The sequence below is a fragment of the Serratia sp. CoH_122_TC_1 genome (genome assembly GCF_058191755.1).
Genome location: NZ_JBXWLA010000001.1, coordinates 57,672 through 173,014 on the forward strand (window position 1 = coordinate 57,672; position 115,343 = coordinate 173,014).

The 115,343-nt window shown below is 53.4% G+C and carries 95 protein-coding genes and 1 pseudogene (2 of these 96 cut by a window edge); 41 read left to right on the forward strand and 55 right to left on the reverse strand.

From position 1 onward, the window contains the following. Window positions 1-503 carry the 3' portion of an aliphatic sulfonate ABC transporter permease SsuC gene (gene ssuC, locus AC2FC2_RS00285; protein ID WP_490658512.1) on the forward strand. 292 nt of this gene lie to the left of the window's left edge, so 503 of the gene's 795 nt are visible here — the last part of the coding sequence; its start codon lies beyond the left edge, outside the window; it ends in the stop codon at window positions 501-503. Then, a complete protein-coding gene (gene ssuB / locus AC2FC2_RS00290; RefSeq protein WP_490658513.1) occupies window positions 500-1,276 on the forward strand; it encodes an aliphatic sulfonates ABC transporter ATP-binding protein in 777 nt (258 codons plus the stop codon). Before ssuC ends, ssuB begins: the two co-directional genes overlap by 4 nt. Before the next feature lie 45 nt (window positions 1,277-1,321). Here ssuB and pepN read toward each other — a convergent pair whose 3' ends face one another. Then, window positions 1,322-3,937, reverse strand: coding sequence for an aminopeptidase N (gene pepN / locus AC2FC2_RS00295; protein ID WP_490658514.1), 2,616 nt, complete (start codon window positions 3,935-3,937; stop codon window positions 1,322-1,324). Between the two features lie 445 nt (window positions 3,938-4,382). Between pepN and AC2FC2_RS00300 the strand changes: the two genes are divergently transcribed. The 5 genes from AC2FC2_RS00300 (at window position 4,383) to AC2FC2_RS00320 (ending at window position 12,040) form a co-directional block, all read left to right on the forward strand. Beyond that, on the forward strand, window positions 4,383-6,083 hold the full coding sequence (locus AC2FC2_RS00300) for a diguanylate cyclase domain-containing protein (RefSeq protein ID WP_490658515.1): 1,701 nt from the start codon (window positions 4,383-4,385) through the stop codon (window positions 6,081-6,083). A gap of 255 nt (window positions 6,084-6,338) precedes the next feature. Next, window positions 6,339-7,544, forward strand: coding sequence for a nicotinate phosphoribosyltransferase (gene pncB / locus AC2FC2_RS00305; protein WP_209632582.1), 1,206 nt, complete (start codon window positions 6,339-6,341; stop codon window positions 7,542-7,544). A 224-nt stretch (window positions 7,545-7,768) separates the two neighbouring features. Continuing rightward, a complete protein-coding gene (gene asnS, locus AC2FC2_RS00310; RefSeq protein WP_209632581.1) occupies window positions 7,769-9,169 on the forward strand; it encodes an asparagine--tRNA ligase in 1,401 nt (466 codons plus the stop codon). Window positions 9,170-9,471: 302 nt separating this feature from the next. Then, window positions 9,472-10,602, forward strand: a complete 1,131-nt coding sequence (gene ompC, locus AC2FC2_RS00315; RefSeq protein WP_490658516.1) for a porin OmpC — start codon at window positions 9,472-9,474, stop codon at window positions 10,600-10,602. Window positions 10,603-10,849: 247 nt separating this feature from the next. Then, window positions 10,850-12,040 (forward strand): amino acid aminotransferase, encoded by a 1,191-nt coding sequence (locus AC2FC2_RS00320; RefSeq protein ID WP_265555146.1) that lies wholly within the window; start codon window positions 10,850-10,852, stop codon window positions 12,038-12,040. Window positions 12,041-12,110: 70 nt separating this feature from the next. Here the strand turns inward: AC2FC2_RS00320 and AC2FC2_RS00325 are convergent, their stop codons facing one another. The 7 genes from AC2FC2_RS00325 to cmoM all read right to left on the reverse strand — a co-directional run bounded on the left by AC2FC2_RS00325 (window position 12,111) and on the right by cmoM (window position 22,886). Then, complete coding sequence (locus AC2FC2_RS00325; RefSeq protein ID WP_265555148.1) at window positions 12,111-12,758, reverse strand: MBL fold metallo-hydrolase; 648 nt, start codon at window positions 12,756-12,758, stop codon at window positions 12,111-12,113. Window positions 12,759-12,826: 68 nt separating this feature from the next. Further along, window positions 12,827-13,375 (reverse strand): peptidoglycan L,D-endopeptidase MepK, encoded by a 549-nt coding sequence (gene mepK / locus AC2FC2_RS00330; protein ID WP_020826147.1) that lies wholly within the window; start codon window positions 13,373-13,375, stop codon window positions 12,827-12,829. Between the two features lie 181 nt (window positions 13,376-13,556). Then, window positions 13,557-15,404, reverse strand: coding sequence for a L,D-transpeptidase (gene ldtD, locus AC2FC2_RS00335; protein ID WP_209632577.1), 1,848 nt, complete (start codon window positions 15,402-15,404; stop codon window positions 13,557-13,559). A gap of 223 nt (window positions 15,405-15,627) precedes the next feature. After that, entirely contained in the window at window positions 15,628-20,076 is a 4,449-nt protein-coding gene (gene mukB / locus AC2FC2_RS00340; RefSeq protein ID WP_490658517.1) for a chromosome partition protein MukB, read from the reverse strand. Beyond that, entirely contained in the window at window positions 20,073-20,801 is a 729-nt protein-coding gene (gene mukE / locus AC2FC2_RS00345) for a chromosome partition protein MukE (protein WP_209632575.1), read from the reverse strand. Before mukE ends, mukB begins: the two co-directional genes overlap by 4 nt. Next, window positions 20,782-22,104 (reverse strand): chromosome partition protein MukF, encoded by a 1,323-nt coding sequence (gene mukF / locus AC2FC2_RS00350; protein WP_265555151.1) that lies wholly within the window; start codon window positions 22,102-22,104, stop codon window positions 20,782-20,784. The genes mukE and mukF overlap by 20 nt, the downstream gene beginning before the upstream one ends. Continuing rightward, window positions 22,101-22,886: a tRNA uridine 5-oxyacetic acid(34) methyltransferase CmoM gene (cmoM, locus tag AC2FC2_RS00355; RefSeq protein ID WP_037421971.1), complete on the reverse strand. Its 786-nt coding sequence runs from the start codon at window positions 22,884-22,886 to the stop codon at window positions 22,101-22,103. Before cmoM ends, mukF begins: the two co-directional genes overlap by 4 nt. Window positions 22,887-23,037: 151 nt before the next feature. On the opposite strand from cmoM, the gene elyC reads away from it, so the two are divergent. Next, window positions 23,038-23,811 carry an envelope biogenesis factor ElyC gene (elyC, locus tag AC2FC2_RS00360; protein ID WP_490658662.1) on the forward strand — a complete coding sequence of 258 codons (774 nt, stop codon included), beginning with the start codon at window positions 23,038-23,040 and terminating at the stop codon, window positions 23,809-23,811. A gap of 6 nt (window positions 23,812-23,817) precedes the next feature. Here the strand turns inward: elyC and AC2FC2_RS00365 are convergent, their stop codons facing one another. The 6 genes from AC2FC2_RS00365 to cspE all read right to left on the reverse strand — a co-directional run bounded on the left by AC2FC2_RS00365 (window position 23,818) and on the right by cspE (window position 28,067). Beyond that, window positions 23,818-24,714, reverse strand: a complete 897-nt coding sequence (locus AC2FC2_RS00365; RefSeq protein WP_265555154.1) for a YcbJ family phosphotransferase — start codon at window positions 24,712-24,714, stop codon at window positions 23,818-23,820. Window positions 24,715-24,861: 147 nt separating this feature from the next. Beyond that, window positions 24,862-25,611: a 3-deoxy-manno-octulosonate cytidylyltransferase gene (gene kdsB, locus AC2FC2_RS00370; RefSeq protein ID WP_209632572.1), complete on the reverse strand. Its 750-nt coding sequence runs from the start codon at window positions 25,609-25,611 to the stop codon at window positions 24,862-24,864. Further along, window positions 25,608-25,790 (reverse strand): Trm112 family protein, encoded by a 183-nt coding sequence (locus AC2FC2_RS00375; RefSeq protein WP_006320791.1) that lies wholly within the window; start codon window positions 25,788-25,790, stop codon window positions 25,608-25,610. Before AC2FC2_RS00375 ends, kdsB begins: the two co-directional genes overlap by 4 nt. Window positions 25,791-26,078: 288 nt before the next feature. Next, a complete protein-coding gene (locus tag AC2FC2_RS00380; protein ID WP_265555159.1) occupies window positions 26,079-27,305 on the reverse strand; it encodes a winged helix-turn-helix domain-containing protein in 1,227 nt (408 codons plus the stop codon). Window positions 27,306-27,415: 110 nt separating this feature from the next. Continuing rightward, entirely contained in the window at window positions 27,416-27,637 is a 222-nt protein-coding gene (locus AC2FC2_RS00385; protein WP_006320799.1) for a cold-shock protein, read from the reverse strand. 220 nt (window positions 27,638-27,857) lie between these two features. Continuing rightward, window positions 27,858-28,067: a transcription antiterminator/RNA stability regulator CspE gene (cspE, locus tag AC2FC2_RS00390; protein ID WP_020826136.1), complete on the reverse strand. Its 210-nt coding sequence runs from the start codon at window positions 28,065-28,067 to the stop codon at window positions 27,858-27,860. Between the two features lie 526 nt (window positions 28,068-28,593). Between cspE and hglS the strand changes: the two genes are divergently transcribed. After that, on the forward strand, window positions 28,594-30,000 hold the full coding sequence (gene hglS, locus AC2FC2_RS00395; protein WP_265555164.1) for a 2-oxoadipate dioxygenase/decarboxylase HglS: 1,407 nt from the start codon (window positions 28,594-28,596) through the stop codon (window positions 29,998-30,000). A 1-nt stretch (window position 30,001) separates the two neighbouring features. On the opposite strand, the gene lpxK is transcribed toward hglS, so the two are convergent. The 9 genes from lpxK to ansB all read right to left on the reverse strand — a co-directional run bounded on the left by lpxK (window position 30,002) and on the right by ansB (window position 42,309). Further along, on the reverse strand, window positions 30,002-30,982 hold the full coding sequence (gene lpxK, locus AC2FC2_RS00400) for a tetraacyldisaccharide 4'-kinase (RefSeq protein WP_265555166.1): 981 nt from the start codon (window positions 30,980-30,982) through the stop codon (window positions 30,002-30,004). Then, window positions 30,982-32,730 carry a lipid A ABC transporter ATP-binding protein/permease MsbA gene (gene msbA, locus AC2FC2_RS00405; RefSeq protein ID WP_209632566.1) on the reverse strand — a complete coding sequence of 583 codons (1,749 nt, stop codon included), beginning with the start codon at window positions 32,728-32,730 and terminating at the stop codon, window positions 30,982-30,984. The genes lpxK and msbA overlap by 1 nt, the downstream gene beginning before the upstream one ends. Window positions 32,731-32,765: 35 nt before the next feature. Beyond that, window positions 32,766-35,060: a ComEC family protein gene (locus AC2FC2_RS00410; RefSeq protein WP_490658663.1), complete on the reverse strand. Its 2,295-nt coding sequence runs from the start codon at window positions 35,058-35,060 to the stop codon at window positions 32,766-32,768. Window positions 35,061-35,314: 254 nt separating this feature from the next. After that, window positions 35,315-35,599, reverse strand: a complete 285-nt coding sequence (gene ihfB, locus AC2FC2_RS00415) for an integration host factor subunit beta (RefSeq protein ID WP_004942652.1) — start codon at window positions 35,597-35,599, stop codon at window positions 35,315-35,317. 62 nt (window positions 35,600-35,661) lie between these two features. Continuing rightward, entirely contained in the window at window positions 35,662-37,335 is a 1,674-nt protein-coding gene (gene rpsA / locus AC2FC2_RS00420; RefSeq protein WP_020826130.1) for a 30S ribosomal protein S1, read from the reverse strand. A 181-nt stretch (window positions 37,336-37,516) separates the two neighbouring features. Further along, window positions 37,517-38,206 carry a (d)CMP kinase gene (gene cmk / locus AC2FC2_RS00425; protein ID WP_209632565.1) on the reverse strand — a complete coding sequence of 230 codons (690 nt, stop codon included), beginning with the start codon at window positions 38,204-38,206 and terminating at the stop codon, window positions 37,517-37,519. 278 nt (window positions 38,207-38,484) lie between these two features. Continuing rightward, complete coding sequence (gene aroA, locus AC2FC2_RS00430; protein ID WP_490658518.1) at window positions 38,485-39,771, reverse strand: 3-phosphoshikimate 1-carboxyvinyltransferase; 1,287 nt, start codon at window positions 39,769-39,771, stop codon at window positions 38,485-38,487. Between the two features lie 115 nt (window positions 39,772-39,886). Next, window positions 39,887-40,975 carry a 3-phosphoserine/phosphohydroxythreonine transaminase gene (serC, locus tag AC2FC2_RS00435; protein ID WP_209632563.1) on the reverse strand — a complete coding sequence of 363 codons (1,089 nt, stop codon included), beginning with the start codon at window positions 40,973-40,975 and terminating at the stop codon, window positions 39,887-39,889. A 287-nt stretch (window positions 40,976-41,262) separates the two neighbouring features. Continuing rightward, window positions 41,263-42,309, reverse strand: a complete 1,047-nt coding sequence (gene ansB, locus AC2FC2_RS00440; RefSeq protein ID WP_404759944.1) for an L-asparaginase 2 — start codon at window positions 42,307-42,309, stop codon at window positions 41,263-41,265. Window positions 42,310-42,457: 148 nt separating this feature from the next. On the opposite strand from ansB, the gene ycaO reads away from it, so the two are divergent. The 4 genes from ycaO to pflA all read left to right on the forward strand — a co-directional run bounded on the left by ycaO (window position 42,458) and on the right by pflA (window position 48,938). Beyond that, window positions 42,458-44,221 carry a 30S ribosomal protein S12 methylthiotransferase accessory factor YcaO gene (gene ycaO, locus AC2FC2_RS00445; RefSeq protein WP_490308739.1) on the forward strand — a complete coding sequence of 588 codons (1,764 nt, stop codon included), beginning with the start codon at window positions 42,458-42,460 and terminating at the stop codon, window positions 44,219-44,221. Window positions 44,222-44,704: 483 nt separating this feature from the next. Then, entirely contained in the window at window positions 44,705-45,565 is an 861-nt protein-coding gene (gene focA, locus AC2FC2_RS00450) for a formate transporter FocA (protein ID WP_209632560.1), read from the forward strand. A gap of 54 nt (window positions 45,566-45,619) precedes the next feature. Beyond that, entirely contained in the window at window positions 45,620-47,902 is a 2,283-nt protein-coding gene (gene pflB / locus AC2FC2_RS00455; RefSeq protein ID WP_209632559.1) for a formate C-acetyltransferase, read from the forward strand. A 295-nt stretch (window positions 47,903-48,197) separates the two neighbouring features. Beyond that, window positions 48,198-48,938 (forward strand): pyruvate formate lyase 1-activating protein, encoded by a 741-nt coding sequence (gene pflA, locus AC2FC2_RS00460; RefSeq protein ID WP_209632558.1) that lies wholly within the window; start codon window positions 48,198-48,200, stop codon window positions 48,936-48,938. 48 nt (window positions 48,939-48,986) lie between these two features. On the opposite strand, the gene AC2FC2_RS00465 is transcribed toward pflA, so the two are convergent. Next, window positions 48,987-50,138 carry an MFS transporter gene (locus AC2FC2_RS00465; protein ID WP_209632557.1) on the reverse strand — a complete coding sequence of 384 codons (1,152 nt, stop codon included), beginning with the start codon at window positions 50,136-50,138 and terminating at the stop codon, window positions 48,987-48,989. Window positions 50,139-50,317: 179 nt separating this feature from the next. Between AC2FC2_RS00465 and AC2FC2_RS00470 the strand changes: the two genes are divergently transcribed. Beyond that, window positions 50,318-50,686 carry a DUF1801 domain-containing protein gene (locus tag AC2FC2_RS00470; protein ID WP_265555350.1) on the forward strand — a complete coding sequence of 123 codons (369 nt, stop codon included), beginning with the start codon at window positions 50,318-50,320 and terminating at the stop codon, window positions 50,684-50,686. Between the two features lie 72 nt (window positions 50,687-50,758). Here the strand turns inward: AC2FC2_RS00470 and dmsD are convergent, their stop codons facing one another. The 9 genes and pseudogenes from dmsD to lrp form a co-directional block, all read right to left on the reverse strand. Then, window positions 50,759-51,376: a Tat proofreading chaperone DmsD gene (gene dmsD, locus AC2FC2_RS00475; RefSeq protein WP_209632556.1), complete on the reverse strand. Its 618-nt coding sequence runs from the start codon at window positions 51,374-51,376 to the stop codon at window positions 50,759-50,761. 49 nt (window positions 51,377-51,425) lie between these two features. Next, window positions 51,426-52,286: a DmsC/YnfH family molybdoenzyme membrane anchor subunit gene (locus tag AC2FC2_RS00480; RefSeq protein WP_490658519.1), complete on the reverse strand. Its 861-nt coding sequence runs from the start codon at window positions 52,284-52,286 to the stop codon at window positions 51,426-51,428. Between the two features lies 1 nt (window position 52,287). Beyond that, window positions 52,288-52,905 (reverse strand): annotated as a pseudogene (locus AC2FC2_RS00485) (DMSO/selenate family reductase complex B subunit). 10 nt (window positions 52,906-52,915) lie between these two features. Then, window positions 52,916-55,369 carry a selenate/tellurate reductase subunit YnfE gene (gene ynfE / locus AC2FC2_RS00490; protein ID WP_490658520.1) on the reverse strand — a complete coding sequence of 818 codons (2,454 nt, stop codon included), beginning with the start codon at window positions 55,367-55,369 and terminating at the stop codon, window positions 52,916-52,918. Between the two features lie 269 nt (window positions 55,370-55,638). Next, window positions 55,639-56,931, reverse strand: a complete 1,293-nt coding sequence (gene serS, locus AC2FC2_RS00495; RefSeq protein ID WP_209632551.1) for a serine--tRNA ligase — start codon at window positions 56,929-56,931, stop codon at window positions 55,639-55,641. Between the two features lie 109 nt (window positions 56,932-57,040). After that, entirely contained in the window at window positions 57,041-58,384 is a 1,344-nt protein-coding gene (locus AC2FC2_RS00500) for a replication-associated recombination protein A (protein WP_209632550.1), read from the reverse strand. 7 nt (window positions 58,385-58,391) lie between these two features. Next, window positions 58,392-59,003, reverse strand: a complete 612-nt coding sequence (gene lolA, locus AC2FC2_RS00505; RefSeq protein WP_490658521.1) for an outer membrane lipoprotein periplasmic chaperone LolA — start codon at window positions 59,001-59,003, stop codon at window positions 58,392-58,394. 197 nt (window positions 59,004-59,200) lie between these two features. Next, entirely contained in the window at window positions 59,201-62,788 is a 3,588-nt protein-coding gene (locus AC2FC2_RS00510; protein ID WP_490658522.1) for a DNA translocase FtsK 4TM domain-containing protein, read from the reverse strand. 120 nt (window positions 62,789-62,908) lie between these two features. After that, window positions 62,909-63,403 (reverse strand): leucine-responsive transcriptional regulator Lrp, encoded by a 495-nt coding sequence (gene lrp / locus AC2FC2_RS00515; RefSeq protein ID WP_004928318.1) that lies wholly within the window; start codon window positions 63,401-63,403, stop codon window positions 62,909-62,911. Window positions 63,404-64,075: 672 nt separating this feature from the next. Here lrp and trxB point away from each other — a divergent pair. From trxB to infA, 7 genes are all read left to right on the forward strand, one after another. After that, window positions 64,076-65,047: a thioredoxin-disulfide reductase gene (trxB, locus tag AC2FC2_RS00520; protein WP_209632547.1), complete on the forward strand. Its 972-nt coding sequence runs from the start codon at window positions 64,076-64,078 to the stop codon at window positions 65,045-65,047. A 78-nt stretch (window positions 65,048-65,125) separates the two neighbouring features. Next, the gene (locus tag AC2FC2_RS00525) at window positions 65,126-66,013 is read left to right on the forward strand and encodes a LysR family transcriptional regulator (protein WP_490658523.1); all 888 of its coding nucleotides are present in this window, start codon (window positions 65,126-65,128) and stop codon (window positions 66,011-66,013) included. Between the two features lie 98 nt (window positions 66,014-66,111). Beyond that, entirely contained in the window at window positions 66,112-66,729 is a 618-nt protein-coding gene (gene gstA, locus AC2FC2_RS00530) for a glutathione transferase GstA (RefSeq protein WP_490308744.1), read from the forward strand. A gap of 176 nt (window positions 66,730-66,905) precedes the next feature. Then, a complete protein-coding gene (cydD, locus tag AC2FC2_RS00535) occupies window positions 66,906-68,672 on the forward strand; it encodes a heme ABC transporter permease/ATP-binding protein CydD (RefSeq protein WP_490658524.1) in 1,767 nt (588 codons plus the stop codon). 2 nt (window positions 68,673-68,674) lie between these two features. Then, the gene (cydC, locus tag AC2FC2_RS00540; RefSeq protein ID WP_490658525.1) at window positions 68,675-70,411 is read left to right on the forward strand and encodes a heme ABC transporter ATP-binding protein/permease CydC; all 1,737 of its coding nucleotides are present in this window, start codon (window positions 68,675-68,677) and stop codon (window positions 70,409-70,411) included. Between the two features lie 30 nt (window positions 70,412-70,441). Beyond that, window positions 70,442-71,167, forward strand: a complete 726-nt coding sequence (aat, locus tag AC2FC2_RS00545) for a leucyl/phenylalanyl-tRNA--protein transferase (RefSeq protein ID WP_490658526.1) — start codon at window positions 70,442-70,444, stop codon at window positions 71,165-71,167. A gap of 106 nt (window positions 71,168-71,273) precedes the next feature. After that, a complete protein-coding gene (infA, locus tag AC2FC2_RS00550) occupies window positions 71,274-71,492 on the forward strand; it encodes a translation initiation factor IF-1 (RefSeq protein WP_002211347.1) in 219 nt (72 codons plus the stop codon). Window positions 71,493-71,696: 204 nt separating this feature from the next. Here infA and clpA read toward each other — a convergent pair whose 3' ends face one another. Both clpA and clpS read right to left on the reverse strand, forming a co-directional pair. After that, window positions 71,697-73,976, reverse strand: a complete 2,280-nt coding sequence (gene clpA / locus AC2FC2_RS00555) for an ATP-dependent Clp protease ATP-binding subunit ClpA (protein ID WP_209632541.1) — start codon at window positions 73,974-73,976, stop codon at window positions 71,697-71,699. Between the two features lie 27 nt (window positions 73,977-74,003). Then, window positions 74,004-74,324, reverse strand: coding sequence for an ATP-dependent Clp protease adapter ClpS (clpS, locus tag AC2FC2_RS00560; RefSeq protein ID WP_004928347.1), 321 nt, complete (start codon window positions 74,322-74,324; stop codon window positions 74,004-74,006). A gap of 359 nt (window positions 74,325-74,683) precedes the next feature. Here clpS and cspD point away from each other — a divergent pair, with 359 nt between their 5' ends. After that, complete coding sequence (gene cspD / locus AC2FC2_RS00565) at window positions 74,684-74,905, forward strand: cold shock-like protein CspD (RefSeq protein ID WP_004942590.1); 222 nt, start codon at window positions 74,684-74,686, stop codon at window positions 74,903-74,905. A gap of 77 nt (window positions 74,906-74,982) precedes the next feature. Here the strand turns inward: cspD and macB are convergent, their stop codons facing one another. Then, window positions 74,983-76,929, reverse strand: a complete 1,947-nt coding sequence (gene macB / locus AC2FC2_RS00570; protein WP_490658527.1) for a macrolide ABC transporter ATP-binding protein/permease MacB — start codon at window positions 76,927-76,929, stop codon at window positions 74,983-74,985. Further along, on the reverse strand, window positions 76,929-78,044 hold the full coding sequence (gene macA, locus AC2FC2_RS00575; RefSeq protein ID WP_490658528.1) for a macrolide transporter subunit MacA: 1,116 nt from the start codon (window positions 78,042-78,044) through the stop codon (window positions 76,929-76,931). The genes macB and macA overlap by 1 nt, the downstream gene beginning before the upstream one ends. 191 nt (window positions 78,045-78,235) lie before the next feature. Between macA and AC2FC2_RS00580 the strand changes: the two genes are divergently transcribed. Next, window positions 78,236-79,204 carry a VirK/YbjX family protein gene (locus AC2FC2_RS00580; protein WP_404759957.1) on the forward strand — a complete coding sequence of 323 codons (969 nt, stop codon included), beginning with the start codon at window positions 78,236-78,238 and terminating at the stop codon, window positions 79,202-79,204. Here the strand turns inward: AC2FC2_RS00580 and AC2FC2_RS00585 are convergent. Continuing rightward, window positions 79,201-80,865 (reverse strand): ATP-dependent endonuclease, encoded by a 1,665-nt coding sequence (locus AC2FC2_RS00585; RefSeq protein ID WP_209632537.1) that lies wholly within the window; start codon window positions 80,863-80,865, stop codon window positions 79,201-79,203. The two genes, AC2FC2_RS00580 and AC2FC2_RS00585, sit on opposite strands and share 4 nt — an antisense overlap. A gap of 191 nt (window positions 80,866-81,056) precedes the next feature. Here AC2FC2_RS00585 and AC2FC2_RS00590 point away from each other — a divergent pair, with 191 nt between their 5' ends. The 5 genes from AC2FC2_RS00590 to ltaE all read left to right on the forward strand — a co-directional run bounded on the left by AC2FC2_RS00590 (window position 81,057) and on the right by ltaE (window position 87,862). Further along, window positions 81,057-81,953 (forward strand): LysO family transporter, encoded by an 897-nt coding sequence (locus AC2FC2_RS00590; protein WP_209632536.1) that lies wholly within the window; start codon window positions 81,057-81,059, stop codon window positions 81,951-81,953. Window positions 81,954-82,125: 172 nt separating this feature from the next. Continuing rightward, entirely contained in the window at window positions 82,126-83,775 is a 1,650-nt protein-coding gene (gene hcp / locus AC2FC2_RS00595) for a hydroxylamine reductase (RefSeq protein WP_209632535.1), read from the forward strand. 50 nt (window positions 83,776-83,825) lie between these two features. Beyond that, window positions 83,826-84,830: an NADH oxidoreductase gene (hcr, locus tag AC2FC2_RS00600; protein WP_490658529.1), complete on the forward strand. Its 1,005-nt coding sequence runs from the start codon at window positions 83,826-83,828 to the stop codon at window positions 84,828-84,830. Between the two features lie 177 nt (window positions 84,831-85,007). Beyond that, on the forward strand, window positions 85,008-86,729 hold the full coding sequence (poxB, locus tag AC2FC2_RS00605; protein ID WP_404759959.1) for a ubiquinone-dependent pyruvate dehydrogenase: 1,722 nt from the start codon (window positions 85,008-85,010) through the stop codon (window positions 86,727-86,729). 116 nt (window positions 86,730-86,845) lie between these two features. Then, a complete protein-coding gene (gene ltaE, locus AC2FC2_RS00610) occupies window positions 86,846-87,862 on the forward strand; it encodes a low-specificity L-threonine aldolase (protein ID WP_209632532.1) in 1,017 nt (338 codons plus the stop codon). 34 nt (window positions 87,863-87,896) lie between these two features. On the opposite strand, the gene AC2FC2_RS00615 is transcribed toward ltaE, so the two are convergent. Next, window positions 87,897-88,244, reverse strand: coding sequence for a DUF1294 domain-containing protein (locus AC2FC2_RS00615; protein ID WP_490658664.1), 348 nt, complete (start codon window positions 88,242-88,244; stop codon window positions 87,897-87,899). 145 nt (window positions 88,245-88,389) lie between these two features. Here AC2FC2_RS00615 and AC2FC2_RS00620 point away from each other — a divergent pair, with 145 nt between their 5' ends. Next, a complete protein-coding gene (locus AC2FC2_RS00620; protein WP_490658530.1) occupies window positions 88,390-89,820 on the forward strand; it encodes a DUF2867 domain-containing protein in 1,431 nt (476 codons plus the stop codon). A 153-nt stretch (window positions 89,821-89,973) separates the two neighbouring features. Further along, window positions 89,974-90,984 (forward strand): 3-beta-hydroxysteroid dehydrogenase, encoded by a 1,011-nt coding sequence (locus AC2FC2_RS00625; protein ID WP_209632530.1) that lies wholly within the window; start codon window positions 89,974-89,976, stop codon window positions 90,982-90,984. Here the strand turns inward: AC2FC2_RS00625 and AC2FC2_RS00630 are convergent, their stop codons facing one another. Further along, entirely contained in the window at window positions 90,985-91,821 is an 837-nt protein-coding gene (locus AC2FC2_RS00630) for an N-acetylmuramoyl-L-alanine amidase (RefSeq protein WP_490658531.1), read from the reverse strand. 180 nt (window positions 91,822-92,001) lie between these two features. Here AC2FC2_RS00630 and AC2FC2_RS00635 point away from each other — a divergent pair, with 180 nt between their 5' ends. After that, window positions 92,002-93,537, forward strand: coding sequence for a DUF3300 domain-containing protein (locus tag AC2FC2_RS00635; protein ID WP_490658532.1), 1,536 nt, complete (start codon window positions 92,002-92,004; stop codon window positions 93,535-93,537). Window positions 93,538-93,580: 43 nt separating this feature from the next. Here AC2FC2_RS00635 and AC2FC2_RS00640 read toward each other — a convergent pair whose 3' ends face one another. Further along, window positions 93,581-93,904, reverse strand: a complete 324-nt coding sequence (locus AC2FC2_RS00640) for a heavy metal-binding domain-containing protein (RefSeq protein ID WP_490658533.1) — start codon at window positions 93,902-93,904, stop codon at window positions 93,581-93,583. 161 nt (window positions 93,905-94,065) lie between these two features. Here AC2FC2_RS00640 and AC2FC2_RS00645 point away from each other — a divergent pair, with 161 nt between their 5' ends. The 6 genes from AC2FC2_RS00645 to artJ (AC2FC2_RS00670) all read left to right on the forward strand — a co-directional run bounded on the left by AC2FC2_RS00645 (window position 94,066) and on the right by artJ (AC2FC2_RS00670) (window position 98,706). Further along, window positions 94,066-94,614, forward strand: a complete 549-nt coding sequence (locus AC2FC2_RS00645) for a lipoprotein (RefSeq protein WP_404759964.1) — start codon at window positions 94,066-94,068, stop codon at window positions 94,612-94,614. Window positions 94,615-94,874: 260 nt separating this feature from the next. Continuing rightward, the gene (gene artP / locus AC2FC2_RS00650) at window positions 94,875-95,603 is read left to right on the forward strand and encodes an arginine ABC transporter ATP-binding protein ArtP (RefSeq protein ID WP_490658534.1); all 729 of its coding nucleotides are present in this window, start codon (window positions 94,875-94,877) and stop codon (window positions 95,601-95,603) included. A 33-nt stretch (window positions 95,604-95,636) separates the two neighbouring features. Then, on the forward strand, window positions 95,637-96,368 hold the full coding sequence (gene artJ / locus AC2FC2_RS00655; RefSeq protein ID WP_209632524.1) for an arginine ABC transporter substrate-binding protein: 732 nt from the start codon (window positions 95,637-95,639) through the stop codon (window positions 96,366-96,368). A gap of 9 nt (window positions 96,369-96,377) precedes the next feature. After that, window positions 96,378-97,094: an arginine ABC transporter permease ArtQ gene (gene artQ, locus AC2FC2_RS00660; protein WP_209632523.1), complete on the forward strand. Its 717-nt coding sequence runs from the start codon at window positions 96,378-96,380 to the stop codon at window positions 97,092-97,094. Continuing rightward, window positions 97,094-97,762, forward strand: coding sequence for an arginine ABC transporter permease ArtM (gene artM, locus AC2FC2_RS00665; RefSeq protein ID WP_209632522.1), 669 nt, complete (start codon window positions 97,094-97,096; stop codon window positions 97,760-97,762). Before artQ ends, artM begins: the two co-directional genes overlap by 1 nt. A gap of 209 nt (window positions 97,763-97,971) precedes the next feature. Beyond that, on the forward strand, window positions 97,972-98,706 hold the full coding sequence (gene artJ / locus AC2FC2_RS00670; protein ID WP_209632521.1) for an arginine ABC transporter substrate-binding protein: 735 nt from the start codon (window positions 97,972-97,974) through the stop codon (window positions 98,704-98,706). Window positions 98,707-98,753: 47 nt separating this feature from the next. Here artJ (AC2FC2_RS00670) and rlmC read toward each other — a convergent pair whose 3' ends face one another. The 9 genes from rlmC to AC2FC2_RS00715 all read right to left on the reverse strand — a co-directional run bounded on the left by rlmC (window position 98,754) and on the right by AC2FC2_RS00715 (window position 107,171). Continuing rightward, window positions 98,754-99,881 (reverse strand): 23S rRNA (uracil(747)-C(5))-methyltransferase RlmC, encoded by a 1,128-nt coding sequence (rlmC, locus tag AC2FC2_RS00675; protein WP_209632520.1) that lies wholly within the window; start codon window positions 99,879-99,881, stop codon window positions 98,754-98,756. 127 nt (window positions 99,882-100,008) lie between these two features. Then, the gene (locus AC2FC2_RS00680) at window positions 100,009-100,488 is read right to left on the reverse strand and encodes a YbjO family protein (RefSeq protein WP_209632519.1); all 480 of its coding nucleotides are present in this window, start codon (window positions 100,486-100,488) and stop codon (window positions 100,009-100,011) included. 153 nt (window positions 100,489-100,641) lie between these two features. After that, a complete protein-coding gene (gene potI, locus AC2FC2_RS00685; protein ID WP_209632518.1) occupies window positions 100,642-101,487 on the reverse strand; it encodes a putrescine ABC transporter permease PotI in 846 nt (281 codons plus the stop codon). Continuing rightward, window positions 101,484-102,449 carry a putrescine ABC transporter permease PotH gene (gene potH, locus AC2FC2_RS00690; protein WP_209632517.1) on the reverse strand — a complete coding sequence of 322 codons (966 nt, stop codon included), beginning with the start codon at window positions 102,447-102,449 and terminating at the stop codon, window positions 101,484-101,486. The genes potI and potH overlap by 4 nt, the downstream gene beginning before the upstream one ends. 19 nt (window positions 102,450-102,468) lie before the next feature. After that, complete coding sequence (gene potG / locus AC2FC2_RS00695; RefSeq protein WP_209632516.1) at window positions 102,469-103,602, reverse strand: putrescine ABC transporter ATP-binding subunit PotG; 1,134 nt, start codon at window positions 103,600-103,602, stop codon at window positions 102,469-102,471. A 137-nt stretch (window positions 103,603-103,739) separates the two neighbouring features. Beyond that, a complete protein-coding gene (gene potF, locus AC2FC2_RS00700) occupies window positions 103,740-104,849 on the reverse strand; it encodes a spermidine/putrescine ABC transporter substrate-binding protein PotF (protein ID WP_209632515.1) in 1,110 nt (369 codons plus the stop codon). 407 nt (window positions 104,850-105,256) lie between these two features. Then, a complete protein-coding gene (locus AC2FC2_RS00705) occupies window positions 105,257-105,736 on the reverse strand; it encodes a type III secretion system chaperone family protein (protein WP_490658535.1) in 480 nt (159 codons plus the stop codon). 160 nt (window positions 105,737-105,896) lie between these two features. Continuing rightward, window positions 105,897-106,799 carry a 30S ribosomal protein S6--L-glutamate ligase gene (rimK, locus tag AC2FC2_RS00710; RefSeq protein WP_209632513.1) on the reverse strand — a complete coding sequence of 301 codons (903 nt, stop codon included), beginning with the start codon at window positions 106,797-106,799 and terminating at the stop codon, window positions 105,897-105,899. A 57-nt stretch (window positions 106,800-106,856) separates the two neighbouring features. Beyond that, window positions 106,857-107,171 carry a YbjC family protein gene (locus tag AC2FC2_RS00715; RefSeq protein WP_404759967.1) on the reverse strand — a complete coding sequence of 105 codons (315 nt, stop codon included), beginning with the start codon at window positions 107,169-107,171 and terminating at the stop codon, window positions 106,857-106,859. Window positions 107,172-107,412: 241 nt separating this feature from the next. Between AC2FC2_RS00715 and AC2FC2_RS00720 the strand changes: the two genes are divergently transcribed. Continuing rightward, complete coding sequence (locus tag AC2FC2_RS00720; RefSeq protein ID WP_012006074.1) at window positions 107,413-107,676, forward strand: GrxA family glutaredoxin; 264 nt, start codon at window positions 107,413-107,415, stop codon at window positions 107,674-107,676. Between the two features lie 42 nt (window positions 107,677-107,718). Here AC2FC2_RS00720 and AC2FC2_RS00725 read toward each other — a convergent pair whose 3' ends face one another. Beyond that, window positions 107,719-108,108, reverse strand: coding sequence for an inner membrane protein YbjM (locus AC2FC2_RS00725; RefSeq protein WP_404759968.1), 390 nt, complete (start codon window positions 108,106-108,108; stop codon window positions 107,719-107,721). Between the two features lie 314 nt (window positions 108,109-108,422). Here AC2FC2_RS00725 and AC2FC2_RS00730 point away from each other — a divergent pair, with 314 nt between their 5' ends. Continuing rightward, the gene (locus AC2FC2_RS00730) at window positions 108,423-110,111 is read left to right on the forward strand and encodes an aspartate:alanine antiporter (RefSeq protein WP_209632510.1); all 1,689 of its coding nucleotides are present in this window, start codon (window positions 108,423-108,425) and stop codon (window positions 110,109-110,111) included. Window positions 110,112-110,339: 228 nt separating this feature from the next. On the opposite strand, the gene AC2FC2_RS00735 is transcribed toward AC2FC2_RS00730, so the two are convergent. From AC2FC2_RS00735 to AC2FC2_RS00745, 3 genes are all read right to left on the reverse strand, one after another. After that, window positions 110,340-111,308 (reverse strand): threonine ammonia-lyase, encoded by a 969-nt coding sequence (locus AC2FC2_RS00735; RefSeq protein ID WP_404759969.1) that lies wholly within the window; start codon window positions 111,306-111,308, stop codon window positions 110,340-110,342. A 260-nt stretch (window positions 111,309-111,568) separates the two neighbouring features. Further along, the gene (eco, locus tag AC2FC2_RS00740; RefSeq protein ID WP_209632508.1) at window positions 111,569-112,081 is read right to left on the reverse strand and encodes a serine protease inhibitor ecotin; all 513 of its coding nucleotides are present in this window, start codon (window positions 112,079-112,081) and stop codon (window positions 111,569-111,571) included. A gap of 140 nt (window positions 112,082-112,221) precedes the next feature. Next, the gene (locus tag AC2FC2_RS00745) at window positions 112,222-113,070 is read right to left on the reverse strand and encodes a 5'-methylthioadenosine/S-adenosylhomocysteine nucleosidase (RefSeq protein WP_490658536.1); all 849 of its coding nucleotides are present in this window, start codon (window positions 113,068-113,070) and stop codon (window positions 112,222-112,224) included. A 138-nt stretch (window positions 113,071-113,208) separates the two neighbouring features. On the opposite strand from AC2FC2_RS00745, the gene AC2FC2_RS00750 reads away from it, so the two are divergent. Then, window positions 113,209-113,961: a phosphatase PAP2 family protein gene (locus AC2FC2_RS00750; protein ID WP_404759972.1), complete on the forward strand. Its 753-nt coding sequence runs from the start codon at window positions 113,209-113,211 to the stop codon at window positions 113,959-113,961. A gap of 5 nt (window positions 113,962-113,966) precedes the next feature. Further along, the gene (ybjG, locus tag AC2FC2_RS00755) at window positions 113,967-114,572 is read left to right on the forward strand and encodes an undecaprenyl-diphosphate phosphatase (protein WP_209632505.1); all 606 of its coding nucleotides are present in this window, start codon (window positions 113,967-113,969) and stop codon (window positions 114,570-114,572) included. A gap of 40 nt (window positions 114,573-114,612) precedes the next feature. On the opposite strand, the gene AC2FC2_RS00760 is transcribed toward ybjG, so the two are convergent. Beyond that, window positions 114,613-115,343, reverse strand: partial view of an aldose epimerase family protein gene (locus AC2FC2_RS00760; RefSeq protein ID WP_490658665.1) — the 3' portion only. It continues 103 nt past the right edge of the window; only the last 731 of its 834 coding nucleotides appear in the window; the start codon falls outside the window, past its right edge — the gene reads right to left on this strand; it ends in the stop codon at window positions 114,613-114,615.

A 115,343-nucleotide genomic window follows, 5' to 3' on the forward strand; every position in this document is an offset into this window, starting at 1 on the left:
ACAGTTCCGTGCAGATGATCCGCAACGTGCCGCATTTGGCGCTGATCCCGCTGGTGATTTTGTGGTTTGGCATCGATGAGTCCGCCAAGATCTTTCTGGTCGCGTTGGGCACCCTCTTCCCTATCTATCTCAACACTTATCACGGCATCAAGAATATCGATCGCGGCCTGCTTGAAATGGCGCGCAGCTATGGCCTGAGCGGTTTCCAGTTATTTACCCAGGTGGTTTTACCGGGTGCTCTGCCTTCGATCATAGTCGGCGTTCGTTTCGCCTTAGGTTTTATGTGGCTCACGCTGATCGTGGCGGAAACCATTTCAGCCAACTCGGGGATCGGCTATCTGGCGATGAATGCCCGTGAATTCTTACAGACAGATGTCGTGGTGGTCGCCATTGTGCTGTATGCCTTACTCGGCAAGTTGGCTGACGTCAGTGCACAACTGCTGGAACGCGTCTGGTTACGCTGGCATCCGGCCTACCAACTGAAACAAGGAGAAGCGCTATGACGGCTCCCGCCCGTATTCCCCAAGGTACCCCAGTCACGCTGGAGTCCATTGCCAAGCGCTACGGCAACCGCACGGTGCTAGAAAATATTCAGTTGCGCATCAGCGCTGGCCAGTTTGTCGCCGTCGTCGGTCGCAGTGGCTGCGGAAAAAGCACGCTGTTACGTCTGATGGCCGGGCTGGAGAAAGCCACCAGCGGCGCATTGCTGAGCGGTACTGCACCGCTCGCCAGCGCCAGAGAGGATACACGTCTGATGTTTCAGGATGCGCGCCTGCTGCCTTGGAAAAAGGTGATCGACAACGTCGGACTCGGGTTACGGGGCCAGTGGCGAGAAGACGCGTTACACGCATTGAACGCAGTGGGATTAGCCGATCGCGCCAATGAGTGGCCCGCGGCACTGTCCGGCGGCCAAAAACAGCGGGTGGCTTTAGCACGTGCGCTGATCCACCGTCCACGCCTGTTGCTGTTGGATGAACCTTTGGGGGCCTTGGATGCGTTAACGCGGATTGAAATGCAGGGGCTGATCGAAGGGCTATGGCAACAGCATGGTTTCACCGTGCTATTGGTGACGCATGATGTCAGTGAGGCCATTGCGCTGGCAGATCGGGTGATTTTAATTGAGGAAGGACGCATCGGGTTGGATTTGACCATTGATCTGCCGCGACCACGCCGAAAAGGATCGCGTAAATTGGCAGAACTGGAGGCCGAAGTGTTGGACAGAGTGCTGTCTCCGCCCTCAACGTTGGCTGAAACTTCACGACGTATCGCGAATTAGACAAGAGACGGCATTAGACTATGCCGTCCCTTTGTCCTTTTACCGTTACGCGTCGAGTGCTTTACTGATCTTCTCGAACAGGTCGCCGGACAGGTTCTCAAGCCCTTTCAACTGTTCAAGCGCTTTACGCATCAGCGCCTGACGCGAAACATCATAGCGCTTCAGACGGATCAGCGGCTCGATCAAACGGGCAGCAATTTGTGGGTTCCGCTGGTTCAAATCACTGAGGATCTCGGCCAGGAACTGATAACCGCTGCCGTCTGCGGCATGGAATGCCGCCGGATTCGCTGAAGCAAATCCGCCGATCAACGAGCGAGTGCGGTTTGGGTTGCTCAGGCTGAATGAGCGGTGTTTCAGCAAGCTGCGCACGTTGGACAGCACGTCTGCCGCAGGGCTGGTTGCCTGCAGAACAAACCATTTGTCCATCACCAGACCATCCTGGTGCCAACGCTCATCAAATGCCGTTAACAACGCGTCACGGCATGGCAACTGCGCGGCCACCGCGGCAGCCAACGCCGCCAGAGAATCGGTCATGTTGTCCGCCTGACGGTATTGCTCCGACACCAAACGATCGGCTAGCACTTCGTCGCCAAAGGCCAGGTACCCCAGGCACACATTGCGCAGGGAGCGTTTGGCAATATCCGCGTGTTCCACCCGATAACCGTCGGTTTTGTTGGCGTTATACACCGCCAGCCACTCATCGGCCATTTCCTTCGCCAGGCAACGGACGATCGCTTCATGTACCGCGGCAATGGCTTCAGGATCGATAGTAGCGAACAGTTCAGCCATTTCGCTTTCAGAAGGCAATGTCAGGATCTGCGCGGCCAGCGCCGGATCCAGAGCCTCATCCAGCAACACCGCGCGGAAAGCATCAGCAACGTGCAGCGGCAGCGACAACGGCTGTTTCTGCTGGTGTCTCGCCACATTCAGCTTGATGTAGGTAGCCAGCAAGCTCTGTGCCGCATCCCAACGCGCAAAGTCATTACGGGCGTGCTGCATCAGGAAGGTCAATTGCTGATCGCTGTACGGATAATCCAGCTTCACCGGCGCCGAGAACTCACGCAATAAAGACGGCACAGGTTGGTGTGCGACACCGTCAAACACAAAGGTTTGTTCGGCTTCGGTGATGTTCAATACGTTATTGATCGCCGAACCGTCTTTCTGCAGAGCAATGACATTGCCTTCTGCATCGTACAATTCGATATCCAGTGGAATATGCAGCGGCAACTTCTCTGGTTGATCCGCAGTCGGTTCCGTTTTTTGGCTGACATGCAGGCGGTACTGTTGATGTTCGGCATCGTATTCGTCGCGTACGGTCAGCTGCGGCGTACCGGACTGGCTGTACCAACGGCGGAACAACGACAGATCAACGTTGGACGCGTCTTCCATTGCCTGAACAAAATCATCACAGGTAGCCGCACTGCCATCATGACGTTCGAAATACAGCTGGATTCCTTTCTGGAATTGCTCTTCACCCAACAGCGTATGCATCATGCGGATCACTTCAGATCCTTTCTCATACACGGTTAAGGTGTAGAAGTTGTTCATTTCGATAACTTTGTCCGGGCGAATGGCGTGCGCCATCGGACTGGCGTCTTCCGCAAATTGCGCGCCGCGCATAACACGCACGTTATCAATACGGTTAACCGGACGTGACCCCAAATCTGAACTGAACTCCTGATCGCGGAATACCGTCAGCCCTTCTTTCAAGCTGAGCTGGAACCAATCGCGGCAGGTCACGCGGTTGCCAGTCCAGTTATGGAAGTATTCGTGGCCAATCACCGCTTCGATATTCAAGTAATCTTTGTCGGTCGCGGTTTCCGCTTTCGCCAGCACATATTTGGAGTTAAAAATATTTAACCCTTTGTTCTCCATCGCCCCCATGTTGAAGAAGTCGACGGCAACGATCATATAAATGTCGAGATCGTATTCCAGCCCAAAACGGGTTTCATCCCATTTCATCGAGTTCTTCAAGGAGGTCATCGCCCAATCGGCGCGATCCAGGTTGCCACGGTCAACAAACAGCTCCAACGCAACTTCACGTCCCGAACGGGTCGTGAAGCTGTCCCGCAGTACGTCAAAATCACCGGCAACCAATGCAAACAGATAACAAGGTTTTGGGAACGGATCTTGCCACTGCACCCAGTGACGGCCATCTTCCAGTTCACCCTGCCCAACGCGGTTACCGTTTGACAACAGGAACGGATAACGCGCCTTGTCGGCCACGATACGCGTGGTAAAGCGGGCAAGCACGTCTGGGCGATCGAGGTAATACGTAATGTGGCGGAAACCTTCTGCCTCGCATTGCGTACACAGCGCTTCACCAGACAGATACAGCCCTTCCAGCGCGGTGTTTTTCGCCGGGTGGATATCGTTGACGATGGTCATGGTAAATTGTGCTGGCAGATTCTCGATAACCAGTTTGTTATCCTGTAACTGATAGGCAGTCCACGGCTGACCGTCGATCTCAATACTCACCAGCGTCAGATCTTCACCGTTGAGTGCCAATGGCGCGTCAGCAGCACCTTGGCGCTTAATCTTGCTGACTGCGGTTACGCGAGTTGTCTCTGCATCCAGCTCAAAATCCAGGTCAATATCAGTGATGGTATAATCTGGCGCGCGATAATCGTGGCGATACTTCGCCTGTGGCTGTTGTGTCATAAAAACCCTTTGACGTCTCAGTGAGTTACAGGTGCCAGGCTTTCATCATGCGTTTATTTCGCCATGGGGAAAAAGCAGAAATTTCGATGAGCCTGATTGTAAATAAACTGTATCACAGCTACAAAAAAAACCCAGACATGCCAAGGCACCAGAGCAGAGAAATCGGAGGTGGATCCTGGTATTATCGACGAATCCCCCTGCCAGTCAGGCTCCTGCACCTAATGGAACATCAAAATCAGCATTTAATGCTAAAAACCCGTGTGGTGTTCATCACGTGCTCAGGTTCTGTTCTTTGATTAAAAAGTTCATTTGTCTCAGCGAGTATGGCAACCAGCCACTCCCCTGTGGCCCCTACTCGACAGCCATTCCCGCCGGGTATAGATAAGACAGCCTGCGAGCCACAATGGTATAATTGCCCCAACTGGCTCAAGGACGCGCGGCGCACATGAAAGTAAAATATCTGATCTATTTTTTTACCTTTGCCCTGATGTCCTCATTCGCCCTGTTTATTTCCGATGAACTGGTTGAGGCTGAGACCGGTTATCACGACAACCAACTGAACCTGTACAAGATTACCCGCACCAAAGAGATTTCAGAGGCTTTTCAGGCCACGCTGTTAGCGCACCGTTTAAAGCGTTTAAGTCTGATAAACCCGCACATTACCCCAGCGCAGTGGATGAACGCCGATCGCGTGGCGCGTGAAAAAATCGCCCGTTTTCAACCACACCTGAACAGCGAGATATCACAGCAGCTTGGTATACGGCAGAAAATCGCAGCACTTTCCATGCTCAATCTGATGGAGCAATTGTTGAATAATGACAACCTGCAGCTTTCGCAGGTTACCGATGCCAACGCCAATCTGTTCAACATCAGTAGCGCCTACTATATTTCCCAAGCCAGTAAGAGCTATTACCGCTACACCTACGACACCCGCATGGTTGATGCCGACGCCTTCCTCTTTCTGGAAGCCGTACGCCTGAATAATCGGCTAAATATGTCCGTGACTGAATTGATCGACCAGGTTATTGACGTCAATACCAACCAACTCGCACGTAAAGACGCTTATCTGAAAGCCATTCAGCTCACCGGGGTATTGAATGCGTTAAGTACTCGGCTAATTTTTGTCAAGCTGACCTATAACGACCTGCAAACCACATTTTTAGTGAATGCGATCCTTGAACAATTGTCAGTAAAGCAAATCAGCCGTATCACCGAAGGGCTGTATACCGCCGTGGATACGAACACGAACTACCCCGCCGATGATATCTACCAGTACGTTAATAACCTGAGCGATCTCTCACAACAGCTTTATCAGCGTAGTTTCGAAATGGAAATCGCCGCATCACTGCATAAGATCTATGACAGCCAGACGGCGATTTACGGCATGATTTCCTTAGGTGGGCTGATCACCCTGTTTATTTTTCTACCGACGCTGGTTTATTGTTCAAATATCAGCCGCTGGCTGACGAAAACACATAACAATATTTTGCGCTTATCACGCGGTAATATGAATATCGATCGCAATGAGGTGTTTTACGGTCAAGAGCTGATGGCCATCAGCGACGCCATTAAACAGCTTAAACAGTATCAGATGGAAAAGGTGACATTGGAAAATGAAAAGCACCTGCTGATCAAGGAGCTGGAAGCTTCCTCATATCTTGATCCGTTAACCAATATTTATAATCGCCGTAAGTTTTTTCTCGAGTGTGAATCTCTGGCGGCCAATAGTTACCCACTGGCCTTCTGTCTGATTGATATTGATAACTTCAAAAACCTCAACGACACTTTTGGCCATCACGTTGGCGACCTTGTACTGGTGGCGTTCGGCAAGTTATTACAAAAGACTTTCCGCTCCAGCGACATTTTCTGCCGTTATGGCGGTGAAGAATTCGCCGTAATCTTGAGTAATTGTACGCTGGAAAATGCGCGTGAAGTCATGTCAACGCTACGCGAGCTGACTCACCAACTCACCCTGACATTAGCCAATGGGCAAGAAGTCCGTTTCACCACCAGTTGCGGCATTGCTCAGGTGTGTGACATTCGGCTGTTGCCGACGGCGATCAAACAGGCAGATGAAGCCCTCTATTTCTGTAAGAATAACGGCAAAGACCGGGTTGGCATTCATACACCAACCGGTTTTATCTGAATTGTTGTTTAAAATAATTAACATTATAATTTTTATGACTAATTAGGCTAAGTCATTCACCTTACAGGTGAATCTGGCTTTTCTGCCTGTGTCCTGACGGCAAGCCAGCATAAAGGCACGTTTAATCCTCGACCCGCTCCAATGAATTGTGGTGTGATGCAGCTTCAATAACAGGATAATCCGGGTATACTCCCCCCACTTTTTTATGATTATCCGGATTTGGACACGCGCCTGACGAGGATGCAGTAACGCGCTATGACTCAATACGCCTCCCCGATTTTGACATCACTGCTTGATACTGATGCCTACAAGCTTCATATGCAGCAAGCAGTGTTTCACCGCTATCCCGCTATCAGCGTGGCGGCGGAATTCCGCTGCCGTGGTGATGAGCTGCTTGGCGAATATGCCGACGAAATCCGTGCGCAGGTCGCACTGATGAGCCAGTTGGCACTGACAGACGCTGAATTCACCTATCTATCAGGGCTCCCATTCTTCCGTGAGGATTACCTGAGCTGGTTGCGCGAGTTCCGTTACGATCCGCAACAGGTTCAGATCGAGAATCGCGCCGGAAAGCTGCATATTCGCATTGCCGGTCCTTGGCGCGAAGTGATCATGTGGGAAGTTCCGTTACTGGCCGTCATCAGCGAAGTGGTGCACCGTCATCGCTCGCCAGATGTCACACCGGACATGGCGGTCGCCCATTTGCGCAGCAAACTGGCGCAGTTTAAAGCCATGAGTGCTGACGTGGATATTTCACGCTTCAAACTGATGGACTTCGGTACCCGCCGCCGCTTCTCGCAGGCCGTGCAGCAATCCATCGTCAGTACACTCAAAGACGAATTCCCGTATCTGGTCGGCACCAGCAATTACGATCTTGCACACCAGCTTGATCTGGCACCTGTGGGTACTCAAGCCCATGAGTGGTTCCAGGCGCACCAGCAGATCAGCCCGGTGTTGGCGAACAGCCAGCGAGCAGCATTGCAAGCCTGGTTGGATGAATATCCGGACCAGCTCGGCATCGCACTGACCGACTGTATTACTATGGATGCCTTCCTGCGTGATTTCGGTCTGCAATTCGCCCAACGCTATCAGGGACTGCGTCACGACTCAGGTGACCCGTTCGAATGGGGTGAGAAAGCCATCGCGCATTACCAGACACTGGGTATTGACCCGATGAGCAAAACGCTGGTGTTCTCTGATAACCTGGATTTGGACAAAGCATTGGCGCTCTACCGGCACTTTTACCAACGCGTCAACCTGGTGTTCGGCATCGGCACGCGCCTGACCTGCGATATTCCCGGCGTAAAACCGCTGAACATCGTGATTAAGCTCGTAGAATGTAAAGGCAAGCCGGTGGCGAAACTTTCCGATAGCCCAGGCAAAACCATCTGCCAGGATCAAGCCTTTGTGAAAGCCTTACGTAAGGCGTTCGACCTGCCGCTGGTGAAAAAAGCGAGCTAAGCGCCCCTCCTGCGAACGCTAAAAAGCCGGCTGAATTTCCTTCGCCGGCTTTTTCTTCTTTATAAGACACTTTTCCTTGCTCCCTTTTCGCGCTTCCCCAAGAAATGTTGCACCAATCCGGCGATTTCTGCTTGTGCTCTGCACCGCGGCAAGTAACATAGCAACATCCCCATATTCTTGGGTTGTAAGCTATTTCTAAACCAAATAATTAAAGAGAGAAATCTATGAGCGTAGTGCCTGTAGTCGACGTACTGCAAGGCCGTGCTGCGGTTGACAGTGAAGTCACCGTGCGCGGTTGGGTGCGTACCCGGAGAGATTCTAAAGCTGGTATCTCCTTCCTGGCCGTCTATGACGGTTCCTGCTTTGATCCGTTACAGGCCGTCGTTAATAATTCTCTGCCGAATTATCAGGATGAAGTGCTGCATCTGACCACGGGCTGTTCGATTGAAGTCACAGGTAAAGTGGTGGCCTCTCCGGGTGAAGGCCAGAGTTTCGAGCTGCAGGCCACCGCGATTAACGTCGTTGGCTGGGTTGACGATCCGGACACCTATCCGATGGCGGCTAAACGCCACAGCATCGAATACCTGCGCGAGGTCGCTCACCTTCGTCCACGTACCAACCTGATTGGTGCCGTTGCCCGTGTGCGCCATACACTGGCACAGGCCATTCACCGTTTCTATCATGAGAATGGCTTTTTCTGGGTTTCCACACCGCTGATCACCGCGTCCGATACCGAAGGCGCCGGCGAAATGTTCCGCGTTTCAACGCTGGATCTGGAAAACCTGCCGCGTACTGACAAAGGGGCTGTCGATTTCAGCCAGGACTTTTTCGGTAAAGAAGCGTTCCTGACCGTGTCCGGCCAGTTGAACGGCGAAACCTACGCCTGTGCGCTGTCCAAGATTTACACGTTCGGCCCAACCTTCCGCGCTGAGAACTCCAACACCAGCCGCCATCTGGCAGAGTTTTGGATGATCGAACCAGAAGTAGCGTTTGCAGACTTGGAAGACATCGCCGAGCTGGCAGAAAAAATGCTGAAGTATGTGTTCCAGGCGGTGTTAAACGAACGCATGGATGACATGCAGTTCTTCGCCGAGCGCGTAGACAAAGATGCAATTGATCGCCTGCAGCGTTTTGTTTCTTCCGATTTCGCTCAGGTAGATTACACCGAAGCCGTGGAAATCCTGATCGCATCAGGCCAGACGTTCGAAAACCCGGTTTCCTGGGGTATCGACCTGTCTTCCGAGCATGAACGTTACCTGGCAGAGAAACACTTCAAAGCACCGGTTGTGGTGAAAAACTACCCGAAAGACATCAAAGCGTTCTACATGCGCATGAACGAAGATGGCAAAACCGTTGCAGCAATGGACGTGCTGGCCCCAGGCATTGGTGAAATCATTGGCGGCGCACAGCGTGAAGAACGTTTGGACGTGCTGGATCAACGTCTGGAAGCTATGGGCCTGAATAAAGAAGATTACTGGTGGTATCGTGACCTGCGTCGTTACGGCACCGTACCGCATGCTGGCTTCGGTTTGGGCTTTGAACGTTTAATCGCCTATGTGACCGGTGTACAAAACGTGCGTGATGTTATTCCATTCCCACGTACGCCACGTAATGCAAGCTTTTAATTAATCAGATAATCCATTTTTTAATTAATTTAGTTACAAAACCAAGGCCAGCTTTGCTGGCCTTTCGCATTTTTTAATATTGACCCACGTCACAAAGTTCCCTGAATATTACATTTAGTTACAAATACTTTCTTTTTGAAACCTCATTGGGACATTGGTAGCATTTTCGTTCTAGATTAACCCGGCTGTGAATGGAACACTGCGTGCAGACACAGGACGACACCAATCTATCAACAATAGTTCAAAAGAATTATTGGCGGCAGTGGCAAAGGTGTCCGAATAACACCAATGAGGGTAATATAATGATGAAGCGCAACATTCTTGCAGTGGTTATCCCGGCTCTGTTGGCTGCTGGTGCAGCAAACGCAGCGGAAATCTACAACAAAGACGGCAACAAGCTGGATCTGTACGGCAAAGTTGACGGTCTGCACTACTTCTCCAAAGACAAAGGTAATGATGGCGATCAGACCTATGTTCGTTTCGGCTTCAAAGGTGAAACCCAGATTACTGACCAACTGACCGGTTACGGCCAGTGGGAATACAACGTTCAAGCTAACCACTCTGAATCTCAAGGCACCGAAGGCACCAAGACTCGTCTGGGCTTCGCAGGTCTGAAATTTGCTGACTACGGTTCATTCGACTACGGCCGTAACTACGGCGTACTGTACGACGTAGAAGGCTGGACAGATATGCTGCCAGAGTTCGGTGGCGATACTTACACCGTTACCGACAACTTCATGACTGGCCGTACCAACGGCGTTGCTACTTACCGTAACAACAACTTCTTCGGTCTGGTTGACGGCCTGAACTTCGCTGTTCAGTACCAAGGTAAAAACCAGAACGACGGTCGTGACGTTAAGAAACAAAACGGCGACGGTTGGGGCCTGTCATCTACTTATGACATCGGCGAAGGCATCAGCGTAGGTGCTGCATATGCTTCTTCTAACCGTACCGATGCTCAGAAAGCGTCCAACGAGAAGGGCGACAAGGCTGACGCATGGACTGTTGGTGCTAAATACGACGCGAACAACGTTTACCTGGCAACCATGTACTCCGAAACCCGCAACATGACTCCGTTCGGCGGCAGCAACATGATTACTGCCAACAGCACCTGTGCTGCTTCTGAAAACTGCGGCGGCTTCGCTAGCAAAACTCAGAACTTCGAAGTGACTGCACAGTACCAGTTCGACTTCGGTCTGCGTCCAGAAGTTTCTTACCTGCAATCTAAAGGTAAAAACCTGAACGTCCCAGGCGCAGGTACTGACCAAGATCTGGTTAAATATGTTTCTGTTGGTACCACTTACTACTTCAACAAAAACATGTCCACCTACGTTGATTACAAAATCAACCTGCTGGACGACAACGAGTTCACTAAAGCCACTGGCACTGCTACCGACGATATCGTAGCTGTTGGTCTGGTTTACCAGTTCTAAGTTGTCTCACTTAGCGGCGGTTCACCGTCGAATAAGTTAAAAAAACAGGGCTTCGGCCCTGTTTTTGTTTTGTGTCTCGCAGCTAATTTTTTATCCTGCCAACGCCCCTTTCCCCCTCATTTTTTATGCCGAATTTGCCTCCTTCACAAGATCGCGGTGTTTTTCTCGCAAACGGTTGGCAAAGCGTATAACTGGCGTTACCCTGATGCTTCTGTCTGCTTAACTCCGAGCCATGGAAGCACCTGACATGTTTGAAAAAATCACTGCTGCACCTGCCGATCCTATCCTGGGTCTGACCGACATTTTCCGCGCTGATGCCCGCCCTAACAAAATCAACCTGGGGATTGGTGTATACAAAGATGAAACCGGTAAAACCCCGGTGCTGACCAGCGTTAAAAAAGCTGAGCAGTATCTGCTGGAAAATGAAACCACCAAAAACTATCTCGGTATTGAAGGCATCCCTGCGTTCGCCAACTGCACGCAAGAACTGCTGTTCGGCAAGCAAAGCCCAATCATTGCCGACAAGCGTGCACGCACTGCGCAAACGCCAGGTGGCACCGGCGGCCTGCGTGTGGCAGCTGACTTCATCGCCAACCAAACCAGCGCGAAGCGTATCTGGATCAGTAACCCAAGCTGGCCAAACCATAAAAACGTGTTTGGTGCCGTCGGTCTGGAAGTATTGGAATACGCCTACTACGATGCCGCTAATCATGCGCTGGACTTTGATGGCCTGCTCAATAGCCTGAAACAGGCTCAGGCCGGTGATGTCGTCCTGTTCCATGGCTGCTGCCATAACCCGACCGGCATAGATCCAACCCCAGAACAGTGGTCCCAGTTGGCAGAACTGTCTGCCGCTAACGGCTGGCTGCCGCTGTTCGACTTCGCCTATCAGGGCTTTGCCAAAGGTCTGGAAGAAGATGCCCAGGGCCTGCGTATTTTTGCTGCCAAGCATCAGGAACTGATCGTCGCCAGTTCTTATTCCAAGAATTTCGGCCTTTACAACGAACGCGTTGGTGCTTGCACCGTCGTTGCCACTGACACGGATACCGCCGATCGTGCCTTCAGCCAGGTGAAAGCCGCCATTCGCGCCAACTACTCCAACCCACCGTCACACGGCGCTGCTATTGTTGCGACCATTTTGGGTGATGATGCGCTGCGTGCGCTGTGGGAACAGGAGCTGACCGATATGCGTCAACGTATTCACCGCATGCGTCAGCTGTTCGTCAATACCCTGCAGGAGAAAGGCGCGGAGCAGGACTTCAGCTTTATCATCAATCAGAACGGCATGTTCTCGTTCAGTGGATTGACGAAAGAACAGGTTCTGCGCCTGCGTGACGAGTTTGGCGTTTACGCCGTTAACTCCGGCCGTGTTAACGTTGCCGGCATGACGCCGGACAATATGGCACCGCTGTGCGAAGCCATCGTTGCCGTACTCTAAAGATTGCAGGATCTCATAAGCAAAAGGGGCGCTAAAAGCGCCCCTTTGTTATTTCTGCCGGGAAATAATCTTACCAGATGGCCGGTTCCTCTCGCAGGAACGGATTGGTTTCACGCTCCTGGCCGAAAGTAGACATAGGGCCATGCCCTGGAATAAACGCCATGTCATCGCCCTGGGGCAATAGCTTGGTGCGGATGGAGTTGATCAATGCCTGATGGTCGCCACGTGGGAAGTCGCTGCGGCCGACACCGCCGTTAAACAGCACATCCCCCACCAGCGCTAACCGCGCCTGCTCGTTAATAAAAACGATATGGCCTGGAGTATGCCCCGGGCAATGCAGCACATTAAGCGTCATTTCGCCCACCTGCACGCTGTCCCCTTCTTCCAGCCATTGGGTTGGCGTCAGTGGCGCACATTCTTCCAGTCCAAACATTTGGCTCTGTGCAGGCAGGCCGTCTAACCAGAATGCGTCTTCCTTATCCGGGCCGTAGATCGGCACCTGATAGTGTTCAGCCAGCTCCGCCGCTGCGCCTACGTGATCAAGATGACCATGCGTCAGCAGAATCTGCGTGATGGTCACGCCCTGTTTGGCAATTTCGGCCTTTAACTTTTCCGGCTCGCCGCCTGGATCGACCAGCGCCGCCTGCTGGGTGCTCTCACACCAGATCAGGCTGCAGTTCTGACTAAAAGCAGTTACCGGGATAATTTGGTATTTCATAAGGCTCCAACCACAACAACGCCATACCCTGACGGGCTGGCGCTATTTATACTTATGGTGCACAGCGATTACCAGGTCCGCACCGGGCCGGTATCGATGTGTACAAAGTTGCTACGTGGGTAATATCCTACACCACCGGCGCTCATTTTTAACGCCGCTTTGCGGATATTACTCAACTGGATGCCTTCGATATGGAAGTCCATCGCCTGTCCCTTGGTGTGGTAGCTGTGTTTGGCCACACCGCGGCTGCGCTCGCGCAGCTCATTATTGGTGTCCAACGAACGATAACCTGAAACCAACTGTACCGGTTTGTTGGTGCCCAACAGACCTTGCAGACGATAGAGATGATCAAACAAACGGGGATCGATCGATTTAACCTTATTCGCGCGATAGTCACGGAAGAGATGATTAAGACGAACTAATTCGTCTTTATTATATCCCTTGCCGTCAAAGAATTCGGCTTTCAGAGATTCGCCCGTGTGCATGTTATTTACAACCAGAATACGCGGGCGCGAAGTAGAAAGACTGGCAAAGGCTTGCCCAGGGAGCAGCGCTATGCCCACGGCAGCGCTACCTAGCGCCAGCCATTTACGGCGATGATGATCAATTTTGTCCATGTTTCTGTTAAACCCGGCAAGAATATCAAAATATATGCACAAAACAGCGCACTGCCTGAACCATAACCGCCCACACTGGCTGAGTCAACCCGTGATGTCCCGCGGCTTGCAGGCACTCACGTGATGAGTGCCTGCATCATGGCCCGATATTCTGACCGTTATTTATTTATAATTACTGCATTTATTGCATTAATTTTTCGGCCTGAGCCAAAATTTGTGCACCCGATCTCACCGTATCATCATAATTGTAAATATCTGTGCGGAATTGTGGTTTTCCATCATCAGAAACCCAGGCGGTTAAATAATACAATTTAACCGGGATATGCTGACGGATATTCACGTAGGTGGTATTCCCCTCTTTCAAGGTGGACGACACACGTGTGTTATTCCAACCCGCATCCTGCAACAACATGTTTGCCAAATCCGATGCCTTATTGACCCGCACACAGCCGGAGCTCAAAGCGCGAATGTCTTTCTGGAACAGGTTATGGTTAGGCGTATCGTGCAGGTAGATGGCATCCGAGCTTGGCATGTTGAATTTAAAGCGACCCAACGAGTTGGTGGCACCTGGCGCCTGACGAATCCGGTACGGGAAGTTGCGGGCAGAAACCATGTTCCAGTCGATCATTGCGGGGTTAATCACCTCAGCATCGTTGCTCCAGCCGGAAAGCACGGTATAACCGTGTTTCTGGAAGTAGCTGCCGTCACGCATCGCCTTCGGCACGATATCCTCGCGCACCAGCGTAGTCGGCACGTTCCAAGGTGGGTTAACCACCACGTTATTCAGCGCACTGTTCATCAACGGCGTCTTGCGGCTTGGTCTGCCGACGATCACTCGCGAAGAAAGCACTTCATTGCCGTTCTGATAATACGTCAATGAGTAGTTTGGAATATTCACCATGATCCCGGTGCCCACATGGCCGGGAAGAATGCGTAAACGTTGGATATTCAGCGCCAACAGTGAGGCACGCATTTGTGGCGTCACATTAAGCCATTCACGCGTGCGTGGGCCTATCACGCCATCCGCACTCAACCCTTGCCATTTCTGGAAGCGTTTAACGCCCTCAACCAGATCGTTGGTATAGCGATTATCCGTGACCGTCACCGGGCTTTCAGACTGCTGTGAAAACGGAGATTGTGGTGTAGGTACGATATCTTTTACCGGTGCAGCCGCTGGACTTACGACAGCAATCTTGGCCTCGCGATTTTTCTCTTCATCGACAGAGAGACCACCGTCATCGGGTTCATTACGCGAACCCGTTAATACCGCAGGCGGATCCTGTGTTTCATCCGGCGCAGCAGTGGCCGTCGTGGTTAACATGCCGTTGCGCGCCAATATCTCACGCAGGGCAGGAATATCATTGCTCAGTTGGTCTGGGCGTAAGCTCGGCCCATTCGCCATTTGCGGCCAGGGACGATTGTCGGCCAGCATATCGCGTAATGCCTGATGCATCTTGGCGTATTGCGGGTGCTGAGGTGCGAGCGAAGTCACATACGCCAGGGTCTTGCCCTGGCGCACCGCCAGTTGCCATTGGTTTATCACCGTATTAGGCGGCAGACCGAGTTTGTAAGGAATATTGCTGTACAACCAGCTATTGCCATTGGCACCGATCGACGAAACAAACTGCAAATAACCCAACATCGCGTCAGACAGTACGACGTCGCGCGCCACATCGGTAATGGCTGGATCGGTCAACTGTTTTACCCATTGGGTAAACTGCGGCTGCACACCGGACATCGCCAATTCGGCAAGCTGTTGCTGGAACTGCTGAACCGCTTCGCGATCCTGCCACATCAATTGCATCCGGTTCGCCGCGTACAGAGGAGCAAGCGTTGAGAGATAATGTGGTGTAATGCCTTTTGGCAAAGCAGCAAGCAATTCCGAACGACTTTGCGCGACTGACATGCCAGATGACGCTACCGGAAAGGCAGGAACGGTTGCCCATACGGGTAATGACGACGCCAGACCACATGCAATTGCGCAACTCAACGCCAGACGCCGTACCGTGTTTCCATTTCTAAGCAACATCCATTGCCCCCTGTATGCTCACAAAAAATACAACCAAGACAGCTTATTAGTTTCAGTATACGAACAGAAAAGCCATTTTGCCCTTGGGCGCTTATGAATAACTGTTATTTCATTAAGCTACCCGGTTTTAAACGGATAAAAAAGCAGGACCATCATCCATGCGTACAAAAAAATAGCCACCCCAAGGCGGCTATTTTCAGATTATTAGTGGGCTTTTCTCCGTTTACGGCGTTTCTGCCGCAGTGACGCCTAACGCAGGCGGCTCGTTAGCGAAACCGCGCAGCCCCACGACATGTACGTGTTCATGGTTCTGGAACACCTTACGCACCAACTTATACGTCGTGCCTTTTTCCGGGCTGATGTTTTCCGGTGCCGCGATGATCAGCTGCATTTCCAGACGATCGCACAACTCAAACAACGTCGCGATGGATTTGGCATCCAGTCGCGCAGCTTCGTCGAGGAACAGCAGGCGACATGGGGAAATATCTTTACCGCGCAGGCGACGGGACTCTTCTTCCCAGCTCTGCACGACCATCACCAAAATCGACATCCCGGTACCGATCGCTTCCCCGGTTGACAGCGCACCACTCTCAGCACGCAACCAACCATCGGAGCCGCGGAAGACTTCCACTTCCAGTTCCAGGTAGTTACGGTAATCCAGCAACTCTTCGCCAATAGTTTGCGGCGTGCGTTGCCCCATATCAATCTGTGGATTCAGGCGTTGATACAGCTTGGCCAGTGCTTCGGAGAAGGTCAGGCGGTTACTGTTGAACAGATCCTGATGTTGTTCCTGCTGTTCGGAAAGCACATCCAAAAGAGTCGCATGTGCTTCACGCACGTTGACGTTCAGTCGTACGCTTTTCACCTGCCCGAAGGAAACCGCCTGCAAACCCTGGTTGAGCATGCGGATACGGTTTTGTTCACGCTGGATCGTTTTGCGAATGATGTTCGCCACGCTCTTGGAACTGATCGCCAGCTTCTGCTCACGTGCCGTCAATTCTTCCGTCAGGCGGCCCAGTTCAATCTCCATCTGTTCGATGGCTTCAACCGGGTCGTCGGTACGGATGATGTCCTGACGAATACGCTCACGCAGATGTTGGTATACCGCGATATAGAACTGAATCTTGCGTTCTGGGCGCTTAGGATCTTCAGAAAGACGCAGTACATCACGCAGGTGTTCGTTATCCGACACCGCCAGACGCAATGCACCAAGAGCCTTATCCGACATTGAACGCAGCTCGTCACCGTCCATATAGGCCAGTTCACGACGATGCAGACGACGTTCAACCCCGTTGTCTTTCACCATGCGCATGACCGCGCACCAGCCGGCTTTGGCAGTGACGACCTGCTCACGCAGCTGATAATAATCCCGCTCAAGCTTGCGCAGTTTCTTCTGCAGGCTGTCCATTTCCGCTTCGCAGAAGGTCAGTTGCTTTTCCAACTGATTACGCCGCGCACGGTTGTTGCTCAGACCGGCATGTAATTCATCACGACGCGCACGTGCGCGCGCTTCGGCATTGGCATCCGCCTGCACGCCAATGTCCACCAGCTCCTGGCTCAATTCTTTGAGCATATCGCGCTTAGCGTCATACGAGCTTTTAAGCGACGCCAACACCTGGCTGTACTGGGTAAATTGAGTCTGATACTGACGCAACTGTTCACGGGCGCGGGTACGTTCCGCTTCCGCGTGTTCCAAACGTTGGCGCAGCTTGTCATTCAAATCGTTGTTGGCATTTTGCATACCGGCAGAATCGGTATAGCTGAAGTGTGCACGACGCTGTACCACTTCAGTCAGGGCAAACGCCTGCTGCTTGGCCTGACGCTGTACGCTCTGTGCCTGAGTGTAATCCTGCTGCAACTGTTCGTGCTGTTGCGGATCACTCTGCAACACCGACAACAGCGGTTCCAGCTTGGTCAGTGAAACACCGTGCTGCTGGATATGGCGTGCAGCATCCTGCGCCTCTTCCAATTCTTCACGGATTTCCTCAACGCGATCCTGCAAGGTTTCATCGTTTAACAATGAAACCAGCGGCATCAGGCGATTCAGCGCAGAGATGCCCTCTTTCGCCTGATCATATTGCTGACGTTGTTGTTGATTCTGTGCCTCATGGTTATTCAGAGCGCGTTCGATTTCCCCACGGCGTGTCGTGAGGCCACGGATTTCCGCCTCTGGATCGGCGTCAAATGCCACTGCCAGATGGGAACCAATGAAACGGCTGAAGGCCTGATGCGAACGCTGGGTCTTCTGCACGTCGAAAGACAACGTCGCGTAACGCTCTGCCAGTTTTTCCCGTTCACCATGCAGCACTTCCAGGCGGTTCTCACGTGCGGCGCGGCCAAACAACGGCACGTCCGGATAACGCGAGTAGCGCCACTGGCGCTCAGCGGTTTTCACCAACACCGCCCTGTCTTGCTCTTCGACCGCAAAGACGCTGTCATCAAATGACTGCGGATCCCCTTCGATCAAGTAGAGATCTTCCGGGCAGTCTTCCAGACCTTCCAACATCTCGCGCACCAGCGACAAATCCGGCACCACGATCGCATGGCGTGACGGACCATACAGCGCGGAGAAGTAAGGTGCATCATCGATGGTGACATCGTCATAGATTTCAGAGAGCAATACGCCGCCAAAACGTTCGGCCAACGTAACCAGACGCTGATCTTCGGCACCGCCTGGCTGGCTGAGACGTTCGATCTGCGCTTCAACGGCACGCTTGCCTGCCGCGACCTCGTCACGCTCTACCGTGGTTTCACGCTCGCGCTCCAGCAATTGCTGCATGTACTCGGTGACTTGCTGGCTGTTTTCAAACGCTTCGCCACTTTGCTCACTGAGTTGACTCAGTGAATCCTGCGCTGCCAACCAGATTGGGGCACGGGCAGTGAGTTCGCGGATACGCTGTTGGATTTGCTCCAGTTCCTGGCGCATTTCCATCCGGCGTTCGCCAGCATCACTGACGCTTTGCGACAAGGATTCCAGACGCTCTTCCAGTTCTTGCTGCAGTGCCTCAAGATCGTCCGGTTGATACTGTTGGCCATGACGTTTGCAGAATTCTTGCAACAGACGCTCGGCGTCCTGCTGAGAACGCAAACGCTGTTCCAGCTCACTCAAACGCATGCGCAACGGCTGCACGCGCTCGGCAAGGTGTTGCTGTGAAGGCCAGTCGCGCAGTAACTCACGCGCACACTGCCAGGCTTCGCTACGGCTGACCTGACCGGCAATTTTACCTACCAGCTGATAGGCTTGTTCAAACTGGCCGTGTGCGGCGTCGGCTACGCTCAGTTTCTGCTCCAGCATCAGCAACGCTTCCGTCGCTTCCTGCTCACGAGCCTGGAAAGTATCGAGCCACTCTTCCGCATTCTCGGCACTCAGTTCCGGCAGTTGGCACAGGGCACGAGCACGTTCCAGCGCCTGCAACGCCTGCTGGTATTGAATGGCGCGGGTCTGCTGCACGTCCAACGCCTGTTGGTAGTCAGCGAGCTGGCTTTTCAGCTCATCCACCTCCAGTTCGGCGGCCTCGGCACGCGCTTCGTTTTCGGCCTGCTGTTCACTGGCCTCTGCCACCACTTCGTTCTGTTCTTCCAGTCGGTAGGTCAGCTCTTCCAGATCGCCTTCATAGCGCTCGATCTTTTCCTGCTGACGCATCGCCGTCTGCACCAGATTCAAGTGATCGCTGGCGGCCTGGTAATCGGTTTCCAGATCGGATTCCGCACCGCTCTGCTCCGCCAGTTCACGCGCCATTTCCACATGGCGATATTGCTCGGCTGCCAGCTGTTTGCGGCTGCCCAGCAGATCGCTGCGCAACGCCAACGCGCCGTCCAAATGGATGCGGCGTTCATTGGCATGACGCATATAGTCAGCCGCCACATAAGATGTGGCTTCGGAAATCAGGTGTTTGAACAGATCACGGTCAGTCTGGGTAACGCGGATTGCTTCCAGCGTCATGCGGTTTTCACGCAACGCCGCTTCCATGTCCTGGAATGCCTTGCGCACGCCGCTGTTTTCCGGCAACAAATAGTCACGTAACGAGCGGGTGATGGCGCTGGAAATACCGCCATACAGCGAGGCCTCGATCAGGCGATAAAACTTACTGCGATCTGACGATGAACGCAGACGTTTGGGGATCACGCCCAAATCGAACATTAATGAGTGATAGTCGGTAATGGAGTTGAACTGCTTGAACTGCACGCCTTCCATCTCTTCAACGCGCTCTTTCAGTTCCTGCAGCGTCAACACACGAGCCTGGCGTTCGCCAACCGTTTGGGTCAGCAGCTCCGTAGGCTGTACCGCCGTTGGCAGCCCCTGGATGGTGAACGGCTTGATATCCACCTTGCGATCGCGCCCTGCTACCTGCTGCAGACGCACACCAACCACAACGCGTTGATGACGCGAGTTGATCACGTCGAGGGTGGAATAACACACCCCCGCGCGTAGCTTACCGTGCAAGCCTTTATCGCGTGACCCGCTGGTAGCACCGGCTTCGGTGGTATTACGGAAGTGCAACAGCGTCAAATCAGGAATCAACGCAGTGACGAAAGCCGCCATGGTGGTGGATTTCCCTGCCCCGTTACCGCCAGACAGCGTGGTCACCAACTCATCGAGATCAAAGGTGCGGGCGAAAAAACCGTTCCAGTTGACCAGCGTCAGCGAGCGAAATTTACCGCGTTCAATCATTCCTGTTCATCCTCTGCACTGTCCGGAGTGTTATCAAGCTGCGAGTCTTCAGCATCGCTTTCATCATTCAGCGACAGGCTGTTCTCAACCGGCATAGCTTCGCCGTCACGAATCATACGCAACTGCGCTTCACGCGGATCGTCACCACTACGCACGTCTGCACCAAAGCGGAATACCGCCTCCGTGATGCGGAACTTGTTGCTGTCGCTGCCCATAAAATAGATCATGCCCAGGCGACGCAGGCGGTTCAGTGACGTACGCACTTTCTCGTGCAGCTTCTGACGATCGAGATCCGACCCCGTGGAACGTTGGTTAACGAATTTCAGCAATTTGGTTTCGTCGGCCAGGCTCAATAACTCGTCGTACAGTTCCTGATGGCTGAATATCCCTTCATGCGCCAAACGTTCCGGGCTGAGGTAGAGATAGCACAGGATTTTGCCCACCATCATATCCAGCTCAGACAACACCGAACGCGGGATCAACGTCGTGGAACGTGGGCGTAGGTAGAAGAACCCTTCCGGTGCCCTGATCAACTCCACGCTGTAGCGGGCATAAAACTCTTCCAGTTCATCCTGGAAATCCATTAAGAAAGCGTGGTTGTCCAGTTCATCGATACCGATGTGACGACCCGCACGCAGTTGGCTGTCCAGCGCCGGGAACAGCGAGTTAGACAATGCCTTGGCCAGCTTAACTGGCATTACTTGTTCAATATTTGTCGATGACATGGGCCTGGACCTTGGCTCCGTAATCATTGATTGCCTGCCATTGCGCCGGCAACCCTGAAAAATCTGCTTCAGCCACACCAAGGCGCACTGCCTGGTCGACCACTAAACGAGCCACGTCAAAGTGACGAGCTCGCGGATATTGCGCCAGATAATCGCGCATTACCGCCCCTAAATTGAGCGGCATCTGTTGTTCCTGATAAATTTTCAACGCTTGTTCGATCATCGCCGCCAGCTGTTCGCGGATTTCGCTGAATTCCTCAAATTCCAGATCCGGCGGCAATTCCCCGGTCACTTCCTCACTGCGCAACGCCAGTTCTTCGTCACGCATATCCAGCAGGCGATCGGCGTTGGCATGGGTCAGCGTCCATGGATTATCGAAATAATTTTGTACCGACTGACGCAGGCGCTGTGCGAACACACGGTTTTTATCCATATCGATAGCGGTACGGATAAATTTATGCACGTGGCGGTCGTAGCCGATCCACAGGTCAATTGCCTGTTGCCCCCAGCTGATAATGCGGTCGAGTTTGCTTTGCAGATCAAACACCAGTTTGTCGACAAAACCTAACTCAACCCCACCGAGCGTTGCATCCTGAATGCGCAGCAGGTTGGCTTGCAGCTTGTCGCCCGCCGCTTCCAGCGTATCTTGCAGTTCACGTAAGGTGCCCGAGGTCTCGGATAGTAGCATTTCACAGCTGGAGATCGCTGCACGCCAATCCTGATTCAGCAAGGCTGCGATATCCTCTTTCACGCCTTGCTGTTGCTCATCCATCACCCGCTGGGTCATGTCGATGCTGTCGAATATTTCTGCCACTGAATATTTTAACGGTGCAAACACGTTGCGGTGCCAGTGGAAATCATCGCCACCCTCTTCGGCGGCATCGGCAGCACGTTTCAGTTCCTGCGCGACGATCGATAGCTGCATCGACAAACGCAGCGTAGAGAATTCGCGCTGACGGATGTAGTAATCAGTAATACCTATGCCCAGCGGCGTCAGACGGTAAATCGCATTGCCGTCTGCCAGTTCGCTGGTAAAGCGGTTTAACAGGCGCTGGCGCACCATGTCGTTAATCGCATTGTTGGCACGGACTGCCACCGTTTCATGCGTCTGCTCGAAACCTTTGCTGACATGGCGAAATGCATCAACCAGCTCACCTTCGCTCATCTCGCCGTCCAGCCGCTCGCCATTTAATGTGGCAATAGCGAGCAAAAACGCGAGACGCTCCGTAGGGAGCGAAATAGAGAAATCATTTTTCCGTGCCCAGGCGACCAGTTCGGGTACTGTCTGGGAAAATTCACTCATAGTTCGTCCTTCAGGTTTGGTTTATGCGCCATGACGTGAATATAGCGCCCCAAACTCACGTACGGCTCCTGCCGGCAATAGTGCTGTTCAAGCGCCAATAGCTCTTCAAATTTTTGTGTCTGAAGCTGCCTACTCTGCAGATAATCGTGGAACACCCGCACCCCGGTTTTGCCGCTGATGCGCATGCCCAACTGTTCCAGCCAGCCATACACCTGTGGCGGGCTATGCGGATATTGTGGTGACAACGAACGCTTTCTGCGCCTTCTGACCTCTGGGTTCACCAGTTGGAAATTACCCAACACCACGTTACGCATCAAGAGGCCATTAGCATTAAAGAACATCAATGACAGCGCACCGCCTGGTAACAAGCAGTCAGACAATGCCTGTAAAGCTGCCTCAGGTTCAGCGATCCATTCAAGCACCGCATGAAACAATATCAGATCAACCGGCTGTTCCAAGTGTTGGCCAATGTCCTGCGCAGAACTTTGTATGAATTGCATGTTCTGGCTCACACCTTTCTGCTCAGCCAGCGACGCGGCGCGTTGGATCATCTCACCAGAAAGATCGCACAACAACACCTGATGTCCTAATTCTGCCAGTTGGCAGGCCATATGGCCTTCGCCACCGCCGGCATCCAGAATGCGCAGCGGCCGCTGCGGCAACTGGGCCAGCAGCGTGGTCAGATCCTGCCAGACCACGGCCTGGCGGATTTTACCTTTAGTGGTGCCGTAAATATTACGCGCAAACTTTTCAGCAATATCGTCAAAATTGCGATCCTGCATGGACTACGGCTCCGCTGATCTTATTCTTCTGGGGGCAAAGTGCCAGCCCATTCAAACCTGCTATTTTGGCACAGACTGGCTTAGAATGAATCTTCTTGCGGCCTGATTGTGCCCAGATGTCGTTTTTTCGCCCAAAAGGACCTGATTTTTGATGCTCTTTAACCTGAAAAAGTTCATTGGCGCCATTTTAATGCCGTTACCTGCGCTGCTGCTGCTCACGGGACTGGCGCTGTTACTGCTCTGGTTCACTCGTTGGCAAAAAAGCGGCAGGGTCATTTTGACGCTGAGCTGGCTGTTTTTATTGCTTTTCAGCCTGCAGCCCGTGGCCGATAGGCTGTTACGGCCCATAGAGTCAGAGTATGTCACCTATCGCGGCACTGACCCGGTAAACTATATCGTGGTACTGGGGGGTGGCTATACCTTTAACCCGGACTGGGCACCAAGCTCCAATCTGATCGGCAATAGCCTGCCGAGGGTAACAGAAGGTGTGCGTTTATACCTCGCGCAGCCTGGAGCGAAAATGGTGTTCACCGGGGCCGGTGGCCCGCATACCTTGAGCAACGCGGCGACGGCAGCGCGCGTCGCGGAAAGTCTGGGTGTGCCGAACAGCGACATTGTGTTGTTGGATCGTCCGATGGATACAGAGCAGGAGGCATCACAGGTATCTAAACTGGTGGGTCAGCAGCCGTTTATTTTAGTGACATCGGCTAACCATTTGCCAAGGGCCATGCGTTTCTTTAAAGCCAAGGGGCTTCACCCGATCCCGGCACCGGCCAATCAGTTGGCCATCAGCTCGCGTTTGAACATTTGGGATCGCGTCGTGCCGTCGGCGATGTTCCTCGGCCACAGCGAGCGTGCCTGGTATGAAACGCTGGGCAGCCTGTGGCAGTGGCTGAAAGGAGCCGATGAGGTTTCTGTCGACTAACGGGCCTTAACCGGCAAGCCAGGGCAACAGCTGTTTTGAGGCATAATCGAAGGGTTGTCGCTCAAGCTTGCCGGTATGGACTAACCGCCCAATCGCTTCCCACACGACATACAACCAACGCCGTGCCAGGAAGGACTCCGCAACCGGTGCCCGTTGCAAATAATAGAACAAGAGCTGACTTGGCATCCCCGCCTCACACAGCCGGAATAACTCATATTCACGTGGAGCCCACAGCATCATTCCCGGGTTCAGCATTGCCAACAGCTGGTCACTTTTCGGATCTTTCAGCATGCTGCGCAACGACAGGTTACCGTGCACCAGCACGCAGGGATCGTCGAATCCGACAAAAAAATGGGTCAGTGCTTCGCGCGTACGGTACAACAAACGGCGATCGGCCATGGTCAACTGTGGCGAGTTAAGATTGCAGACTGTCGACCACAACACCTCTATCCGCTGTTGATACCAACAAAACCAATCATTTTCCTGGGTGCTGTCAACCGTACCGACGCAGCCATGGCTGTCGATACGGTGCCAGGCCAACACACCATCGACAATCTGTTCCATTAGCGTATTCCACCGGTTCGGCGTACGCGTTGGTGCTTCTGCAGATACGCCACGTAACCGTTCGATCAACAAGATTTCTTTATAGGGCGCTTGATGGGTATAGACCACGCCATACACCGTCGGCAGGCGAATATCCCCTTCCCGGGACAGCATCGATAACTTGTAAGACTCTTGTTGGGCGATACCCTGACAGACAAAGCTTTTTGCCATTAGCGGGATCGCATGGCCTTGTTGGTCATACAGCGAATACATGTGTGCATAAGGCTGTTCGCTAACGCGTTCCAGTCGGCTGATCGGTTCACCCAGCACAATACTCAGTTCGGCGCGTAACTGCTCCATATGAAAATGGCCTCAAGAGGAAAAGAAGAGACGCTGATATCATCGAACGGTGAGCAGAAAAATTCTTCAACGCAGATCAACAAAATGGGGATATAAGAAGGGAAATTATACCGCCGACGCGCTGTGTGACGCGCCGACGTTCAATGCTCAGCCTTTGATACTGTCGCGCACGCGCTGCAGATCTTCCGGCGTATCAACACCCACTGTCGGCACTGCTTTGGCAACCGCTACGTGGATTTTTTCACCATACCAAAGCACCCGCAACTGTTCCAGCAACTCTATCTGCTCAAGTTGGCTTGGTGCCCAGGTGACATAACGGCGCACAAAACCGGCACGATAAGCGTAAATGCCGATATGGCGTAACAGGCTGTCACCAATGCTTTCTTTGGATTGCGCAAAACGCTCACGATCCCAAGGAATAGTGGCACGTGAAAAATAGAGTGCATAACCCTGCGCATCCATAACCACTTTGACTGCATTGGGGTTAAACGCTTCTTCTGCGCTGTCGATTGGCACCGCAAGGGTCGCCATACCCGCTTGGCTACCCGCCAGGTTTTCAGCGACCTGACGTACAATGACCGGTGGAATCAGTGGTTCGTCACCCTGGACATTAACAATGATTTCGTCATCGCTAAAACCATAGTGCTCAATCACTTCCGCAAGACGCTCGGTACCGGAATTATGGTCGGGCCGGGTCATGCAAACCTCACCACCTGCCGCTTTAACCGCATCAGCTACCGCTGGGTGATCGGTCGCAACAATCACGCGGCTAGCCCCTGACTCACGTGCACGTTCCATTACGTGCACCACCATTGGCTTACCGTGAATGTCGGCCAAAGGTTTCCCCGGCAAACGGGTTGATGCATAACGGGCTGGAATAATAGCGATAAAACTCATGCGTGTTTCTCATCCAATGACAACGCCCGCGCTTCATTTTCCAGCAGGACGGGAATGCCATCGCGCAGCGGATAGGCCAGGCCATCCACTTTACACACCAATTCCTGGTTTTCTTTATTGAAATAGAGCTTACCGTTGCAGACCGGGCAGGCAACGATTTCGAGTAAACGGTGGTCCATGCTTCCTCCAGGGTGGAGATCTAACGTACGGAAAGTGGGTGAGGATAGCATAACGCTATGCGCCAGGTTAATCATCGGCTGTTTACCAGGGCACTTTTAATCTGCAAAGGGATTGAATTGCCTTCAACGCAGGCGTAGAATTTTGTGACTTGAATCACAAAAATAAATTTATCATGATCAAACGTATTCATAAGATCATCGCCCTGTTTGCCAACTTCAGCAACTGAGGCACCCCATTGTAACGAGCGGTGCTGGAATTCGTTTTACCCACGCCCAAAGTGCCGTTCGTTATACCACCTCCCAGCCTTCTCCCCACTCAGCGGCCAGTTGCGCCGGAATATTACCCACCAGTACCTGTTTCGCCCCGTGCCATTTTGCATTGCGCGTTATCGCCTGTCGGATATCCTGCACACGCTGTTTACCAAAACGAACCTTGGCCTGCGGATGGAAACTGATAATCTCAAAGACACCTTGCCGACGATGCATTTTTGCATCAATACGGCCTATCAACTCACCCCGCTGCAATACAGGCAACGTGAAGTAACCATATTGCCGCTTTTCTTTGGGTGTATAACATTCCAGCCGATAGTCAAAATTGAACAGTTCCAGCGCGCGGCGACGGTCCCAGACCACGGGATCAAAAGGGGAAAGTAATGTGGTCACGCTGGATTTTAAGGTTCCCTGCTCTGCCTGTTGTAGCTCCTTCGCCAGTGAATGGTGCACGTAAAACTCGCCGTCCAAGCCGTCGATCAACACGGGTAACACATCGCCCTTTTGTAGTAACGACGCCAGCAGTGCTTTCGGGGCAACACGTTTCAAACGGTAGTAATCTGCCAACCATTCGGCCTTGAAGAGCCCCAGGAAGCGACAGGTGCGGCTGAGCATCTCATGCCGCGCATGCTCGGTGGATAACGTGTGTCGGCTATCATCCCAATGCGGCAATAGCCTTTCCGTCAAATCGTAAACACGGTGGAAGTTGCGCCGTTCAGCAACCATCAACTTACCCGCAGTGAATAAAATTTCGAGGTGGCGCTTTTCCGGTTTCCAGTCCCACCAGCCGCTATTTCCTTTTTTCTCTGCACTGAAATCCGCCGAACGAACCGGGCCACCGGTTTCAATATGCCGTAAGAGCGACGCAATTGCCGACTGGTGTTCCTGCATCCATTCTTCGGAATACTTCCACCCCATCTCCTGCGGCTGCAACATGCGGTGGCGCAACAGGCCAAAATCTTCAATGGGTAAGAAACAGGCTTCATGCGCCCAATACTCAAACAAGCGGCGGCCCGCCAGGGCCTGCTCCAACCATTCTGGCTGATAGTCGCCCAGGCGACTGAAGAGTACTAGGTAAGGGCTACGCGCGACCACACTGATGGTATCGATTTGCAGGAGTCCCATACGCTCAATAGCGGCAACCACATCGTCGGGTTTGGCTTTGCGTTTCATTGGGGATAACAGCCCTTGCGCAGCAAGATGGAGTGCACGGGCGGCAGTCAGAGAAATAACCGGGGTAATCATCCTGAAATCCGAAACGATTAAACAATCGTTTGATAATAGTGGATATCGGGAAATTTATCTTCGCCAGTGCTTGGGGTGGCGGCACCGGCACTGGCGAGGAAGGGGATGGGTCAGAACGCAATAACGTCTGCCGCAGACAGCCCATGAGAGCTGCGATAGATCGAGAACTCGACGTTCTGACCTTCGTTTAGTGATTTATTTTTAGTATTGGCGATAGAACGACGGCTTACATAAATTTCGTCGCTGCCATCTACCGGTGAAATAAAGCCATAGCCTGCAGCCTGATCAAACCATTTCACACGGCCCATTTGTAACACAGTATTTTTAAACATAACTTATATCCTTTTACTTGAGCATCCTTAACAACGTCATTTTTATTATTGTTGGACGCTACCAGCCCATCCTAAAGTTTTTCGTAAGAAACCTCTCGTGAGCAAAAATTAAAAAACCCGCACAATGGCGGGCTTGTTGGACTTAATATCTTCCGCAATGAATCAGCTAAACGCCTCATCATGGTTGTATTAAGATCTCTTTACGTTATTCCCTGTTTACTTACAGAGCAACAACGTTAGCGGCAGCCGGCCCGCGCGGGCTGTCCTGGATGGTGTACTCAACACGCTGGCCTTCCGCCAGAGTTTTGAAACCGTCGGTCGCGATTGCGGAGAAGTGTACGAATACATCCTTACCACCGTCGTTCTGTTCAATAAAACCAAAACCTTTGCTTTCGTTGAACCACTTAACCTGACCAGTCTTCTTAGACATTAACATTTACCTTTTAAATATATATACAAAACCTGCCATAAGGCAATTTAGGCCGTTTTTAGAAACATTACTTATGGGAGGTACTTAGAAGGTTCGTCTTTGAAGCGGAATCAGATGATAACGTTTTGGGAGGAACTACTTAACTCTATACTCGAACATAAATAGGTCTGCATCACAGGCCGACTTGCATTTACTCACAAATCCGTCATTTGCACAAGAGGTTTATTGCCCTATTTTAATCATTCCTGCGGTTAATTTTTTATGTCTATGATTGTGCATGGATTAATTTATCTTTTTTTACGTAAAACTCTTGGCCTCATTGCCTTCTGGATGTCTATTTCGCCCGCTATTCTTTGTTCAAATGAGAGCTAACGCATAAAAATCTAATATGCTTGCCCAAGCTATAACAAAAGCTAATTCACATAGCTAAACTTGAGGTGAAAACAAGGCGGATGGCCGTTTAGCCAGTACTTTTACCGTCAAAAATAATATTTTTCAGATTATACTGAATGAAGGAGCTATGCGCATGACCGCCCAGCAGTTCGTCTCACCGAATGAAATCCGCGCCAGATTCTCCCATGCCATGTCAGATATGTACCAGAAAGAGGTGCCTCTGTATGGTGATTTGCTCGAACTGGTGGCGGAAACTAACCGACAGGTTCTGCGCGAAGATGCCGCACTGGCTCACCAATTACAAATTACCGGCGAAATCGAACGGTTGGCTATGGAACGCCATGGTGCTATTCGAGTGGGCACCGCAGAGGAATTAGCCACCTTGCGGCGGCTGTTCAACGTTATGGGTATGTCACCGGTCGGTTACTACGATCTGGCCGTGGCCGGTGTCCCGGTACACTCCACCGCGTTTCGTGCGGTACATGAAGACGCGTTGCAGATAAGCCCCTTTCGTGTTTTCACCTCATTATTACGCCTTGAGCTGATTGAAAACCCAGAGCTGCGCGAACTGGCGCAACAGCTGTTGGCACGTCGCCGCATCTTTACTGAACGGGCACTGGAACTGATCGTATTACAAGAAGCTCAGGGCGGATTGGACAACAGTCAGGCAGATGAATTTGTCGAGCAGGCACTGGAAACCTTCCGCTGGCACAGCCGCGCAACGGTCAGCGCAGCCGAATATCAGCAGTTGCACGACCAGCACCGCCTGATTGCTGATGTAGTGGCGTTCAAAGGCCCGCACATTAACCATTTGACGCCACGCACACTCGATATAGACCTTGTTCAACAGTCTATGCCAAGCCGGGGCATTACCCCTAAAGCCGTCATTGAAGGCCCACCACCGCGCCGTCGCCCCATTCTTCTGCGTCAGACCAGTTTTAAAGCCCTAGAGGAAAACGTCGACTTTGTTGAACATGACGGTCGCGCCGTTTCAGGACACCACACTGCACGGTTCGGTGAAATTGAACAGCGCGGTGTAGCACTGACAACGAAAGGCCGTGCGCTGTACGATCGCCTGTTACAAGCAACCAATGATGCTTTACAGGCACCCCCCAGTGAAAAAAATGCGGACCGCTACAATCAGTTACTGGCGGAACACTTCAAGGCATTTCCCGATGACTATGCAACCTTGCGTGAACAACAGCTGGCTTGGTTCCGCTACTTCCCGACAGAGTGCGGGCTGGCGGCAAAAGACGCGCTGGATCCCCACAGCACGTTAGAACAGCTGATCGCACAGGAATACATTCGTTTCCAACCCTTGGTCTATGAGGATTTTCTGCCTGTCAGTGCGGCGGGTATTTTCCAGTCGAACCTGGGCGACAGTCGGCACGCGCAATACAACGCGAGCTCAAGCCGAACGGCGTTTGAGTCGGCGTTGGGTGCAGCGGTGATCGATGAGTTATCGTTGTATGAACAAACGCAGCAGCGCTCGATAGAAACCTGCGCGCAAGCTCTGGGGCTTCACGCGCTGGCCGTTTGATTTACTTTTTCAGCAGTTTTTCAACGCTGTGCAGCAGTTGCTCAGCCTGCTCGGGGGGAAGTACCGCGTCGACCGGTAAATACCACCAGTTGGGCTGGGCAAAAGCACGGCATTTGACCGCGTCTTTTTCAGTCATCAATAATGTTTGCCCAGAGGAGACCAGTGCCGCCAATGGTGCGTGCTGATATTCCTGATGATCGGCAAACGCCACTTCTTTTTCGACATCTACGCCCAGCTTTTCCAACGTGGCAAAGAAGCGCGGTGGATGACCAATACCTGCCATTGCCACCACATGCGGTAGTTCAACGGCTGGCCTGCGCTCACCGCTGGCGATGTTCACCGCATCACGCGCCTGCAACTGCATAGCAATTTCGCCCGGCTGCGCTACACCGCCGTTGGCAATCAACGCATCCACGCTGTTCAAGCGTGAAGCACGTTCTCGCATCGGGCCCGCAGGCAACCACCAACCGTTGCCAAAACGACGCACACCGTCAATGACAACCAATTCAAAGTCACGCTGCAACGCATAATGCTGTAAACCGTCATCGGTAATGATCACATCAAGCGGTTGCTGCTCAAGGAGTGCCTGCACCGCTTCAGCACGCTTAGGTGAGATAGCGACTGGCGCACCGGTACGTTGATAAATCAACACCGGTTCATCACCTGCCTGTTGAGTGGTGGTATCTGCATTAAGTAACAGCGGATAAGCCTCTGCTTTACCGCCGTAGCCGCGCGAAACCACACCCGCCCGGTATCCACGCTGCTGCAATTGCTCCACCAGCCAGATCACCATCGGCGTTTTGCCATTGCCACCGGCGGTGAGATTCCCCACCACCACGACCGGCACCGGTGCGCGCCAACTTTTACGCAGGCCACACCGGTAACTGAGTCGAATCAGGCTACTGACCAAGCCATACAACCAAGACAGCGGCAACAGCAGCAGATAGATCAGTGAACTTCCTGACCAGATGCGCTCAATCATTATTGACCAAACTGCATGCGATGAAGCTGGGCATAAGCACCCTGCTTTTCGAGCAATGCGGCATGCTCACCACGCTCCACGATACGACCATCCTCTACGACCAGGATTTCATCGGCCTTCTCAATGGTTGACAGGCGGTGGGCAATGACCAACGAAGTGCGGTTCTTCTGTAATTCATCCAACGCAGCCTGAATAGCACGTTCCGATTCAGTATCCAGTGCCGAGGTGGCTTCATCAAGAATCAGGATCGGGCAGTCACGCAGCAAAGCACGGGCGATAGCAATACGCTGGCGTTGGCCGCCAGACAGCATCACGCCATTCTCGCCGATAACCGTATCCAGACCATTTTCCATTTTCTCAATGAAATCCATGGCGTAGGCCATGCGGGCGGCCTTTTCAATCTCTTCGCGACTATAGCGATCTTCACGCGCGTAAGCGATGTTGTTGGCGATAGTGTCATTAAACAAATGTACGTTTTGCGAAACCAGTGCAACCTGGTCGCGCAGCGATGCCAATGTATACTCACGCAGATCGTGGCCATCCATCAGGATCTCGCCTTCCTGCACGTCATAAAAACGCGTCAACAGATTGGCAATGGTCGATTTACCCGAACCAGAACGGCCGACCAACGCCACTGTTTTACCTTCTGAAATGCTCAGATTGATATCACGCAGCGCCGGTGTTTCTTTACCTGGGTAGAAGAAAGTCACGTTACGGAATTCGATATCGCCTTTCGCCCGCGCAACTTCTCGGGTACCGGTATCTTTTTCCTGCTCCATATCCAGAATAGAGAAGAGCGTTTGGCAGGCTGCCATACCACGCTGGAACTGGGCATTGACGTTAGTCAGTGATTTCAACGGGCGCATCAGGGCGATCATTGAAGAAAACACCACAGTGATAGTACCGGCCGTCAGGGTTTCCATCACGCTTGGGAAGCTGGCGGCATACAGCACAAAGGCCAATGCCAAAGAGGCGATAAGCTGAATAATCGGGTCAGAAATCGAGGAAGCGGAAACCAGCTTCATGCCCTGTTGGCGCATGCGGTTACTGACGGAGTTAAAGCGGTCGGTTTCAACCTGCTGGCCGCCAAAGATCAGGACTTCTTTATGCCCCTTAAGCATCTGCTCGGCACTGGTCGTTACCTGCCCCATCGTATTCTGCATGTTTTTGCTGATATTACGGAAGCGTTTGGAAACGATGCGGATTGCAATAGAAACAATCGGCGCCAGTACGATCAGGATCACCGACAGTTGCCAGCTGTAGTAGAACATCATGGTGAACAGCGCGATGATCGACGCCCCTTCACGCACCACGGTCACCAACGCACTGGAAGATGATGACGCCACCTGCTCGGAATCATAGGTGATTCGCGACAACAAGGTCCCCGTAGACTGCTGATCAAAGAAGGAAACCGGCATCCGCATCATGTGACCGAACAACCGGCGACGCATGTGCATCACCACCATGCCGGAAACCCACGAAATACAGTAGCTGGAGACAAAGCCCGTTGCCCCGCGCAAAACCATCAAACCAATAACAGCCAGCGGCATCCACAGCAGGATGCTGCTTTCTGTTTTCCCAAAACCGTCATCCAATAAAGGTTTAAGCAAAGACAACATAAAGGCGTCGCTAGCCGCGTTCAGAACTAACGCAATGGCGGCCACAATCAGCCCGGTCTTAAAAGGTGTGATCATCGGCCAAAGGCGACGGAAAGTCTGCCAGGTGGAGAGATCTTTATCATTCATCATGCAAATACCAGCATCGGAAGAAATAGCGGCCTATTTTACTCATTATCACCCTCTACGCCAAACCGCTGATGGTACCAACGGGGCATTAATTGTTCACGAAAGCCTTTAATTTGCCAATTGTTGTCGAAAAAAAGTACGGATAACTGACCTGAGCGTGAAGTATCGTGCCATGCGATGCCATTTTCCCGATATCGGGTGACGACCTTAGCAGCAGGTAATCGCCATTTATTGTAGCGAGATGCCGACGCGATTGCCGCCACCGGTGCCACCGCACGTAAAAACGGCGCTGTGGATGACGTTTTGCTGCCATGGTGCGGCACCTGCAGCACCGTAGCGGGCAACGAATGGCGTTGCTCTCGAACCAACTGTGTCTCTGCCCTTTTTTCTGCATCTCCCGTCAACAATAGGCTGTATTTCCCATCATCGATGCGGATAACACATGAATCGTCATTTCCCGCCATTTTTACCGCCTTCGGCGGCCACAATACGTGAAACTGAAGCGCTTGCCACTCCCAGCGCTCACCCGCGACGCAAGGTAAATGCCCCGCACCAAACCCTGGGCTCCTTACCGTCGCTTGTGGAAATGCACGTTGTATCTCGTCAAGACCACCTGTGTGATCCAGATGATCATGACTAAGAATGATTTGCTCCACAGACAGTCCTCGCCAGTTAAGAAATGGCAAGATATTCCGTCCTGCGGCACTGCCTGCCCCCCAACGGGGTCCGGTATCATACACGATTGCCAGCCCGTTTTTTTCAATCACTGTCGCTAATCCATGTCCAACATCAAGCATATCGACACGCCAGCGATATGGCGGTTCTCTTTCACGCCACAGCAGGCAACACACCGCCAACGTTGCCAGCCCCGATGCATAGCGCAACCACCAGTGAAAACGCCAAAAAACCACCAGTAGCCAACCGGCGATACTGACAGCCAAGGATGCCGAACCGAGATCAACCCAACCCCGCTGCAAATAATGCAACGGCATAAATACCGCAAGCAGCGTCAAATCCGCTAACCACCATAACCCACCGCTCAATATCGGCCAGGTGCCGCAAAGAACCGCGACCAAAATAACAGGAACCGTCACCAGTGAAACCACGGGTACCGCCCACAGATTGGCTGGCATAGAAGTTAACGTCAGGCCGAGAAACAAAGCGGCCTGCATAGGCACCAGTAATAAGGTGATACCGAACTGGATATGCAGCCAGCGCACAGGCGCCCAGTACCAAGCGGAACGAAAACGGGCACTTAACGGCACCCATTCGAACCAGAAAATGAGGCAGGCAACCGCCAGCACCGAGAGCCAGAAACTGTCTGACAACAACGATAGCGGATCGCAAATCAGAATAAGGGCCACGCACCACAGCCACACCTGCCAGGAACTACAGTGGACACCGCGTAAACGCAGCAGCATCCATAACGTCAGCGCCAGGGCAGTGCGCACCGCCGGAGGTTGTGCACCAGCCAACCAAACATACATCAAGGTGCCTAGCCAACCTGCTAACAGTGGGAAACGGTAGCCGATGAGATGTGCAGGTAATAGCCGTTGAACCGCTCGTAGCGTCGCCCAGATCAATATCGCCGCCATGGCCACATGAAGGCCTGAAATAGCCATGAGGTGTGCAATGCCGGTTTTCAGCATCAGAGTGCGTAATGCCGGGTCCAGCGAGGTTCTTTCGCCAAAAGCCAGAGCCAGCAACACCGATTTATAACGCAGGTCACCGATGTTGCTCTCGGCATGGCTGATAATACGCTGCCGCCAGTTGCAACTTCCCTCAAGCAGTCTCGCGCGTCTTACCTTCGCTGTCAGCGGTTGACGTTGCGCCATCGCCCAGCGTTGACTGTCGAATCCCCCCTCATTGAGCGTGCCGTGCATAGGCCTCAGACGCAGCTGAAGTTCCCAACGTTGTCCGGCGCACAGTGTTGGCTCTTCAGGCTGCCAGAGGGTAGTAAAGGCAATAGATGGCATTAGCCAGCGTCCATTAACCTGTTCGATGTTCATCACCGTTTGTTTACTTGCTGCAGGTACCAAAGTTACACTGCCAACCTGTACCACCGCCGTCACTTCCGACCCACGACTCAGCCATTCCACTTGCGCCACCAACTGCCCGGCGCAGAAGACCGCCCACAGAAAGCTCAGGGCCCACCAGCCAATAAATTGACATATCGCCCAGCGGAAACGCAGCATCAGGCTGGCAGGTAAAACAGCCCCCAGAGTTGTTAATCCATCGGGCAATTGTGGCAATACCAATAACGGCAGAATGCCACAGACAACAGCGATAGCTGCCAGATCCAGCGAAGTCTTGATAGGTCTTTCTCCCGAAATAAGGCGGCAATCCAGCCGCCGGTATCACGGGATTGTTCACATATAGATCAATGTGTAACAGTTGTAATCAAAGGATTCACGGCTGATGCCGCACAATAACCGTCGCTGTTGCTACTCCAGCCTGAAACTTGCGGCATCACGCGCAAGAAAATACAAAAAGCAGCGGGTTCGCCAACTGATAGTCAAAAAAAAACGGCGCCCAAAGGCACCGTTTTATATTTTTTCACAAGCAACAACTCTATGGTAGTCAGCGACTAACCATAGATATTGGCACGGTCACGCAGCTCTTTACCTGGCTTAAAGTGAGGAACGTACTTGCCGTCCAGCTCAACCTTATCACCAGTTTTCGGGTTGCGACCCACACGCGGAGCACGGTAGTGAAGAGAAAAACTGCCGAATCCGCGGATCTCGATGCGCTCACCATCGGCTAGCGTAGCAGCCATATGTTCTAGCATCTCTTTCACTGCATCCTCAACGGCTTTCGCCGGTACATGAGATTGCTGGCCAGCAAGTCTTTCAATAAGTTCAGACTTGGTCATAGTTCCTCCAAGCTTTGCAGCTAACTACCGTATCGGGGCGGTTAACAAACCGCCCCCCGTCATTACTCGCCTTTAGCCGCTTTGAAAGCTTCAGCCATAGCGTTAGAGAAGTTGCTTTCTTCCTGTTTGTTGTTAACAGTAGCGATTGCATCTTTCTCGTCAGCTTCGTCCTTAGCACGTACGGACAGGCTTACTACGCGGTTCTTACGGTCAACGCCGGTGAATTTAGCTTCAACGTCGTCACCCACATTCAGAACCAGAGTTGCATCTTCAATGCGGTCGCGAGAGGCTTCAGAAGCACGCAGGTAACCTTCTACGCCGCCTGCTAATTCAACTGTAGCACCTTTGGCGTCAACTGCAGTGACTTTACCAGTAACAATAGTACCTTTCTTGTTCATAGACAGGTAGTTATTGAACGGGTCTTCAGCCAGTTGCTTCACGCCCAGGGAGATACGCTCGCGCTCTGCGTCAACTTGCAGAACAACCGCTGCGATTTCGTCGCCTTTCTTGTATTCACGTACTGCTTCTTCGCCTGCAACGTTCCAGGAGATGTCAGACAGGTGAACCAGGCCGTCGATGCCGCCGTCCAGGCCGATGAAGATACCGAAGTCAGTGATAGACTTGATTTTACCTTCAACGCGGTCGCCCTTGTTGTGGGTTTCTGCAAACTGCTGCCATGGGTTGTTTTTGCACTGCTTCAGACCCAGGGAGATACGACGACGTTCTTCATCGATGTCCAGAACCATAACTTCCACTACATCGCCCACGTTGACAACTTTGGACGGATGGATGTTTTTGTTGGTCCAATCCATTTCAGAAACGTGTACCAGACCTTCAACGCCTTCTTCGATTTCTACGAAGCAGCCGTAATCAGTCAGGTTGGTTACACGACCAGTCAGCTTGGTGCCTTCTGGGTAACGTTTCGCGATAGCAACCCATGGATCTTCGCCCAGTTGCTTCAGGCCCAGGGATACACGAGTACGCTCGCGGTCGAACTTCAGCACTTTAACAGTGATTTCGTCGCCAACATTGACGATTTCGCTCGGATGCTTAACGCGTTTCCAAGCCATATCAGTGATGTGCAGCAGGCCATCAACGCCGCCCAGATCAACGAATGCACCGTAGTCAGTCAGGTTCTTAACGATACCTTTAACTTCCATGCCTTCCTGCAGATTTTCCAGCAGTTGATCACGTTCTGCGCTGTTCTCTGATTCGATAACCGCACGGCGAGAAACTACAACGTTGTTGCGTTTCTGGTCCAGCTTGATGACTTTGAACTCAAGCTCTTTGCCTTCCAGGTGCAGAGTGTCACGTACTGGACGCACGTCTACCAGGGAGCCTGGCAGGAACGCACGAATACCGTTCAGCTCTACAGTGAAGCCACCCTTAACTTTGCCGTTGATAACACCGACGACAGTTTCAGCTTCTTCGTAAGCTTTTTCCAGCGTGATCCAAGCTTCGTGACGCTTAGCTTTCTCACGGGACAGCAGAGTTTCACCGAAGCCATCTTCAACAGCGTCCAGCGCAACATCAACTTCGTCGCCTACCTGGATTTCCAGCTCGCCCTGTGCGTTTTTGAATTGCTCAGCCGGGATGGCAGACTCAGATTTCAGACCGGCGTCAACCAGTACTACGTCTTTGTCGATAGCAACTACAACGCCACGAACGATGGAACCCGGACGGGTTTCGATTGTTTTCAGGGATTCTTCAAAGAGTTGAGCGAAAGATTCAGTCATGTTTAATCTTCAGGGTTCTATAGTTTAACGTCCATTTAGCATCCCGCCGAATGGGGTTGTTTCACATACCCCGCCATTGGCTCCATGCCGACAGGGTTTAGGTTACAGGGGTAAAATTTTACCCGATATAGTTCGATACTACCATGACAAATATGACAAAAAGCCAATAACGCCGCCGCGCTTACTGCTGCGGCAACGCTAAAACTTCATGTGCATAAGTCAGCGCACGCTGGATGACTTCGTCGATCGACATGCTGGTTGAATCCAGCACGAGGGCGTCAGAAGCCGGCACCAGAGGCGCGATAGGCCGATTACGGTCACGGTCATCCCGTTCCTTTATCTCGGCTAAAAGACGTTCAAAGTTAACATTAAAGCCCTTTTCCTGCAACTGTAGCATGCGGCGGTGCGCACGCTCCTCAGAGCTGGCGTCCAGGAAAATCTTGACTGGCGCATCAGGGAACACCACGGTGCCCATGTCACGACCATCGGCAATCAGGCCCGGAAACTCACGGAAAGCCCGCTGACGACGTAATAACGCTTCACGTACACGCGGGAAAGCAGCGGCCTGCGAAGCGGTATTACCGACAGTTTCAGTGCGAATTTCATTGCTGACATCCTCACCTTCCAAAATAACCTGCAGTTTGCCGTCCTGGGCAATAAAACGAACATCGAGATGTGCGGCCAGTGGAACCAGCGCCTCCTCAGACGTGATATCGACCTGATGATGCAGCGCCGCTAACGCCAGCACGCGATAGATCGCGCCGGAATCAAGCAAACGCCAACCAAGGGACTCGGCCAACGCTTTACACAACGTGCCTTTGCCTGCGCCACTTGGTCCATCAACGGTTATCACCGGAGCTGTAGCCGTCATTTCTCTCTCCTTCAGGTAGAAAACCTCGCAGGGACATAACCTGCCATCAGCACAATGCGAAAGCATAATTAAACGCGTCCCTGCCGTCCGCCCAGTCGGGCAGTCAGTCACGGTGGCGCATTATACGCTGCCAAGCGGCGAACTGTTACCCTGGAACTGTCTGGTTGTTGAAAATAAGCGTATGACCGCGCAAAAGTATAGCGGACGCCCCAGGCAACGAGGATTAAAAAACGACAAAGGCCCAATGAAGGGCCTTAAAAGAAAGCATCTGACTGCAGTTAGGCTAATTGACTGATGCGCGCCAGCTGTTCGAAATAATCCGGGAACGTTTTCGCGGTGCATTTCGGATCCAGAATGGTGACTGGCGTATCCGATAGCGCCACCAATGAGAAACACATTGCCATACGGTGATCATTGTAGGTACCGATATCGGCAAACGTCAGCTTAGCTGGCGGTACCACGTGAATGTAATCTTCCCCTTCATCCACTTCGGCACCCACTTTACGCAGCTCTGTCGCCATTGCTGCCAAGCGGTCGGTCTCTTTCACTCGCCAGTTATAGATATTACGGATAGTCGTCGGGCCTTTGGCAAATAAAGCCGCAGTTGCGATGGTCATCGCTGCATCCGGGATATGATTCATATCCATGTCGATACCCTGCAGTTCACCGCGGGTACATTCGATATAGTCATCCCCCCAGGTAATACGCGCGCCCATTTTCTCCAGCACGTCGGCAAACTTGGTGTCCCCTTGCACGCTTTTTTTGCCAATGCCCGTTACGCGCACGGTTCCGCCCTTAATTGCCGCCGCCGCCAGGAAGTAGGAAGCAGAAGAGGCATCACCTTCCACCAGATAGACGCCGGGTGAACGGTAGTTTTGGCGGCCATTAATGTGGAATACGCGATAGTTGTCGTGGCTGACCTCAACACCGAAAGTACGCATCAGGTGCAGCGTGATATCAATGTAAGGCTTGGAAACCAACTCACCTTTGATATGGATGTGGGTATCTTGTTCAGCCAGTGGCGCTGTCATCAGCAATGCGGTCAAGAACTGGCTGGATACGCTGCCGTCAACGGTCACATCACCACCGTGGAAACCGCCGCGCAGACGCAATGGGGGATAATCCGTTTGCTCTAAATAATCAATCTGTGCGCCGCCCTGGCGCAGGGCATCAACCAGATGACCGATTGGGCGTTCTTTCATGCGTGGTTCGCCGGTCAGCACCACATCATTGTTGCCCAGGCACAGTGCCGCCGCCAATGGGCGCATTGCCGTACCCGCATTGCCAAGGAAGAGTTCAAGCGGCTGGCTGGCCACCAGCGGGCCGGCAACACCCTCAACTTTACAGGTGGTGCGATTGTCAGACAGCTGATAGCTCACGCCCAGCGCCTGTAGCGCATTCAACATATGGCGCACGTCGTCGCTGTCCAGCAAGTTGGTCAACGTCGTCGTCCCCTCAGCCAGTGCAGCCAGCAGCAGAGCACGATTGGATACGCTCTTGGAGCCGGGTAAGTTGACGGTGCCATTGACCAGGGCGACCGGTTGTAACGTCAGGGAATCCACCATGTGAACAAAAATCTCCAAAATCTGATAAACGAAACGGCCCCGGGAATAATGCCGGAGCCGCTTTAACGCAAAAGGACAACAGCGAAGGCTACCCGCTCATAGCAGGCAACCGAGCTTAACCGTGACGACGTTCGAAGTCAGCCATAAAGTCGGTTAATGTCTGCACGCCGGCCAGCGGCATTGCATTGTAAATGGAAGCACGCATACCGCCAACCACTCGGTGCCCTTTCAGCGCCTGCAGGCCAATGGCCTCAGCTTCACTGAGGAACACTTTATCCAACGCAGAGTCAGCCAACTGGAACGGCACGTTCATCCAGGAACGGTTGGCGAGAGCCACGCGACTGCGGTAGAAATCGGAGTTATCAATGGTTGCATACAGCAACTCGGCTTTGGCCTGGTTGCGTTTGTGCATTTCCACCAAACCGCCCTGCTCTTTTAACCATTTGAACACCAAGCCAGACAGGTACCAGGCAAAGGTCGGCGGAGTATTAAACATGGAGTCGTTCTCGGCCAGCACGGTGTAGTCGAGAATCGATGGTACTTCACGGCGCGCCTTACCCAGTAGATCTTCACGCACGATCACCAGCGTCAGGCCTGCTGGGCCGATATTTTTTTGCGCGCCGGCGTAAATCACGCCAAAACGGCTAACGTCCAGTGGACCAGATAAAATGGTGGATGAGTAATCACCGATCACCACTTTATCAGCACCGAAGTCAGGAACCTCATCGATCGCCACGCCGTCGATGGTTTCATTCGGGCAATAGTGCACGTAGGCCGCATCGTCGCTTAACTGCCACTCTTTCATCGGTTTGATGCCGAGCAGGCCGTCAACAGACGTTTTTACGTCAATGGTGTTTGGTGTGCAGTATTTTTGCGCTTCGGTAATGGCACTGTGTGCCCAGTAGCCACCGTCAATATAATCGGCAGTGGTTTTATCACCCAACAGGTTCATCGGCAGCGCGGCAAATTGCGCACGGGCACCGCCGTGGCAGAACAGCACTTTATAGTTGGAGGGGATTTTCAGCAGATCGCGCAGGTCCTGCTCGGACTGCTGGGCAACTTCGATAAACTCTTTGCTGCGATGGCTGATTTCCATCACGGAGGTGCCAAGACCATGCCAGTTGCACAATTCCTGTTCCGCACGACGCAATACTTCAACCGGCAGCATGGCCGGACCAGAGCTAAAATTATAAACCTGAGTCATTTCCCCTCACCACATTCACTATTCGCCAATGATACTGGCCTACCGAAATACGCCCGAACTATCCCATCGGTTTTATCACTCGCGCCCCCCGCCTGCAATGGTTATTCGCCCGACGCGGGGAAACCCTCCCCCTCGGCAATAACAGGCTCTGCCAAATGACCGGCGTTTTCTGCAATAAAACGCTGCGACAGTGGCTAATTCAGTGGGTTAACGCGGTTTTTTATGCTGTATTCAGCCGACATAGCTAGGGGGCACACAGGCCCCCGAATGAAGAAAATGCATTCAACTCAATATTGATTGAACATCTGCTGGATCTGTTTTGGGTCTTTCGTCTGCGTCAGTGCCAATTGCAGCAGGATCCGCGCCTTCTGCGGGTTCAACGTGCCAGCGGCGACAAAGCCAAGCTTGGTGTCATCCACTTCGGCGTCTTCCGTCGTGGAGCCCGTAGGCACTCTCGAAGAACGTACCACCGCAACACCGTTATGTGCAGCCGTTGCCAACGTGTCGAACACCGTCTTGTACAGGTTACCGTTACCCACCCCCGCGCTGACGATCCCCTGATAGCCTTCGGCAATCAACGCCTTGGCGGGTGCATCAGAAGCATTGGCGTAATTATAGATAATGCCGACTTTAGGCAGTGTGGTCAGGCTGGACACGTCAAACGGGGTTTCTGTCGTGTGCTTACGCTGCGGTGAACGCTGGTAGTCGACCTTGCCGTTATGGATATAGCCAAGCGGACCATAGTTAGGTGACTGGAAAGTCTGTACCGAAGTGGTATTGGTTTTGGTCACATCGCGGGCATCCAGAACGCTGTCGTTCATCGCTACCAGCACCCCACGTTTAGCAGATTGCGGATCTGCCGCTGTGACTACTGCGTTATACAAATTGAACGGGCCGTCGGCACTCATTGCCGTTGCAGGGCGCATTGCGCCAACAATCACGACGGGCTTATCGCATTTGACGGTCAGATCCAGAAAATAGGCGGTTTCTTCCAGCGTGTCTGTGCCATGAGTAATGACAAAACCATCGGTCTTGGCACAGTCGGCGTTGATTTTCTTCGCCAGCGTCAACCACACCTCATCATTCATGTCCTGTGAACCGATGTTCACTACCTGCTCCCCCTGCACATTGGCGAGGTTTTTCAGCTCCGGTACGGCATTCACCAAAGCATCCACACCCAGCTTACCCGCCGTGTAATTCGATTTGGTGGCAGAGTCGCCACCGCCGGCAATGGTACCGCCAGTTGCCAGCAGGGTGATATTTGGCAATGCCAGCGCAGAACCGCTTGCGCCTGCCAACAGTAGCGCCACAACACTGAGTTTCACTGATTTCATTGGGTTTCTCCATGATAGATAACTCGCTGAATTATGGTCCTTATCCACAAAAAAACTGTGACTTTGCCATCGCTTTAGGAATACATGGAGCTTGAGCGCAAAACCCCGTATCATTGCGCGTTTTTAGTACGCTCAAAAAGTGAAGACAATGACGCAAACTTTTATCCCTGGCAAAGACGCTGCGCTGGAAGACTCTATCGCCCGTTTCCAACAAAAATTAAGCGATCTGGGTTTTAACATCGAAGAAGCCTCATGGCTGAACCCGGTTCCACACGTATGGTCCGTTCACATCCGCGATCGTGATTGCCCGTTGTGCTTCACCAACGGTAAAGGCGCCAGCAAAAAAGCGGCGTTGGCTTCGGCTTTGGGCGAATACTTTGAACGCCTCTCTACCAATTACTTCTTCGCCGACTTCTACCTGGGCAAACAGATTGCCGAAGGCGATTTCGTGCATTACCCGAACGAGAAATGGTTCCCGATCCCAGCCGATGACTCGCTGCCAGCCGGCATTCTCGACGAGCGCCTGCATGCGTTCTATAACCCGGATCAAGATGTTAACGCCAGCGATCTGATCGATCTGCAATCTGGCAACGGCGATCGCGGCATCTGTGCGCTGCCTTTCGCACGTCAATCAGATCAGCAAACCGTTTATATCCCGATGAACATCATCGGTAACCTGTACGTGTCCAATGGCATGTCAGCCGGCAACACCGCTAACGAAGCCCGGGTACAGGGCTTGTCTGAAGTGTTCGAACGCTATGTGAAAAACCGCATTATTGCCGAATCCATCAGCCTGCCGGAGATCCCGGCCGAGGTCCTGAACCGCTATCCGGGCGTGGTGGAAGCCATTGCCAAGCTGGAAGAAGAAGGATTCCCGATCCTGTCTTATGATGCCTCTCTGGGCGGTAACTACCCGGTAATTTGCGTCGTGCTGTTCAACCCAGCTAACGGTACCTGTTTTGCGTCATTCGGTGCCCACCCTGATTTTGGCGTTGCACTTGAACGTACCGTCACGGAACTGCTGCAAGGCCGCAGCCTGAAAGATCTGGACGTGTTCACCGCGCCAACCTTCGACGACGAAGAAGTGGCAGAACACACCAATCTGGAAACCCACTTTATCGATTCCAGTGGTTTAATCTCTTGGGACATGTTCAAACAGGATGCAGATTATCCGTTTGTCGACTGGAGCTTCAGCGGCAGCACGCAGGAAGAGTTCGCAACCCTGATGAGTATCTTCGACAAAGAAGGTGCTGAAGTGTACATCGCTGACTACGAGCACCTGGATGTTTACGCCTGCCGTATCATCGTGCCGGGCATGTCCGACATCTATCCTGCGGAAGACCTTCTGCTGGCCAACAACAGCATGGGTGCACACCTGCGCGATACCCTACTGGCACTGCCAGGCAGTGAGTGGGAGCCACAGGAATACCTGGCGCTGATTGAGCGCCTGGACGATGAAGGTTTGGACGACTTCACGCGCGTGCGCGAGTTGCTTGGGATTGCCTCTGGCAAAGATAACGCCTGGTATACCCTGCGCGTTGGCGAGCTGAAGTCAATGCTGGCTCTGGCGGGCGGCGACATGGACCAGGCACTGATTTGGGCCGAGTGGACACAGGATTTCAACGCTTCTGTATTGAGCCCGGAACGCAGCAACTACTACCGTTGCCTGCAAACCTTGCTGCTACTGACGCAAGAACCTGACCGCGATCCTGCACAGTATTACACGGCCTTCGTGAAGATGTATGGTCAGGAGGCGGTAGATGCTGCCTCAGCAGCTATCAGCGGCGAAGAGCGCTTTAACGGTCTGTTCGCTGTCGACAGCGATTTGAAAGCCTTACCTGCTCATCAGGCGCTGTTGGCGGCCTACGAAAAACTGCAGAACGCCAAGCGCCGTTATTGGGCTCAGGCATAATCTCAGTTTCTGCGCGCCGGCACTCCCTTGCCGGCGCGACACAAAACCGCGCTCTTTCCCACTCTATCGATGCCCTTTCAAAAAAGAGTAAAACCTTATTTTGACGGTTAAATAGCCGGCTTTTCCTTTTATTTTTTTCAACCCATTACGCACTTATCGGCAAACAAGATAAATAAAACGGCAATTGTTACGCGTCGGTGAAATAATAATTAACCGATAATTAAACCTTCGCCGCCATAAAGTGACAAAACGCATGAAAATTTAACCTCAACGGTGCTGTTCCAGCCTAGAATTCAAAATTTTTTATAAACATTAAAAAAATGTTTTTTGTTTAAAATCAATTATATAACCAAATAAACCCTGCGAATTATCCGGTTTTTGACCGCTTTAGTTTCTCGCCTTATGATCCAAATCAATTTTTACCCTATACTGCTTTGCTAGTATCTCATTGCGTTGTTTTAACCCTTAAAAGCGAGAGTTAGTGTGAAAGCTGACAACCCCTTCGATCTGATATTACCTGCAGCAACAGCGAAAATCGCTGAGGATGCAGGTGTGTATAAAGCCACCAAACATCCGCTGAAAACATTTTATTTGGCGATCACTGCCGGTGTCTTTATTTCTATCGCATTCGTATTTTATATCACTGCGACTACCGGCACTGCCGGTGTGCCTTTCGGCTTGGCAAAACTGGTCGGCGGCATCTGTTTCTCTCTGGGGTTAATGCTGGTGGTGGTTTCAGGCGCAGACCTGTTCACGTCCACCGTGCTGATTGTTATCGCCAAGGCCAGCGGCCGCATCAACTGGTACCAACTGGGTGCAAATTGGCTGAACGTCTATATCGGTAACCTGATTGGCGCACTGTTCTTTGTCGCGCTCATCTGGTTCTCTGGCGAACACATGGTCGCCAATGGTCAATGGGGCCTGAACGTCCTGCAAACCGCCGATCACAAGCTGCATCACACCTTTGTTGAAGCCGTTTGCCTGGGCATTCTGGCTAACCTGATGGTCTGCCTGGCGGTGTGGATGAGCTACTCCGGCCGCAGCCTGATGGACAAAATGTTCGCCATGATCCTACCGGTGGGTATGTTTGTCGCCAGCGGCTTCGAACACAGCATCGCAAACATGTTTATGATCCCTATGGGTATCGTGGTTAAAAACTTCGCCACGCCAGAGTTCTGGCAAGCCGTAGGGGCAACACCCGAGCAATTCGCTCATCTGACCGTAAGCAACTTTATCATCGACAATCTGATCCCTGTCACCATAGGCAACATCATTGGCGGCGGCTTACTGGTTGGGTTGACTTACTGGGTAATTTATCTGCGCGGTGGTGAACAACAGCACTAAGCTGTTAGTTACCGCGTGCCGAGTTAGAAATCCACAATTAAAGGTAGGTGTATAATGACCGAACTTAACGAGAAGTTAGCCAAAGCTTGGGAAGGTTTCAGCAAAGGTGACTGGCAGAATGAAGTCAACGTGCGTGACTTCATCCAGAAAAACTACACTCCTTACGAGGGTGATGAATCCTTCCTGGCTGGCGCAACTCAGGCCACCTCCACCTTGTGGGAAAAGGTTATGGAAGGGATCAAACTGGAAAACCGCACCCATGCGCCAGTTGATTTCGACACCAATGTTGCAGCGACAATCACTTCCCACGACGCTGGCTACATCGCGAAAGAACTGGAAACCATCGTAGGTTTGCAGACTGACGCCCCTCTGAAACGCGCGCTGATCCCATTTGGCGGCATCAAAATGGTGGAAGGTTCTTGTAAGGTTTATGGCCGCGAACTGGACCCACAGCTGAAAAAAGTCTTTACCGAATACCGTAAAACCCATAACCAGGGTGTGTTCGACGTTTACACCAAAGACATTCTGAACTGCCGTAAATCTGGCGTTCTGACCGGTCTGCCAGATGCTTACGGCCGTGGCCGTATCATCGGTGACTATCGCCGCGTAGCGCTGTACGGCATCGATTTCCTGATGGCCGACAAGCTGAACCAGTTCAAATCACTGCAGGCTAAACTGGAAAACGGCGAAGATCTGGAAATGACCATCCAGCTGCGTGAAGAAATTGCTGAACAGCACCGCGCTCTGGGCCAGATTAAAGAAATGGCTGCTAAATATGGCTACGATATCTCAGGCCCTGCGACCAACGCACAAGAAGCCGTACAGTGGACCTACTTCGGCTACCTGGCCGCAGTAAAATCCCAGAACGGTGCCGCAATGTCCTTCGGCCGTGTGTCTACCTTCCTTGACGTGTTCATCCAACGCGACATCGACGCGGGCAAACTGAACGAAGAACAAGCTCAGGAACTGATTGACCATCTGGTGATGAAACTGCGTATGGTGCGTTTCCTGCGTACCCCTGAATATGATGAACTGTTCTCTGGCGACCCAATCTGGGCGACCGAATCCTTGGCAGGTATGGGCGTTGACGGCCGTACTCTGGTAACCAAGAACAGCTTCCGCTTCCTGAACACCCTGTACACCATGGGGCCGTCTCCGGAACCGAACATGACCATCCTGTGGTCTGAAAAGCTGCCACTGAACTTCAAAAAATACGCGGCGAAAGTGTCTATCGACACCTCTTCCGTACAGTATGAAAATGACGACCTGATGCGTCCTGACTTCAACAACGATGACTATGCCATCGCCTGTTGCGTTAGCCCGATGATCGTCGGCAAACAAATGCAGTTCTTCGGCGCACGTGCCAACCTGGCGAAAACCATGTTGTACGCGATCAACGGCGGCGTTGATGAAAAACTGAAAATGCAGGTAGGCCCGAAAGAAGCACCAATGATGGATACCGTGCTGGACTATGACAAAGTCATGGAACGCATGGACCACTTTATGGATTGGCTGGCCAAGCAGTACGTGACCGCGCTGAACATCATTCACTACATGCACGACAAGTACAGCTATGAAGCTGCACTGATGGCGCTGCATGACCGTGACGTTTATCGCACCATGGCCTGTGGCATCGCCGGTCTGTCGGTTGCAGCTGACTCCCTGTCTGCTATCAAGTACGCTAAAGTCTCTACGATCCGTGATGAAGACGGCCTGGCCGTAGACTTCAAAATTGAAGGTGAATACCCGCAGTTCGGTAACAACGATGCCCGCGTTGATGACATCGCTTGTGACCTGGTGGAACGTTTCATGAAGAAAATTCAGAAACTGCGCACCTACCGTAATGCAGTAGCGACTCAGTCAGTACTGACCATCACGTCTAACGTGGTTTACGGCAAGAAAACCGGTAACACCCCAGATGGTCGCCGCGCTGGCGCTCCATTCGGTCCAGGTGCTAACCCAATGCACGGGCGTGACCAAAAAGGTGCTGTAGCCTCCTTGACCTCCGTAGCCAAACTGCCGTTTGCCTATGCGAAGGACGGGATCTCCTACACCTTCTCCATCGTGCCAAACGCGCTGGGTAAAGACGACGATGTACGTAAAGCTAACCTGGCAGGTCTGATGGACGGTTACTTCCATCACGAAGCGTCTATTGAAGGCGGCCAGCACCTGAACGTTAACGTGATGAACCGTGAAATGCTGCTGGACGCAATGGAAAACCCTGAGAAGTATCCTCAGCTGACCATTCGCGTATCCGGTTATGCCGTTCGCTTCAACTCGCTGACCAAAGAACAACAGCAAGACGTAATTACCCGTACTTTCACTCAGTCGATGTAATTGCCCCATCCGGGCGGGGTTTCCCGCTCGGTGGTTAAGCTGAAACCCGGGGCCGGATCTTTCCGGCCTTTTTAGCAAATACCTTTCCCTGACTCAGCGTGAGTCTGTTTTGCCAGATAGCTATACTCGATGGATATCCGGCAAAACAGTTATCCGGCATAAGAACCGGCCAACAGGAATCGTTCCACCCCAGTCGTCGGGCTCTGCCCGCTTGCTGCATCGCTGATCCCTGGCTGGCGGTTATGAGCCTATTTTTAGACTGCGTTTGACAGTCAATATTGGAGAAAACCCCGCAATGTCAGTGACAGGTCGCATCCACTCCTTCGAATCCTGTGGCACCGTAGACGGTCCAGGGATCCGCTTTATCGTTTTCTTCCAGGGCTGCCTGATGCGCTGCCTGTATTGCCATAACCGCGACACCTGGGATACCCACGGCGGAAAAGAAGTGACAGTGGAAGAGCTGATGAAAGATGCCGTCTCTTACCGCCACTTTATGAACGCCTCCGGCGGCGGCGTCACGGCTTCCGGCGGTGAGGCCATTCTACAAGCCGAGTTCGTCCGCGACTGGTTCCGTGCCTGCCATAAAGAAGGGATCAATACCTGTCTGGACACCAACGGTTTTGTACGTCGTTATGATCCGGTGATTGACGAACTGCTGGATGCTACCGATCTGGTGATGTTGGATCTCAAACAAATGAACGACGACATTCACCAAAATCTGGTAGGCGTTTCCAACCACCGCACGCTGGAATTCGCCCGCTATCTGGCGAAGCGTAATCAACGCACCTGGATCCGCTATGTGGTCGTGCCGGGCTGGTCAGATGATGATAAGTCTTCACATCTGCTGGGTGAATTCACCAAAGACATGACGAATATCGAGAAAATTGAGCTTCTGCCTTACCACGAACTGGGCAAGCACAAGTGGGTTGCAATGGGTGAAGAGTACAAGCTGGATGGCGTCCATCCGCCAAAAGCGGAAACCATGGAGCGCGTGAAAGGCATTCTTGAAAGCTACGGCCATAAAGTCATTTACTGATCCGCTTTCACTCGAAAAAAACCGGCGTACTCGCCGGTTTTTTTGTCCTCAGGCAGCGGCGAACGGCGTGTGATGACGATCCGGCTTTTGCTTTCTCAACAGCATCACCAGATACACCAACGCCACGGCGGCAATCATCACGAACAACACCCGATCAGAATAGTTCTGCATTAGCAGTGCCGTCATGGACGGCCCCAACAGGCTGCCGATGGTGTAGCTCATCAACAAGGCCTGATTCATCGCGACCAACTCATGCGGCATCGCTTTCTCACATGCCCAGGACATGGCCACCGGATACAGAGTGAACCCAGCACAGCCGAGGATGAACAATGCCGGTGCCATGGCATAGTTACCCAACATTGCCATACTTGCGAGGATCACAACAAACACCTGGATACGCAGGACCAGCAGACGGCCATAGCGATCGGCCAATCGACCGACCGGCCATTGACCGACGATGCCGGAACTGACCAGCAATGCCATCCAATAGCCGACATTCGCGTCGCTCATGCCCTGATGAGATAAATACAACGGCATCAAACCGTACAGCGAACCAAGTACAATACCGGAAATAATGCAGCCATTGATGCCCAGCCGCGCACTACGGCGTTTCAACATCGGCCATACCGCTGCCTGCTGCGGTTCGTCATGTTGGCTGTTCACTCGGGCAAACAACATCGGCAACATGGCGCTGATCACAATCGCAACCACCCACGGTACCACGTTCAGCAATTCCGTCGACACCATACTCAAGAGCAATTGGCCTACCACCGTACCCAGGTAATAAACCATCATATAGGCCGCCAGCAGTTGGCCACGGTTGGACAGATTACCGCTGCGCAGCAGTGCACTTTCCACAATCACCCAAATCCAGGCGCAGCCGACACCCGCGAAGAAACGCCAGCCCATCCAGCTCCAGAAATCGAGAGATAATGCCATACCGGCAGTCGCCACAGCGAACACCACACAGGCAAGATGATAACTGCGAGTAAAACCAATGCGCTGGATCAGTTTACCCGCAATCAATGTGCCAACCAGGTTGCCGGTAAAATAAGAGGAACTCACCATTCCCACCTGCCAGGTTGACAATTGAGCATGAGTTAACCAAAGAGGAACTAACGTATTCAAAACGGCAATAGAAACCGTAAGCAACAACAGACCACAGAGCAGCAGGAGCACTGGGCGAGAATATGCGGACATAGTGAGATTGAAACCGAACGCGCAATGAGAGTGCGCGCATCATGACACTGGCGATAAAAAAGTCAATCGGCACTTATGTATCCACCGCACAATTTGTGTTTGTCGGACAGACAGGCGCAACACAGTGCAAAAAACGCTATGCTGGTTACGGATAAAATTCGCTGCAAGGAAGGTTTATGATGGAAGGTAAAACAGAAGCGGCCGTCACCGCATTGCTGAGTGATATTGGCAGCACTCACGGCGAGCTTTTGGCCATTGTTGAACGCGTTCGCCAGGTTGTCACGGCTATGGGCGACAACGTCTGCGAATCCGTCAAATACGGTGGCATTATGTTTTCTAATACGACGTTTTTCTGCGGCGTATTTACCTATAGTAGCCATGTCTCGGTAGAGTTCGGCAATGGCTATCTGCTCGAGGATCCCCACCGCATGCTCGAAGGCAATGGCAAGTATCGCCGTCATATCAAGCTTTACTCGGTTGCCGATATCGATGAGAAACCGCTGGCAGAGTATGTCAGGCAGGCCTATGAGCTAGCTCTATCACACTAAACTGACAGGAACTCACCCTATATCCTGCGATGAACAGCCGACATCGCGCACCTGCCGGCTGTTCATTTTCTATCAGAAATGCAGCTCTAATGGCTCCACTTCGGCTGAACATTCTTTACCCCAGCCACTCAGGGTAATTTGCGCCAACTGCGCCAACCCTAAGTAGAATGGATGTCCTGCATTGGCTTGCAGCAATTCCAGGTAGCGTGGCGCCCAAGGCAGCACATGCTTTGTCAGCAACTGCTCGACCAAACCACCCTGCCGTTCTTCAGCCAACCAGGCCACCATCATCAACAAGGTGCCAATATGATCTTCGGGTTCATTACGATCATGCTGTGCTTCAATACCATTCGACCGCAACCAGCGGCGCAGACGCAAAGTTGAATTCCCAAACAGTACGTTTTCTTTGTCCAGATAGACCGAGCCCCATAAAGGTGCGGGTAAGGTGTCTGGGCCAACAAACAGGCGTTGGTAAGCCTCTGCCAAAGACTCGTCCTGCTGATCTTCAATCCCGGTAGCTATCAGAGCAGCCGCGCTCTGTAACTGCTCAGCGTCGCCATACGGCCATTCTTTGACCCACTCAGATTCAGACAGGGTTGCCAACAACTGTTGGCCGTCTTCACTTTCTGGCGGCGCATACAACAACACACCCAGCACCCGACCCGTTAAAGCGATATTTTCTAGCGTCATAAATCAAGGATCCTTTTAAGGGCGCAGCGAACTGCGCCTCACTACACTATTAACCGGCTACCGCCATGCCAACGGTCATATGCAGGCCGTAGAACACGCCCCGCCCGAGAAGCTCACCGGCGATAACCAAAATCAAACCTATAGCCATTCCCATCACGCTCGCGTTGCCACGGCGTAACAGTGGGCAAATCCAGCAGCCTAAACCCAGCACCACCAAGACCAAACGCACAACCATTAATTGACCGTATTGGGGGATCAGCGCTGATGCTTGCTGCACCGAGCTATTGATGCTGGCCAGCTCATAGCCTTGCATCATCGCCGCACTCAGGCTGACCAGCAGCGCAACCACGCTAAGGATAGCCAATGAATAACGGGCCGATACCGCTAACCCAGCCGCACGCAGTAACAAGCCCCCCAGCAGCGGCCCCCCGATCAGCAACGTCAGGAAAAAGTTCAGCGTAGTGTAACCGTTATGCCAGGTTGGCACAGTATCGATTTGATACACCTTTGTCATAGCGTAAACAAAGACAACCCCCAGTGCCATGGTCACCCACAACCACAGTTTGCCCAATGCCGTCGGCATTTTACCTAATATCGCCAACAGCCAATAGCAACCACCAACAGCGAAGAACACTGCGCCAGCGGCTATTTCGTTACTCAACGCCGATGCACCGACGCGGTTCAATGCGTTAAATGCCCGTAACGGCGAACCAAGATGCAGTGTGGAAGCGGCAAAAGCGATACCCATCAGCAACCACAAGAAAAACAGGGAACGATGAACGGCCCTGCTCTGCTGTTCATTCAGATTGCCACCAATCACGGTAAGCCCCATAACGATAATCGCCCCCACCACACATTGCCCCAATACGGTAAACAACATCAGCGGCCATTCATGCCATCCCATACCCATATCAAACCTCCTTTGGATTGGCCAAATAGCCCGTGGTGTCACCGCTTGGGCGACTGTTGGCATTAGGTTTTAACACCAGGCAGGGGCGGGTAAAATGCGCCGCCGGCAGTGGTGCCACCTGGGCCAGGGTGCCATGCTGTTGCCTGAGTTGTTCAATCGGGCCAAAATCCAGGGCCCGCAACGGACAAGACTCTACGCAGACAGGTTTATGGCCTTCGGCCACCCGTTCATAACAGCCATCGCACTTGGTCATATGGCCCTTGGTGGCATTGTACTGCGGCGCACCGTACGGACAGGCCATATGGCAATAACGACAACCAATGCATACCTCTTCATTCACTACCACAAAACCGTCCTCCCGCTTGTGCATTGCCCCCGTAGGGCACACTTTGGTACAGGCGGGATCTTCACAATGGTTGCAGGCAATCGACAGATACTAGGCAAACACGTTCTGGTGCCAGCCATCACCCTCCTGCTGCCATTCCCCTCCGGCGTACTCATAGATGCGGCGGAAACTGACGTCCGGCGTCAGATTTTTAAAGTCCTTGCAGGCCAGTTCGCAGGTTTTGCAGCCAGTACAACGACTTGAATCGATAAAGAATCCATATTGCTGAGTCATTGGCTACCCCTTACACTCTTTCGATGTCAATAAGATTGGTATGCTGCGGATTACCCTTGGCCAAAGGCGAAGGCCGGTGGGTAGTCAAGGTGTTCATACAGGCGCCATGATCGATACGATCGCCCAGCATATCGGCCTGATGCCAGGCTCCCTGCCCCATAGCAACCACACCAGGCATGATCCGTGGCGTGACCTTGGCTTCAACACGCACCTCGCCACGCCCGTTGAACACCCGGACCTTATCGCCACCGGCTATCCCGCGCGATCGGGCATCAAGGGGATTGATCCACACTTCCTGACGACAGGCCGCCTGCAAAACATCGATATTGCCGTAGGAAGAGTGGGTGCGGGCTTTGTAATGGAAGCCAAACATTTGCAAGGGATAAGTTTTACGCAAAGGGTCATCCCAACCTTCAAAGGTAGAAGCGTAAATTGGCAATGGGCTGATGGTTTCGTCTTCTTCCAACTGCCAGCTACTGGCGATATCAGCTAGCCTGGCGGAGTAGATTTCAATTTTGCCGGACGGCGTTTTTAATGGGTTTGCTTCGGGGTCCTGGCGGAACTCTTTATACGCCACGAAATGGCCGTTAGGATCTTTGCGCTTATAGATCCCCATACCACGCAACGCTTCATAGCCCGGCAGCAGCGGATCCCGGTCCTGCATTTTAGCGTACAAATGTTGGAGCCATTGCGCCTGAGTTCGCCCTTCAGTGAACCTCTGATGTACCTCTGGCCCCAAGCGGCGTGCCACCTCACTCAGCACCTCATAAATACCCTTACGCTCAAATTTGGCGGTGGTTGCAGGCTGAATAAAGATCAGATACCCCATGTTACCGGCATAGTCGTTGGGAATAATGTCTTCCTGTTCGACGGTCATCAGATCGGGCAGCAGAATGTCGGCATATTTGGCCGACGAGGTCATAAAGTTTTCCAGCACCACAATCATTTCGCATTGGGTGTCATCCTGCAAAATATCGTGGGTTTTATTAATGTCAGAATGCTGGTTGGTGATGGTATTACCGGCATAGTTCCAGATAAACTTGATCGGCACGTTCAACTTGTCCTGGCCACGCACCCCATCGCGTTTGGCGGTCATCTCAGGGCCACGCACTATGGCATCGGTCCAGCTAAAGCAGGAAATTTTTGCTTTGACCGGGTTTGCCAACACCGGCATACGTTCAATGGTGATGGTATAGGTCGACTCACGTGCACCACTGTTACCGCCATTAATACCGACATTGCCGGTCAATATTGGCAGCATCGCGATAGCCCGCGCACTCAGTTCACCGTTGGCCTGACGTTGCGGCCCCCATCCCTGACAGATATAGGCCGGTTTCGCGGTGCCTATTTCCCGCGCCAGTTTGATAATGCGATCTGCCGGAATACCGGTGATTTTTGCCGCCCACTGCGGCGTTTTTTCAACGCCATCCTCGCCTTGACCAAAAATATAGGCTTTATAGTGCCCATTCACTGGCGCGCCAGCGGGTAAGGTTTTCTCATCGTAACCAATGCAATACCGATCAAGAAAGGGTTGATCGACCAAGTCTTCGCCGATCAAGACATGCGCCAGCCCAGCCACCAATGCCGCATCCGTACCTGGCCGGATGGGTATCCACTCATCCTCACGCCCGGCGGCCGTATCGGTATAACGTGGATCGATAACGATCATTCGCGCATTAGAACGTTCACGCGCCTGCTCCAGATAATAGGTAATGCCGCCGCCGCTCATCCGCGTTTCAGCCGGGTTATTACCGAACATCACCACCAGCTTGCTGTTTTCGATATCAGAAGTGCTGTTACCTTCATTACTGCCGTAGGTATAAGGCATCGCACAGGCGATTTGCGCAGTGCTGTAAGTCCCATACTGCTCAAGGTAACCGCCATAACAATTCATCAGGCGGGCAACCAGCGAAGCATTGGGTGACGAACGGGTAATATTGCCGCCGACAATGCCTGAGGTGTAATTGATGTATACCGCTTCGTTACCGTATTGCTCGACAATCCGCTTCAGGTTGTTAGCGATGGCATCATACGCCTCGTCCCAGCTGATGCGTTTGAACTTGCCTTCACCACGCTTTCCGACGCGTTTCATCGGATAATTCAAACGATCCGGGTGGTTCATGCGACGGCGAATAGATCGTCCGCGCAAGCAGGCTCGAACCTGATGGTCTCCATAGTCATCCAGGCCGGTATTATCCGTCTCGACCCAGTACACCTCATCATCGCGGACATGCAAACGTAAGGCACAGCGGCTGCCACAGTTAACGGAACAAGCCCCCCATACCACTTTGTCGCGCGCGGCTTCTTGCACGCTTTCACTGATTGAGTCGGCGATTGCACGGCGGCTAAAAGGTAATACTATGCCCCCGACTGCCATTGCCAAGCCAAGGATACCGCCAGACTTCACCAAGGTACGACGGCTGACACCTTCGGACATTGGGTCGTTTACTTTGTTTTCCAACATAACTCACTCCACGTTTTACCCAGGTATTGATAAACGTCATGCCTTTGACTCAAGGCAACGGGCAGGGAGACAGATCCGATGTCTGTTAATAGGCTTGTATAAAAACCCTTCTCCAGGAGTGGATATTACTCAGAAGTGGTAAGTGAACTTTGTCTGCTATCAATAAAGCGGGGGAAGTAGATGAAAGAAAAAGGACTTTCGAACAAAGGGATAATAATTTTCTTATAAAAAAAGCGCCCGTAGGCGCTTTTTATGCAGCGGCTAATTAATTAACCGATATATTCCAGGCCACCCATGTATGGGCGTAATACTTCTGGCACCTGAATGCGGCCATCAGCTTGCTGGTAGTTCTCCAGCACCGCCACCAGCGTGCGACCCACAGCCAAACCAGAACCGTTCAGCGTGTGCACCAGACGCGGCTTTTTCTCGGTTTTGCTGCGGCAGCGCGCTTGCATACGGCGCGCCTGATAATCCCACATGTTGGAGCAGGAGGAGATCTCACGGTACGTATTTTGCGCCGGCAGCCATACTTCCAGATCGTAGGTTTTGCATGAACCTGCGCCCATGTCACCGGTACACAGCAACATTTTACGGTAAGGCAGGTTCAACAACTGCAGCACTTTCTCTGCATGGCCGGTCAGTTCTTCCAGCGTAGCCATTGAATCTTCTGGACGTACGATCTGCACCATCTCGACCTTATCGAACTGGTGCATACGGATCAAACCACGCGTGTCACGGCCATAAGAACCGGCTTCAGCACGGAAACATGGCGTATGCGCGGTCATCTTCAGCGGCAGAGATTCCTCTTCCAGGATCTCGTCACGTACCAGGTTGGTCAACGGCACTTCTGCTGTTGGGATCAACGCATAGTTGCTGCTGTCCGATTCTTCTTCCAGGGGTTTGGTGTGGAACAGGTCTTCACCAAACTTCGGCAACTGGCCGGTACCGTACAAGGTTGCGTGGTTCACCAAGTAAGGTACGTAAGTTTCCAGGTATCCGTGCTGTTCAGTGTGCAGATCCAGCATGAATTGGGATAACGCACGGTGCATGCGGGCGATTTGCCCTTTCATCACCACAAAGCGGGAACCCGTCAATTTAACTGCGGCGGCAAAGTCCAGGCCACCGGCCATTTCGCCAAGATCGACATGATCGCGCACCGGGAAATCGTACTGACGCGGTTCGCCCCAGCGGCTGACTTCCTGGTTATCGCTGTCGTCTTTACCCACTGGCACAGCATCGTCCGGCAAGTTCGGGATCGCCAACGCATAGTCACGGATTTCAGCCTGCAGCTGATCCAGGGCGGCCTTGGCAGAATCCAGCTTGTCACCCAGTTCGTTCACTTCGCGACGCAGCGGCTCAATGTCTTCCCCGCGCGCTTTAGCCGCGCCGATGGATTTCGATCGGGAGTTACGTTCGGCCTGCAGTGTTTCAGTTTCTACCTGCAGAACTTTACGGCGCTCTTCTTGAGAACGCAGCAGATCCAGATCGAGTTTAAAGCCTCGGCGAGCCAGTTTGACGGCGACTGCGTCTAGCTCATTACGCAGCAGATTGGGATCGAGCATGCTAATCCTGTGCTTATTGTTATTGAAAGAAAATTTGTTGTTTTATTCGGCTGAATTTGAAGCCGTATAAAGGAGAGTGATACCCGCTAACCTTACCGCAACGGCAACGCTAGCGGTAGCGTTTTGTCTGGCTATTTTGATCCTGCTCAGCCAGCCATGCCAGCTTTTCGCCGATTTTACCTTCCAGGCCCCGTGAGGTTGGATGATAGTAACGCGTCTTGGCCATTTCGGGTGGGAAATAGTCTTCACCCGCCGCATAAGCATTGGGCTCATCGTGAGCGTAGCGGTACTCCGCGCCCAACCCCATTTCTTTCATCAATTTGGTTGGTGCATTGCGCAGATGTTCCGGCACGTCGTAGTCGGCCATCTCTTTGGCGTCACGCATGGCCGCTTTAAAAGCGGTATAAACTGCGTTGCTTTTTGGTGCACAAGCCAGATAGACGATAGCCTGAGCAATAGCGCGCTCGCCTTCTGCCGGCCCGACGCGCGTGAAACAGTCCCAGGCGGCGATCGCCACCTGCATACCCCGCGGATCGGCATTGCCGACATCTTCTGAAGCAATCGCCAGAAGCCGGCGCGCCACATACAGCGGATCGCCCCCGGCTGTAATAATACGCGCATACCAATACAGCGCAGCATCTGGTGCCGAGCCGCGTACCGATTTATGCAGCGCCGAGATCAAATCGTAATAACGGTCACCTTTATTATCGAAACGCGCACTGCGTTCACCGGAGACTTCTTTCAGTAATTCCGGCGTCAGCACGCGTATGCCTTTGGCGTTAATTTCCGCCATATCGGCCATCATTTCCAGGCTGTTCAACGCCCGGCGTGCGTCCCCCCCCACCAGCTCGGACAGCATACGGCGGGTCTCTTCAGGCAGTTCGATATTCTGGCCGCCAAAACCCCGGCCGTTGTCTTGCATCGCCTGATCCAGCACCTGGCTGATATCGTCGGCAGTTAGTGCTTTCAACAGATACACACGAGCACGTGACAACAGCGCCGAGTTCAGCTCAAAGGACGGGTTTTCGGTGGTTGCGCCGATAAAGGTTATGGTGCCGTCTTCAATATGCGGCAGGAAGGCGTCCTGCTGGCTTTTATTGAAACGATGCACTTCATCTACAAACAAGATAGTGCGACGACCGGCGTCACGGTTCTGGCGCGCACGCTCGATCGCCTCACGGATCTCTTTAATGCCGGACGTCACGGCCGAAATCCGCTCGACGTCCGCTTGGCCGTAACGACCAATCAATTCCGCCAGCGTCGTTTTCCCGGTGCCCGGCGGCCCCCACAGAATCATCGAATGCAGTTGCCCTGCCTCGATAGCGCGTGGCAGAGGCTTGCCGGCAGCCAACAGGTGCTGTTGGCCGATATACTGTGCCAGCGTTGTCGGCCGCATGCGGGCGGCCAACGGCTGGAACTCGTTCTGGGAAAAATCGAGCGACATATTACTCACGCTGACCTCACTGGCGCTGGTCGTCCAGCGTCACCCCCTTCGGCGGGGTAAATTTAAATTTGCTGGCATCAGCAGCAACATTCTGCTGGCTTTTCAGTGCATAAGAACTACGCTGGCCGTCCTGCTCAACCGCAGCAAAACTGCGAATAGTACCGCTGTTCGTGACGGTAATAGCGAACTGTTTCAGGTTGCCATTGCTGGTTTTTGGCGTAAGTTCAAAATCTTCACCTTTCTGCTTAACGTTGTACTGTTTCCAGTCATTGGCGTTGTTGCGGGTGATCAGCATAAACGGCGTATTACCCGTGGCGTTTTTCAACCAGGTTGCCGTCACTTGTTCAACAAAGGGGTTGTAGAACCACAGGGTTTGCCCGTCTGATACCAACACGCTCTCGTCTGGCGAGGTCATGTGCCAATTAAACAGATTTGGGCGCTTCACCCAAAGTTCACCTTCTCCCTGCTGTACGGCAGCACCATCGCTGCTGGTCACAGTTTGGGAGAAGCTAGCGTGGAAACTGTTCACTTTCGCCAGGCGACTTTGCAGATCCTGCGCGGCGTCGGCCAACACAGAGGTGGAAGCGAATCCCGAAAGCAGACAACAGGCAACTAACAGTTTTTTCATTATTCCAGATACCTTATGAAATGCGTTAACCGCAAGGCGTTGCCGTGCGGGTCAAATTAACCCTTAACCCCTTTACTCTACCCGAAGCTATCGGCAGGCAGATAGGCCAATGTTCCGAGAAGCCAGGGGTTTACGCTTCTTTGCACAAGGGCCGCTAAGCGGCCCTTTATTATTTAATAACAACGATTAAAGCGTCATCAGTCATGCCGTGGCGGTGCCAGCACCTCGCGGTTGCCATTGTGCCCTTGCTCACTGACGATGCCCTGCGCTTCCATCTGTTCGATAATGCGCGCGGCGCGGTTATAGCCGATACGGAACTGGCGCTGTACACCGGAAATAGAGGCGCGGCGTTTATCCACCACAAACTCTACCGCCTGATCAAACAACGGATCCAACTCCTCATCACCGTCCAGACCGCCACCAGCACCGCCCTCACCGTCGTCACTGCTGCTAAGAATACCCTCTTTATATTGAGGTCGCTCACGCGCTTTCCAATCCTTAACCACGGCATGAACTTCCTGATCGCGCACAAATGCACCGTGTACACGGACAGGAATAGACGAGTTAGGCGCCAGATAGAGCATGTCACCCATACCCAGCAATGATTCAGCACCGCCCTGATCGAGGATGGTACGCGAGTCAATCTTGCTGGACACGGTAAAGGCGATACGGGTTGGGATGTTGGCCTTGATCAGACCGGTGATCACATCCACCGACGGACGCTGAGTTGCCAGCACCAGGTGGATCCCCGCAGCTCGCGCTTTTTGCGCCAGACGAGCAATCAACTCCTCAACCTTTTTACCGACCGTCATGATCAAGTCAGCAAACTCGTCCACCATCACTACGATATAAGGCTCTTTTTCCAATACCGGTGGGGTGATGTCCATGCTGTCTGTTGGTTTCCAGAACGGATCTGGGATTGGGCGTCCCATCGCCTCTGCCTGGTCGACACGTTCGTTATAACCGGCCAAATTACGCACGCCGAGCGCAGACATCAGCTTGTAACGGCGTTCCATCTCGGCGACGCACCAACGCAATGCGTTGGCAGCGTCTTTCATGTCAGTTACCACGTCTGTCAGCAGGTGTGGAATACCTTCATAGACTGACAGTTCCAGCATTTTCGGGTCGATCATGATAAAGCGCACTTCTTTCGGCGTGGCTTTATACAAGATGCTCAGGATCATGGCATTGACCCCTACCGATTTACCGGAACCCGTCGTCCCTGCGACCAGTAAGTGTGGCATTTTCGCAAGATCTGCCACCACAGGTTCACCGGAAATGTCTTTACCCAATACGATGGCCAACGGCGATGGATTATCACGGAACGCGGGGCAATCCAGCACTTCACGCAGATAGACGGTTTGGCGTTTGACGTTAGGCAGTTCCAACCCAACGTAAGGTTTACCGGGGATCACCTCAACCACACGCACCGCTGAGGTCGACAATGAACGCGCCAAATCGCGAGACAGATTTGAAATACGTGCAGCCTTGACACCCGGAGCCAGATCCAACTCAAAGCGTGTAATGACCGGCCCTGGCAGGATATCAACCACGTCGGCCTTCACACGGTAATCGGCGAGGCTGGCTTCGACCAAGCGCGCTTTTTGTTCCAACGCAAAGGTATCTACCGGCTCAACCTCTTTCGGGGCTTCCGTCAGCAGATCCAACGTCGGCAACGGCGTGGTTGGTTTTTGCAGCGGCATATCATTACGCATCAGGAACGGGTGGATCAGGCTATCCATCGCTGGCTGCTGCGGTGCGGCTGGTGCCGGTTGCGCGACAGGTTGCTGATAAGCCGGTTGCTGTTGCTGAGTGGCCGATTGCTGCTGCGGTTGTTGGTAAGCCTGTTGGTACGGTTGTACCGGCGGTGTCTGCGGCTGAGCTTGCGGCTGATAAACCGGCGCTGCAGGCTCAAACTGGCCGAACGGCACATCATCTTCACGTTCGCTTTGCTGCTCAATACGGTCTTCAAGCTGTGGCGACAAGGTGAACAAGGGTTCAACGGGGCCATCATCAACCAAATCATCCATCGGCGAGAAACCAAACGCATTGCGCGTGTCTACCGGCGTGGTTGCCTGTGCTGACGGTGTAGCTTCTTGTTGCCCATAGCGCTGGCTTTGCTGTTCAGCAAAGGCCTGACGCAGTGCGGCCTCCTGCAGAGCCGCCTCATCGTCCTGGTTATCTTGCGCGTATTCCTCGCCATAACGCTGATTTTGCTGTTCGGCAAACGCCTGGCGCAACGCGGCTTCCTGCAAGGCTTCATCATCCTGCTCTGGCGCAAGACTCTCGGCGTTCGGCAATGGCTCGTCATCCCCACGGCTACGCTGTTCCTGTTCGGCAATGCGCTGTGAAGGCAACTTGATACCGTAAGAGGCCAGTTCGCGCCGGGTAGGAATGCGTACAGGGTTCGGGCGTGGCAATTCAGGGCCAAGGCCTTGTTTCACCTGCGAGTTAGCCTCACTGGTAGCGGTAAATGCCGGCATAAACGTATTGGCGGCGACAGCACCCGCTACCGCAGTTGCAGCGACAGGAGCCTGAGGTTTCACGCTACCAAACGGCGTAACGGCAGGTTCAACGGCACTGAAACCAGCCGGAGCACTGATGTCTGCGCTATCACGCTGGGCGGCAGAAAAATCGAACGGGGAGCGTTCGTGCGCCGGTGATGCAGCCGGAACATCCCAGTTGCCCAAGCGCGGTTCATTATCCTCGTCCTGGCAAGTATCCGCCGAACGCGTCAACGTCGGCGCCGGTGTCTCTTCAGGGATCTCGAACGAATACAATGGCGGTGGCGCGTTTTCCTCTACCCTGCTCATTGGGTGTTGATTCACCGATGCGGGTGCAGCCGGCGCCACGGTAACCGACGGTGCCTGTGCTACGACAGGAGCCGCAGTAACCGGCGTACTGGCTACCGCTGGTGCAACGGGTACGGCATCAGCAGGATCGTCATCATTAGCCCGCAAGCCGCTGAGTAAGGGATCCTGTGCATCTTCTGCTTCTGCCGCCAACTTGGCGGTTTCCGCTACGGAAGGCGCAGAGAACAACACGTCGTCTTCCGCCGCATTGGCCGCCGCCGCAGTCGCGCCCACAGCAAGCGCGGCTTCTTTCTGTGCAGGTTCGGCGTGTTCTTCGACATAACGGTCATCGTCGTCGTGATAACGGTCTTCACGGCGTGATCGGTTAGTCATAAAGGTCGCCGTACCCAGCACCGCGCCGCCGATTCTTTCGGCGATCACCAGCCAAGACCAACCGGTAAACAACGTAAGCCCCGCAGCCCAGACGCACAGCAGCCCTAAGGTTGCACCGATGCCGTTGAACCACGGCAGCATGGCATTGCTCAGCAAACTGCCGATAACGCCGCCGGAAGCGAAGTAATAGAGATCGTCGACATTCAATGCCGCCAGGCCACACGAGGTGAGCACCAGCGCCAACGTGCCGATCAGGCGCAATGAAAGCGCAAAATAGTCGATGTATTCGCCGTTGCCGCGCTGACGGTAAGCCGCCCAGCACAACATGAGCATGATCGGTGGTATCGCATAAGCGAGTACCCCGAAGGTGAAGAACAGCGTGTCGGCCATCCAGGCCCCGACGCCACCGCCCAGGTTATGAATCGGCTCATGCCACGCGGTCTGCGACCAGCTTGGGTCAGATGGATTAAAACTGACCAAGGCAGCCATGAGGTAAATGGCAAAAATGGCCACCACGATCAACACAGCTTCGAGCAAACGGCGACCGCTGCTGAGTTTTCTCAAGGTAACTTCTTTATCTTCTGTATATTCCTGGCTCAAGAAAGGCTCTCCAGGTTCCTGTTAGCTGACATAGCAACAGCGCCGAGAAGCTTCCCCGGCGCCGAAACTGTATGAATAAACAGGAGTGTAACCAATTTAATCAGGTTTTGCACCTGCACCCTACCGTGTTTTGATAACCAGACGGTTACTCTGTTTCACTTCTTCCATGACTACGTAGGTACGGGTGTCGTTAACCCCCGGCAAACGCAGCAAGGTTTCACCGAGCAATTTACGGTAAGCAGACATATCAGGTACACGGGTTTTCAACAGATAGTCGAAATCACCAGACACCAGATGACACTCCTGAATTTCTTCAAGCTTCTGCACTGCTGAGTTGAATTGCTCAAACACATCTGGCGCGCCGCGGTTCAACGTGATTTCCACGAAGACCAACAGTGACGCATCCAGATAATGCGGGTTGAGCAAAGCGGTATAGCCATGAATAAAACCCTGGCGCTCGAGGCGGCGCACGCGTTCTAAACATGGTGTTGGAGATAACCCCACGCGCTTCGAAAGCTCAACGTTCGAAATACGCCCATCCTTCTGCAGCTCGTTCAGGATATTGCGGTCGATACGGTCGAGATCTTTACCCGGGCGTTTCTTATTGTCTGCCATTATTATTGTCTCTCTTATTTTCTTCCCTGCACTTGCCACACCCTAGCCAACGTCAATGTGTAAGGGTTCGTTCCAAGCGAAGACCCGATGCCTGTCATATGCTTCACTACCATCATCCACCGTTGTGCAGTCTGTCTGTCAAACCCTGCACAGGGTGTTTAAATGACGTTAATCGCAAGAAGAAATTTGCAATTCGCCTGCGCGATATCCTCTCACCTGCTGTACAAGGTTTCAGCTACGGCGAAAAACTCTGCGCCAACGCCGTAAATACGTACGATTTACTGCAGGTTTGGGGATAATTTCTTCTTCCTATGATGTTTTCGCAAATGCGCAGCGGATTGTCAAAGTAAAAGAAGCAAAATCAGAAGAACGTACCGTCATGAAAAGTTAGCACCCCGTTTTTAGTTATGAATCGCTGGCTTAAAAACCCCGCAGAGAAGGCACCTAAACCCGCTTAACGTGCTGTTTCCCGTTATGTGCACCCAATATCGCAGTAAGCCCTTTCCATAAGTTAAATTGCTGCGTTTTACGCTCGATTTAGCAGCAAAACAATAATTAATAGGCAATGACTATCAAACAAATCGTTAACAACATCCCCTGACGCTTTTTTTAATGCGGCATTTTCCCTACAATCGGATCCATTGTCCGCCATTGTGGGAAAAGAGGTTATTCATGGGCACGGCTAAACACAGCAAATTATTGATTCTGGGCTCCGGCCCGGCTGGCTACACCGCCGCAGTTTATGCAGCGCGCGCCAACCTGAGCCCGGTACTGATTACCGGTATGGAACAAGGCGGTCAACTGACCACCACTACTGAAGTGGAAAACTGGCCAGGTGATGCCGAAGGTCTGACTGGCCCTGCGCTCATGGAGCGTATGCGCGAGCATGCAGAAAAATTCCAGACCGAGATTGTGTTTGACCACATCAACAGCGTTGATCTGCAAAACCGTCCGTTCCGTCTGTTTGGTGACAGTGCTGAATACACCTGTGATGCACTGATCATCGCCACTGGCGCATCGGCCCGTTACCTTGGCCTGCCGACTGAAGAGGCCTTTAAAGGCAAAGGCGTTTCCGCCTGCGCAACCTGCGACGGTTTCTTCTACCGCAATCAAAAAGTCGCGGTCGTCGGCGGCGGTAACACCGCCGTTGAAGAAGCGCTGTATCTGTCCAACATTGCAGCCGAAGTTCACCTGATTCACCGTCGTGACAGCTTCCGTTCAGAGAAGATCCTGATCAACCGACTGATGGAAAAGGTGAAAAGCGGCAATATCGTACTGCATACCGACCATACTCTGGACGAAGTGCTGGGCGATGAAATGGGCGTTACCGGTGTACGTATCCGCAGCACCAAAGAAGAGAACGAAACACGGGAACTGGCGTTGGCCGGCGTGTTTATCGCCATCGGTCACAGCCCGAACACCAGCATTTTCGGTGGTCAGTTGGAGTTGGAGAACGGGTATATCAAAGTGCAGTCCGGTATTCACGGCAATGCTACCCAGACAACCATTCCTGGCGTATTCGCCGCTGGCGACGTGATGGACCACATCTACCGCCAGGCGATCACTTCCGCCGGTACCGGTTGTATGGCGGCATTGGATGCTGAGCGTTACCTGGACGGCATCGCCAACGCAGAAGTGCTGTAACGGCACAGCGTGTCAGCTTGAAAAGCGGCTACCTTAGCCGCTTTTTTTGTATTTAAAACAAAATCAGGCGGGTGTTCGATGCAAAATCTTCTCCACTGGCGTCTGTTGGTCGCCGTGGCCGATAGCGGCAAAATCACCTTGGCGGCAAATCAATGTGGCATGACTCAGTCCGGCGCCAGCCAGGCCATCGCTCAGTTGGAAGAGGCATTGAATACTCCGTTGTTGGTCCGACTACCGCATAGCATTACGCTAACGCAAAGCGGTGAGCAAATCGTCAGCCATGCCCGCGCCATGCTGGCCGAACTCACTGCTATCCAGCACTACGCACTGCAGGCGCAAAGTGCGTTCGCCGGCAAAATACGCCTGGCCAGTTTCCCTTCAGCATTTGCTCTGTTGTTACCCCCGCTGCTGCGCAAATTTAACCGCCGCTTTCCCGCCATTGAACTGATTCAGTTGGAAGGCACCGATCTGGAAGTCGAAAATTGGCTGGCGTTGGAAGCTGCCGATATTGGCGTCGTGTTGAATCCGAAAACGGAACGGCTAAGCTTTCCGCTGGGAAAAGACCTATGGCTTGCCGTGACGGCCACGGCTCATCCGCTGGCCAGAAGCCGCCAGCCAGTAGATTTCAGCGAACTGGTCAAACAGCCGTTTGTATTAGCCACCGGCGGTTGCCAGCTCAATGCCCAGTTGCTGGCGCAGCAGGCAGGTTTGGCCCTGACGGATGTTCGCGTCACCGTCAGTGACTGGAACACGGCACTGACGCTGGTGTGTGAAGGAATTGGCGTATCGCTGGTGCCGGCATCGGTAATACCTGCCGATACGCCAGGCATTTGCGCCCTGCCGCTCAGCGCGCCACTTTATCGCCATTTTGGCCTGGTTTGCTCATTCACCGGCACAAGCTCTGCGCCAGTGCAAACGTTGTTGCACTATCTACAAGATCATCTGCCGCTGCCCGTCAGTAGCTGAGCTGATATCGGGTTTCTGAGATTCTAATTTTTCTGTCGACAGCGCCGACGGCATTCTGACGGGCAAGCGATGTCGCTTTTTGCCTCAGGAATATCCCCATGAAACTCTATTTTGCGCCCGATGCCTGTTCCCTCTCGCCCCATATCGTTCTGCGGGAATTAGATTTGCCGTTCGAGCTCATCCGCGTTAATAACCGCACCAAACGCAGCGCCGACGGCGGAGATTTTTATCGGGTTAATCCCAAAGGTTACGTCGCTGCATTGATGCTGGACGACGGAAAGGTGATCACCGAAGGCGCTGCCATCGTGCAGTACCTGGCGGATTTGCGCCCTGAGGCCGCGCTGGCCCCGCCAAACGCGACCTTCGAACGGGTACGTTTGCAGGAGTGGCTGAACTTCATTACCAGCGAGATCCACGCAGGATCAAGTCCGCTGTTCAACTCAACCCTGCCGGAAGAGGTTAAAACACGGTTTCGCGACACGCTGCGACGCCGCCTCGATTTTGTTGCTCAGACGCTGGACGAACAGGCTTTTCTACTGGGAGAAGCTTTCAGCGTTGCGGATGCCTATCTGTTCACCGTGTTGCGCTGGATGGATCAGTTTTCCATCGACCTCAAATACTGGCCATCGATAACCCGTTATATGTCGCTGATTAGCCAGCGCAGATCCGTGCAAACCGCCCTGGCGGCGGAGGCGGCCAGTCAAGCGGTGCCATAATCCTGCTGTTGTCGTCTGTTATACCGATATTTGACCGCTTTATTATTTTCAGTCTGCCGGGTGAAGAGGTAACATTGCCCCTCACTTGTTCGCTTCAGGTTGGGGCAAACACTTTTTTTAACAGTACGTTAACCTTGTCTGTAACAACAGGCGCCGGCGACGCAGACTCTTATCTGATGAAAAAAACCAGACAGCAACAGTTAACCCGTTGGCTCAAAACGCAGAGCACCCTGGCGCAGCGTTGGCTGCGCCTTTCCATGGTATTAGGGCTGATAAGCGGCATGCTGATTGTCGCGCAAGCATGGCTCTTGGCCGCCCTGCTCCACGCCCTGATTATCGAACACACCCCGCGTGAACAGTTGATCCCTTCGTTTATTTGGCTTGCCGCCACCTTCGCGTTGCGGGCGATATTAAGCTGGCTGCGAGAGCGCGTTGGTTTTATCTGCGGACAGGTGATCCGCCAGCGGATGCGTCGTCAGGTACTGGATAAACTGCAACAACTCGGCCCTGCCTGGGTCCAGGGCAAGCCCGCGGGTAGCTGGGCCAGCATCATCGTCGAACAGATTGAGGACATGCAGGATTATTACTCCCGCTATCTGCCGCAGATGTATCTGGCGGTGTTTATCCCATTGCTGATTCTGATTACCGTATTCCCGATTAACTGGGCCGCGGGCCTGATCCTACTGACCACCGCCCCGCTGATCCCCATGTTTATGGCGCTGGTCGGTATGGGCGCCGCTGACGCCAATCGCCGCAACTTTGTCGCGCTGGCACGGCTGAGCGGCAATTTCCTTGACCGCCTGCGGGGTTTGGACACGCTGCGTTTATTTAACCGCGCTGAAGCGGAAACTGCACACATCGCCAAATCGTCCGAAGATTTCCGTAGCCGCACCATGGAAGTGCTGCGGTTGGCGTTCCTGTCTTCAGCCGTGCTGGAGTTCTTTGCCTCCATCTCCATCGCGGTGGTCGCAGTGTACTTTGGGTTTTCGTTCCTTGGTGAACTTAACTTCGGCAGTTACGGCACCGGTGTCACCTTGTTTGCAGGCTTCCTGGTGCTGATCCTGGCGCCGGAGTTTTTCCAACCGCTGCGTGACCTCGGCGCCTTTTACCATGCCAAGGCGCAAGCCGTGGGCGCTGCTGAAGCCCTTGAAACCTTCCTCAGTGCAGAAGGCGAACAAATGGGCAAGGGTACGCAAACGCTAAACGCCGATGCGCCACTGGAACTGCACGCCCAGAGTCTGGAGATCCTGTCGCCGAATGGCGTCCTGCTGGCTGGCCCACTGAGCTTTACGCTTGCTCCACATCAGCGCATTGCGTTGGTAGGGTTGAGCGGTGCCGGTAAAAGTTCGTTGTTGGATCTGCTGCTCGGCTTCCTGCCCTATCGCGGCTCGCTGACAGTCAACGGTATTGAGTTGCGCGACCTGGCCGCCGAAAGCTGGCGCCAGCAGCTTGGCTGGGTAGGACAGAACCCACACCTTCCGGCACTGACACTGCGGGCCAATATCCTGCTAGGGAATCCGCAGGCCAGCGAGGCGCAATTGCAGCAAGCGGTAGAGCAAGCCTACGTCGGCGAAATTCTGCCGCATCTGCCACAGGGATTAGATACCGAAGTCGGCGATAACGCGGCACGTCTTTCCGTCGGCCAGGCTCAACGCGTCGCGGTGGCCCGGGCGCTCATCAGCCCTCGTCGTTTGCTGCTGCTGGATGAACCGGCTGCCAGCCTTGATGCCCACAGCGAGCGTCGAGTCATGCAGGCTCTGAATGCCGCTTCGCATCAGCAAACCACCCTGCTGGTTACGCACCAGTTGGAAGATACCGAAGATTACGACCAGATTTGGGTCATGGAAGGCGGGCAAATTGTCCAGCAAGGCGATTACGCCACGCTGAGCGCACAGCCGGGCCTGTTTGCCAACCTGATCGCACACCGCCGCGGGGATCTCTAATCATGCGTGTTTTGCTGCCGTTCCTGGCACTGTACCGTCGTCACAGCCTATTGATCTGCCTGGGCATTATTTTAGCCATCGTCACCCTATTGGCCAGCATCGGCCTATTGGCGCTATCGGGCTGGTTCCTCGCGGCGTCAGCCTTGGCTGGGTTGGCGGGTCTATTCACCTTCAACTACATGCTGCCGGCTGCCGGCGTACGTGGTGCCGCAATTTTCCGCACGGCCGGGCGCTATGCCGAACGTGTTGTCAGCCATGACGCGACCTTCCGCGTATTGTCCCACCTGCGGGTGTTTACCTTTGAAAAGATCCTGCCGCTGTCACCGGGCGGCATTGCCCGCTTCCGTCAGGCCGATCTGCTTAACCGGTTGGTCGCCGATGTCGATACGCTGGACCATTTATATCTGCGGGTCATCTCGCCGCTGGTCAGTGCCGCCGTGGTGATTGCCGTCGTTACATACGGCCTGAGCTGGTTAGATACGTCCCTGGCGCTGACGCTGGGCGGTATTCTGCTGCTGCTGCTGTTACTGGTGCCCCCGGTATTTTACCGTGCCGGTAAACCTATTGGCGGTCAGTTAACCGCTTTGCGTGGTCAATACCGCACCGATCTGACCGCGTGGCTGCAAGGCCAGGCTGAACTGGTGGTGTTCGGCGCAGTTGATAGCTTCCGTACAGCCCTGAATACCACAGAACAACACTGGCAGCGTCGCCAATGGCAACAGGCTTCGCTCGGCGGTATGGCACAGGCGTTGATGATCCTGGCCAGCGGTTTAACAGTCACGCTGTTGCTGTGGCTTACAGCCGCAGGCGTCGGTGGTGACAGCCAACCCGGAGCCTTGATTGGGCTGTTTGTTTTTGCCGCACTGGCCTCGTTTGAAGCACTGATGCCGGTCGCGGGTGCCTTCCAGCATCTGGGGCAGGTGATCGCTTCCGCCACACGCGTAAAGCAAGTGATCGACCGAGAACCCGAAGTCACATTCCCAGCCCACGGCCCAGCGGCCGAAAGCGGCGCGACCTTGAACTTACAGCAGCTTACGTTTACCTACCCCGACCAACCGTTACCGGTGTTGCAGGACGTCACGCTGGAGATTGCCGCCGGTGAGCACATTGCGCTACTTGGGCGTACCGGATGCGGTAAATCGACCTTGCTGCAATTGCTGACACGCGCCTGGAATGCCAATAGCGGTCAGGTGCTGCTCAACGGACACCCATTGGGCTCTTACGATGAGGCGACGCTACGCCAGATGACAACCGTCGTCAGCCAGCGCGTTCATATCTTCAGCGATACGCTGCGTGAAAACCTGCGCATTGCTGCGCCCGCAGCAGCTGATGAACAGTTGCGCGAAGTGCTACAGCAGGTGGGCCTGGATAAGTTGCTGGAGAACGAGGGGCTGAATGCCTGGCTTGGGGATGGCGGTCGCCAACTTTCTGGCGGTGAACAGCGCCGCCTGGGCATTGCCCGTGCATTGTTACACCAAGCTCCTCTCCTGTTGCTCGATGAACCTACCGAAGGCCTGGACGCAGAGACCGAACAGCAGATCCTGGCGTTGCTGCGCCAACACTGCCAGGGTAAAACGCTGATTCTGGTTACTCACCGTCTCTACGGCTTAGAACACCTTGACCGCATCTGCGTGATGGACGGCGGCAGAATTGTCGAGCAAGGCGATCATGCTACGTTGATGGGCTTGCAGGGGCGTTATGCTCGCTTTCGCCAACGTATCAGTGATATACCTCTGTAAAATGGCCTGTAGAGCACGCTGAGACCTTATATGCGCATTGTTAAGCTGTCACCGCAGTCACTGGCATTTCCCTCTCCTGAGGGCGCTCTGCGCGATCCTAATGGCCTGCTGGCCATTGGCGGCGATCTGACCGCACCGCGTTTGCTGTCCGCCTATGAACGCGGCATCTTCCCCTGGTTTTCGCCGGGGGAAGCCATTTTGTGGTGGTCACCTGACCCGCGAGCCGTGTTGTTCCCTGCCGAACGCCATATCAGCCGGAGTTTGAAACGCTTTCTGCGCAGCAATCCTTTCCGCGTTACGCTGAATCACGACTTCGCGGCGGTCATCGCCGCCTGCGCCGAACGTCCGCAGGAAGGCACCTGGATTGGCCCTGAGGTTCAGCGCGCTTATCTGCACCTGCATCGCCTCGGTTTAGCTCATTCGATCGAAGTGTGGCAGGATGACGCACTGGTAGGCGGCATGTACGGCGTGGCTCAGGGCGCACTGTTTTGCGGTGAATCGATGTTCAGCCGTACAACCAACGCGTCCAAGTGTGCACTGATGGCTTTTTGTCAGCATTTTGCCGCTTATGGCGGAGAATTGATTGACTGTCAGGTGCTTAACGCTCACACTGCCACGCTGGGAGCGAGAGAGATCCCCCGACGACAATTTTTGCAGCAGCTCAGTCAACTTCAGCGCAAGCCGTTAGCGCCAGAGTGCTGGGCACCGCAAGTATTACCCCCACAGCAGGTTGAACCACCCTCCCCAACAAACTAATTTTGCGGAAACGGTGCAATGTTCACCGACACTTCTTTACATAATGTGGGTTTTTCGGCATTATCTTGCCGGTTAAAAACTAAGGTAGTTAGACCTAGAGGATTCGATGGCCAAAGAAGACAATATTGAAATGCAGGGCACCGTTCTTGATACGCTGCCGAACACCATGTTCCGCGTTGAATTAGAAAACGGGCACGTGGTAACCGCACATATCTCCGGTAAAATGCGTAAGAACTACATCCGCATCCTGACGGGCGACAAAGTCACTGTAGAGCTGACCCCGTACGACCTGAGCAAAGGCCGCATTGTCTTCCGTAGCCGTTAATCGGCTCACTCGTCGCCAGCCGATGGCGGCACCGAGGATGTAATGCCTCCGGAGCCCTTTCCGTTTACCCCCGTAGCAACGTTCAACATCGAGTTGCAGGAGCGCAGGTAAACTGAGAGGGCTCAATCATTTCTGTTGTGGTGATGATTGCACCCATAAAAAAAGCGATGCCGAAGCATCGCTTTTTCGTTATTTGACTCAGGCTTAGTGCACTGCACCTTCATCCGCTTTACGCATCGATGCGCTGAGGAAGTGGTAAGTCAGTTTCTGGTTATCCTTGTCCAGCTCAACCTTGACCGAACCACCGTCCACCAGCGAACCGAACAGCAGTTCGTTAGCCAGCGGTTTCTTCAGGTTTTCCTGCATGACACGCGCCATCGGACGCGCACCCATCGCACGGTCGTAGCCTTTCACTGACAACCAGTCACGCGCTTCGTCGCTCACTTCCAGCGACACACCCTTCGCATCCAGTTGCGCTTGCAGTTCGACGATAAACTTGTCGACAACCTGCTGAATCACCTCGGTCGACAGATGGTTAAACCAAAGAATGTTGTCCAGACGGTTACGGAATTCCGGCGTGAACACTTTTTTGATCTCTTCCATCGCGTCGGTGCTGTTGTCCTGCTGAACCAGACCAATCGATTTACGCTCTGTTTCACGCACCCCGGCATTGGTGGTCATCACCAGGATCACGTTGCGGAAATCCGCCTTACGGCCGTTATTGTCGGTCAGCGTCCCGTTGTCCATCACCTGTAACAGCAGGTTGAAGACATCCGGATGGGCCTTCTCGATTTCATCCAGCAGCACCACTGAGTGAGGATGCTTGAGCACCGCATCAGTCAGCAACCCCCCCTGATCGTAACCGACATAGCCCGGAGGCGCACCAATCAAGCGGCTCACCGTATGACGTTCCATATACTCGGACATATCAAAACGCAGCAGCTTGATATCCATCGCCTTCGCCAACTGCACCGTTACCTCGGTTTTCCCGACGCCGGTTGGCCCGGCAAACAGGAATGAACCGACAGGCTTGCGATCGTGGCCCAGGCCTGCACGACTCATTTTGATCGCTTCGGTCAGGGCTTCAATGGCCTGATCCTGCCCGAACACCAGCATTTTCAGACGATCACCCAGGCTTCTCAATACATCACGATCGCTCGCCGATACGGTTTTTTCCGGGATGCGCGCAATGCGCGCTACCACCGATTCAATATCAGCAACGTTGACGGTTTTCTTACGCTTGCTGATCGGCAATAAGCGGCTGCGAGCCCCCGCCTCGTCGATCACGTCAATAGCCTTATCCGGCAAATGACGATCGTTGATATATTTTACCGACAGCTCAACCGCTGCACGCACCGCTTTGGCGGTATAACGCACATCGTGGTGCGCTTCGTACTTGGTCTTCAGGCCATTGATGATCTGAATGGTTTCTTCCGGCGTCGGTTCAGTAATGTCGATTTTCTGGAAGCGACGGGCCAAGGCACGATCTTTTTCAAAGATATTGCTGAATTCCTGGTAAGTGGTCGAACCGATAACACGGATCTTGCCGCTGGACAGCAGCGGTTTGATCAGGTTGGCGGCATCGACTTGCCCACCGGACGCCGCGCCGGCACCGATGATGGTGTGGATCTCATCGATAAACAGGATGCTGTTCTTGTCCTGCTCCAGTTGCTTCAGTAACGCTTTAAAACGTTTCTCAAAGTCGCCGCGGTATTTCGTACCCGCCAGCAGCGAACCGATGTCCAGCGAATACAACGTGCAGTCCGCCATCACTTCGGGGACGTCGCCCTGCACAATGCGCCAAGCCAGCCCTTCAGCGATCGCGGTTTTGCCAACGCCAGACTCCCCTACCAACAGCGGGTTGTTCTTGCGACGACGGCACAGCACCTGAATAGCACGCTCCAGCTCAGGATCACGGCCAATCAATGGATCAATGCCGCCCACCCGGGCCAGTTGATTGAGGTTGGTGGTGAAGTTTTCCATACGGTCTTCCCCTCCGGACTGCTCTTCATTCACCGGGTTTTCCGCATTCGGCGCTTGGCCCGGCTCGTCTTTACGTGTGCCATGTGAAATGAAATTCACTACGTCAAGACGACTGACGTCGTGTTTGCGCAGCAGGTAAGCCGCCTGCGACTCCTGCTCGCTGAAAATTGCCACCAGCACGTTGGCGCCGCTGACTTCGCTGCGGCCGGAAGATTGCACATGGAATACCGCACGCTGTAACACGCGCTGGAAGCTGAGCGTCGGCTGTGTGTCGCGCTCTTCTTCACTGGCAGGTAACGTCGGCGTGGTTTGTTCGATAAAGGCTTCCAGTTCCTGGCGTAGTGCAGCCAGGTCCACTGTGCATGCCTCAAGCGCTTCCCGCGCGGCAGGGTTGCTGAGTAACGCCAGCAACAGGTGCTCCACGGTCATAAACTCGTGTCTGTGCTCACGCGCTCTGGCGAAAGCCATGTTGAGACTGAGTTCCAGTTCTTGATTGAGCATAAGCACCTCCCCAATAGATTGCCTTAATCAGGCTTTTTCCAGCGTACAAAGCAACGGATGCTCGTTCTCCCTTGCATAACGGTTCACATGTACGACTTTGGTTTCCGCCACCTCGGCGGTAAAAACACCACAAATCGCCTTGCCTTGATAGTGGACCGTGAGCATCAGTTGCGTTGCGCGTTCAATATCATAAGAAAAGAACTTTTGCAGAACGTCAATCACAAATTCCATCGGTGTGTAATCGTCGTTGTTAAGTATAACTTTATACATAGACGGCGGTTTTACCGCATCGATTTGTTTTTCTTCGGCCAAATGTTCAAAATTTAGCCAATCGTTGTTATTGCCCATCGCTGCTCATCTTCTCTGCTCTGTCCTTTAATATGGGGACAGGTTCCGGTTATTCAAAGTGGGGTATCATGACTATTTTACCATCTTCACCATCATCCCGCCGCACTGGAACGTGCGCAAAAATCTCTGACAAATTGTTACCAAACAATGTCAATATCGTTACCTGCTTCAAACTTTGATGAACTGCCCCTTGCCGACAAAAGCCGATCCCTTGACGTGATGATCATTTGCTCTAGAGTGTAAATTCGTGACCTGGTGGTGTTTTAACCACTTTCAGGCTCATCTGCTACCTGCTGCTGGCGGGTACGAATTCAGTTATTCATCTCACCTAAAAATAGCGTTGCGAGGGATGTAAAAGCATGGAGACGGGTACTGTTAAATGGTTCAACAACGCCAAAGGGTTTGGGTTTATCTGTCCTGAAGGCGGCGGCGAAGACATTTTCGCCCATTATTCTACGATTAAAATGGATGGGTACCGGACGCTGAAAGCTGGCCAGCAGGTCAGCTTTGACGTGCACCAAGGGCCAAAAGGGAACCATGCGAGTCTCATTGTGCCATTGGAAAGCGAGGCGCTGGCCTAAACGCGCCCCCAGAGTCAGACCGAAATACTCCGCTAAAAATGCCAGCCGCCGTATGACTGGCATTTTTTATTATCATGCTATTCGCGGGCCAGCGCGTCAATCGGGTTAAGCCGCGCAGCGCTGCGTGCAGGCAGATAACCGAATACCACGCCAATTGCGGTGGAACACACAAACGCACTGAGCAACGCCGCCGGTGGGAAACTGATTTGCCACCCCGGCAGTACCACCTGAACCAGCAAACCGATGGCGAAGGACAACGTGATCCCCAGCGCACCACCAACCAAACACACCAGCACAGCCTCAATCAAGAATTGCTGTAACACATCGCCGGAACGCGCCCCCACGGCCATACGAATCCCGATTTCACGCGTGCGCTCCGTCACTGACACCAGCATGATATTCATCACGCCGATCCCACCGACCACCAGTGAAATTACCGCCACTAACGTCAGGAACAACTGTAACGTACGCGTGGTTTTCTCTGCCGTCTGCACCAAACTGTCCATGTTATAGGTGAAAATGTCTTTCTTGCCGTGGCGCAGCGTTAACAAACGGGTAAGCTGCTGCTCCGCCTCCTGACTGTTGTAGCCTTCGCGGATACGCACCGTGATCGAATCAAAATAGGCATTGCCCATTAACCGGTTTGCCATGGTGCTATAAGGTACCCAGACATTGAGCGTCTTGCTGCTACCAAACATTGACTGCTTTTCTTTCGCCACCCCGACTACCGTCGCCGGCATATTACCGACCAAAATCACCTTCCCTACGACATCCTTCTGGTGCGGGAACAACCGGCGCTGGGTATTGGCATCAATCACTACCGTCTGAGACTGCGATTGCACCTGCAGTTGATCAATACCGGAACCTTGGGTAAAGGTCATGCCATACACGCGGAAAAACTGTTCACTGACCCCGGTGACATTGGCTGCCACGTCGACGTTGCCTAACCGCAGCCGCATACTGCTGGCAATGGTGGGCGATAGCGCACTGATGTAGGGTTGCTCACGCAGTGCAGCAAGGTCATCGTACTTTAGTGCCTGGCGGAAGGTCGGGTCGTCATCCCCAAAATCCTTGCCGGGATAGATATCGATCGTATTGGTGCCGATCGATTTGATATCCGCCAGTACCATCTGTTTGGCGGCGTCGCCGATCACCAGAATCGACACCACAGAAGCAATACCGATGATAATGCCCAGCATGGTCAACGCCGTACGCATTTTACTCGCCGCCATCGCTCGCCAGGCCATCACCAATGCCTCACGGAAACGACCCGCCGTTTGCCGCCAGGATGGCTCAGGCGCCACCATCTCCAATGCCTTGGCGTTCGGATTGCCTCGCTGATCCGGACCTGAATCAGCAATGATCTCCCCGTCCCGGATTTCAATGACCCGTTCTGCCTGCTGAGCCACCGCCGGATCGTGGGTGACGATAATCACCGTGTGCCCCTGCTCGCGCAGTTGCTTGAGGATCCTCATCACCTCTTCACCGGAATGGCTATCAAGGGCACCGGTCGGTTCATCCGCCAAGATCACCTGACCACCGTTCATCAACGCTCGAGCGATACTGACACGCTGTTGCTGACCGCCTGAAAGCTGGCTGGGTCGATAACCCACACGTTCACTCAGCCCAAGACGTTGCAGTAATGCCACGGCTCTCTCACGCCGCGCGGCCTTACCCAACCCTGCGTACACCGCCGGCACCTCGACGTTGTGCGCTGCGCTCAAATGGGGTAATAGATGATAACGCTGGAAGATAAAGCCAAAATGCTCACGCCTCAGCCGAGCCAGCGCATCACCATTGAGCGTCGCCACGTCTTGTCCAGCCACGCGATACACGCCAGCACTGGGTTTATCCAGGCAACCGAGAATATTCATCAGGGTTGATTTACCGGAGCCGGAAGCGCCCATGATGGCCACCATTTCACCGGCGTCAATGCTAAGGCTCACGTTCTTCAGTACGGCTACCGTCTGATCGCCCGACTGATAGCTGCGGCAAATGCCGCTCAGCTCCAACAGCGCCGCCATCAGATGGCCTCCACGCCGCCACGGCTGACAATCACTTCATCGCCGATATCCAGCCCACTAAGAATTTGTACGTCAATGTTATTACGCAGGCCAATGGCAACCTCGCGCTTTTCTTCCTTGCCCTGCTTCATGATCGAAACGTGGTAGCGATTATCGGCAATTTGATCGCCCAACGCCGCCAACGGGATCACCAGAGCCTGGCTAACGCCCGCCAGTTGAATATGTACCTGTGCAGTCATTTGCAGCCGCAACAGCCCCTCAGGGTTCGGCACTTCAAAACGCGCATAATAGAAAATGGCATTATTGACCTTCTCTGGAGTGGGCTGAATGTCTTTCAGCACGCCGTCAAAGCGCCGGTTAGGATCGCCCAGTACGGTAAACCAAGCTTTTTGGCCTGGCTTGAGGCTGATTATATCCGCCTCCGACACCTGCGCCTTTACCAGCATAGTGCTGAGATCCGCCAGGGTCAGAATGTTCGGTGCCTGCTGAGCGGCAATCACCGTCTGGCCCTGTAGCGTGGTGATCTGTACCACATCACCGTCCATCGGTGCTTCAATACGGGTAAATGCCAGATTAATTTTTGCGGTGTCCAGGCTTGCCTGATTCTTGGCGATTTGCGCATGGATAGTACCTACCTGCGCTTTCTTCACCGCCAACTGCGTGGCGGCCTGATCCAAGTCCTGGCGTGAAACCGCTTGCAACTTCGCCAACGCCTGATTGCGCTGCAGCGTGACCGCAGCCAACTTTTGCTCCGCCTGTGCCTGCTGTAACTGAGCATGCAAATCTCGCAGGGTCGCCTCACCCTCGCGGATGCTGTTCTGCGCTTGTTGCGGATCAATCACGCCCAGTAACTGGCCTTTTTTCACCCGGTCGCCAATTTCGACAAAGAGGCTTTCTAATTGCCCGCTAACCTGCGCACCAACGTCAACCTTGCGTACCGCATCAAGTTGCCCGGTCGCGAGCACGTTTTGTTGCAGGTCGCCCTTGACGACCTTAACCGTTTTAAACGGCGTTGGCGTCGGATGACCAAAGTGCCAGGCCAGCATTGCGGCGATCGCTACCACCACAATCAGCACCATGACCAACCGTCGCTTATGTCCTTTAAACCACGTCAAAATAGGTTCCTGCCTGTTGAAATTCAGACTGCCAATAGCGGCAGCGAGGCTAAATTATCACGCACAGTAATGAATAACTAAACCTTAGCTCAACACAATGTGGAGACATCCTTTGTTACATTCAGCATTGAACTCCCGTTTAGTGAAGGCTTGGTGAAATAGCGTTATTCAATACAGCCAAGGATTTCATCATGTCTCAGCTCAGCTATCCACTCGCATCTGCACGCCCGCTTAATGGCTTGCAATTGATGACGGCGCTGGCCAATGGCGACAAGGCGCCGAGCAAAGCGTGGAAAAAAACATCATTCCGCCTGAAGTTTATCGCCCGTTCTTTATTTTGCTGGCGAACCACCAGCGGTTTGCTCAGCACGCTGGCATCAAACCCGCTGCTCAATGAGATTCTGAACGCGCAGCCCAATCTACCGTGCAAATTGCATCGACCGTATCTGGCGGCGAACATGAGCAAAATCGAATGCCTGTTCGCCCTGCGCGATCACTACGATCTCAGCCTGCAACGCATGCCACGGAAAATGCTGCTCGGTCATCTGAACAAGCCTTTTGTGCTGGCCAGTGCCACCGGCAAGAGCGGTACAGCCGTTTCATTGGAGTTGGCTGCCATCGATAATCTGAATAAGGAAGGGGAAACGACCCTGCTGCTGCGTAATGCCAGCGGCATTATGCTGGCGGAGATCACCTTTGCACTGATGCACTACCAGCAACAGCCCACGCTCTTTATCGGTGGGTTGCAGGGGGCCAATCATCAGGTACCGCACGCTGAAATCCAGTTGACCACCAAAGAGTGTCACGGATTGTTCCCAAAACGGCTGGTACTGGAAGGCCTTTGTACTTTGGCACGCCATCTGGGTATTCAGCAAATTGTCGCGGTTGGCAATGCTACGCATATTTACCAAAACTGGCGCTATCGCAGTAAAAAGAAAGATAAGCTCCATGCCGATTACGATCAATTCTGGACATCAATGGGCGGTAAAATGCTTGAAAGCGGCTATTTCCTGCTGCCGGAACACATCGCCCGTAAACCGATCGATGAAGTGGTCAGCAAAAAGCGCGCCGAATACCGCCGACGCTATCAACTGTTAGACGAACTGGAACAGGGAATGGCGGAACACTTCAGCCCCCCATCCCGCTTTGCCGGGGTCTAATCGGCCCGGCCGCGCGCCAGCCAAATCACGCGTGAGAACATTTTCTTGAGCAATGGCGGCACCGAATCGGTGCCGCGCTCACCGGCTTGCATCGCAACCTCGATCGCCAAATCCGGTTTTGATGAATGATGTACTGCCTTCAGAATCACCTTGCGTATTGGCATTTGGGCATTGCTCGGCACCGACGCCACTCGATAATAAACTGCACTGAAGCCCTCGCGGAACATGAAATGTTCCATATCCGGCGCAGGCAACGCGGTGAGCCGATCACGCTCGTTGTCTTCATGGTTATCCAGCATGCCGCGTACGGTGGCGGCGTATTTTCGCCCCGCTTCATCACCGTCCACCAATGCATGCCACTCAATGCCCATACGTCGTGCAAACCGCAACAGTGGCTTCAGACCGCACTGGGCGAACTCAATCACGCGCACCCCTTCCGCCTCGAAATGGTAACCGCACTGACGCGCCAATTCGTTCAGCAACCACACTTCCGTTTCCCCCTCCACCAACAACCAGCAGCGGGCAAACAGTGATGAGGGCCGGTTAAAACGAATATGGAAAGAAATACGTCGCCCGTCCTCCGGGCCCAGCCCGCGCGGCCCAAGGCGGTAAGTGGCGACTCTCCCGGATTCACGCACCAACCGGCAAACGTGCTCTACCGGGACCAACGACACCAACTCGCTGGAATTGGTGGTGGTGATGCGTTGCAGCGGCAGTTGGTTAAGCAAACCCCAGGCGACCGACAACATGATCGGATGCAAGCGGGTTTCCGGATCCTCAACCAGCAATAGCGGTCGAGCGTGCGGATCCAGCTTGATGCTGCCTTTGGCCTGCAGCAACGTAGAAAACATCCCCAGAAGAATAAGCCGCATACTGCGGCTGTTTGGCTCAGCGACCATGCGGTTGATGCTGTCCAGCGAGCGCCATGCCTGTTGATCCTGATCTTGCCCTGGTCGCTGTCTGCGCGGTCGCGTCACCTGCGAGCCCTGTTCGGCAAAGTAGTGTTCCAACAGCTGTTGCATTGCAGCCAGCCCTTGACGCAGTTCGGCATTCGTTAATTTTTGTGGGTTACGCACCAGCTCACGCGTCAGTTGATCCAATTGCTGAGCCAGCGCCTGGTTGTCGGCCGGATGCTCATCATTGAGCGTGCTGGGCCGCAGGCGGCGGATAAACCGCGCATCCCGTAGGCGTAACACGGGATGGATACGAATAATGGCATGAGCCAATTGCTCAATATGATGTAACGGCATCGCGTTGCCGTCGGCATCCAGAAAACAGCGCCAGGTACACACCGTGTCGTCGTCGGCCAGTTCGCCTTCGCAACGGTAATAAATGCGGTTGAGGTTATCGTCACCCTTGACCCATAGCGGTGACAGATGGCGGTAACGGGGCAAATGCGCATGGCCGATGTCTTTTTCACAGAAGGTAAATACCACCTGTAAATGCCGATCTTTGGCATCTTCTTCTCCAGGCGGAAAGTGAAAATCATGCGCTTCAAAACGGTACAACTTTGGCTCCGGTGCCAGCAGCAGCGTCAGTGCGTCCAGCAGACTGGATTTGCCCCAGGCATTTTCGCCGATCAGCAGCGTGTTGTCGTCCAGCATCAATGACAGCCGGTTAATGCCGCGGAAACCTACAATCTCGATACGCTCTAAGAACATCTGTCGCCTCCCGTGCGCACTGCCACCGTCCTTAATGGGGTGACCTCTTCAGAGCATGGTCAAAAAACCCCTTTCAGGTCAAGCGGACAACGTCAAATCTGCCGCTTTACTCTAGCCGCTGTTTTGGTTAGCGTGTGGTGCCTCGCCGTTCATCCAGGCGCCCCCTCCGAACAAAGGACGCAAGCTTCACCATGTATTCAGGACTGCTGATTATTCTGTTACCGCTGATTGCCGGTTACCTCGTTCCGTTGCGCAGTCGAACGCTACTGCAAACCATCAACCGTCTGCTGAGCTGGATGGTGTACGTGATCCTGTTTTTCATGGGCATCAGCCTGGCCTTCCTGGAGGATCTGAGCAGCAATTTGGTGCTGATATTCCAGTATGCTGCCGTCTTTTTCCTGTGCATTCTCGCCATCAGCTTGCTGATGCTGGCGTTGTTGGAACGCAAAATGCCGTGGCGCAACACCCATAAACAGGAAAAACTGCCCTCACGTCTGCACATGGCGCTGGAATCACTCAAGCTGTGTGGCGTAGTGCTCGGCGGTTTCCTGCTTGGTCTGACGCAGTGGCAGTGGTTGCAGTTCGCCAATAAAGGCAGCGAATACGCATTGATTTTCTTGCTGCTGCTGGTCGGCATCCAACTGCGTAACAGCGGCATGACGTTACGCCAAATCGTGCTTAACCGACGCGGCATGATAGTCGCAGTCGTTGTCGTGGTTAGCGCACTGGCGGGCGGCGCATTGGCCGCACAACTGCTGGGGCTGCCGATCAAAGCGGGGTTAGCCATGGCATCCGGTTTTGGCTGGTATTCGCTCTCCGGTATCTTGATCACTGACGCTTACGGTCCAGTACTGGGCAGCGCGGCCTTCTTTAACGATCTGGCTCGCGAGCTGATAGCCATCATGCTGATCCCAACGCTGGTACGCCGCAGCCGCTCCTCCGCCCTGGGCCTGTGTGGCGCAACCTCGATGGACTTCACCCTACCGGTGCTGCAACGCAGCGGCGGACTGGAGATAGTGCCGCCGGCCATCGTGCATGGCTTCCTGTTGAGCCTGCTGGCACCGGTACTTATCGCCCTGTTCTCTTGAGATCTCTCCGGGGGCACCGCCCCCGGAAATCGGAATAATTCCCATCCTCACAGCAAAATTGCGCTAAATCAAAGTTGTCCGTGGTTGCATCACAAAAGCCTTTTTAAGCCCCGGTTGCCGATCTATGCTTTTAAACAAGCATTAAAAATGCAACTTTAAAAAGGAAGCGATTATGTTCTGTGTGCAATGTGAACAAACCATCCGTACCCCCGCGGGCAACGGCTGCTCCTATGCCCAAGGTATGTGCGGCAAAACGGCAGAAACCTCCGATCTGCAAGACCTGTTGGTCGCGGCGTTACAAGGCCTATCCGCTTGGGCGTTGCAGGCCAGAGCACTTGGTATCGTCGATCACGATATCGACAGTTTTGCCCCACGCGCCTTCTTCTCTACCCTGACCAATGTCAACTTCGATTCAGAGCGCATCATCGGTTACGCACGGGAAACCATCGCCCTGCGCGAATCGCTGGCCACTCGTTGCCGGTTACTGGACGCTGACGTCCGTGTCGACCATCCGCTGGCTACGCTGCAATTGGCCGGTGACGACATCGCGACACTGTTGCAACAAGCCGCTCAGTTTGCCTTGAATACCGACAAGGCTGAGGTCGGTGACGACGTGCACGGCCTGCGAATGCTGTGCCTGTATGGCCTGAAAGGTGCAGCAGCCTATATGGAACACGCTCACGTACTGGGTCAGTTCGACGAGCAGATCTACGCCGATTACCACGCTTTTATGGCCTGGCTCGGCACCCAGCCACGCGACGTCGATACCCTGCTGAACAACGCCATGGGCATTGGCAAAATGAATTTCAATGTGATGGCAATCCTCGATCACGGCGAAACACAAGCCTACGGCGATCCCCTGCCTAGCGCGGTAAACGTTCGTCCGGTGGCCGGGAAAGCCATTCTGATCTCCGGCCACGATCTGAAAGATCTGCGCATGCTGCTCGAACAAACCGAAGGCCAGGGCGTGAACGTCTATACCCACGGCGAAATGCTGCCGGCACACGGTTACCCGGAACTGAAAAAATTCAAACATCTGGTGGGCAATTACGGCAGCGGTTGGCAGAACCAACAGATCGAGTTCGCGAAATTCCCAGGTCCGATAGTGATGACCTCTAACTGTATTATCGATCCCAACGTTGGTCACTACGGCGATCGTATTTGGACGCGTAGCATCGTCGGCTGGCCGGGCGTTAATCATTTGGAAGGGGACGACTTCACCCAAGTGATCGCGCAGGCACAGGGGATGAATGGTTTCCCGTATACCGAAATCGAACATATGATCACCGTCGGTTTTGGCCGTCAGACGCTGCTCAACGCCGCTGATACGGTGATTGATTTAGTCGCACAAAAGAAACTGCGCCACGTATTTCTGGTTGGCGGCTGTGACGGTAGCCGCGACGAACGCAGCTACTTCACCGACTTTGCGCGCAGCGTTCCGCAAGACTGCCTGATTATGACGTTAGCCTGTGGCAAATATCGCTTCAACAAGCTGGATTTCGGCACCCTTGAAGGGCTGCCACGTCTGCTGGATGTCGGTCAATGTAACGATGCCTATTCGGCCATTATGCTGGCAGTCAAACTGGCTGATACCCTCGGCTGCTCGGTCAACGCGTTGCCACTCAGCCTGGTACTGTCGTGGTTTGAGCAAAAGGCGATCGTTATCCTGCTGACGCTGCTGTCACTGGGTGTCAAAAACATTGTCACTGGGCCAACCGCACCCGGCTTCTTGACTGACAACCTGATGGCGATCCTCAACGATAAGTTCGGCATGCGCCCGATCACCACCGTTGAGCAGGATCTGAACGCCTTGCTTGGTTAATACTCTTTTTGGGGCCACACATGCTGGCCCCTTTGCTTTTGAGGTGCCCTATGACCCAACCCAGCCCACTTTGCCCCAACCGTATGCAGGTACATTCGATCCAGCAAGAAACCGCCGACGTCTGGACGTTAAACCTGATCTGCGACGTTTTTTACCCTTATCAACCCGGCCAGTTTGCGTTGGTCAGCATACGCAATAGTGAAGATACGCTGCGTGCCTATACGTTATCTTCTTCGCCCGGTCAGAGCCGTTTTCTCAGCATCAGCGTGCGCTGTCTGCCGGACGGCATCGGTTCCCGCTGGTTAACACGCGAGGTCAAACCCGGCAATACGCTGTGGCTGTCCGATGCCCAGGGTGAATTCAGTTGTGAACAACACCCGTCCGATCGTTATCTGATGTTGGCGGCTGGCTGCGGCGTCACGCCAATCATCTCCATGTGCCGTTGGCTGGTGGCAAACCGCCCAACCTGTGATATCGCAGTGATCTTTAACGGGCGTACTCCGGCCGACACCCTTTTCGCCAAACAATGGCACGCGTTGTGCGCCAAGCATCCGCAGTTGCGGTTAACGCTGATGGCTGAACAGGATGTTCAACCCGGTTATCTCAGCGGACGAATTAGTGCTGAAGTACTGCGCCAAACCGTGCCTGACCTCATCGATCGCACGGTGATGACCTGCGGTCCCGCCCCTTATATGGCCCAAGTGGAACAACTGTGTCTGCAACTTGGCGTTTCAGCGGCCCGTTTCCATAAAGAGCAGTTCCATACGCCGACAGAAGCCGATACTGGGCAAGGTGAAGGATTAACGCTGCGCGCCGCCAGACCGCTGCGTGAATTCCGCGTCCCGGTCGGCAGTACGCTGCTGGCCGCGATGGAAGCCAACGCATTACCGGTCAATGCCGCCTGCCGGGCCGGCGTGTGCGGTTCGTGCAAAACCCGTATCCTCGAAGGCAACTACACCACCAGCAGTAATATGACGCTGACTCCTGAGGAAATCGCCCAGGGTTACGTGCTGGCCTGCAGTTGCCAACTACAAGGTGACGTTGTCCTGGCATGACGCTTGCTGCCCCGTCGACCACGATGGGGCATTTATCGGCAAGCATGCTTTACCTTCCCCTTCTACACTTTCTCCGTTCTGCGCTTTTATCAGGTTCATCTGCTCAATATCCAATAAGTCACACCTGGAAATTCAATACATTGAAATTTCGGTGTTTTTATCATATTTGGGGGAACTATGAAGCAAACCGTAGCCACACTGATCGCCAAAACACTGGAACAGGCAGGTGTGAAACGTATTTGGGGCGTTACCGGCGATTCGCTCAACGGTCTGAGCGACAGCCTGCATCGCATGGGTACCATCGACTGGCTGGGCACGCGCCACGAAGAGGTCGCCGCCTTCGCTGCCGGTGCGGAAGCCCAACTTACCGGTGAATTGGCGGTCTGCGCCGGCTCCTGCGGCCCCGGTAACCTGCATCTGATTAATGGTCTGTTCGATTGCCACCGTAACCACGTCCCCGTATTGGCGATTGCCGCGCACATTCCCTCCAGCGAAATCGGCAGTGGTTATTTTCAAGAAACTCATCCACAAGAACTGTTCCGCGAATGCAGCCATTATTGCGAACTCGTTTCCAACCCGGAACAGCTACCGCGGGTACTGGAAATCGCCATGCGCAAGGCGATCCTCAATCGCGGTGTGTCAGTGATCGTACTCCCGGGCGACGTGGCGCTGCGTATGGCCCCCGAAGATGCCAGCATGGTGTGGCATACCCCGGCACTGCCACTGGTACAACCGCCAATGAGCGAATTGAACAAGCTGGCGGAGACCCTGAACAAGGCGAAAAACATTACGTTAATGTGCGGCAGCGGCTGCGCCGGTTCGCATGACGAAGTGGTTAAACTGGCAGAATTGCTGCAAGCCCCGGTTGTACATGCACTGCGTGGCAAAGAACATATCGAGTGGGATAACCCTTACAGCGTCGGCATGACCGGTTTGATCGGTTTCTCCTCCGGCTACCACGCGATGATGAACGCCGATACGCTGGTGTTGCTTGGCACCCAGTTCCCGTACCGCGCCTTCTACCCAACCAATGCCAATATCATTCAGATCGATATCAACCCCGGCAGTATCGGCGCACACTGCCCGGTCAATATGGCACTGGTGGGTGATATTCATACCACCCTCACTGCCCTGCTGCCGCAGTTGGAGCCCAAGAGTGACCACGCATTTCTCGACAAGGCGCTGGAGCACTATCGCACTGCACGCAAGGATCTCGACGGGCTGGCGACGGCCAACGACGATCAGCCGATTCACCCGCAGTATCTGGCGCAACAGCTCAGCCAATACGCCAGCGACGATGCCATTTTCACCTGTGACGTTGGTACACCCACAGTGTGGGCTGCACGCTATGTGAAGATGAACGGCAAACGTCGCCTGCTCGGTTCGTTCAACCATGGCTCGATGGCTAACGCCATGCCACAGGCGATTGGCGCACAGGCCACCGAACCGAACAAACAGGTGATCGCCATGTGCGGCGACGGCGGCTTCACCATGCTGATGGGGGATTTCCTTTCATTGGCCCAGTTGAAACTGCCGGTCAAGATTGTGATATTCAACAACAGCGTACTGGGATTTGTGGCGATGGAAATGAAAGCCGGCGGCTATCTGACCGATGGGACCGATCTGCACAACCCCGATTTCGCAGCGATTGCCAACGCCGCGGGTGTGAAAGGCATTCGCGTGGAAAAAGCGTCGGAACTGGACGCCGCGCTGCAGGAAATGTTGGCGCACCCCGGCCCAGCGTTGTTGGACGTTGTCACCGCAAAACAAGAGTTGGCGATGCCGCCGCAGATCAAATTCGAACAGGCCAAGGGCTTTAGCCTGTACATGCTGCGCGCCATTATCAACGGCCGCGGTGACGAAGTGGTCGAGCTGGCAAAAACCAACTGGTTACGTTAAAACACCTCCCGGGTTCAGCGGTTGCTGTTCCCGGTATTTTTCTCTTTTGTCATAAAAGAATCCCGCTATGATGGAGGTCATATTCCCTTTCCCATCAGCCATCCCCAAGGTTAACTATGCTTATTGATTTACGCAGTGACACCGTGACCCGTCCAAGTGCCGCCATGCGCGAGGCCATGGCCCGTGCCGAAGTTGGTGATGACGTTTACGGCGATGACCCCACGGTTAACGCACTTGAGGCGGAAGCGGTCCGCCTGTCCGGTAAAGAAGCGGCGCTATTCTTGCCAAGCGGCACTCAGGCCAATCTGGTGGCGCTACTCAGCCATTGCCAGCGCGGTGACGAGTACATTGTCGGCCAGCAGGCGCATAACTATAAATATGAAGCCGGCGGCGCGGCAGTCCTCGGTAGCATCCAGCCACAGCCTATCGAAGCAAACCCAGACGGTACTTTGCCGCTCGATAAGGTCGCCGCAGCGATCAAACCCGATGACATTCATTTCGCCAAGACGCGTTTGCTGAGCCTGGAAAACACCATCAGCGGCCGTGTATTACCGCTAGCATACCTGCAACAAGCCTGGCAGTTCAGCCGTGAACATCAACTGGCATTGCACATTGACGGCGCACGTATCTTTAACGCCGCCGTCGCACTGAATGTGCCATTGAAAGACATTGTGCAGTACTGCGATACCTTTACCATTTGCCTGTCGAAAGGGCTGGGTGCTCCGGTGGGTTCGCTGCTGTGCGGCAGCAAGGCGTTTATCCAACACGCCTTGCGCTGGCGTAAAATGACCGGCGGTGGCCTGCGCCAGGCCGGTATTTTGGCCGCGGCCGGGTTATATGCACTGGAGCACAATGTTGAACGGCTGCGTGAAGATCATGACAACGCCAAATGGCTGGAACAACAGCTGCAAGAGATTGGCGTGGAGATAGCAGAGCCGGGGGCACAAACCAACGTGCTGTACCTACGTCAATCGCCAGAGCTGGCCGCCAAGCTGGGCCCCTGGATGCGCGAGCATGGCGTATTGATCAGCAGCGGGCCGCTAACGCGTATTCTGACGCACCTCGACGTCAACCGTCAGGATTTGCAGCGCGTAGTCGACTTGTGGCAACAATTCCTCAAACAGCATGCCTAAGCCTTTACCTGGACGGGGCGACAACGCCCCGTCTTCATAATATCCAGCGGCCATAAACCCAATACCAAATCGCCAGGGTCGCTACCACATTCAGAATCACACTGACGATAAACCCGCTCTTGAAAGGCTGCTTCTGGGTTTTGTGGCGAAACCACTGCTGGGCCACGATTGCCCCAATCCAGCCCCCCACCAAACCGAATACCAGCAGCGTGCTTTCCGGCACCCGTTGCCACCCTTTGCGCGCAGCAAGCTTATCCGCACCGTATACCACTAACGTCAGCAGGTTAACCAACAACCACCACATCCAGACAGAATGCAGGAAAAACACACTGGCGATCAGCGCCAGTCCCAACAGGGCATAACAAACGGCATTAAGTTTCATCATTCCGGCTTAGCTCAGACAAACGGTGCGTAGTGTGACGCCGCTCGACGACGGATGCAACGCCCTCATAACCACACAAAAAGTGCATTTAAACGGTGGATTTGGCATCCTGTGACAATGAACTTCACCGCATAAGGCGGCGCTAATGACACCTCAACGCATTCTGGTTCTTGGAGCCAGCGGCTACATCGGCCAAAACCTGATTCCCCACCTGATTGAACAGGGGCATAACATTACCGCCGCCGCGCGCCGTATCGAATGGCTGCAAGAACAAAACTGGCCGCAGGTTAACTGCCAGTATGTCGACGTCTACCAGCCAGAAACGCTGGCTGCCGCACTGTGGGACATCGATGCCGTTTATTACCTGATCCACGGTATGGGTGACGGCGATGACTTTATTGAAAAAGAGCGTCAGGCAGCGGAAAACCTGCGTGATGCGTTGCGCAGCTCCAGCGTTAAACAGGTTATTTTTCTTGGCGCGCTGCAACCGGACGGTGACAGCTCACCGCACCTGGTCGCGCGCAAGCTGACCGGCGAGATCTTGCGCCAAAGTGGCATCCCTATTACCGAACTGCGCGCCAGTATCATCGTCGGCCCCGGTTCCGCCGCCTTCGAAATCATGCGTGACATGGTCTACAACCTGCCAATACTGACGCCACCGCGCTGGGTGCGGTCCAAATCGTCGCCGGTCGCGTTAGAAAACCTGCTGGTATATCTGGCCGATCTGCTGGAGCATCCGGCAGAAGAAAACCGTATTTTTGACGTCGCCGGCCCGGAGTACATCAGCTATCAAACCCTGTTTGAGCGCTTCATCACCATCAGCGGCAAAAAACGCTGGCTGATCCCTATCCCGCTGCCGACGCGCTTTATCTCGGTGTGGTTCATCAGCATGATTACCTCGGTGCCGACCTCTATTGCCCGCGCACTCATTCAGGGATTGAACCACGATCTGCCCGCCGACGGTAAACCCTTGCAGGCGCTGATACCGCAAACGCTGCAAACCTTTGATCAGGCTGTGACCGCGACGCTGAAGCGAGAGGAAGAGGTGGTTGATTCCGCCGATTGGGGCTACGATCCCGAAGCGCGAGCACGTTGGCGACCGGGCTATGGCTTCTACCCAAAGCAAGCGGGTTATTCGCTGAAAACCTCGGCATCTAGTCAGGCACTGTGGCATAGGGTGCAACAGCTGGGCGGTAAAGAAGGCTATTTCTATGCCAACATCCTTTGGCAGATCCGCGCCCGCATGGACGATATGATCGGCAACCGCGTGGTTTATGGCCGACCGGAGCGTGACACGCTGGCCGTTGGCGATCTGGTCGACGGCTGGAAAGTCATCACCATCAAGCCACAGCGATTACTGGCGTTATTGTTCGGCATGAAAGCCCCTGGGTTGGGCCGCCTGGCCTTCACGATCAAAGACCACGGTGATCATCGTACTCTGGATGTGCGCGCCTGGTGGCACCCGGCAGGGTTCAGTGGATTGCTGTATTGGTTCGCCATGATGCCTGCTCACCTGTTTATTTTTCGCGGCATGGCGCGCCGAATTGCCAGACTGGCCGAAGAGGATAAGCGTTAATGCTTAATTGTCGATCAACCGCACAGTTTGCTGCTGCGGTTAGGCCCTTTCCGATTGCATAGAGCACGAAATAACGGAAGAATGGCATCTTATTTGCTGTAGCGCCGCTGAAGGCCGTCAGCATTCTGATTTTTGGTGAGAATAGAGTTCGTTATGAAGGTATTGGTCACCGGTGCAACCAGTGGATTAGGCCGTAACGCCGTTGAATATCTCCGTCGTCAGGGCATAAAAGTGCGCGCCACCGGCCGCAACCAGGCCATGGGCAGTTTGCTGGAAAAAATGGGCGCAGAATTCATTCATGCCGATCTCACCAACCTGATCTCATCGCAGGCCAAAGCTATGCTGGCCGACGTGGACGTTCTGTGGCACTGCTCAAGCTTTACGTCCCCTTGGGGCACTGAAGAAGCCTTTGAACTGGCCAATGTGCGTGCGACCCGTCGCTTAGGCGAATGGGCGGCGGCCTACGGGGTGTCGCAGTTTATCCATATCTCCTCGCCGGCGGTTTACTTCGATTACCACCACCACCGCAACATCACTGAAGACTTCCGCCCCGTGCGTTATGCTAACGAGTTCGCTCGCAGCAAGGCTGCCGGTGAGCACGTGATCCAGCAGTTGGCGTTGTCCAACCCGCAAACGCACTTTACTATCCTGCGCCCTCAGGGGTTATTTGGGCCACACGATAAAGTGATGCTGCCGCGTCTGCTGCAGATGATCAAACGCTATGGCAATTTGCTGTTGCCGCGCGGCGGCGCGGCGCTGGTGGACATGACTTACCTGGAGAATGCGGTCCATGCCATGTGGCTGGCAACCCAGAAAGAGAATACCCCCTCCGGGCGCGCTTATAACATCACCAACGAACAACCACGCCAGCTACGTAGCGTAGTGCAACAGTTGATCGACGAACTGGGCATGAAATGCCGGATCCGTTCTGTGCCCTATCCGATGCTCGATATGATGGCCCGCGGGATGGAAAAACTCGGCAGCAAAAGCGAAAAAGAGCCAGTGCTAACCCATTATGGCGTCGCCAAACTGAATTTCGATCTGACGCTGGACATCACACGCGCCCAGCAAGAGCTAGACTATCACCCCGTTGTTTCGTTGGATGAAGGCATTTACCGCACCGCCCGCTGGCTAAAAGAGCACGGCAAACTGCACGGTCTGTAATTAACGCGCTGCGCCGTACTTCAACAGCAGCGCGTCGATGATGGCCTCACTCTCGACATCCGGCTCACCGCGATAATCGCTGGGCCGGAAATGCATTTGAAACGCTGCCAACACATTTTTTTGCTGCCTGACGTCCCACTTCGCATCAATGCCATAACCGTAGCGCGCCAGCTTTTCCATTAACGGCGCCAACGGCACAGCGGCATGTTTATCACGCCCCGCCAACAACGCCTGCACCTTCGCCGGATCCGGCCAGGCGCCAATCCCCGCCTGTGCAAGTTGTTGCCAGGGGAATAACGGACCAGGATCCTGCTTGCGCTGCGGCGCGATATCGCTGTGCCCTACCACGTCCATCGGTTGAATACCGTAGCGCTGTATAATATCGCGGCTCAGTGAGACTAAAAGCGCAATTTGCTGCGGCGTATAGGGCTGCCAATGAGTAAACAGCAGCGTGCGGTTGAACCCGCGATTGACTATTTCGATGCCGATCGAGGTGTCATTCAGGTTGGTTCTGCCACGCCAACTGCTGGCCCCCGCATGCCAGGCACGCAGAGCTTCCGGCACCAGTTGGAAAGCAACCGGCTTGCCCTCCACCAACGGCGGATACGCGGGCAACAGATAATGCGCACTGACATGTTCGTCCGTCAGGGTTTTTAACGAGGAATGGAAATCCTCCGCAGTGTAATGCATCACCAAAAAACGAATACGTTGGTCCGCGCCCTGCGCCTGATGCAGAGTTTCAAGCTGGTAATCGCCGCGATCAACAGTCGTACGCTGCTGTTCACTTTGGCAACCTGCGAGCAGGACCGCAACGCATATCCCAGGCCAAATTTTCAAGACTCCCTCCTGCGTTTTCGATGCCCGAATTTGTAAATCAGATTGATTAACCTGTATCCAATAATCACGTAATGATGACAGAGCAGCCAGATGTGCAAGCGAGTGTTACACCTGGCTAACAGAGTGCAGTGCAGCTGTTAAGCTCATACTATTACCTGCGCTGATAAAAGTGAGTCGCTCATGTTCAAGCCAAGCTATTTAACATGGCTGATGTGTATCGCCATGCTGCCGCTCAGTGGATGCGATCAAAAAACAATAGCCAATACCATGGGGGGCGGTTCTCCGACCGCAGCCTCCCCGGCCTCCGCGCCAGCCTATACGCCCTTGAGTGCCGACCAACTGTATCAATTAGTGAGTCCGGTGGCACTTTTCCCTGACAAGCTGCTGGCTCAGGTGCTCGCCGGTGCGGGTTATCCTGATCAAATCAGCGCTGCCGATAACTGGCTGGGGCAAAACCGCGGCCTGCAACCGGCTGCACTCACCACGGCCGCAGACAGCCAGCCTTGGGATCCTAGCGTACGTAGTTTGGTTCAATTTCCTGATGTGTTAGACCAGATGGCGAAAAATATCCCCTGGACTACTGCGTTGGGCAGTGCTTATCTCAACGATCCCACTGATGTGATGAATGCCATTCAGGTGCTCCGTCAACGTGCGTCGGCTAAAGGTACGCTCAAAACATCCCCCCAGCAAAGAGTGATTGTGGCACCGACTACGCAGTATGTTGAGCAACAACCCTATGCACAAAGCATAGTGGCTGCCCCTGCCCAGACCATTGTTATTGAACCCAGCCAGCCGGATGTGGTTTATGTGCCGCGATACGACCCTTGGGTAGCCTATGGCCAGCCCATCCCCGCCTACCCCAATTACAGTTATCAAAACGCCTCCAGCTATAGCAGCGGCGATATGCTGGCAACCGGTGTGATCAGTTTTGGCGTAGGTATCGTGGTCGGGGCATTGATTAATCAGAATCATCATGACGGCTGGCATAGCTGGGATGTTCACTGGAATAATCGGCGGCAACCGGTGGTCTACAACAATGCTCCCTATATTTCGCATTCCACTACGGTGATTAACCGTGTAACCAATATTAACCAATACAATAATGTGAACCGCAGCAGCACTGTAAACAACTTCAACAATACACCGGTGAATCCGGCGCCGCGTTTTGCCGCACCAACGGCTCATCCGGCAATTAACGTTGCTCCTGTGCAACAACCTCACTTTGCCCCACAGGCACCGGTGGCAGCAGCCGGTCGTCAGCCCATGGCAGCCCCGAACTTTACTCATACAGGGACTGTCACTGCACCGCATGTAACGGTACGTTCAGCACAGGGTCAGCAACCGATGACCATGCCGAATTTCAACCATACGGCGCCTGCAGCAGTGAAACAACCGCCAAGAGTACAAGCAGCGCCCATTCCCGTTCATCAGACTGATAGTCGGCCAATGCGCCAGCCGGAACAGCGTACAGTGACACCGCCGGCCGTACAGCAGGCCGTCCATATACCGGCGGCTAAACCGGTCGTCCATACGGCACCTGAGGCCAACGTTTTCCGCCCACAGCAGGTTCAACAACGGCCAAATATCCCGACGCCGCATAACGCGCCGCAGCCGTTCCACCCACAGCAAGTTCAACAGGTGCAACATCGCCCTGCCGCGGAAGCCAAACCGCAGGAACACCGTCCAGTCAAAATTGAAGAACGTAAAGCCGGATAATACGAGGACGCCCCGGCGAAAGCCGGGGCGTCAGAGAAAAGGATTAACGACTGATTTTCACTGCTGTGCCGCTGACGGTGACCATCAGCATGCTGCTGTCTTTACCCACAGTCTCGTAATCAATATCGATACCGACAACCGCATTTGCGCCCAACTCTTGCGCTTGTTCTTCCAGCTCCTTGAAGGCAATCAACCGCGCTTTGCGCAGCTCTTTCTCATAGGCACCGGAACGCCCGCCTACGATGTCACGCACGCCAGCTAAGAAATCGCGGAAAATATTGGCCCCCAAAATGGCCTCGCCGGTGACAACTCCGCAATATTCGGTAATGGTAAACCCTTCCAGGGTCGGGGTAGTGGAAAGCTGCATCAAAACTCCTAGCTTGATTGATTCATCGCATTTATCTGACCATCAATTTGGAATTATGTTCTGTTATGAAATGGCACGCAGTACGAATGCAAGGCCTGAAATCGCATTTATACTGTAGGCTAATGGTCTTCATGGTAGAGACTTTCACATAAGGTAATGAGATGAAAACAAAAACGATTGCGGCTGTTTTTCCCTTAGCGCTGTTACTGAGTGCCTGTACCACCGTCGAACCGGCATTCAAGGATATCGGTACCCGTACTGGCGGTTGTGTGGAAGGCGGCCCGGATACGGTCGCACAGAAATTTTACGATCTGCGCCTGCAACAAGGCACCAGCAACACATTGCCGGACAGCAACCGTCTGGCGCAGTTGCAGCCTTACCTGAGTAAGGTGCTGTATCAGGACCTGGTAAGCGCCAACCAGAACCCGGGTAAATATCAGATCACAGGCGATCTGTTTACCGGCAATGCTCAGGGGCCGACCAGTGCAACCGTCGCCAGCGCCTCGACCATTCCAAATACGGATGCCAAGAATATCCCGCTACGCGTTCAGCTCAGCCGCCAAAAAGAGGGCAGCAATACGATCAACTGGCAGGATGAAGTGTTGATGGTGCGTGAAGGCACTTGTTGGGTCGTGGATGACATCCGCTATCTGAATGTGCCACCGCATGCCACCAGCGGTACGCTGCGCCAAGTGCTGGAAAACCAGTAACCTCACTCGCTTACCGGCCCTCTCCGGGCCGGTCGTCAGAAAAATTCCTTGATTGCGCTCAATATTTGCTCAGTTTGAGAAATTTCGCTACCTACCTCACAGCATGCACGACAAATCCCCCCTTCGAACCTGACACGCGGTATCTTGTGCTATTCTTTCACTATCCTGCCGCGCAGTAATAAATTTTAACGCACAAAGATTGCATAAGTATTCTGTGGAAGTTAACATTTGCGGCATCAATATCTATTCAATTCTGGCGCATGAGCATTCAACTTAACGGTATCAACTGCTATTACGGCGCACATCAGGCGCTGTTTGACATCACGCTGGATTGCCCAGCAGGGGAAACCTTAGTGCTGCTTGGTCCAAGCGGCGCAGGGAAAAGCTCGTTATTACGGGTGTTGAACCTGTTGGAAATGCCACGCTCAGGCCAATTGCAGATCGCCGGTAATCAATTCGACTTCAAACAGGCTCCTGGTGAAAAAGCCATTCGCGAGCTACGTCAGAACGTCGGTATGGTTTTCCAGCAATATAATCTCTGGCCTCACCTAACCGTAGTGCAAAACTTGATCGAAGCGCCGTGCCGCGTGCTGAGTCTGACCAAAGCTCAGGCGATGGAACGTGCCGAAAAACTGCTGAAACGCTTGCGCCTGACCGACTTTGCCGATCGTTTCCCACTGCACCTTTCCGGTGGCCAACAGCAGCGTGTAGCGATCGCCCGTGCGCTGATGATGGAACCACAGGTGCTGCTGTTTGATGAACCGACTGCCGCGCTGGATCCTGAAATTACCGCCCAGATCGTCAGCATCATTCGTGAATTGGCCGGCACCGGTATCACCCAGGTGATCGTTACCCATGAAGTCGAAGTGGCGCGTAAAACCGCCAGCCGCGTGGTTTACATGGAAAACGGCCACGTGGTGGAACAAGGCGATGCCAGTCACTTCACGCAGCCACAGACCACCGAGTTTGCTAATTACTTATCACACTAACAATTTTACTTGCTGTAATTTGGGGAGTTTGCGATGAAAAAACTAATAATCGCCGCCGTATTGGCTGGCATCAGCGTTTCCGCCTCTGCAGCCGAAACGATCCGTTTCGCTACCGAAGCGTCTTATCCTCCATTTGAATTTATTGACGCCGGCAACAAAATCCAGGGTTTTGACGTCGACCTGGCCAATGCATTGTGTAAAGAGATCCAGGCTGAGTGTACCTTCACGAATCAAGCCTTTGACAGCCTGATCCCAAGCCTGAAATTCAAGCGTTTTGACGCAGTCATGGCCGGTATGGACATCACGCCAGAACGTGAAAAACAGGTCCTGTTTACCAAACCCTATTACGATAACTCTGCGCTGTTTGTCGCCCAGAAAGGCAAAGTTGCCGACGTGGCTGCACTGAAAGGTAAAAAAGTGGGCGTGCAGAATGGCACCACTCACCAGAAATACCTGACCGACAAACACCCGGAAATCACCACCGTGCCTTATGACAGCTATCAGAACGCCATTCTGGATCTGAAAAACGGCCGCGTTGATGCGGTATTCGGTGATACTGCCGTCGTCAATGAATGGCTGAAGCAAAATGCGGCGCTGGGCGCAGTGGGCGATAAAGTGACCGACAAAGATTACTTCGGCACCGGTCTGGGCATTGCCGTTCGCCAGAAAAACACCGATCTTCAGGGCAAATTCAACGCTGCTCTGGACAAGATCAAACAGGATGGGACTTACGAAACCATCTACAAAAAATGGTTCCAGCAGTAATCAACCCCGATGAATGAAATTCAACCTTTAGCAAGCGCCGCCGGTATGACCGTCGGCCTTGCCGTTTGTGCCCTTATCCTTGGGCTGATCCTGGCGATGCTGTTTGCCGTCTGGGAGTCATCACGCTGGAAAGTGGTTAGCTGGCTCGGCACTGCCTGGGTCACCCTGCTGCGCGGCCTGCCGGAAATTCTGGTGGTGCTGTTCATCTATTTCGGTTCATCGCAGCTGCTCTTGATGCTGTCCGATGGCTTCACCCTGAATTTTGGCCTGTTCCAACTGCCCGTCCAACTGGCGATTGATAACTTCGAAGTCAGCCCGTTCCTGTGTGGTGTGATTGCACTCGCCCTGCTCTATTCCGCCTATGCATCGCAAACGTTGCGTGGAGCGCTGAAAGCCGTACCACAAGGGCAATGGGAATCCGGTCAGGCATTGGGGATGAGCACCACAGCGATTTTCTTTCGCTTGATCATGCCGCAGATGTGGCGCCACGCGTTGCCGGGCTTGGGCAACCAATGGCTGGTGTTGCTGAAAGATACGGCATTGGTATCGTTGATCAGCGTTAACGATCTGATGCTGCAAACTAAAAGCATCGCCACGCGCACACAGGAACCTTTCACCTGGTACGTCATTGCAGCGGCAATCTATTTGGTGGTTACCCTGTTAAGCCAGTACATCATCAAACGCATCGAACTGCGCACCACGCGTTTTGAGCGGGGGCCAGCCTGATGTTTGAGTTCTTACCAGAAATAATCAAAGGGCTGCACACCAGTCTGACATTGACTATCACTGCACTGATCGTGGCGCTTATTTTGTCACTGTTACTGACGGTGATCCTGACGCTGAAAACACCGATCCTGACGCCATTGGTAAAGATCTACATCACGCTGTTTACTGGCACACCATTGCTGGTGCAGATATTTCTGATCTACTACGGCCCAGGGCAGTTCCCGGCTATCCGCGAATATCCCTGGTTGTGGGACTTACTGTCACAACCGTGGCTCTGTGCGATGGTCGCGCTGGCGTTGAACAGTGCGGCTTACACCACGCAGCTGTTTTACGGGGCAGTACGCGCAATCCCTGCCGGTCAATGGCAATCCTGTGAAGCGCTTGGCATGTCGCGTACGCAGTCGCTGCGTATCCTGCTGCCATTTGCCTTTAAACGTGCGTTGTCCTCTTATTCCAACGAAGTCGTGCTGGTATTCAAGAGTACCTCACTGGCCTATACCATCACCCTGATGGAAGTGATGGGCTACAGCCAACTGATGTATGGCCGTACTTACGATGTGATGGTGTTTGGTGCTGCCGGGCTGGTGTATCTGTGCGTTAATGGTCTATTGACGTTACTGATGCGTTTGGTCGAGCGCCGGGCGCTGGCCTTTGAGCGCCGCAACTGAGCATGCTGAAAGGCTGTCTCAACGCCCTGCCATTGCGCAGGGCTTTTTTATGCCCCTCGATAATTTTTTAATCATTTATATTGCATATTAATTCACAAAATGGCAGGGTAAATGCCAACCAACAGCCGCCAAAATATTTGGGTTATTGTCAGTAAAATCAAGCGGCGACGACATAAAAAAACGCAGGCTTACAGACAGGAGCTTTACGCATGAAAAAACTATTACTGGCCGCCACAGTACTCGCTGGTATTGCCTTTAACGCCAGCGCCGCAGAGACCATTCGCTTTGCCTCTTCAGCCACCTATCCCCCGTTCGAATCGCTGGATGCCAGCAACAAAATTGTGGGTTTTGATATCGACCTGGCTAACGCATTATGCAAACAAATGAAGGCTGAATGCACCTTCACCAACCAGGCGTTCGACAGCCTGATCGCTGCGCTGAAATTCAAAAAATACGATGCGGTGATCTCCGGTATGGACATCACGCCAGAACGCAGCAAGCAAGTTGCCTTCACTCAACCCTATTATGCCAACTCAGCGATTGTGATTGCCCAAAAAGGCAAATTCAGCTCGCTGGCAGATTTGAAAGGCAAAAAGATCGGCATGGAGAACGGCACTACCCATCAGAAATACATGCAGGATAAGCACCCAGAGATTAACACCGTCTCTTACGACAGCTACCAGAATGCCATTCTCGAACTCAAAAACGGCCGTATCGACGGCGTATTTGGTGATACTGCGGTAGTGAATGAATGGTTGAAGAACAGCCCGCAATTGGCACCGGTCGGTGAGCACGTTACCGATGCACAATACTTCGGTACCGGTCTGGGCATTGCCGTACGCCCGGACAACCAGGCGTTGTTGGCCAAGCTGAATGCCGCACTGGACGCCATTAAGGCCGACGGCACTTACAAAGCCATCAACGACAAGTGGTTCCCGCAGTAAAATCTTTCCAGGGCGTGGCATACCACGCCCTGTCCCCACAACGTTCTTTAATGGCGTACCAGCAGCGTCAGCACTTCGTAATGGGCGGTATGGGGGAACATATCGAACAGTTGCACGCGTTCAATACGGTAATCCGGCAACATTTCAATGTCTTTCGCCATCGTCTCGGCGTTGCAGCTCGAATACAAAATATAGCCCGGCGCCATCAGGTTTAAATAGTCACACAATGCCTTGCCAATGCCACGTCGCGGCGGATTGACCAATACCAGTTGCGGTACACGGCCTTCAGCGGTGGCGAACTGCGTTGAATCCAGTGCCTGAAAATCAACATGTTGCAAACCCAGGGCGTTCGCCGACTGGCGCGCACAGGCAATCGCTTCTGCGCTGATCTCGATCCCCGTCAAACGTGTTTCCGGCTGCGCGCAGTGCAGACCAAAGCCCCCCACACCGCAGAACAGATCCCACATGCTGTTGATGCCTAATGCGCGCACCCAGTCGCGGGCTGTGGCATACAGGTCGGCAGCCACCTGCGGATTGGTCTGGAAGAAACTTTGCGGGCGAATATACAACGGCACCTGATTAAACTGCTCTTCCAACGCCTGCAACTCTGTCAGCGGGATTTCACGCTCCCCCTCCATAATCGCCATATGCACCGGCTGAATATTGGCAGAGATCACCCTGAGCTGCGGCAGCTGTTGCCTTAACCACGGCAGGGCAGCACGTAACTGCGCCAGTTTCGTCTCTGAACGCAGCACAAAGCGCAGCATCACGCCTCCGCTATGGGTGCTTTCAGTTAACAACAGATATTTTAGCTCGCCGCGCTTACGCGCCACGTTGTAAGGCGTCAGACCAGCCCGAGCGATAAAGCTTTTCAGCACGTCAAACATCGGGGCAAAACTGGCGGGGTAAAGCGGACAAGCGCTGAGATCAACCGGAGTGCCATCACGATGCAACATGCCGAGCAACGGGCGTTCTACGCTGCCACTGACCACCATTTTGGCTTTGTTGCGAAATGCGCTCTGCTTGCCGGCAATCGGCTCCAGCCACTGTGCGACATCACGGCCAGTCAGCAGTGATTGCAGATGGTGCTGTTTGTCTGTCAGTTGCTGCGGGTAAGGCTTTTCCAGCCACTGACAGGAACGGCAAGTGCCCGCCGTATACAAAGCGCAATGCATGAAAAGTACTCTAGGTTCAGGATGAAGAATTAAGGGCGCAGAGTTTAGCACTCTGCGCCGCTATACCCTATAGCTTTCAAGTTGCCGCCAGCAACGTGACGGTTTGGAAAGCGCCGGGTATGAAACCTCAATGACGTGCGGCGAAAAACCGGCGGCTGGCCGCAGGGATAAACAGCAATGCCAGAATGACAACGTCAGGGATTTTTTGCAGGATCAGTTCGTGCAGGATCTGCCCACTGCTTTCACCCTCAACGGTAAATACTTCCGGCAGAAAGCTGCCAATGGTGGCGAGCAGCAAATAGCCGACCACAACACACTGACAGATGACATAGATCCAACGTCCCCAATTGCGGCCACGCATCACTGCGAAACCACAACTGATTTGCAGACACAGCAGTAACAAACCCGCCAGAAAGATCAAGGTGGAATCCCAGGCCTGCGCACTGGTGCTGACAAACTCCTGCGCACCGTCGACGCCGAGCTCACCTAACAGCAACAGCACGCTGACGCATTTGATAGCGACCATCGCGGTGCCTGCAACCATCACCGGTACTGGCGCATCTGAAGTCGTTCCCATTCCCTGCCTGCTGTTCAGCATGTCTGACATGTCCATGTTCCGTAACGAAACGCCACTGCCCCTTTCAAACTGCCGCTCATAACGCGGCAATTAACCTTGATTGGGGCTATTCAAACGGCGTATATAAAGTCAGGTAATCAATTGCAATACCAATTATTGCAAAAATAGCAGGTTTGCTCAGACTCAGCTACGGGCAGCCTTTTGTAATTCGCGCGATCGCTGTTTTTCCGAGCGCGCCATAAACCACCATGCAATCAAGCCAATAACCCCAACCACCAGCAGAATCAAACTTGCCAACGCGTTAATTTCTGGGTTAACGCCCATGCGTACGCTGGAGAACACTAACATCGGCAAGGTGGTGGCACCCGGCCCAGCGACAAAGCTGGCGATAACCAGATCGTCCAATGACAGGGTGAAAGCCAACATCCAACCGGCGATCAGTGCAGGGGCAATCATCGGCAAGGTGATCACAAAGAACACTTTCAGCGGCGTCGCGCCCAAGTCCATGGCGGCTTCTTCGATAGAGCGATCCAACTCACGCAGGCGCGAACTGATCACCACGGATACATAAGCAGTACAGAAAGTGACATGGGCCAGCCAAATGGTAAACATGCCCCGCTCCGACGGCCAGCCAAACGCATGCCCCATCGCCACAAACAGCAGCAGTAACGACAGGCCGGTGATCACGTCCGGCATAACCAAAGGGGCTGTCAGCATAAAGGCAAAACCGGTTGAACCGCGGAAACGGCCAAAACGCACCATAACCACGGCCGCCAGAGCGCCAAGCACCACGGCGGCGGTCGCCGAGGCAGCAGCAATCGTCAAGCTTAGCCCGACGGCACTGATCATCGCTGAATCATGGAACAGCTCAACATACCACCGCGTCGACCAGCCTGCCCACACCGTCACCAGCTTGGAACTGTTGAACGAGTAAACCACCAGCATCAGCATCGGTGCATACAAAAATGTAAAACCAATGACCAAAATAGCAATGCGCCATGGTGAACGAACTACCGGCAAATTGTTCATCCCTGCCCCCCCATTTCCTTGTTCTGGTGCTTGTGGAACCAGAGAATTGGCACGATCAACAGCAACAGCATAACGGTAGCAACCGCCGAGGCCACCGGCCAGTCGCGGTTATTAAAGAACTCCTGCCACAGTACCCGGCCAATCATAATACTGTCGGGTCCGCCCAGCAGTTCAGGAATGACAAATTCGCCGACCGCAGGGATAAACACCAGCATCGAGCCGGCAATAATGCCGCCACGCGTCAACGGCATAATCACGCTGAAAAAGGTTTTCAACGGTTTGGCCCCCAGATCGAGGGAAGCCTCCACCAACGAGTAATCCAACCTTGTCAGCGCGGTATAAATCGGCAACACCATAAACGGCAGATAGGAATACACAACGCCGATATACACCGCCAAATTGGTGTGCAGAATCACCAGTGGATGATCAATGACACCCAACCACAACAGGAAGTTGTTAAGAATACCGTTGTTTTTCAAGATGCCCATCCAGGCATAAACCCGGATTAAAAACGAGGTCCACGACGGCAAGATCACCAGCAGCAGCAATATATTGCGGGTTGACGATTTGCTGTGTGCCACTGCCCACGCCAACGGATAGCCGATGATTAAGCAGCACAGGGTCGACACCGCCGCTACCTGCAACGATTGCAAATAAGCATCCACATACAGCGGGTCGTCGGTCAGTTGCAGGTAATTGGCAAAGTTGAGTGCAATATCCAGCTTACCCTCTGCCCAACTCATCAAGTCAGTATAGGGTGGAACGGCAAGCGCCAGTTCTGCCAGGCTTATCTTGAACACAATCAGGAACGGCAGCAGGAATAATAACGTCAGCCACAGCAGCGGCACCGCAATTACTAGCTTGCGGCCATGGGCCATCTGCAGGCGCTGGAACAGCGCTTTCAATGGACCGGGCGTTTTCGCCGGCGGTTCCGGCGGCGTGCGTTCAGCAAGCATTGTCATAATGATTATTCCCCACCTTCTACACCGTCAACACGACACAGCTGTCGGCTTCCCAGCACAGACGCACTTCATCACCCCAAGTCGGCATCCCTTTGCGGAAACGATGGCCGTTCTGCAACTGGGCGCTGATCATCTGGCCGCTGAGTAATTTCACGTGATAGATAGACAAATCACCGAGATAGGCGATGTGCACAACCTCACCTACGGCAAAGTTGCAGCCATCTTGCGGTACGTCTTCGCACAGCATAATTTTTTCTGGTCGCAGCGCGACCTGGATCGGCACGCCGTCTACCACCGAGGCATCAGAGTCAACCTTAATCGCGTGACGCAGGCCGGGGCTTTGCAGGATCAAGGCATCGTCATGGCGCTCTTGCAGCACACAGTCAAATACGTTGACCGAGCCGATGAACTCCGCGCTAAAGCGGCTGTTCGGGTGCTCGTAGATCTCTTCCGGCTCGCCAATCTGCACAAATTTACCGCGGTTCATAATGGCTATACGGCCTGCCATGGTCATGGCTTCTTCTTGATCGTGCGTCACCATTACGCAGGTCACTCCGACACGCTCAAGAATGTCCGTCACTTCCAGCTGCATCCGATCGCGCAGCTTTTTATCCAGCGCCCCCATAGGTTCGTCGAGTAGCAGCAGCTTTGGTCGTTTCGCCAGGCTACGTGCCAGGGCCACGCGTTGACGTTGACCACCGGAAAGTTGGTGAGGCTTACGTTTGGCGAACTCCTGCATATGCACCAACGACAACATTTCGGCGACCCGGCCGGCGATTTCCGCACGAGGCATTTTGTCCTGCTTCAGGCCAAAGGCGATGTTTTGCTCTACCGTCATGTGCGGGAACAGCGCGTAGGACTGGAACATCATGTTGATCGGCCGCTGGTAAGGTGGCACGTGCGACATATCCTGCCCATCGAGCACTATTTGCCCTTCCGTCGGCTGTTCAAAGCCGGCCAGCATACGTAGCAGCGTCGACTTGCCGCAGCCCGAAGGGCCCAATAATGCAAATATTTCGCCTTTATAGATGGTCAGGCTGACGTCTTCGACCGCGTTTTGGCCATCAAAGGTTTTGGTGAGGTTACGGATTTCCAGCAGAGGGGTGAAAACCTTCTGCGACTTGGCTTGAGGACGAGGGATGACGTCGTTCAATCGGGGTGCTCTCCGGTGCAAAACAGGACAAAAAACCACGGCGATTGCCATGGCCCAAAATGGCAACGAGGCGGGAAACACCCGCCTGCTGGTCAAAACAACGGGAAAACCGGGCCCGATATACTGGGCCCTGAGTATTACTTCCCGCTTTTAACTTTAGTCCAGGCACGGGTAATGACACGGTCCAGTTTCGGCGACTGTACGTTCAACGTGAACAGCTTGGCGCGAATATCCGCTGGCGGATACACGTTCGGGTTATCACGCACCTCGGCATTCACCAGCGGCGTAGAGTCCTTGACCGCATTGGCGTAGTAAACGTGGTTGCTGATATCCGCCATGATGTCCGGTTTCAGCAAGAAATTCAGGAACTGATAAGCAGCATCTTTACTTTTGGCATCTGCCGGCATGGCAAACATATCAAAGTAAGTCAGCGCGCCTTCTTTCGGAATGGCGTAAGCAATGTTCACGCCGTTCTTCGCCTCTTTGGCACGGTTGGCGGCTTGCATGACGTCACCGGACCAGCCGATCGCGACACAGATATCCCCGTTCGCCAGATCGTTGATGTACTGGGAAGAATGGAAATAGCGGATGTTCGGGCGCAGCTTGAGCAGCAGATCGTTTGCCGCACCGGTGTAATCCGCAGCGTTGGTGCTGTTAGGATCTTTGCCCAGATAATGCAGTACGGTAGCGTAAACTTCGCTTGGCGCATCCAGGAAGGAAACCCCACAACTTTTTAGCTTCTCGAGATTTTCCGGTTTAAGGATCAGATCCCAACTGTTGACCGGTGCATCTTTGCCCAACACCGCTTTGACCTTATCAACGTTATAGCCGATACCGGTGGTCACCATCATGTAAGGGATGCCGTACTTGTTATCCTTGTCGTTATGAGCCACCAGCTTCAGCATCTCTGGATCAAGGTTTTTGTAGTTCGGTATTTTGCTCTTGTCGAGCGGCTCAAAAATGCCTGCTTGCGACTGACGTTCGAGGAAATTGGATGAAGGTACGACCAAATCATAACCGGTGCTGCCTGCCATCAGCTTGCCTTCCAACACTTCGTTGGAGTCAAAGACGTCATACACGACCTTAATACCGGTTTCTTTTTGGAATTTAGCTAAGGTGTCCGGCGCAATATAGTCGGACCAGTTATAGACGTGCAGCGTTTTTTCCTCGGCTGACGCTGTGACGGACGCGGCCATCAGCAGGCCAGCAACAACACCCGATAACCACTTTTTACGTTGGGTGACCATCCGTAACTACCTCCAAAACAGGGGTGAATCATAGAATTGAACTTGTATCGGAATCGATACAAAACCTTTCCTGATCGAGCGCAATAGTTGCAACCGCGGATTGAATGGCTATGCAGTTGATTGCAAGTACCTTTTTCAACTGCCCCGCCCGCATGGTCACCTGGAGAATCGCAAGCCCTTAGCAGAATCAGCAGCATAACCCCTGTTGCCAAAACGCACCAGCCTCCGGGGTTAAAACCGGTTTTTATCGATTTTTTATGCAGTTTCTCTCTATGTGATACGCCATTAATGGCATAAACGGCGAGGAATATCTGGCAACAGAGGGTAAAACGCAGAATATATTATTGCAGGAAGGAATAACGGCAGCATGCCGCCAGAGAGGCGGCACACATAATGTACAGTGGGGATCAGTGCAGCATTGGGTGGCGGTCAGCCGCAGCCGGGTTCTCTTCTTCGTCACCCATAAACAGCAGATCGTTCGCCCGCGCTTCGAGGATGACCATTGAGATTTGTTCTTCACCCTGCTGCATAAAGTGGCTGAACTGTTCCAGCGTGACGCCAACGGCGATGCTCAGCGCCTGACAAACGATCAGCTTCGGCAGGTTATCGTCCTGGATATCAACAAAAGCTTTGATGGTCAGCGAACTGGCGTTGATTTGGCTCAGATCCGCCACCAGCGGGATCAGCGCCGTCGGCTTTACTTCGGCCAGCGCGGAGAACAGGAGCACGTTATCAACCAGATCGAGTTTGGCGTCGAAAACGCCGTCGAAGTTTTGCATGTGCGGCAGGTGCAGCGCCTGGCAAGAATCGCACTCAAAGAATGAAATGCCCGATTGATCCAGCCAGCGTCGCAACAACGCCAAATCAGGGACAATGAGTGAATCCATAATACCAGCCTCACAATATTCAAAACACGAAAAGGCGCATAGCTTACGGAATATTGCCCCGCTATGCCACGATCAATGCGGCTTAATTCGCTATTAGGGCAAATATGGCAGAGAAAAAGGCGTGTTACCGCGTGCAGAGAAGCCTATTCTGTTCGGTGTCCTACCCCCCCGACTTCAGGCGGAAACCCGGTCTGCCACGCTGTTCGATATACTCGATCATCATGCCTGCAATATCCAACCCCGTCGTGCTTTCAACCCCTTCCAGACCCGGTGAAGCGTTGACCTCCATTACCAATGGGCCACGGTCCGCGCGCAAGATATCAACCCCGGCAACATCCAATCCCAGCGTGGTGGCCGCCTTCACCGCCATCGCCCTCTCTTTGGCTGTGATAACCACTTTGCGGGCCGTGCCGCCGCGATGCAGATTAGAACGGAACTCGCCGGGCTTTGCCTGCCGCTCGATGGCGGCTACCACCTTGCCGCCGACGACCAAACAGCGCACGTCGCAGCCCTGCGCTTCGCGGATATATTCTTGCACCAGGATATGAGCGTTAAGGCCGCGAAATGCATCAATAACGCTTTCCGCGGCTTGGCGTGTTTCCGCCAGCACCACACCGATACCCTGCGTACCTTCTACCAGTTTGACCACTAACGGGGCGCCGCCGACCAGTTCAATCAAATCACCGGTATCGTCCGGGGAATGCGCAAAACCGGTGATCGGCAGGTCTATGCCTTGGCGTGCCAGCAATTGCAAAGAACGCAGCTTGTCGCGCGCACGGGTAATGGCCACCGACTCATTCAGCGGGTAGCTGCCCAACAGTTCAAACTGACGCAGTACCGCAGTGCCGTAAAAGGTCATGGCGGATCCGATGCGGGGGATGACGGCGTCATAACGCTCTAACTGACGACCACGATAATGGATAGTGGGCGCAGCCGGATTAATGTTCATGTAACAGGAGAGCGGATCGATAATATCAATGCAGTGGCCGCGCTGTTCAGCCGCCTCCACCAAGCGCTTGCACGAATACAGCGTTCCATCGCGCGAAAGAATGGCAATTTTCACTCGTCACCCCAAAAAGACAATCACCTGTCAGACAGGCATATCACCGACGGCGGTCACTCAGACACGCGGCTCACGATCGTTTTTATCATCTGGCATAGGTTTCACTTCGGGTTTGCGGCGATCGTTTTGCGGTGGTTCGCCACCGCGCATCAATGGGCCAAAACCTTGCACCACGCGCCAAACCAAAAATGCGGCGGCAGGTACCATCAGCGCTATACCGAGAAAGATCATGCCTACCGCCGCCTGTGGCGACGCCAACCACCCCGGAAGTTGGACATGATTGTGAATGCTCAGATAAGCCAGCACCAACAACAGCATCCCCAGGCCTTCCAACACCAGCACGGGACGCGGTAAGTCACCGAATGAACGCATATTTTTCTTCTCCCAAAGCTCTGCCTCCAGTGTAGTGAATTCCAACCAGCGGCGACAGCCCCGACAGCTTAATCGGTTACATGAATTGGATTAACAGGTAATTCCTGCTTTTTTTTCGCCGTCTCAACGGGCATAGTAACCGTCATTAACGCGGGTAATGCTTGGCTTTGGTCTTTTTGGACTGACAGAATGTCATTGCAGTTGCGATTACATATTTAAATATCAATCTAAGGAGTGTTGCATGTTTGCAGTTATCTTCGGGCGCCCAGGCTGTCCTTATTGTGTCCGTGCGAAAGAGTTGGCGGAAAAACTGACTGAAGAACGTGACGATTTCAACTTCCGTTATGTTGATATCCACGCTGAAGGCATCACCAAGGCCGATCTGGAAAAAACCGTTGGCAAGCCAGTAGAAACCGTACCGCAGATCTTCCTCGATGAGAAACACATCGGCGGCTGCACCGATTTCGAGGCCTACGCTAAAGAAAACCTGAATCTGTTCCAGTAAGCTTCAGACAGAACGATAAAAAGGCGCGGATAGCGCCTTTTTTTATTGCCGTTCACGGGAATGACAGTGCCGATAGGCTTGCAACAAACTGCGTACAAACAAAGCCAGCAGCGCACCGAATACGCACCAGAATACCGCGCTGGTGGCATAAGCCAGTTCCTGCCAGAACGAAGAGGACGGCGTTAGCCAAAGATGACGGATGATGAGACACAGCGGCAACGCATATAGCGCTCCCAGCAGCGGGCAGAGAATACGTTTTTTACTCGACAAATAGCTGGCGATAACGCCGGGTATCACGAACAGCAGCAGGCCCGTTTCGCCCTGGTGTTCATGATCCGTACTGCCGAATGCCCCGCTCTGCTGGCCGAGATACACCAGGCTGAACAGCAGAAAACAGCTTAAAATCCCCCACCAATACCGTTCACTCGCCACATCGCCTCCCGTTTAACCTCGTTACCACGCCGTAAAAATCAACAGTGCCACAAAACCCGTGACGCCTTGCCGTAAACCGGCAACGCTGAACTGAACTTTTTCCTTGGCTTAAAGAGGGTTAAATGCGTACGGCGGCGCAGGAAGTCAGCTTTATGCTGGCTGTCACGCGCCATTGCGACTAGAATAAACGCCGCCGATCGATGGTTCGAATCGCCTTCCGCTGGTTAGTTATTTATGACGTCGCTTTTTGACTGAATTTATATCTTATAGTTATTTATATCAAGCACTTACTGGTAAACAATAAGTTATCCTACGTGAACATAAACGTCGCTAGTTTGTTAAACGGTAACTACATCCTGTTACTGTTCGTGGTACTCGCACTGGGGCTGTGCCTCGGTAAAGTCCGTTTGGGCTCCGTTCAACTCGGTAATTCCATTGGCGTTTTAGTGGTTTCGTTACTGCTTGGGCAACAACACTTCGCCATTAACACAGAAGCACTCAACCTCGGCTTTATGCTGTTTATTTTCTGTGTTGGCGTGGAAGCCGGGCCGAACTTTTTCTCAATTTTTTTCCGTGACGGCAAAAATTACCTGATGTTGGCGTTGGTGATGGTCGGTTCCGCAATGGTGATCGCCATTGGTCTTGGCAAACTGTTCCATTGGGATATTGGCCTGACCGCCGGTATGTTAGCCGGGTCTATGACCTCAACCCCGGTACTGGTGGGCGCGGGCGATACGCTACGCAATACCATTACCAACGGCCCGGCACTTCTCGCGGCGCAAGATCATCTGAGCCTCGGTTACGCCCTGACCTACTTGATTGGTCTGGTCAGCCTGATTTTCGGCGCGCGTTACCTGCCCAAGCTACAACATCAAGACCTCTCCACCTCCGCTCAGCAGATTGCCCGTGAACGCGGCCTGGACACGGACAGCCAACGTAAGGTTTACCTGCCGGTCATCCGCGCTTACCGCGTTGGGCCGGAATTGGTCGCCTGGGCCGATGGCAAAAACCTGCGCGAGCTGGGTATCTATCGCCAGACCGGTTGCTATATCGAACGTATTCGCCGTAACGGCATTTTGGCTAACCCCGATGGCGACGCCGTGCTTCAAGTCGGCGATGAGATTTCGCTGGTCGGCTATCCTGACGCACATGCACGGCTGGATCCTAGCTTCCGCAACGGCAAAGAGGTCTTCGACCGGGATTTGCTGGACATGCGTATCGTCACCGAAGAGATCGTGGTCAAGAACAGCAATGCGGTAAATAAGCGCCTGAGCCAGTTGAAACTGACCGATCACGGCTGCTTCCTTAACCGAGTGATCCGCAGCCAGATTGAAATGCCTATTGATGACAGCATCGTGCTCAATAAAGGTGACGTGCTGCAAGTCAGCGGCGACGCACGCCGGGTGAAAAGCGTGGCGGAGAAGATTGGCTTTATCTCCATCCACAGCCAGGTGACCGACCTTTTGGCATTCTGCGCGTTCTTTATCATTGGTCTCTTGATTGGCCAGATTACCATTCAGTTCAGCAACTTCTCGTTCGGCATCGGCAATGCTGCCGGCCTGCTGATGTCCGGCATCATGCTCGGGTTCCTGCGAGCCAACCACCCAACCTTTGGCTATATCCCACAGGGTGCACTGAACATGGTGAAAGAGTTTGGCCTGATGGTGTTTATGGCTGGCGTAGGCCTGAGCGCCGGCGCGGGTATCGGCCATAGCCTGGGCGCGGTCGGTGGCCAGATGCTGATCGCAGGGCTCATCGTCAGTTTGGTGCCCGTGGTGATCTGTTTCCTGTTCGGTGCCTATGTACTGCGCATGAACCGCGCCCTGCTGTTCGGTGCGATTATGGGTGCCCGTACCTGCGCACCGGCAATGGAAATCATCAGCGACACCGCGCGCAGTAATATCCCGGCGCTGGGCTATGCAGGGACCTACGCTATCGCTAACGTATTGTTAACCCTTGCGGGCTCGCTGATCGTGGTGTTGTGGCCGGGGATCTTCGGCTAACTGATAAGCAACGAAGATGAATCAGTGGCAAAAATATTTTGAAATTTTTATCCCCGGTGAGAACTTTCCTTTCCGGGGGTAGTCTGAATTAGTGCCACTGCTTTTCTTTGATGTCCCCATTTTGTGGAGCCCGTTAGTCCCGCCTTTTTAGGTTCAAGACTATCGGGTTTTTTGTTGCCTGTAGAAAATCACCGGCTGAAATAATCGCCCAAACGCTTATGCGATTAATCAGAGACTTTGCGAGTAGCTCACCCATTTACTCATATCTTGATGGGATATATTTCCACCGCATACGACAAGCCCAATCACGGCATTATCGGGCAGCGTGGGGGCAATTGACATAGCGGCAGGTATGAGCGTTCCAGATGCCAGTTCAACCCATAACTTCGCCTCTTCGCCAAACGCAACCATACCTTCCACGGCGGCCTTATCCGATACCACAATGATGTCCTCAACATAAGCGTGAGCATGGGCAAGCATCATTTCGTCAATGACGGGTACACCGAGAGTAGAAATAATCGACGTAATCTCAACGTTAACAGGCTTACCCGCGCGAAGTGCCTGATGCATTGAACTGGCGCCGGACGTTTCAACACCCCAAATTCGAATATCGGGCTTAATCGCTTTCAATACCGTGGCCGCTCCCGCCAGCATGCCACCACCACCAACGGCAATAAAAACATCGGTCAACTCAGGACAATCGGCAATAAATTCAAGCGCGAGCGTTCCATGCCCTTCAGCTATCAACGAATCGTTACAATCATCGATGACGACATATCCTTCATTGGCCAATGCTTTAGCCCGCTCAAACGCAGCCTGAACATCGGTTTCTATAATGACGACGCTGCCCAGCTCACGAACCCTGTCGATAGCCGTTGCGGGGGCGCTTGGCGGCATAATGATAGTAACGTCAGCGGCAAAAATTTTCGCTGCCTCGGCTATCGCGATACCAAAATTACCGCCACTCACGGCAACAAACCGGTTATTTTCGAAATTGTCTGCCAGCTTCAAAAACTTATTTAGCACCCCCCGCGCCTTAAAAGAGCCACCAAGCTGGGTGTTTTCCAGTTTCAGAAAGACTGGCCTTTGAATTTTTTCGGCCAGTTTCGAACCGGGTATGGCTGGCGTCCGAATAATCTTCCCAGATAAACGTTCTGCTGCTTCAACGATGGCGTTAAATTCAATTAATTTTGTCATGTTTGCCCAGTCAGGTGGATGTTACTGTTGTAAGTAGGCATAAAGCTAACCGTGTTTTTCTGTGCCTTACGGTAGACTCCTGCCTTTTTTATCGACACCAAACTACAGGCTTTTACTGCCGTTTTCTATGGCTTCGCACCAGGGTGCGATAAGCAAAAAAAAGCCCGCCAGGGGGCCATTGCCAACGGCACAATGCACTCCCAAGACGGGCCTTTTTCTGGAAATAACTTAGCCGAGCTAATGATTAGCTCACATCGATATTACTTCTGCTCTGCTTTGCTCACGGTGTCTTCCGCTTTCCATACGCGGTATTTCACTTCCACATCTTTCGGCACGTAGACCACGATTGGCAAGCGGCTGTTGTAGCGTTGCATGGCAGCGTCACCAAGGTTGGCGGCGATAAATTTCTGTTGTTTGGTGTTATCTGGGCAACCCATCATGGTTGACGCTGGCTCAGACAGTTTTTCCAATACCAGGTAGTCGTAGCCCCAACCAGAAAGCGTTTTGCTTTCCAGCGTGCCGCCGATCATGTGGTGGTTACAGTCCACTTCCAGCGTTTTTCCGATCAGCAGTTCCACTTTGAAATTTTCTTCATGTTCCTGCTTCGGCAGGTAAATGACCTGACGGTTCATGCCTTTCTCAGCCTTCGGATATGGCGCGACCTTCTCGAGCGGCTGTTTGCTGATATCGGTGTCTTCGGGAGAGGTGGCAGCAATGGCGCTGGCAGAAACGGCCATCAGCAGGCCGGAAAATACGACAGATACCTTGTTCATGTTTTATCCCTACAATTTATTAAACTCACCGCTCATAAACTAATACACTACCGACAAGCCCGCCAGTAGTTTAATCTTCTTTACAATGTGCAATGGTCAGTGACAAAAACCCATCAGTGACCATTGTCTGGGATAAATCATTATTTAGGTGCGTTTTTGGCTATATAAGCCTTAACGACCTGATAGACATAATCCTGGCACGCAAGGCCCGTCTGTGGGTCGTATTTACCCTGATTAGTGATATTGTTCGACAGTACGCGAATACCAATAAACGGAATGTTAAAGGCGGCAGCAATCTGTGCGGCGGAGGCCGTTTCCATCTCTTCAACCGAGGTATGATAATTGGCGTGGAAAAAACTGATGCGGTCCAGCTCGCTGTTCCACACATCGGCGGACCCAATCACGCCTTCAACCACCTTGCCTTGGGTGTAGCTGTCTTTAACTCCCTCAGCGACAGCCAACAGTTTGCCATCTGCCGGGAATTGACGGATCGTGTGGGCATTTTTATCTTCACCCGCACTGCCTTTTGACGCCAACAGATCCATCGGCTGCCACTGTCGTGAGTCGCTGCCTTCGCCGGCCGCTTTCTTCGGGGTCTTAAACGCACCCAGGCTGACCGAATACTTACCCAACACAATGTCATACACCTTCAGTGCCGGGTCGTGCCCCCCCGCGGTCCCCTGATTGATGATCGCCACCGGATGAAAATGAGTCGCTGCAATCGCTGTAGCCGCCGCGGCATTAGACATGCCTTTCAGGGTTTCCGACACCACCACAGGATAGCCGTCTACCGTACCCTGCCAAAAACGCCAGCCGCCAATCTGCTCTTCACGCGGGTTGTCCAGACGCTGGGCAAAACGCTCCGCCTCCACTGGCATTGCGCCCTGCACGACAATAGGCGCAGCAGCAACGCTCTGCTGCGCCATAGCCAACGGTGAAAAAAACGTGTTACACGCAACCAACAGCGCAAGATTTAATTTTCTAGTCATCACCACATCATCCCAATAAAAAAGCAAACGATTACCTTAGCCGAAAGCGGTGCTCTCGCCTACCGCTTTCTGACGCCAACTCTCTGCTGCATTTAAGGTTTTCTTAAGACAGAATTATTACAGTACGACTATCTATTGATGTCACTGAGTCAGCGTGTGAACCCAAAACCTTCATTAAATCAATCCTCAACAACATCCCAAATTAAGACTAACGCCCTTTACTCACTGCCAGCATCCTTTTACCGTTGGCAGGTTTTGGGATTGATCGTCAGTGGTTTGTTGTTCCTGTGGCTTTCACGCAACGAACAACTTGACTGGGCAATCAGCAATGACTGGTTCGATCCTGCCAGTGGGCATTTCCCTTGGCAGAACAATCACTGGCTGGATTTGATTAACCACCGCTTGCTGAAAATCAGTGTCATTACCGGTGCAGTATTGGCGCTATTTTGGGGAATCTACCGCCGTAACCCGCGCATGATCGTCACTATGGTGTTGATCGGTATAGGGCCATTGGTCGTTGGGATCCTGAAAGCCACCAGCGCGCATTCCTGCCCGTGGGATTTGATCGAGTACGGTGGCAAAGCAATGTCCTTCCCACTCTTCGGCACGGTACCTGCAGAACCTGGACCGGGACGCTGCTTCCCCGGTGGTCACGCCTCCAGTGGCTTTGCCGTAATGGCACTGTTTTTCCTGTTTTATCCACAACGCCCGCGCCTGGCTTACTGGTGCTGGTTTGGCGGTATTACGCTCGGCATGCTGATGGGTTTTGGTCAGGTGATGCGCGGTGCACATTTTCTTACCCATAACCTATGGGCAGGTTGGTGGGTTTGGTTCAGCCAATTGGCTGTTTATTGGACGGTAAGCGGTTTTATCCGCCGCAAGACGAGGTAAATATTATGGAGCAGTTGAATCATCTACTTTTCGCCTGGATCAATGCGACCCCGGCGTCCCCCGAGTGGTTAATTGATGTTGCCACCTTTTTGGCGCGCGATCTGATCATTATCGTGCCAGCGCTGATCATCGGGTTATGGCTGTGGGGGCCGCAGAGCCAGCTGGTATCACAGCGTGAAGTGGTTGCAAAAACGACGATAGCTCTGTTATTTGCCATGCTTGCCGCCGCCACTATCGGCATGCTGCTGCCACATGAACGACCCTTTGTTGCAGGTGTCGGCTACACCTTCCTGGCGCATGCCCCGGACAGCTCATTCCCCAGCGATCACGGAACCGCTATCTTTACCTTCGCCCTGGCCTTCTTGTTCTGGCATCGGGTCTGGTCAGGTATTTTGTTGCTGATCGTCGCAGGGGGTATTGCCTGGTCCCGGGTTTATCTTGGCGTGCACTGGCCGCTGGACATGGTAGGCGGCTTCCTGCTTGGCCTGGTCGGTTGCTTGTTTGCCCAGCTGGTATGGAACCTGTTTGGTGACATCATCGCCACCAAACTGGCACGCCTGTACCGTTTCCTGTTTGCCTTCCCTATCCGTAAGGGCTGGGTGAAAGAATAAGCCCTTGCGCATTCCAGCAGGGGCAACGTAGCCCCTGCTCTCACACTACCCCGGTCGTCACACAAAACTCTCGCGTTTTTCCCACGGCTAACATCATCCCCGGCAATTGACTCTCTCCGTGCGGGCGGCACGTCGCAGGTTGAATAAACCTGAATGCGTGAAGACTCCCCTGTTGCGTTACAGGGCGTAAACCATAGTTGAACTGCGCTGTGGAAAAGCGCGTGACATAACGCCGGCCTTTTGAAGCCAACATAAAGAACTCGGCCTGATCGACATACAGTGACAGATCGTCTGAACACAAGACCCCCTGTTCAGCAATATGGCCCGGTGGTGCCAGGGCCAGCACTGGCAAATTCTGCCGAAAAATCGCAGTAGGAATACAGCCATAGTTAAGCTGGCATACGTAACGGATCGGCAAGGGTTCATCCGCAAGGTTGGTGATATGCATTTCAAGGGTGAACTGTGCGCTGTCAGCCGCCAACCGCACGGCCGGGCGCAGCCGATATCGCTGATCTGCGGGTTCTCCCGACGCATAAAGCGACAGAGTCTGGCCGTCTATCTGCAGCCACACCTTCTGTTTACTTACTACGGAACCTTCCTGATACGGCCAGGGTGAATGAAAAGCAGAACTGCCCTCCAGTTTTCTCCTGACAAATCTGGTGCTACGGCGACCTGACTTTAATGAGTAGCCATCAAAATCGGCATCCCAAATCGTCAGATCACGGAAAGGAAGCACGCTTAACACACCACGGCTGTTTGCCAGCATCAGCA

Bases quoted from the DNA above. Each gene is read 5' to 3' on its own strand.
- ssuB (WP_490658513.1), top strand. From the start codon at position 500: ATGACGGCTCCCGCCCGTATTCCCCAAGGTACCCCAGTCACGCTGGAG.
- pepN (WP_490658514.1), bottom strand. From the start codon at position 3,937: ATGACACAACAGCCACAGGCGAAGTATCGCCACGATTATCGCGCGCCA.
- AC2FC2_RS00300 (WP_490658515.1), top strand. From the start codon at position 4,383: ATGAAAGTAAAATATCTGATCTATTTTTTTACCTTTGCCCTGATGTCC.
- pncB (WP_209632582.1), top strand. From the start codon at position 6,339: ATGACTCAATACGCCTCCCCGATTTTGACATCACTGCTTGATACTGAT.
- asnS (WP_209632581.1), top strand. From the start codon at position 7,769: ATGAGCGTAGTGCCTGTAGTCGACGTACTGCAAGGCCGTGCTGCGGTT.
- ompC (WP_490658516.1), top strand. From the start codon at position 9,472: ATGATGAAGCGCAACATTCTTGCAGTGGTTATCCCGGCTCTGTTGGCT.
- AC2FC2_RS00320 (WP_265555146.1), top strand. From the start codon at position 10,850: ATGTTTGAAAAAATCACTGCTGCACCTGCCGATCCTATCCTGGGTCTG.
- AC2FC2_RS00325 (WP_265555148.1), bottom strand. From the start codon at position 12,758: ATGAAATACCAAATTATCCCGGTAACTGCTTTTAGTCAGAACTGCAGC.
- mepK (WP_020826147.1), bottom strand. From the start codon at position 13,375: ATGGACAAAATTGATCATCATCGCCGTAAATGGCTGGCGCTAGGTAGC.
- ldtD (WP_209632577.1), bottom strand. From the start codon at position 15,404: ATGTTGCTTAGAAATGGAAACACGGTACGGCGTCTGGCGTTGAGTTGC.
- mukB (WP_490658517.1), bottom strand. From the start codon at position 20,076: ATGATTGAACGCGGTAAATTTCGCTCGCTGACGCTGGTCAACTGGAAC.
- mukE (WP_209632575.1), bottom strand. From the start codon at position 20,801: ATGTCATCGACAAATATTGAACAAGTAATGCCAGTTAAGCTGGCCAAG.
- mukF (WP_265555151.1), bottom strand. From the start codon at position 22,104: ATGAGTGAATTTTCCCAGACAGTACCCGAACTGGTCGCCTGGGCACGG.
- cmoM (WP_037421971.1), bottom strand. From the start codon at position 22,886: ATGCAGGATCGCAATTTTGACGATATTGCTGAAAAGTTTGCGCGTAAT.
- elyC (WP_490658662.1), top strand. From the start codon at position 23,038: ATGCTCTTTAACCTGAAAAAGTTCATTGGCGCCATTTTAATGCCGTTA.
- AC2FC2_RS00365 (WP_265555154.1), bottom strand. From the start codon at position 24,714: ATGGAGCAGTTACGCGCCGAACTGAGTATTGTGCTGGGTGAACCGATC.
- kdsB (WP_209632572.1), bottom strand. From the start codon at position 25,611: ATGAGTTTTATCGCTATTATTCCAGCCCGTTATGCATCAACCCGTTTG.
- AC2FC2_RS00375 (WP_006320791.1), bottom strand. From the start codon at position 25,790: ATGGACCACCGTTTACTCGAAATCGTTGCCTGCCCGGTCTGCAACGGT.
- AC2FC2_RS00380 (WP_265555159.1), bottom strand. From the start codon at position 27,305: ATGATTACCCCGGTTATTTCTCTGACTGCCGCCCGTGCACTCCATCTT.
- AC2FC2_RS00385 (WP_006320799.1), bottom strand. From the start codon at position 27,637: ATGTTTAAAAATACTGTGTTACAAATGGGCCGTGTGAAATGGTTTGAT.
- cspE (WP_020826136.1), bottom strand. From the start codon at position 28,067: ATGTCTAAGAAGACTGGTCAGGTTAAGTGGTTCAACGAAAGCAAAGGT.
- hglS (WP_265555164.1), top strand. From the start codon at position 28,594: ATGACCGCCCAGCAGTTCGTCTCACCGAATGAAATCCGCGCCAGATTC.
- lpxK (WP_265555166.1), bottom strand. From the start codon at position 30,982: ATGATTGAGCGCATCTGGTCAGGAAGTTCACTGATCTATCTGCTGCTG.
- msbA (WP_209632566.1), bottom strand. From the start codon at position 32,730: ATGATGAATGATAAAGATCTCTCCACCTGGCAGACTTTCCGTCGCCTT.
- ihfB (WP_004942652.1), bottom strand. From the start codon at position 35,599: ATGACCAAGTCTGAACTTATTGAAAGACTTGCTGGCCAGCAATCTCAT.
- rpsA (WP_020826130.1), bottom strand. From the start codon at position 37,335: ATGACTGAATCTTTCGCTCAACTCTTTGAAGAATCCCTGAAAACAATC.
- cmk (WP_209632565.1), bottom strand. From the start codon at position 38,206: ATGACGGCTACAGCTCCGGTGATAACCGTTGATGGACCAAGTGGCGCA.
- aroA (WP_490658518.1), bottom strand. From the start codon at position 39,771: ATGGTGGATTCCCTGACGTTACAACCGGTCGCCCTGGTCAATGGCACC.
- serC (WP_209632563.1), bottom strand. From the start codon at position 40,975: ATGACTCAGGTTTATAATTTTAGCTCTGGTCCGGCCATGCTGCCGGTT.
- ansB (WP_404759944.1), bottom strand. From the start codon at position 42,309: ATGAAATCAGTGAAACTCAGTGTTGTGGCGCTACTGTTGGCAGGCGCA.
- ycaO (WP_490308739.1), top strand. From the start codon at position 42,458: ATGACGCAAACTTTTATCCCTGGCAAAGACGCTGCGCTGGAAGACTCT.
- pflB (WP_209632559.1), top strand. From the start codon at position 45,620: ATGACCGAACTTAACGAGAAGTTAGCCAAAGCTTGGGAAGGTTTCAGC.
- pflA (WP_209632558.1), top strand. From the start codon at position 48,198: ATGTCAGTGACAGGTCGCATCCACTCCTTCGAATCCTGTGGCACCGTA.
- AC2FC2_RS00465 (WP_209632557.1), bottom strand. From the start codon at position 50,138: ATGTCCGCATATTCTCGCCCAGTGCTCCTGCTGCTCTGTGGTCTGTTG.
- AC2FC2_RS00470 (WP_265555350.1), top strand. From the start codon at position 50,318: ATGGAAGGTAAAACAGAAGCGGCCGTCACCGCATTGCTGAGTGATATT.
- dmsD (WP_209632556.1), bottom strand. From the start codon at position 51,376: ATGACGCTAGAAAATATCGCTTTAACGGGTCGGGTGCTGGGTGTGTTG.
- AC2FC2_RS00480 (WP_490658519.1), bottom strand. From the start codon at position 52,286: ATGGGTATGGGATGGCATGAATGGCCGCTGATGTTGTTTACCGTATTG.
- ynfE (WP_490658520.1), bottom strand. From the start codon at position 55,369: ATGTTGGAAAACAAAGTAAACGACCCAATGTCCGAAGGTGTCAGCCGT.
- serS (WP_209632551.1), bottom strand. From the start codon at position 56,931: ATGCTCGATCCCAATCTGCTGCGTAATGAGCTAGACGCAGTCGCCGTC.
- lolA (WP_490658521.1), bottom strand. From the start codon at position 59,003: ATGAAAAAACTGTTAGTTGCCTGTTGTCTGCTTTCGGGATTCGCTTCC.
- lrp (WP_004928318.1), bottom strand. From the start codon at position 63,403: ATGGCAGACAATAAGAAACGCCCGGGTAAAGATCTCGACCGTATCGAC.
- trxB (WP_209632547.1), top strand. From the start codon at position 64,076: ATGGGCACGGCTAAACACAGCAAATTATTGATTCTGGGCTCCGGCCCG.
- AC2FC2_RS00525 (WP_490658523.1), top strand. From the start codon at position 65,126: ATGCAAAATCTTCTCCACTGGCGTCTGTTGGTCGCCGTGGCCGATAGC.
- gstA (WP_490308744.1), top strand. From the start codon at position 66,112: ATGAAACTCTATTTTGCGCCCGATGCCTGTTCCCTCTCGCCCCATATC.
- cydD (WP_490658524.1), top strand. From the start codon at position 66,906: ATGAAAAAAACCAGACAGCAACAGTTAACCCGTTGGCTCAAAACGCAG.
- cydC (WP_490658525.1), top strand. From the start codon at position 68,675: ATGCGTGTTTTGCTGCCGTTCCTGGCACTGTACCGTCGTCACAGCCTA.
- aat (WP_490658526.1), top strand. From the start codon at position 70,442: ATGCGCATTGTTAAGCTGTCACCGCAGTCACTGGCATTTCCCTCTCCT.
- infA (WP_002211347.1), top strand. From the start codon at position 71,274: ATGGCCAAAGAAGACAATATTGAAATGCAGGGCACCGTTCTTGATACG.
- clpA (WP_209632541.1), bottom strand. From the start codon at position 73,976: ATGCTCAATCAAGAACTGGAACTCAGTCTCAACATGGCTTTCGCCAGA.
- clpS (WP_004928347.1), bottom strand. From the start codon at position 74,324: ATGGGCAATAACAACGATTGGCTAAATTTTGAACATTTGGCCGAAGAA.
- cspD (WP_004942590.1), top strand. From the start codon at position 74,684: ATGGAGACGGGTACTGTTAAATGGTTCAACAACGCCAAAGGGTTTGGG.
- macB (WP_490658527.1), bottom strand. From the start codon at position 76,929: ATGGCGGCGCTGTTGGAGCTGAGCGGCATTTGCCGCAGCTATCAGTCG.
- AC2FC2_RS00580 (WP_404759957.1), top strand. From the start codon at position 78,236: ATGTCTCAGCTCAGCTATCCACTCGCATCTGCACGCCCGCTTAATGGC.
- AC2FC2_RS00585 (WP_209632537.1), bottom strand. From the start codon at position 80,865: ATGTTCTTAGAGCGTATCGAGATTGTAGGTTTCCGCGGCATTAACCGG.
- AC2FC2_RS00590 (WP_209632536.1), top strand. From the start codon at position 81,057: ATGTATTCAGGACTGCTGATTATTCTGTTACCGCTGATTGCCGGTTAC.
- hcp (WP_209632535.1), top strand. From the start codon at position 82,126: ATGTTCTGTGTGCAATGTGAACAAACCATCCGTACCCCCGCGGGCAAC.
- hcr (WP_490658529.1), top strand. From the start codon at position 83,826: ATGACCCAACCCAGCCCACTTTGCCCCAACCGTATGCAGGTACATTCG.
- poxB (WP_404759959.1), top strand. From the start codon at position 85,008: ATGAAGCAAACCGTAGCCACACTGATCGCCAAAACACTGGAACAGGCA.
- ltaE (WP_209632532.1), top strand. From the start codon at position 86,846: ATGCTTATTGATTTACGCAGTGACACCGTGACCCGTCCAAGTGCCGCC.
- AC2FC2_RS00615 (WP_490658664.1), bottom strand. From the start codon at position 88,244: ATGAAACTTAATGCCGTTTGTTATGCCCTGTTGGGACTGGCGCTGATC.
- AC2FC2_RS00620 (WP_490658530.1), top strand. From the start codon at position 88,390: ATGACACCTCAACGCATTCTGGTTCTTGGAGCCAGCGGCTACATCGGC.
- AC2FC2_RS00625 (WP_209632530.1), top strand. From the start codon at position 89,974: ATGAAGGTATTGGTCACCGGTGCAACCAGTGGATTAGGCCGTAACGCC.
- AC2FC2_RS00635 (WP_490658532.1), top strand. From the start codon at position 92,002: ATGTTCAAGCCAAGCTATTTAACATGGCTGATGTGTATCGCCATGCTG.
- AC2FC2_RS00640 (WP_490658533.1), bottom strand. From the start codon at position 93,904: ATGCAGCTTTCCACTACCCCGACCCTGGAAGGGTTTACCATTACCGAA.
- AC2FC2_RS00645 (WP_404759964.1), top strand. From the start codon at position 94,066: ATGAAAACAAAAACGATTGCGGCTGTTTTTCCCTTAGCGCTGTTACTG.
- artP (WP_490658534.1), top strand. From the start codon at position 94,875: ATGAGCATTCAACTTAACGGTATCAACTGCTATTACGGCGCACATCAG.
- artJ (WP_209632524.1), top strand. From the start codon at position 95,637: ATGAAAAAACTAATAATCGCCGCCGTATTGGCTGGCATCAGCGTTTCC.
- artQ (WP_209632523.1), top strand. From the start codon at position 96,378: ATGAATGAAATTCAACCTTTAGCAAGCGCCGCCGGTATGACCGTCGGC.
- artM (WP_209632522.1), top strand. From the start codon at position 97,094: ATGTTTGAGTTCTTACCAGAAATAATCAAAGGGCTGCACACCAGTCTG.
- artJ (WP_209632521.1), top strand. From the start codon at position 97,972: ATGAAAAAACTATTACTGGCCGCCACAGTACTCGCTGGTATTGCCTTT.
- rlmC (WP_209632520.1), bottom strand. From the start codon at position 99,881: ATGCATTGCGCTTTGTATACGGCGGGCACTTGCCGTTCCTGTCAGTGG.
- AC2FC2_RS00680 (WP_209632519.1), bottom strand. From the start codon at position 100,488: ATGTCAGACATGCTGAACAGCAGGCAGGGAATGGGAACGACTTCAGAT.
- potI (WP_209632518.1), bottom strand. From the start codon at position 101,487: ATGAACAATTTGCCGGTAGTTCGTTCACCATGGCGCATTGCTATTTTG.
- potH (WP_209632517.1), bottom strand. From the start codon at position 102,449: ATGACAATGCTTGCTGAACGCACGCCGCCGGAACCGCCGGCGAAAACG.
- potF (WP_209632515.1), bottom strand. From the start codon at position 104,849: ATGGTCACCCAACGTAAAAAGTGGTTATCGGGTGTTGTTGCTGGCCTG.
- AC2FC2_RS00705 (WP_490658535.1), bottom strand. From the start codon at position 105,736: ATGGATTCACTCATTGTCCCTGATTTGGCGTTGTTGCGACGCTGGCTG.
- AC2FC2_RS00715 (WP_404759967.1), bottom strand. From the start codon at position 107,171: ATGCGTTCATTCGGTGACTTACCGCGTCCCGTGCTGGTGTTGGAAGGC.
- AC2FC2_RS00720 (WP_012006074.1), top strand. From the start codon at position 107,413: ATGTTTGCAGTTATCTTCGGGCGCCCAGGCTGTCCTTATTGTGTCCGT.
- AC2FC2_RS00735 (WP_404759969.1), bottom strand. From the start codon at position 111,308: ATGACAAAATTAATTGAATTTAACGCCATCGTTGAAGCAGCAGAACGT.
- eco (WP_209632508.1), bottom strand. From the start codon at position 112,081: ATGAACAAGGTATCTGTCGTATTTTCCGGCCTGCTGATGGCCGTTTCT.
- AC2FC2_RS00745 (WP_490658536.1), bottom strand. From the start codon at position 113,070: ATGACTAGAAAATTAAATCTTGCGCTGTTGGTTGCGTGTAACACGTTT.
- AC2FC2_RS00750 (WP_404759972.1), top strand. From the start codon at position 113,209: ATGTCACTGAGTCAGCGTGTGAACCCAAAACCTTCATTAAATCAATCC.
- ybjG (WP_209632505.1), top strand. From the start codon at position 113,967: ATGGAGCAGTTGAATCATCTACTTTTCGCCTGGATCAATGCGACCCCG.